The 88,424-nt window shown below is 70.8% G+C and carries 63 protein-coding genes and 1 pseudogene (1 of these 64 running past the window's edge); 33 read left to right on the top strand and 31 right to left on the bottom strand.

Annotated elements, in window-relative coordinates:
• Positions 1 to 311, top strand: a pseudogene (locus ACIBSV_RS27260) (hypothetical protein); the annotation flags it as partial.
• A 1,412-nt stretch (positions 312 to 1,723) separates the two neighbouring features.
• Here the strand turns inward: ACIBSV_RS27260 and ACIBSV_RS27255 are convergent.
• The 3 genes from ACIBSV_RS27255 to ACIBSV_RS27245 all read right to left on the bottom strand — a co-directional run bounded on the left by ACIBSV_RS27255 (position 1,724) and on the right by ACIBSV_RS27245 (position 3,651).
• Positions 1,724 to 1,885, bottom strand: a complete 162-nt coding sequence (locus ACIBSV_RS27255) for a hypothetical protein (RefSeq protein WP_395867443.1) — start codon at positions 1,883 to 1,885, stop codon at positions 1,724 to 1,726.
• A gap of 237 nt (positions 1,886 to 2,122) precedes the next feature.
• Complete coding sequence (locus tag ACIBSV_RS27250; protein ID WP_395867463.1) at positions 2,123 to 2,341, bottom strand: ArsR/SmtB family transcription factor; 219 nt, start codon at positions 2,339 to 2,341, stop codon at positions 2,123 to 2,125.
• A 317-nt stretch (positions 2,342 to 2,658) separates the two neighbouring features.
• Entirely contained in the window at positions 2,659 to 3,651 is a 993-nt protein-coding gene (locus tag ACIBSV_RS27245; protein WP_395867441.1) for a hypothetical protein, read from the bottom strand.
• Positions 3,652 to 4,271: 620 nt separating this feature from the next.
• Here ACIBSV_RS27245 and ACIBSV_RS27240 point away from each other — a divergent pair.
• The gene (locus ACIBSV_RS27240) at positions 4,272 to 4,757 is read left to right on the top strand and encodes a hypothetical protein (protein WP_395867439.1); all 486 of its coding nucleotides are present in this window, start codon (positions 4,272 to 4,274) and stop codon (positions 4,755 to 4,757) included.
• 313 nt (positions 4,758 to 5,070) lie between these two features.
• Complete coding sequence (locus ACIBSV_RS27235; RefSeq protein ID WP_395867438.1) at positions 5,071 to 5,421, top strand: hypothetical protein; 351 nt, start codon at positions 5,071 to 5,073, stop codon at positions 5,419 to 5,421.
• A gap of 403 nt (positions 5,422 to 5,824) precedes the next feature.
• On the opposite strand, the gene ACIBSV_RS27230 is transcribed toward ACIBSV_RS27235, so the two are convergent.
• The 5 genes from ACIBSV_RS27230 to ACIBSV_RS27210 form a co-directional block, all read right to left on the bottom strand.
• Positions 5,825 to 7,048, bottom strand: a complete 1,224-nt coding sequence (locus tag ACIBSV_RS27230) for a HEAT repeat domain-containing protein (protein WP_395867436.1) — start codon at positions 7,046 to 7,048, stop codon at positions 5,825 to 5,827.
• A 496-nt stretch (positions 7,049 to 7,544) separates the two neighbouring features.
• Entirely contained in the window at positions 7,545 to 8,027 is a 483-nt protein-coding gene (locus ACIBSV_RS27225) for a hypothetical protein (RefSeq protein ID WP_395867434.1), read from the bottom strand.
• 834 nt (positions 8,028 to 8,861) lie between these two features.
• Positions 8,862 to 9,869 (bottom strand): TMEM175 family protein, encoded by a 1,008-nt coding sequence (locus ACIBSV_RS27220; protein ID WP_395867432.1) that lies wholly within the window; start codon positions 9,867 to 9,869, stop codon positions 8,862 to 8,864.
• Positions 9,832 to 10,551 (bottom strand): hypothetical protein, encoded by a 720-nt coding sequence (locus ACIBSV_RS27215; RefSeq protein WP_395867430.1) that lies wholly within the window; start codon positions 10,549 to 10,551, stop codon positions 9,832 to 9,834. The genes ACIBSV_RS27220 and ACIBSV_RS27215 overlap by 38 nt, the downstream gene beginning before the upstream one ends.
• Before the next feature lie 1,173 nt (positions 10,552 to 11,724).
• A complete protein-coding gene (locus ACIBSV_RS27210) occupies positions 11,725 to 13,119 on the bottom strand; it encodes an MFS transporter (RefSeq protein WP_395867428.1) in 1,395 nt (464 codons plus the stop codon).
• 291 nt (positions 13,120 to 13,410) lie between these two features.
• Here ACIBSV_RS27210 and ACIBSV_RS27205 point away from each other — a divergent pair, with 291 nt between their 5' ends.
• The gene (locus tag ACIBSV_RS27205) at positions 13,411 to 14,025 is read left to right on the top strand and encodes a TetR/AcrR family transcriptional regulator (protein WP_395867426.1); all 615 of its coding nucleotides are present in this window, start codon (positions 13,411 to 13,413) and stop codon (positions 14,023 to 14,025) included.
• 162 nt (positions 14,026 to 14,187) lie between these two features.
• Here ACIBSV_RS27205 and ACIBSV_RS27200 read toward each other — a convergent pair whose 3' ends face one another.
• Together ACIBSV_RS27200 and ACIBSV_RS27195 are read right to left on the bottom strand one after the other, a co-directional pair.
• Complete coding sequence (locus tag ACIBSV_RS27200) at positions 14,188 to 14,565, bottom strand: pyridoxamine 5'-phosphate oxidase family protein (RefSeq protein ID WP_395867424.1); 378 nt, start codon at positions 14,563 to 14,565, stop codon at positions 14,188 to 14,190.
• On the bottom strand, positions 14,562 to 15,338 hold the full coding sequence (locus ACIBSV_RS27195) for an NAD(P)-dependent oxidoreductase (protein ID WP_395867422.1): 777 nt from the start codon (positions 15,336 to 15,338) through the stop codon (positions 14,562 to 14,564). Before ACIBSV_RS27195 ends, ACIBSV_RS27200 begins: the two co-directional genes overlap by 4 nt.
• A gap of 87 nt (positions 15,339 to 15,425) precedes the next feature.
• On the opposite strand from ACIBSV_RS27195, the gene ACIBSV_RS27190 reads away from it, so the two are divergent.
• From ACIBSV_RS27190 to ACIBSV_RS27180, 3 genes are all read left to right on the top strand, one after another.
• Positions 15,426 to 16,022: a TetR family transcriptional regulator gene (locus ACIBSV_RS27190; protein WP_395867420.1), complete on the top strand. Its 597-nt coding sequence runs from the start codon at positions 15,426 to 15,428 to the stop codon at positions 16,020 to 16,022.
• 123 nt (positions 16,023 to 16,145) lie between these two features.
• Positions 16,146 to 16,229 carry a putative leader peptide gene (locus tag ACIBSV_RS27185; protein ID WP_395867460.1) on the top strand — a complete coding sequence of 28 codons (84 nt, stop codon included), beginning with the start codon at positions 16,146 to 16,148 and terminating at the stop codon, positions 16,227 to 16,229.
• 470 nt (positions 16,230 to 16,699) lie between these two features.
• Positions 16,700 to 17,836: an LLM class flavin-dependent oxidoreductase gene (locus ACIBSV_RS27180; RefSeq protein ID WP_395867417.1), complete on the top strand. Its 1,137-nt coding sequence runs from the start codon at positions 16,700 to 16,702 to the stop codon at positions 17,834 to 17,836.
• A gap of 401 nt (positions 17,837 to 18,237) precedes the next feature.
• On the opposite strand, the gene ACIBSV_RS27175 is transcribed toward ACIBSV_RS27180, so the two are convergent.
• Positions 18,238 to 19,752, bottom strand: coding sequence for a M1 family metallopeptidase (locus ACIBSV_RS27175; RefSeq protein ID WP_395867415.1), 1,515 nt, complete (start codon positions 19,750 to 19,752; stop codon positions 18,238 to 18,240).
• A gap of 996 nt (positions 19,753 to 20,748) precedes the next feature.
• Here ACIBSV_RS27175 and ACIBSV_RS27170 point away from each other — a divergent pair.
• The 3 genes from ACIBSV_RS27170 to ACIBSV_RS27160 all read left to right on the top strand — a co-directional run bounded on the left by ACIBSV_RS27170 (position 20,749) and on the right by ACIBSV_RS27160 (position 23,718).
• Positions 20,749 to 21,267 (top strand): GNAT family N-acetyltransferase, encoded by a 519-nt coding sequence (locus tag ACIBSV_RS27170; RefSeq protein ID WP_395867413.1) that lies wholly within the window; start codon positions 20,749 to 20,751, stop codon positions 21,265 to 21,267.
• 981 nt (positions 21,268 to 22,248) lie between these two features.
• Entirely contained in the window at positions 22,249 to 22,908 is a 660-nt protein-coding gene (locus ACIBSV_RS27165) for a hypothetical protein (protein ID WP_395867411.1), read from the top strand.
• Positions 22,909 to 23,262: 354 nt separating this feature from the next.
• Complete coding sequence (locus ACIBSV_RS27160; RefSeq protein WP_395867409.1) at positions 23,263 to 23,718, top strand: hypothetical protein; 456 nt, start codon at positions 23,263 to 23,265, stop codon at positions 23,716 to 23,718.
• A 628-nt stretch (positions 23,719 to 24,346) separates the two neighbouring features.
• Here the strand turns inward: ACIBSV_RS27160 and ACIBSV_RS27155 are convergent.
• The 3 genes from ACIBSV_RS27155 to ACIBSV_RS27145 form a co-directional block, all read right to left on the bottom strand.
• Entirely contained in the window at positions 24,347 to 24,757 is a 411-nt protein-coding gene (locus ACIBSV_RS27155) for a transposase (protein ID WP_395867407.1), read from the bottom strand.
• A 322-nt stretch (positions 24,758 to 25,079) separates the two neighbouring features.
• Entirely contained in the window at positions 25,080 to 25,433 is a 354-nt protein-coding gene (locus ACIBSV_RS27150; RefSeq protein ID WP_395867405.1) for a VOC family protein, read from the bottom strand.
• A gap of 144 nt (positions 25,434 to 25,577) precedes the next feature.
• On the bottom strand, positions 25,578 to 27,101 hold the full coding sequence (locus ACIBSV_RS27145; RefSeq protein WP_395867403.1) for an alpha/beta fold hydrolase: 1,524 nt from the start codon (positions 27,099 to 27,101) through the stop codon (positions 25,578 to 25,580).
• Between the two features lie 177 nt (positions 27,102 to 27,278).
• Here ACIBSV_RS27145 and ACIBSV_RS27140 point away from each other — a divergent pair, with 177 nt between their 5' ends.
• Together ACIBSV_RS27140 and ACIBSV_RS27135 are read left to right on the top strand one after the other, a co-directional pair.
• The gene (locus tag ACIBSV_RS27140; protein ID WP_395867458.1) at positions 27,279 to 28,274 is read left to right on the top strand and encodes a MerR family transcriptional regulator; all 996 of its coding nucleotides are present in this window, start codon (positions 27,279 to 27,281) and stop codon (positions 28,272 to 28,274) included.
• A gap of 729 nt (positions 28,275 to 29,003) precedes the next feature.
• On the top strand, positions 29,004 to 29,957 hold the full coding sequence (locus ACIBSV_RS27135; protein ID WP_395867401.1) for a carbohydrate-binding protein: 954 nt from the start codon (positions 29,004 to 29,006) through the stop codon (positions 29,955 to 29,957).
• Between the two features lie 473 nt (positions 29,958 to 30,430).
• Here ACIBSV_RS27135 and ACIBSV_RS27130 read toward each other — a convergent pair whose 3' ends face one another.
• From ACIBSV_RS27130 to ACIBSV_RS27120, 3 genes are all read right to left on the bottom strand, one after another.
• Positions 30,431 to 31,051 (bottom strand): L-threonylcarbamoyladenylate synthase, encoded by a 621-nt coding sequence (locus tag ACIBSV_RS27130; protein ID WP_395867400.1) that lies wholly within the window; start codon positions 31,049 to 31,051, stop codon positions 30,431 to 30,433.
• 881 nt (positions 31,052 to 31,932) lie between these two features.
• Entirely contained in the window at positions 31,933 to 32,685 is a 753-nt protein-coding gene (locus tag ACIBSV_RS27125; protein WP_395867399.1) for a DUF4232 domain-containing protein, read from the bottom strand.
• 467 nt (positions 32,686 to 33,152) lie between these two features.
• Entirely contained in the window at positions 33,153 to 33,890 is a 738-nt protein-coding gene (locus tag ACIBSV_RS27120) for a S1 family peptidase (RefSeq protein ID WP_395867397.1), read from the bottom strand.
• Between the two features lie 402 nt (positions 33,891 to 34,292).
• Here ACIBSV_RS27120 and ACIBSV_RS27115 point away from each other — a divergent pair, with 402 nt between their 5' ends.
• Both ACIBSV_RS27115 and ACIBSV_RS27110 read left to right on the top strand, forming a co-directional pair.
• The gene (locus tag ACIBSV_RS27115) at positions 34,293 to 35,231 is read left to right on the top strand and encodes a hypothetical protein (protein WP_395867396.1); all 939 of its coding nucleotides are present in this window, start codon (positions 34,293 to 34,295) and stop codon (positions 35,229 to 35,231) included.
• A gap of 287 nt (positions 35,232 to 35,518) precedes the next feature.
• On the top strand, positions 35,519 to 36,394 hold the full coding sequence (locus tag ACIBSV_RS27110) for a 4'-phosphopantetheinyl transferase (RefSeq protein WP_395867394.1): 876 nt from the start codon (positions 35,519 to 35,521) through the stop codon (positions 36,392 to 36,394).
• Between the two features lie 237 nt (positions 36,395 to 36,631).
• Here the strand turns inward: ACIBSV_RS27110 and ACIBSV_RS27105 are convergent, their stop codons facing one another.
• The 3 genes from ACIBSV_RS27105 to ACIBSV_RS27095 form a co-directional block, all read right to left on the bottom strand.
• Positions 36,632 to 37,144: a hypothetical protein gene (locus ACIBSV_RS27105; protein ID WP_395867392.1), complete on the bottom strand. Its 513-nt coding sequence runs from the start codon at positions 37,142 to 37,144 to the stop codon at positions 36,632 to 36,634.
• A gap of 151 nt (positions 37,145 to 37,295) precedes the next feature.
• Complete coding sequence (gene mobF / locus ACIBSV_RS27100) at positions 37,296 to 41,846, bottom strand: MobF family relaxase (RefSeq protein WP_395867390.1); 4,551 nt, start codon at positions 41,844 to 41,846, stop codon at positions 37,296 to 37,298.
• Positions 41,847 to 42,190: 344 nt separating this feature from the next.
• Positions 42,191 to 43,447, bottom strand: coding sequence for a M20 family metallopeptidase (locus ACIBSV_RS27095; protein ID WP_395867388.1), 1,257 nt, complete (start codon positions 43,445 to 43,447; stop codon positions 42,191 to 42,193).
• A 522-nt stretch (positions 43,448 to 43,969) separates the two neighbouring features.
• On the opposite strand from ACIBSV_RS27095, the gene ACIBSV_RS27090 reads away from it, so the two are divergent.
• The 3 genes from ACIBSV_RS27090 (at position 43,970) to ACIBSV_RS27080 (ending at position 47,388) form a co-directional block, all read left to right on the top strand.
• Positions 43,970 to 44,635 carry a M20/M25/M40 family metallo-hydrolase gene (locus ACIBSV_RS27090; protein ID WP_395867386.1) on the top strand — a complete coding sequence of 222 codons (666 nt, stop codon included), beginning with the start codon at positions 43,970 to 43,972 and terminating at the stop codon, positions 44,633 to 44,635.
• 1,002 nt (positions 44,636 to 45,637) lie between these two features.
• Positions 45,638 to 45,964: a hypothetical protein gene (locus tag ACIBSV_RS27085; protein ID WP_395867385.1), complete on the top strand. Its 327-nt coding sequence runs from the start codon at positions 45,638 to 45,640 to the stop codon at positions 45,962 to 45,964.
• On the top strand, positions 45,961 to 47,388 hold the full coding sequence (locus ACIBSV_RS27080; protein ID WP_395867383.1) for a relaxase/mobilization nuclease domain-containing protein: 1,428 nt from the start codon (positions 45,961 to 45,963) through the stop codon (positions 47,386 to 47,388). The genes ACIBSV_RS27085 and ACIBSV_RS27080 overlap by 4 nt, the downstream gene beginning before the upstream one ends.
• Positions 47,389 to 47,706: 318 nt before the next feature.
• On the opposite strand, the gene ACIBSV_RS27075 is transcribed toward ACIBSV_RS27080, so the two are convergent.
• Positions 47,707 to 48,873, bottom strand: coding sequence for a glutamate--cysteine ligase (locus tag ACIBSV_RS27075; RefSeq protein WP_395867381.1), 1,167 nt, complete (start codon positions 48,871 to 48,873; stop codon positions 47,707 to 47,709).
• Positions 48,874 to 49,422: 549 nt separating this feature from the next.
• Between ACIBSV_RS27075 and ACIBSV_RS27070 the strand changes: the two genes are divergently transcribed.
• The 3 genes from ACIBSV_RS27070 to ACIBSV_RS27060 all read left to right on the top strand — a co-directional run bounded on the left by ACIBSV_RS27070 (position 49,423) and on the right by ACIBSV_RS27060 (position 53,492).
• Positions 49,423 to 50,826, top strand: a complete 1,404-nt coding sequence (locus ACIBSV_RS27070; protein WP_395867379.1) for a hypothetical protein — start codon at positions 49,423 to 49,425, stop codon at positions 50,824 to 50,826.
• A 231-nt stretch (positions 50,827 to 51,057) separates the two neighbouring features.
• Positions 51,058 to 52,440, top strand: a complete 1,383-nt coding sequence (locus ACIBSV_RS27065) for a VWA domain-containing protein (RefSeq protein WP_395867377.1) — start codon at positions 51,058 to 51,060, stop codon at positions 52,438 to 52,440.
• Positions 52,437 to 53,492 carry a hypothetical protein gene (locus ACIBSV_RS27060; RefSeq protein WP_395867375.1) on the top strand — a complete coding sequence of 352 codons (1,056 nt, stop codon included), beginning with the start codon at positions 52,437 to 52,439 and terminating at the stop codon, positions 53,490 to 53,492. Before ACIBSV_RS27065 ends, ACIBSV_RS27060 begins: the two co-directional genes overlap by 4 nt.
• 200 nt (positions 53,493 to 53,692) lie before the next feature.
• On the opposite strand, the gene ACIBSV_RS27055 is transcribed toward ACIBSV_RS27060, so the two are convergent.
• Entirely contained in the window at positions 53,693 to 55,024 is a 1,332-nt protein-coding gene (locus tag ACIBSV_RS27055) for a GAF domain-containing protein (RefSeq protein ID WP_395867373.1), read from the bottom strand.
• Positions 55,025 to 55,200: 176 nt separating this feature from the next.
• On the opposite strand from ACIBSV_RS27055, the gene ACIBSV_RS27050 reads away from it, so the two are divergent.
• The 4 genes from ACIBSV_RS27050 (at position 55,201) to ACIBSV_RS27035 (ending at position 59,330) form a co-directional block, all read left to right on the top strand.
• The gene (locus tag ACIBSV_RS27050; protein WP_395867371.1) at positions 55,201 to 56,010 is read left to right on the top strand and encodes an alpha/beta fold hydrolase; all 810 of its coding nucleotides are present in this window, start codon (positions 55,201 to 55,203) and stop codon (positions 56,008 to 56,010) included.
• A gap of 214 nt (positions 56,011 to 56,224) precedes the next feature.
• The gene (locus ACIBSV_RS27045) at positions 56,225 to 57,064 is read left to right on the top strand and encodes an SAM-dependent methyltransferase (RefSeq protein ID WP_395867369.1); all 840 of its coding nucleotides are present in this window, start codon (positions 56,225 to 56,227) and stop codon (positions 57,062 to 57,064) included.
• A gap of 285 nt (positions 57,065 to 57,349) precedes the next feature.
• Positions 57,350 to 58,486 (top strand): YbdK family carboxylate-amine ligase, encoded by a 1,137-nt coding sequence (locus ACIBSV_RS27040; RefSeq protein WP_395867367.1) that lies wholly within the window; start codon positions 57,350 to 57,352, stop codon positions 58,484 to 58,486.
• 133 nt (positions 58,487 to 58,619) lie between these two features.
• Positions 58,620 to 59,330, top strand: coding sequence for a hypothetical protein (locus tag ACIBSV_RS27035; protein ID WP_395867365.1), 711 nt, complete (start codon positions 58,620 to 58,622; stop codon positions 59,328 to 59,330).
• An 830-nt stretch (positions 59,331 to 60,160) separates the two neighbouring features.
• On the opposite strand, the gene ACIBSV_RS27030 is transcribed toward ACIBSV_RS27035, so the two are convergent.
• Entirely contained in the window at positions 60,161 to 61,999 is a 1,839-nt protein-coding gene (locus ACIBSV_RS27030) for a VWA domain-containing protein (protein WP_395867364.1), read from the bottom strand.
• A gap of 290 nt (positions 62,000 to 62,289) precedes the next feature.
• Here ACIBSV_RS27030 and ACIBSV_RS27025 point away from each other — a divergent pair, with 290 nt between their 5' ends.
• Both ACIBSV_RS27025 and ACIBSV_RS27020 read left to right on the top strand, forming a co-directional pair.
• On the top strand, positions 62,290 to 63,156 hold the full coding sequence (locus ACIBSV_RS27025) for a hypothetical protein (protein WP_395867362.1): 867 nt from the start codon (positions 62,290 to 62,292) through the stop codon (positions 63,154 to 63,156).
• A gap of 212 nt (positions 63,157 to 63,368) precedes the next feature.
• Positions 63,369 to 65,327, top strand: a complete 1,959-nt coding sequence (locus ACIBSV_RS27020) for an endo-1,3-alpha-glucanase family glycosylhydrolase (RefSeq protein ID WP_395867360.1) — start codon at positions 63,369 to 63,371, stop codon at positions 65,325 to 65,327.
• 875 nt (positions 65,328 to 66,202) lie between these two features.
• Here the strand turns inward: ACIBSV_RS27020 and ACIBSV_RS27015 are convergent.
• Positions 66,203 to 66,481 carry a hypothetical protein gene (locus ACIBSV_RS27015; protein ID WP_395867358.1) on the bottom strand — a complete coding sequence of 93 codons (279 nt, stop codon included), beginning with the start codon at positions 66,479 to 66,481 and terminating at the stop codon, positions 66,203 to 66,205.
• Between the two features lie 2,527 nt (positions 66,482 to 69,008).
• Between ACIBSV_RS27015 and ACIBSV_RS27010 the strand changes: the two genes are divergently transcribed.
• From ACIBSV_RS27010 to ACIBSV_RS26980, 7 genes are all read left to right on the top strand, one after another.
• On the top strand, positions 69,009 to 70,409 hold the full coding sequence (locus tag ACIBSV_RS27010) for a hypothetical protein (RefSeq protein ID WP_395867356.1): 1,401 nt from the start codon (positions 69,009 to 69,011) through the stop codon (positions 70,407 to 70,409).
• Between the two features lie 260 nt (positions 70,410 to 70,669).
• The gene (locus tag ACIBSV_RS27005) at positions 70,670 to 72,151 is read left to right on the top strand and encodes a hypothetical protein (protein WP_395867354.1); all 1,482 of its coding nucleotides are present in this window, start codon (positions 70,670 to 70,672) and stop codon (positions 72,149 to 72,151) included.
• Positions 72,152 to 72,295: 144 nt separating this feature from the next.
• Positions 72,296 to 74,824: a hypothetical protein gene (locus tag ACIBSV_RS27000; protein ID WP_395867352.1), complete on the top strand. Its 2,529-nt coding sequence runs from the start codon at positions 72,296 to 72,298 to the stop codon at positions 74,822 to 74,824.
• A 198-nt stretch (positions 74,825 to 75,022) separates the two neighbouring features.
• Positions 75,023 to 76,045: an AAA family ATPase gene (locus tag ACIBSV_RS26995; protein ID WP_395867456.1), complete on the top strand. Its 1,023-nt coding sequence runs from the start codon at positions 75,023 to 75,025 to the stop codon at positions 76,043 to 76,045.
• Positions 76,045 to 77,238, top strand: a complete 1,194-nt coding sequence (locus tag ACIBSV_RS26990) for a DUF58 domain-containing protein (RefSeq protein ID WP_395867350.1) — start codon at positions 76,045 to 76,047, stop codon at positions 77,236 to 77,238. The genes ACIBSV_RS26995 and ACIBSV_RS26990 overlap by 1 nt, the downstream gene beginning before the upstream one ends.
• A complete protein-coding gene (locus ACIBSV_RS26985) occupies positions 77,235 to 79,670 on the top strand; it encodes a DUF3488 and transglutaminase-like domain-containing protein (RefSeq protein WP_395867348.1) in 2,436 nt (811 codons plus the stop codon). The genes ACIBSV_RS26990 and ACIBSV_RS26985 overlap by 4 nt, the downstream gene beginning before the upstream one ends.
• A complete protein-coding gene (locus ACIBSV_RS26980; protein ID WP_395867346.1) occupies positions 79,667 to 80,866 on the top strand; it encodes a transglycosylase SLT domain-containing protein in 1,200 nt (399 codons plus the stop codon). Before ACIBSV_RS26985 ends, ACIBSV_RS26980 begins: the two co-directional genes overlap by 4 nt.
• A 19-nt stretch (positions 80,867 to 80,885) precedes the next feature.
• Here ACIBSV_RS26980 and ACIBSV_RS26975 read toward each other — a convergent pair whose 3' ends face one another.
• The 7 genes from ACIBSV_RS26975 to ACIBSV_RS26945 all read right to left on the bottom strand — a co-directional run.
• The gene (locus ACIBSV_RS26975; protein ID WP_395867344.1) at positions 80,886 to 81,254 is read right to left on the bottom strand and encodes a hypothetical protein; all 369 of its coding nucleotides are present in this window, start codon (positions 81,252 to 81,254) and stop codon (positions 80,886 to 80,888) included.
• A gap of 43 nt (positions 81,255 to 81,297) precedes the next feature.
• Positions 81,298 to 81,897: a hypothetical protein gene (locus tag ACIBSV_RS26970; RefSeq protein ID WP_395867342.1), complete on the bottom strand. Its 600-nt coding sequence runs from the start codon at positions 81,895 to 81,897 to the stop codon at positions 81,298 to 81,300.
• 40 nt (positions 81,898 to 81,937) lie between these two features.
• Positions 81,938 to 82,588, bottom strand: a complete 651-nt coding sequence (locus ACIBSV_RS26965; protein WP_395867340.1) for a DUF4913 domain-containing protein — start codon at positions 82,586 to 82,588, stop codon at positions 81,938 to 81,940.
• A complete protein-coding gene (locus tag ACIBSV_RS26960; RefSeq protein WP_395867338.1) occupies positions 82,585 to 84,348 on the bottom strand; it encodes a type IV secretory system conjugative DNA transfer family protein in 1,764 nt (587 codons plus the stop codon). The genes ACIBSV_RS26965 and ACIBSV_RS26960 overlap by 4 nt, the downstream gene beginning before the upstream one ends.
• A 62-nt stretch (positions 84,349 to 84,410) precedes the next feature.
• The gene (locus tag ACIBSV_RS26955) at positions 84,411 to 86,111 is read right to left on the bottom strand and encodes a hypothetical protein (protein ID WP_395867335.1); all 1,701 of its coding nucleotides are present in this window, start codon (positions 86,109 to 86,111) and stop codon (positions 84,411 to 84,413) included.
• Between the two features lies 1 nt (position 86,112).
• Entirely contained in the window at positions 86,113 to 87,477 is a 1,365-nt protein-coding gene (locus ACIBSV_RS26950; protein WP_395867333.1) for an ATP/GTP-binding protein, read from the bottom strand.
• 292 nt (positions 87,478 to 87,769) lie between these two features.
• Positions 87,770 to 88,424, bottom strand: partial view of an SCO6880 family protein gene (locus ACIBSV_RS26945; RefSeq protein ID WP_395867331.1) — the 3' portion only. The gene runs 836 nt beyond the window's last position; only the last 655 of its 1,491 coding nucleotides appear in the window; the start codon falls outside the window, past its right edge; it ends in the stop codon at positions 87,770 to 87,772.

Below are 88,424 nucleotides of genomic sequence, written 5' to 3'. Positions count from 1 at the left end.
GCGACCACCACGTCGAGTTGGGGGCCATGTACGACCTCGGCGCAGGCACCACCGAATACCGCGTCTTCCCCACCACCGCAGCGGGACTGTTCACCGACCCCAGCGTCGCCTGGCGCTCCGCCCCCGGCACCTGGGCAACCAGCGCCGCCTGGCCCCTGACCGGCGACTACAACGGCGACGGCCGCGACGACCTCACCGCCATGTACGAATGGACCGACGGCTCCACCACCCTCGACGCACTCCTCGCCAACACCGACGGCACCCTCACCCGCGCCCCCCAAGGATGGCGAGCCCCACCCGGCACCTGGTAACCACCACCCCCCGACCCCACATCAACCACCGGAGCCCGGCGCACACACGCGCCGGGCTCCGCCCATTTCTCGGCCCAAAGCCATCGCGGCAGTCGTCCGCCCTCTGCCCAAGCGGCGACACAAGCCCACAATGCAAAGCGACACCGACCCCCTCAACTCGCGAGGCAGGACACACTTCGCCTCGCCCCGGTCCATCGGTCGGTTCGTGTCCATCGGGGCGCCCGAATCGGTTCGTCCCATCGCAGCGTCGCGGCACGGGCTTTTGCCCCCGCGAACGGCGACCGGATCACGAGGGTCGTCAGGACGGCGCGGATCTCCTTATCTCGCGCTCCGGTCGGCGGGTCAGCGTCCTCGTTCGCCGCACTCCGCCGGACGGACGACGCCACCGTCGATGCACTCCCCGATCGGTGCGCCCACAAGGCGCACGCACTCATCCCCACACTCCTCCACGGGCGGATACTCGACCGCCACCGACACGATCGACACCCTTGCGCCCGCGAGGTGCAGTTCCCCTCGCGCACCTCGACTCCGTGGACAAGCACCCGCCCGTATTCGAACACGAGATCCTCGGACGTGACGGTCGCCTCCCACGGCTGGCGCCGGCCGAAAACCCCCGCCTACCACCGAACACCGACACCGCCCGAGCGGCGGCACGGTGTGGCGGCTGTGGGACCAGGGCCGGTCCTGGGCGTTGGTCGACGACCGGCCCGACGTGGGCAAGGCCATCCCAGGGCGGGCCGAGACGACCGTGGGACGAGGTCGATGCCGCCCTGGAATGGCAGGACGAACACCGCTTCCACGGCTACGACTTCGGCATCACCCTCGAACCCGACCGGCAACGGGCTGGGCAGAACGGCCCGAACGACGCTGGGAGATGTAGCGGGCGGCTCCCGAACGCGTGAACCACCAAGGCGGCAGGGTCGGGTCGGCGCAGCGGCGGGCATGTCCGGTCCTGCGGTGTGCTCTGGGGTCGTCTCCGGTCTGGGTGCCTGGAGCGAGTGAAGCGCCGGCGCTCACCCGGCCGCGGCCGCGCGGGCGATCCTGCGCGAACGCCGCGTAGTCCACCCGACCGTGACGTGGCCCGGAGCCGCAGCCGTGTCGGCGGGGCGGGCGGCGACCGGAACCCCGTCCACGCCGGCCCTGGCTGCGGCGTCGTGGTCGGCGCCGGTGACCTTCACCCGGCCCGGGGCGGGTGCCGGGTCCGTCACGGGCGCCGCGAAGGCACCCGAACGCAAGGGCCCGGCGCGGTCGCGTCCGCGGTGGTGATCCACACGGGGTGCCGGGGGCGTTGCCGCCCGGGGGGGACGCCCAACAGCGAGGATCCGCCGCGGGCCACGAAACGCGGACACCGGCGCGGGGGCCGTCTCGGCTTCAGTCGCCTTCGGCCATGCCGGCTTGGCCGGCTTGGCCGGCTACCAGGTGACGCGGCCGTCGCCGGTCAGGCGTTGCGGCTTCGTCGTGGAGGCGTCGTTGCCGCCGACCGAGGGGGTTTGCGGCAGCGCGCCGGGGGACCAGGTGTCCGGGTCGTCCTTGAGGTGGCCGGTCGCCTGGGCGCCGCCCGGACTCGCCGTCAACTCAAGCACCGTCGAACCGACGCCGAACCATCGCGCCGAACGCGCCCGCAATCCCGGAAGTCGCTGTCGTCCTCGTCCGAGGTCAGCGTGTACTTCTGCCCGTCGCCGCTCGCCCTGATGTTCGCATTGCACCCCCGTGAATGCGCGGATCCTATCGACGCTCGGCGACTTGCCGGCCGGTCACCGTCCATCGCCGCCCTGATCCCGTCCCATCGATCTCGGAGGGCCCTTGACGAGTCACGGCTTGGGCAGCGTGGGGCGGCGGTTCAATCCGCGCTTTTGGAGCTTTTGGAGCGGACGGATGCCGAGGGGCGTGAGGGAGTGGTGGACCGTGTTGCGATGTCGACGGCTGGTGATGAGGTTGGCCTGGCGCAGGACGGTGGCGTGTTGGCTGGCCCCGGCGGGGGAGATGGACAACCTGCGAGCGAGTTCCGTGGTGGTGCAGCAGTCGGCCAGGGTCGGCCGTCACGCCGGTCCTCGCGCTGAACGTCGAGGATCTGGACTCGAAGACCGTTGCGCCATTCTCTCCATGATGGACATCCGCCCCGGAGAGGCCAAAGCCCCTCAGTCAGGGTGTCCGTCAAAGTGGATCAAGCCCATTCGTGGCTATGACGGCTTGAGTTGGCCTCCGAGGCGCGCGGTCCGCTGTCGCCGCGACGCGGCAGGACGTGCGGGCACGATTCGACCGGGAGATCACCGGGATCGCGATCGACCGTACGGCCACGGCTCGACGGCGATCCGCGAGGGCGACTACCGCCAGGTCGTCGACGGAACTACTCGCCCGGATTGCGCCCGGGTCGCATCTTTTCCATCTGACTGTGCGTCAGTTGTGGATTTTTATTGGTGTTCGCGGCTCCGCCAGTGGGGAGCTTGGGCCCCTGAGAGCCCGGTAGTTGCTTGAATCCCATCCCCACCAGGCGATTGCCGGGTATGGAACGGCCCGTTTTGCGGGACGCGGGGACCGGGCCCGCCTTCTCGCTGGAAACCTCCCGGGAACCGGTCTGCGCGAGGGCGCCGGCCCCTTTGCCAAGAGCCTGCGGTCGTGCCGACTCGGCTGCGAGATTGTCCGCCAGTTTATCCAGAAAAATTCCCGGGGCTCTCTGCGCGATCTCCTCGCACATTCGCGTGGCGACCATTCCGGCAATATTCCTTCCCACTTTTCTAAAAAAGGGCTTCTGCTCAGCGGATGGATCCGAGCCAACCGCATTCAGCAGCCACGCCGCAGTGGTGCGCAGTTGCGGGTCGGTAAAAACCGATTCGACGGCCTTGCCTCCGGCCACGGCCACCGTCTCGGGGATCAAGTGCACGGTTGCCGGGTCCCGCCGAAGCCCATCGTCGTCACCCCGGCCGAGGGCGCCATGGATGATTTGCACGGTACCGGCGAGCCGATCTTTTATTTTGGACTCGTCCGGGTTCGGGGGGAGAAGAAGCCCCGAATCAGATTGTCCGTACGGTTCGGGTGGGGGAAACAAACGATTGACGATGGTCGAAGGAGTGGCCTCCTCAGCAGCGCGGTCACCCGCGCGTTCCTCTATATATGCCTGGGTGACATCCCGGACTTTTCTCCCTTTCGCATCCCTGATCCGCCCGTATTCTTTGGCCTCCTCCGCCCATTTGCGTCTGGCGCCGTCAGCAAATATCGAGCGAGCGCCTGGCCGGGCCCCTGCTCGAATGTCGAGGGTGATGAAACCGGACAGAAAATGGGCTTGCACGTGCGCACCCATGGATTCGACGAGGGCGCCGAAGAACTCATCCACCACTGCCACGTCTTCCGGTCTCATCACACCTCGTGTCCTCGTGCCCGGAAAGGCTTCGATAGGGGCGGTAACCGAATTACTCCGGCGGACATCCTTCGGCCAAGCCGTGCCGTGCGGGATTTTTGGGCACCCCGAGGATTCCGCATGCCGACTGATGGGGCAACCCCACGGCGCCGACCACGCCCCGGCCCGAAGGGCCTCAATCGGTGGGCTGCCGGCCTGCGCGCGGATCCTACGGGGCACGCGCCATCGGTCTCGAACCTCCGGATCGAATCCCGGGAGCGAGGCGGCTGCGGGGGCGCGGGCATGGGGGCGGAGTCGCGTGCAAGAGGGGGATCGCGCTGTCGGCCTGTCCGCAGCGCAGGTGGGGATAGTCGTCGAGAAGCACGGTCCAGGCCACGCACGCCTCGTCCAAGCGACCGAGGTCCAGCAGCATCTCGGCGAGGATGCCGGAGGAGTTCGCGCGGTGGCGCCGTTCGTGAGCGGGACGGGCCCGGTCCCGGGACGAATTACCCCGGTTCGGGAGGGTAAGAAGCCTCCCGCTGGCGCCGTGTGTTCCGGTCGGTAAAGGTGAGCACAACCTTCAGCCGCCCCCACGGGTCTACCCAGGAACACAACCTGGGGGCACAGTGCGACGCATCACCCGACACGCCACCACCGCCACATTAACGGCGGCACTCCTGCTCACCGCAGGCTGCGGCGGAGACGACGAAAAGAACCCCACCACCGCCAACCCGGGTGGCCAACCACCCGCCGGCACGTCAACCAAGACCCCGCCGCCGGCAGCGACCACGCCGGCCGCCACCGCCCAGGACACCGGCCCGCTGGAGACCGCCGTCCGCACCTACACCGCGAAGATGTTCACCGGCGACGGCCCCGGCGCCTACGCCATCCTCTCGACCCGATGCCAGGGCAAGACCACCAAAGCCGAGTACAACGCGGTGGTCGACCAAGCCAAGAAGGTCTACGGCGCACTGACGATCAAGACGATCAAGGTCGACCGGATGAGCGGCGACCAGGCCCGCGTCACCTATGCCGTCGGTGTCCCCACCCTCGACCGCCAGGCCCAACCCTGGACCCGCGAGGCCGGAACCTGGCGCTGGGACGCCTGCTAGCGGCCCAAGTCCGGGTCGGGGCGGGCCACCCGCTCGCGCGCGTGCAGGGCGACATGCGCGCGAAAGACCTCGCCGCGACCCGGACGTATCGACCCGCTACCCCGGCCGCATTCACGCAACGCCTTTGATGGCCCGTCCGGAGTGCCGCGCGACGGCCGTAGCCTGACGTCCGTGGATCGAGCGGACATTACGGCGACCCCGCTGACGGCGTCCACTACGGCAGTTCCCGGGACCCAGTGCGGTTTCTCGCGCAACCTCCCACGGACACGGTGGTGCACCTGCCGGTGACGGTGACGGCAGTTCCCGGGATCCAGTGCGGTTTCTCGCGCAACCTCCCACGGACACGGTGGTGCACCTGCCGGTGACGGTGGCCGCGCTCGTCGGCCCGGTCGACCTCCCCGGCGATCTGCGCGCGTACGCCCGCGAGTTCGGCGAGCGGAAGGGCATGGTGGACGCCGCCGGGGACTCGCTGCTGTACGCCGTACGTGTGTGGTGGATTCCCACCCCGGCGTTCCCGCCCGACGCCGACTCCCTGACCATCGCCCTGCGAACGGTATGGACCGAGCGCGTGCGAGGAGCGCACACGTCAGGCCTGATCGACGTCGCCTGCATGCCGGCGTACCACGCCACCGACTGGAAGCGGGTCGCCCATGCCTGCCCGTGAGTCAGGAAGACGGCGAACGCGACGCCGGGCCTGATTCCCGACGGTGACGCCCGACCATCCAGGCTGCGTTGCCGCCTGGTCGAAGCTGCGGGCTGCACGGCCACGCGCGACATGTACACACCCGCTGTATGGTTCCCGGCCGCCGGTCGCGCAGGATCAAGCGCCAGGCCCACAGCGGCCGATCCGCCTTCGCACACCTGACCCGCCGCCGACCCGAGAGAGCCGCCGGGAACGATGCTGCCCCCGACAGTCCCCAACACCGCCACCAATGGCTCGGGTTCGCGCGCGACGTCGCCGTGACCGTCGTCGGAAGCCTCCTGGTCGTCGCCATCGTCGCGCTGATCGCCACGTTGCCGGCCGGGTAGGCCCGACGCCCCCGGTGAGGGCGCGGCGCTGGAAAGCACTACTCGATCAGCCCTGCGTACCGCCTGCATGCCGCTCGGTCGGTGGGGAGGTTGTACGGGATGAAGTTGCCCCACCGCCAGGTGCTCGCGTCCAGTTCGGCCAAGCCGTGTACGACCTTGCGGGTCACCTCGTCGAGTTCGTCGTACGGGGGCAGCGGCCGCGGACGGCCCCCGCCGAAGGCGACGTAGAGCACCGCTGAGGTCACCGCGAACGCCGAAGGCCCCGAGGTCCGGGCCAGGCCCGCCAGCAGCGCATCCAGTGCCCCGACCGCGACAGTTCGGTCCACGGCGACCAGAGCGACCGAGGTGTAGCCCCGCAGGTCTCCGCCCTGGAACGGCACACCGGGTGCGTCCTGGGCGGGCGGGTCGACCACGGACGCCGCCAGAATCGCGACCACGTCCGCGTCCGCGGCGCCCAGCCGGGCCAAGCCGACCGCGGCGGCCCAGCGCAGCAACGGCTCCTCGGCGCCCAGCTGTTGCCGCAAGATGCCGATCGTCTCGGCGTCATCGGGAACGGTCACCAGTGCGACGGCGAGCAGGGCGTTGACCGCCACCGCCTGCAGCTGCTCCTCGAGGAGCAGCGAATGCAGCCGGGGCACGATCTGCCCGGCCTCTTCGGGGAACCAGGCCAGCGCGTAGACCGCTCCGGTGCGGACCGCGGCATCGGGATCGTCGAGCAGCACGAGCAACCGGGGTATGTGTGAGCGTACCGCGTCGTAGACCGCCAACTCGTGGCGCGCATACTCGTACGATCCGTCGGGATCGAACATGCGCAGCCGCATCTCCCGTACCCCGCAGTCTCCTTCGTCGACCGCCTCGTCCACCCATTCCTCGACGCGCCGCCGCATCTCCTCCCGGTCTCCGGCGCGCAGTTCCTCGACCTCCGCCCGCCGGCCGGCGATGTCCAGGCCCCGCGGCAAATGGGCTTCGTCGTAGCCGACTGTGAGCGAGCCGATCAGGGCGAGGATCGCGGCCCGATCGGGCGTGTGCGTGTCGGTGGCCAGGTCAACGAGGAAGGGCACGGCGTAGGCGGAGGCTTCATAGCGGGAGCCTTGGTGGTAGATGTTGCCGTACAGGGCGTGCAGTGCCTTCTCGCGGGCCGCGGCGTCGTCCGCGCGCAGAGCGCGGAGCTGGTCCGGCACATCCTCCGCGGATCCGTAGGCATGCTGGAGTTCGGCCCAGTCGACGGCGTCCAAACCGTCGAGCGCATCGATGATCGTCATGTTCTGCCATTGTTCACACCCGACCGACAACGGCGGGCCGGTCGCGAGTACCTCATGCCTGCGCGTCGCGGTGTCCGTCACGAAATATGCGCCACCGCCGTTTTCGGAGATCCTCGTCATCGGGCGATGCTCCCCCGTCTACCCGGTGGGAACGCCGAAAAGACCGCCACGCTCGGGCGGTTCGCCGATTCGTGTCGCGACCGAGGTGGACGTGGCCCGGCGGATCGTGGCCGTGGCGGACGACCAGGACGACGACGAGGACTCGGCCCGGCCGAGTCGACGCGGGGCGTCCGCGGTGTGGACAAGGCGTTCGCCGAGTCCCACGGCCGATCGCGTGGCGCCCGGGGCAGTGTGGTCACCTCGATGCCGCAGGAAGGTTGTCCGGCTCGGGCAGGAGCGCCGCGGGGCGTCGAGGCGTCGAAACGGAACCGGCGCCAAGCCTCCGTCGGCCGCCGGTGGGCGACTGACGGAGCGTCGGCTGCGTGGGGTGTGCCGCTCAGTTCGTGAGGAAGGCACCTTCGCGGCAGTCGCGGCAGACGAAGACGTAGCCCAGTTGGCCGCCGAGGTTCATCGCGGTCTGCGCGGAGATTCCCTCCTCCAGGTGTGCCGCGAACTCCATCGTGCCGGTGCAGGAGGGGCATGTGGGCAGTCGGTCGTCCTCGAGGTAGGAGGGGCTGCCTCCGAGTGACCCGAGCACTTCGCGTTGCCTCCCGAATCGTTCTTCGGGCTCCCGTTTCCACCCCGAGCGGGCGAGGTCGTACGCGTCGGGCACGACTTCGTCGTCATCGCCGTCATCGCCGTCCTCCGCGGGGTCGAGCGTCACGACGTGGGTGCGGGTGGCCGAGGCGGCGGGCAGCAGCGTGACGCCTGTCGCGGGCACCTCGACCGGCCGCAGTTCCTCCCGGGGAAACAGATGGACCCGGTTCCCGCCGGACGTCGCGTCCCAGAACTCGCACGCGCCGGGATCGTTCTGGCACACGAACACCGACAGGACGCCGTACGAAGAACTGCAGCGGCCCGCCCAGGGGCAGGGGCAGTCGTGTGGGGGTGGGGACGGCTACACCCGGGTCGGCCCAAACACTGCCGGGCTGCTGCCGCTTGCGCGCAGCCTCGCGCAGGCAATGCCTCCGCCCGCCTGGGGCGCAGGCAATGCCTCCGCCCCAGGCGATCAAGGTGACTGCTGAGCGGGCTACTCCCGGGACCGCGCCCCGAGCGGGCGCCGGGACCCGCCGCGTCCGCACCGGCACCCCTTCTCCGAGCCGCCATCCGGGTCGTCGCCGGGGACGACGCCGGAGTGGCTGTCCCAGGACTCGGCGACGTCGGTCGAGCACACGCCCCTCGGGATGCGGCGGCCGGAGTTGCCCCTTGCCTCCATCCCGCCGCCCCCGGGCCGCCTGATCTTCGGGCCGGGTGTACCGGAGGAGGCGACATGGTGCTGCCGGCTCTGCGGGAAGAACACCCCCGTCGCCGCCGACTCCTGCACCGACTGAGGTTCACCGGCACCCCCCGAGCGTTCACCGGGCGCACCCTTGCCGGGCCGGTGAACCTCGCTACGCGAGTGGGGGGCACAACACGCCGGACGGGCCTCACTCGTCGACTGCGGGGCGTTCCCCGCACGCCTGGGCACACGCGAACCGTTCTCAACAAATCCGCGACACCCCCAGGCCAGACCCCACAGCCCTCACCCAAACGGCGCCGAAAGGTTCTCACCCCACCTGCCTGTAACACCCCAACCCACAACACCCCATCACACCCCCGGAATCACATTGGTGGAGTTGTGCGGGGTGCCCCGGTCGAGGACCGCACGAGGGGCTCAGCGGCTGTCGGTTTCCGGGGTCTTTCGGGATGCCGCGGTGCGTGAGCGGCCGGTCGCGCCCTTGAGTGGGATCAATACGAGCCAGAGCCACATGGCGTCCCCGCCGAGGGGCCATGCGAGCGGGATCGTCACCAGGAAGACCACGACCGTGGTGGCGAGGTCGATGATCCAGGCCCTGGCGAGGGCGGGGGGAAGCGGCGTGCGGTCGCGTTCGGGATGGCGGGCCCGGAGCAGGACCAGGGCGATCTGGGTGAGGTCCATGGCCGCGATGGTGGCGGCGTAGATGGCGATCGACGCCGGCATGGAGCCGTATTCGGACAGCAGTGAGGTCGGGAAGGGCACGAACGCGGTCACACCGAGCCCGGCCAGGGTGACCGCGGTGAACGGGAGGTCGACCGAGCGCATGCCCAGCAGGGCGCGCCGGTGGTCGAGCCAGAAGGCCCCGATGATGAGGAAGCTGAGGGCGTACGCGGCGATCTTGGGTGGTAGTTCGCCCAACGCGTGGCGGAACCCCGCGGCCCCCAGGTCCGGTGGGACCGAGATGTCGAGGACGAGCAGCGTCATCGCGATCGCGAAGACGCCGTCGGACAACGCGACAAGCCGTTCGGGACCGTGCTCGTCGCCGAATCCACCGGTTGGCGCCATGCGCCCGACCCTACGGCTCCCGGTCGGCGGTCCCCGGCGCACGCGCCGCGCGGTCGCCTGGTTGGCGCAGGGCGCGGTGGAGGGCGGCGCCGAGCCGGGTGTGGTGGCCTTGGTGGCCCGGACGCGTCCTCGCACCGGGCCGGGCTGCTCCTGCTCGAGGCACTCCGTTTCGCCGACGGTCTCGTCGACGACGCGTCGGGCGCGGATGCGGACCCGGTGGGCGGGGCCGTGTTCGGCGAGGTCCGGGGTGGTGTCGTACACGGGCGGCGCGGTGCGGTTCAAGGCGCGCATCGCGTGCGGGGCGGGTCGCCATCGGTCGATGTCAACGGCCTGGGGCAACAGGGATGCGATCGTTGTCACCGAACAGGTATGTGATCACCTGGGCTATGTAGAGGGCGAGTTGATCGTCGGTGTCGAACGGGATGTACGTCAGGTCGTACCACTGCCGGACCGAGAGCGGGCGTTCGCGGAAGACGTGCCGGAGGCCGGTGTCGACGACGTTTCGGTAGTCGGGCCACGCCGTGGGGAATGTCTGCCGCAGCATGGCGATGTCATCCGCGGCTTCGACACCGAGAGGGCCTGCGCAGAAGTGGACGAAGCGGCGGTCGATACCTGTGATGTCGAGTCCCAACTCGGACAGCGGGACCGTGGTCGGATCCACCCTGACGAACGGGTACGGGTACAGGGTCGTGTTCGCGAGTTCTTGCCCGTTTCCGGGCCCGGTGCCCTCGGCCGCGAGCCCCTGCACGGGACGGTAGATGCCGTAGACCAGACCGCCGTCGGTGAAGTTCGCGTCGATGTAGTTGGCCGAACCATCGGCGGCGTAGGGGTTTTCGGGGTCGATGCCGAACCCTCTGGCGTGCGTGGCCGCGTCCGGACCCGAGCCGTAGACGGACGCGAAGCGCACTATCGGAGCGAGATCGCGCCGCTCGACGGCCTGCCGGCGCAGGGCTTCCTCCGCCTGGACCAGTGCCGTCGACGAGCCGAACGCCGTGGCCCATGGCCCGCATCGACGTTGGGGAGCGGGTGTGGGGTGGTTCAAGAGACTTCCCTGATGTGTGACAACGCGCCGTCGTCCGTCGGGCGCGTGAGTGGCGACGGGGCAACCGTCCGGGACGGCCGATGGCCATCGCTCGAAACGTGGGGGCCTGGTGCCGTGGCCGCCCGGTGTACTTCCTCGTCCGGTGGCTCTTCCTTGGAAGGGGCCGACCGCTGAGCGCGGGCACTCGCCACGTCATCGTTCGATGTCGTTCGATCGGAGCCGTACTCTACTGAGATCGCTCCAGGACTGCACGCTGAAAGTCCGTTCCTCGGCCCATTCGCAAAGGCCGCGCGAGAACTCGATGTGCTCCCGGAGACCCTCCGACCCGGGTCCGGGAGCGCGAGCACGAGAGCACCGACGAGGCGTCCTGCGTGGACGAGCACGCCAGGCTGAAGGAACTCGAACACCGCGTCCGCGAACCGGAGATGGTGAAATCCTTCCCGAAATAGGCGGCGGTGAGTTCGACCGGTCGCCGCAATCGGCCGATCGACGATGTCGGCGGGCGTTGCGTACTCGAGTTTCCTGCGTGGCCGGATATCGGGTCGCAGGGCGGTGCTGTCGGGTTGGACCTGTGTGTGACCCGAGAGACTGGTCGGTGCCTTGGGGAAAGTATTGGCGGAGCGGGCCGTTCGTGTTCTCGTCGAGCCGCGCTGCCATGGCTCTTGGGGTCGCAGAAGTACACGGGGACGCCGGTGGCGGCGGTGAATCCGGCGTGGTCGGCCGGTTCCGTGGCTCGGTCCCGGGTCGGCGATGCCATCGCTTTTGGGGCCCGGCTTTCACACGTCGGCCCCGGCGTGTGAAAGCGGCGCCGCCGGTGGACCTGATCGAGGCGCGGCTGCGCACCGGCGAGAGCGGCACCGAGGTGGCCGGCGGCGGGGTGGGGCCCTCGTCGGGCGACCGCGAATCCCACCCCGAGCGGTGGGCGGCGTTCGATCGGCGGTCCGCCTCCGCCGGTCAACGGCCCCGCAGACCGGGTATTCCTTTCGCCGGGGCCGTCATGATCGCCACCGAACGGCTGTGCAACCGTTGCTCCCGGCGCGGGCGCCGTAACCACGAGAGCACGACGGCTTCTCGCTCCCACCCGTATACGAGGATCTCCCAGTCGACTTCGTGAGACACGGACGCCATGGCCGAGTCGTCCTTCGCGGCTTGGAAGAAGGGATGGCTCCGCCGCTATGTCGTCCGCTCTGCGGGGAGTCGGGCGCGCCTCGTCTCATCCGGTTGCGTCGGGCGTGCCGGGCGGAAGAGTGTGAGTGCCGTGGCGGCGGCGAGTCCGGCGCTGATCGCTGCGGCGGCGAACGCGGTCGCGACACCGTGGGTGAGGACGTGTTCGGCGCTCTGCGTGGGGGCCCCGCGCGTCGCGGTGCCGAACACGGTTACCCACACCGCCAGGCCCAGGGTGCCGCCCATCCACTGCGTGGTCTGCAACAGCCCCGACGCCGCGCCCGATTCGTGCGCGGCGACGCCCGACAGGCCGTAGATGTTCAGCGGCGTCATGGCGATTCCGGCACCTGCTCCGATGAGTATCACCGGTCCGAGGACGCCCGTCGGGTACTCGGTGGCGTCCCCGAGGTGGGCAAGCCACGCGAGCCCGGTGGTGCAGGCGAGCGCGCCGACCACCACCGGCAACGCGGTGCCCACGCGCCGGGCGAGCGCGGGCGCGAGCCTGGCCATCGTGAACTGGGCGGCCATCAGGGGCAGGAAGGCCAGGCCGCTCTCGACGGGGCTGAAGCCCCGCCCTTCCTGGAAGTACCGGCCGAGCATGAAGAGCACGCTGAACATCGCGGCCGAATAGAACGCGACGATGGGCAGTACCCGGGCCAGGGTGCCGGACACGGCCAGGCGCAGCGGTAGGACGGGCTCGGCGGCGCGCCGCTCGACCAGCCCGAACGCGGGCAGGAGCACGACTGCGGCGACGAGGCCCGCGATGGTACGGCCGTCGCGCCAGCCGTCGGACGCCGCGCGGATGAAGGCGTACACCAGGGCGGTGATTCCGGCGGTGCCGATCAGCGCGCCGGCGAGGTCGAAGCGTGGGCGGACGGCCGGGGCGGGCCGCTCCGGCTCGCGGACGACGCGCATGGCGAGCGCGACGAGGATCGCGCCGAGCGGCACGTTGACGAGGAAGACCCAGCGCCACGAGGCGAGTTGGGTGAGCACGCCGCCGAGGATGAGGCCGACGGACGCGCCGCCGCCGAGGACCGCCGAGTACCACGACAGGGCGCGCGCCCGTGCGGGTCCTTCGAACGTGCTGACGATGAGGGCCATCGTGCTGGGTCCGACGAGCGCGCCGCCGACGCCTTGCAGGACACGGGCGCCGACCAGCCACCAGGCCCACGGTGCGAGGCCCGCGAGCAGCGAGGCCACGGTGAACAGCAGAACGCCGGCGAGGAACGTCCGGCGGCGCCCGAATGCGTCCCCGAGCCGCCCGCCGAGCAGGAGCAGGCCGCCGAAGGCGAGCGTGTACGCGTTGAGTACCCACGATGACGCGGTCGGCGAGAGGTCGAGGGCGGAGCCCATGTCGGGCAGTGCGAGGTTGACCACGGTGACGTCGATGCCGATGAGCAGCATCGAGCCGGTGACGACCGCGAGTACGAGGCCGACCCCGCGGGCTCCGGGCCCGGGTGGGCCGCCGGGAGTCCCGGGTGAAGACCCGGGTGAAGACCCGGCCCGCGCATCGGATGGCGCCTCGGATGCGCTGGATGCGCTGGACCCGTCGGACGCGGTGGTAGAGGGCATGGCTGAGCTCCGCAGTTCGGGACAGGGGAATTTAAGAGACTATCCAGTCTCCTATGAGGACTATAGGAGACCAGATAGTCTCTTACAAGGGATTGGGGATACTGGAGTCCGCAGACGAGAAAGGTGACCGCGTTGGAATCCCCCACCGGAGAACCCCGCCACGCCGCGGCGTCACCCACCCGACGGCGCGGCCGCGAGCTCCAACAGGCCATCTACCAGGCGACCTTCGAGCAACTGCGCGAGGTCGGCTACGCGGGCCTGACGATGGACGGCGTCGCCGCCGCCGCGCGAACCGGCAAGGCCCCGCTGTACCGGCGCTGGCCCGACAAGGACGCCCTGCTCGTCGACGCGCTGCGCGACCGGCTGCCCTCGGCCGACGACATCCCGCTCGCCGGCGACCTGCGATCCGACCTGATCGCGATCCTGCGGTTCCTGCACAGCGCGTGCACGATCAGCGCCGACACGGCGCTACAGACGGTCAAGCAGCAGTCCGAGGCCACACACGCGATGGTGCGCGAACGCATCTCCGAGCCGACCCGGCGCCTGATGCTGCAGACCCTGCGCGCGGCGGAAGAACGCGGCGACACCCGCCCCGGTTCCGCGACCCCCCTCGCCGCCCGCGTCGGCCCGGCCATGATCACCTACCAAAACCTGAGCGCACCTGCGGAACTCACCGACGAATTCGTGGTATCCGTCGTCGACGACGTCCTGCTCCCCATGCTGCGCGGCCCGGCCTGACCTCGGCCGTCTCCGCGTCGCCCACGCTCGCACTCGCGCTCGGCACTCGCGTCGGGCAACCCCGTCGGGCAACCCCGGGCGGCCACGACGGCAGCACCCGCCACCTGCGGGCCCACACCGCCCACTCGGGCCCCAAAACCGGTCGTGGCGTAGCGGTGGACGCTAATGGATCCCCAACACGCGGTCGACCGCGATCTCGAGGACCACGCGGCCCGGCGGATCGGGCGGCGGAGAGCCGTACCGGACGGTGTAGCGGCGCACGCCTTCGTCGACTCGCCGCGGATCGGCGGACAGCGTCGCGGGGCCTTCCAAGGTGATCCACCGGAAGCCTGCCGGCCGGCAGATCGCGGCCCGGCTTCCCGGGGCGGCCGACACGTTCCGTGCCTTGCGTGTCGTGCCGATCGTCAGGACTCGGACCAGTCCCGACGTGCCGTCCCAGGTGAAGCGGACGACCACCACGTGCGGCGAGCCGTCGGGACGAAGTGTCGTCAGCGTCCCGACACTCGGCGACGCCAACAGGGCCTCGGCGGACGGGTTCACTTCCCCGCCTTCTGCGGTGCGTTGGCGTTCTTGCGCGTGTCGGCCTTCGTCTGTGCCTTGGCCTTCGCCTCTGCCTTGGCCTTCTTCTCCGCCTTGACCTGGCGCAGAATCAACCTGGGGATGCTCATCGGGACGTCCCGGGTCGCCACTCCCATGGCCTTCCCGATGAACCGATCATCCTCCAGTTGGCTCAGCATGGCGGCGGCGAGATCGGTCCGTGCGGTGTAGAGCCCGTCGACGCTGTCCTCGCCGACTTCGAAGTTCGTCACCTCGTGGTGCTCGAAGAGCCCGCCCGGACGCACGATCGTCCAGTCCAGATCGCTTGTCCTCATCAGCGCCTCCATGCGGCGCATGTCGTCGTGCGCCGTCTTCGCGATCCTGCGATTGACCAGAGGGTCCATGACGAGGTTGAAGAAGTGCTCGCCGGTGGGCCGCCAGGCGGGGTCCGTCACGCTGGAGCTGACCGCCAAGAGGCGCTTGACGCCGTGCTGTTCCATGCCCGCGAAGATGTTCCGTACGCCGTCCGAGTAGACCGTGACCGACTCCCGGGTCGGTGGCACTCCCAGCGCCGACACCACCGCGTCGCTGCCCGCGACCGCCGAGGCGACGGCGTGCGCGTCGGCCACGTCCACGCCGGCGACGGTGAGGCCCGTGCGAGGGGCCAGGGCGTCGGCTCGCCGGGAGACGGCGGTGACGAGGTGGCCGGCGGCGATGGCCTGGTCGGTGAGTTGACGGCCGGTCGGGCCGGTGGCGCCGAAGACGGTGATGCGCATGTGTTCGCTCCTTGTTCCCGCCCCGGACGTCCCCGGGGCTCGACAGACGCCGACTCTGCCGGGGCGAAGGCGTGGTATTCAAAGACGATGAATAAATCTCGGGGCCGTCCGCGGGGCAACCCGCCGACCAGAGCGCTCATCGCCGAAGCCGCGCGCGGCCTGTTCCTCGAGCACGGATACCGCCGTACGACCCTGCGAGCCATCGCCGCGGCGGCCGGCGTGGACCAGGCGCTCATCAAGTACCACTTCGGGTCGAAACAACGGCTGTTCGGCGAGGTCACGGAGTTGCAATGCGCCCAGTCGTTGGGGCTCACCGAGGCACTGCACGGTGACCCGGCGGGCGTCGCCGACAGGATCCTGGAGGCCGTCACGGACCTGTGGGACGCCACGGTGGTCAACCGCGACGCACTGCGGGACGAGGACGTGATGGCAGTCCTGCGGGAGTACCTCGATGGCGAGGTACTCCCCCAGATTGCTGAATATCTCGGCGGGACGGACGCGACCGAGCGCGCGACCGCCGTCGTCACGGTGATCGGCGGACTGATCTTCACGCGGTACCTGCAACCGCTGCCGGCTGCGAAACGGCTGTCCCCGGCCGACGTGCGACGCGTGCTGGGACCGACACTTCGGGCGGCGCTTCAGGGCGGACGGGTACGGAGCGGGACGCGCCGCGCCGCGGCCTGACCACGCGGGCCGGGGAGGCGCTGTGCCGCGCTCTTGGGTCGGGGCTCTCCGGCTGGTGTATTGCGGTTGGTGGCACGGGTTGGATCTTGACGATCGTTGGAATCGACTGCGAGCATCGGCGGCATGCAGACGCGATTGGTGCTCACGCGGCGACGCCATGTCGACCTCTCGCGTGTCTCCAGTGCCTTCTGTTGCGCCGAGGCCTGATTCCGGGTTCGACCCTGTAGGCCCGCCTCCTTTCCCGTGCTCACGTCCACCGGTGGACGGCGGTTGTCGGGCAATCACCGCAGCCGCAGCGCCTGAACCCGGCGTCTGGCGTGCCCGGCCGGTCCGGTGTGTCCGGTGCATTCGTCATTTTCGGTGCGTTCGTCGCGTTCGGTGACATCGGCGTGCCGAAGATTTCGGGAGCACCCGCAATCGGCGGTATCCGCAACGGGAGTTCCGCGGGTCCGCGCCTGCCGACGGCCGCAGCTTCGCGAACGCGTGCTTCGACTCCGCGGGCCTGAGCTTTCACGACGACCGGGACGATCTCGGCCGGCGCCTCACCGGGAGCGGGAGCGTCGCCCTCGACGGGGTGTGGACGCTGTGGTCCTCGGCGGTCGGCCGCGTCGACAAGGTGTCCCGGCGCCGCACGTACAACGCCCTCGATGTGCCGACGATCCAAGCGGAGTCTTCCCGTGTCCCTCACCTTTCACTGGTTCCTGCCCACCAACGGCGACAGCCGGCATGTCGTCGGCGGCGGCCACGGAGCCCCGGTCACCACCTCCGGGCGGGATCGGCCGCCGACGGTCGCATACCTGAGTCAGATTGCCCGCGCCGCCGAGGATCTCGGCTTCGTCGGTGCGCTCACGCCCACCGGCGCCTGGTGCGAGGACGCCTGGTTGACCACCGCGATGGTCGCCCAGCACAGTGAACGGCTGAAGTTCCTGGTCGCGTTCCGGCCCGGCTTCGTTTCGCCGACACTGGCCGCGCAGATGGCCTCCACCTTCCAACGCCACACCCGTGGACGGCTGTTGCTCAACGTCGTCACCGGAGGCGAGAGCCAAGAGCAGCGCGCCTACGGCGACTTCCTCGACAAGGACGCCCGCTACCGGCGTACCGGTGAGTTCCTGGAGATCGTGCGCGGCCTGTGGGAGGGCAAGACCGTGGACGTGCGTGGCGACCACCTCCGGGTCGAGGCCGCGACGCTGGCCCGGGTCCCCGATCCGGTGCCAGAGGTGTACTTCGGCGGTTCCTCGGCCGTCGCCGGAGAGGTCGCGGCACGACACGTGGACGTGTACCTCACCTGGGGCGAGCCGCCGGCCCGGGTCGCGGAGAAGATCGCGTGGATCCGCGGGCTGGCGGCGGAACACGGCCGCGTGCTGCGCTTCGGCATCCGCCTGCACGTGATCACCCGCGACACCTCGGCCCAGGCGTGGGCGGAGGCGGAGCGGCTGTTGGCCGGCTTCGATCCCGAAACGGTGAGATCCGTACAGGCGGGGCTGGCCCGCAGCGAGTCGGAGGGGCAGCGACGGATGCTGGCATTGCACGGGGGCGGCAGTCGGGACGGCTTGGAGATCCATCCCCATCTGTGGGCCGGGATCGGGCTGGTGCGCGGGGGCGCGGGCACGGCGCTGGTCGGCAGCCACGCCGAGGTCGTCGAACTGATCAAGGAGTACGCGGCGTTGGGGATCGAGGAGTTCGTGCTCTCCGGCTATCCGCACCTGGAGGAGGCGTACTGGTTCGGGGAGGGGGTGCTGCCGAGGCTGGCCGCGGAGGGCCTGTGGCGGCACCCGGACGAGGAACGCGCGGTCGGGGCCGGGGGCGGGTCGTGAGCGGTGGGGCAAAACGCGCGATCTGCTCTCGGTTGGTCTCATCGCTGCAGCCGGGCCGTCGCACCACCGCCGATGTCGATGCCGATGTCAACGCCGATACCGATGCCGACGCTGGTGTCCGCAGCATGGCCGGTCGGCGTCTCGGGTTCGGCCTGCATCCCGGCCTGCCGGGCGCCTCGGCTGGGCCCTGGGCGTCCTGCGGGCCGCCGATGAGCTGCAACTCGCTCTGACTGTCGGCTCGTCCGTCCCCCTCCGCTTCGTGTTGAAGCGATTCCCTTGCGTAATAAGAAAGTTGAGCAACGCCGCAGCTCGGATCCCCGGGGCTGGGCACGGCGAACGGCCCGGCCGTCCGCTTCACCTGCGGATGGCCGGGCCGTTCGGGGTTCAGAGCGGACGGCTCATCAATCCTCGTGCGCGTGCACGGTGTTGGTCTCCTGGATCTTCTTCCAGGACTTCGGCTCCGGCAGTACGTCCGCCGTGACACTCGACTTCGCCGGGCTCGGCGCCGCCGCCGCACCGGCCGAGCCCGCCGCGGGCTTCGCCGGCGTGAACAGCCAGGTGTTCAACAGCTCGCCCAGCGGCTTGCCGGAGATCCGCTCCGCGTACGCCTGGAACTGCTGGATGGTGGCGTTGCCGTACTTGCGCTCGGTCGGCCACCCCTTGAGGATCCGGAAGAACTTCTCGTCACCGACGGCGTTGCGCAGCGCCTGCACCGCCACCGCGCCCCGGTCGTAGACCGCGATGTCGAACTGATGGTCCGCACCCGGGTCACCGGGCTTGACGGTCCAGAACGCGTGGTTGGCCGGGTAGAGGTTGTAGACGTAGTCGGCCAACTCCTGGGCCGTACCCTCGTTCTCGTGCTCGGACCACAACCACTGCGAATACCGGGCGAAGCCCTCGTTGAGCCAGATGTCGCTCCAGCGCTGCACGGACACGCTGTCCCCGTACCACTGGTGGGCCAACTCGTGCACCACGACGGAGGTGTTGGCGCCCCGGGCGAACTGCGCGGGGCTGTAGAAGATCTGCCCCTGGGTCTCCAGCGCGTACCCGGTGGGCACGTTGGGCACGTAGCCGCCGACCGTGCCGAACGGGTACGCGCCGAAGTAGCCGCTCAGCCAGTCGACCAACTCACCGGTGCGCTCGACACTGGCCTGTGCCGCACCGGCGTTGTCGCCGAGGTCCTTGCTGTACGCGGTGATCACGGGCAGGCCGCCCGGGGTGGAATCGGTGCGGATGTCGAACCTGCCGATCGCCAGCGTGGCCAGGTAGGTGGCCTGCGGCTTGTTCTGCCGGTAGTTGTAGCGGGTCCAGCCGGCCCGCGAGCTCTGGGTCGAGGTGCCGTTGCTGACCACCTGGGTGCCGTCGGGCACCAGTACGGAGACGTCGAAGGTGGCCTTGTCGGTCGGGTGGTCGTTGCTCGGGTACCACCAGGCCGCGCTCTCCGGCTCGTTGGCGGCGACGCCGCCGTCGGGAGTGCGCAGCCACGCCGACTGGCCTCCGCGCTCGACCTCACCGGGCTTGTCGGCGTAGCGGACGACGACGGTGATCGGGCTGCCCTTGGTGATCACCCGGGCGGGGGTGACCTCCAGTTCATGCTCACCGGTGCCTGCGAACTTGGCGACGCGGCCGTTGACCAGCACCTCCTTCACCTTGAGCACGAAGTCGAGGTTGAAGCGGGTGAGGTCCTGGGTGGCGGTGGCCAGGATGGTGGTGGTGCCCTCTAACTCGTCGGTGGCGGGCTGGTACTTGAGCCGGATGTCGTAGTGCGAGACGTCATAGCCGCCGTTGCCGGCGTACGGGTAATAGGGGTCGCCGATGCCCGCCGCTCCCGCGCCGACGTTGGCGGCGGAGGCGGGGACGGACAGGAGCATGGCGAGCGCGCCGGCGGCGGCAGAGACGATCAGCCTCTTGCGCACAGTGGTCCTCCACAGGGTCACTGGGAAAACGGGTCGGATCGATCCTTGTCCCTACGGGCCCTGTCCCACGCCCGAACGAACGGATGTTCGCGAGACGAAAGCGAGCCGAAATGAGGGCGCTGCGATCTCGTTGCGACACCGCCCCGGCCGATGGCTCCTCGGGGCCCATCGCCAACGGCGTTGATCCCGGCGCCGGCGCCGGGATCGGCGAGCCGTGCTCTGGCCGCGGGCCGTCGTATTTCTCGACGTGCAGATGCCCGAGTAGCTCGGTCGGCGCGCGCCGGGTGTGCGCCGGGTGTGCGCCGAAAGCTCCCCGATCCGGCAGGCATGGGGCGGTCATCTCGCGCTCGAACTCGACGCTCTGCCCGTTCGTAACAGCGTGCCCTGCTCCTGCGCCGGGTGGAAGGTTCCGTCGTCGTTGGCGGCCTGCGACCAGGGGACGTTCGCCACGGCGGCGATGTGGCCGGACACCCGCGCCTGCCATCGCCCGCACACGGCTGACCGTGCCCCTCCCGCCGTGGCCGGCGGACCACGTCCCACGACACGGCTGATCGTCCCGGCAGTTTGGGCGGGCCTTGCGGACGGCGTCGCGCAGGGCGTTGGCGACCGGTTCGGTGCGCAGGTGGTCGGCGGTCGCCCAGCCGACGACTTCGCGGGTGGCGATGTCAATCACAGTCGCGAGGAACAGCCGACCCTGCTCGACGGCGCGGCGCCGGGGCCACGCTGCGGCGGCGGAAGTGGGCGGCTCGGGAGACCTTCAGCAGTTCACCGACACGTTGGACGCTGTGACCTGCACTTTTCTCCGTCTCGATGAGCGGGTGCACCGGCACCGGGTCTCTCTCACGATGAAGGTCGTGGCCCGCTTCAGGACCTCCATCTCCTGGCGCACCCGGGTGTGCTCCCGCCGCAGCCGGGCGAGTTCCTCAATCCGCCGCCGCCGGGCATGACCGGCGAAACCCGCTTGACCCTCGGCGCGGACCGTTCGAGGGTTCACGCATGACGACTACGCTCCGTCTGGAGAAGATCACCCCTGCCAACTTCGACGACGCCGTCGCCCTGCGGGTACGCCCGGACCAGGCGCATCTGGTCGCCCCGGTGGTGAAGTCGCTCGCCCAGGCGTATGTGCATCCGGATACGGCCTGGCCTCGTCTGATCCTCGACGGGGACCGGCCCGTCGGGTTCCTCATGGCGTTCTTCGACATCGATATGGCGTTCTTCGACGACGACCCGACCGAAGCCGGGGCGGCTCGGGACGAGGACGGGGGCGGGAAGGTCGCCGACCTGCGTTCGGGGCTGTGGCGCCTGAACATCGCGGCCGGGGAACAACGCCGCGGATATGGCCGGTTCGCGGTCGCGTCCGTGGCCGACGAGATCCGGCGCCGCGGCGGTACCCGCCTGACGACCAGCTGGCACCCCGGCGACGACGGACCGGAGGGCTTCTACCTGAGGTTGGGCTTCCGACCGACGGGAGAGAACAGCGGAGACGAACGGATAGGCGAACTCGACCTGTCCTGACTCCCACCCTTCACCGGGACTCGAACCCCCACCCGGCAGGGGTTCGAAACCTCGACTCCCGCGCCTCGGATGCCGATCCTCGCCGAGGTTCGGAACCCCGATCTCGCGGATGGGTCGCGGCGACTCGGCGACTACGAGGCCGACACGAAGCGGCCCTGTTACGGACGAGGCCGTCCATCCCTTGGCGAAGACGGCCCGACGAGGTGAATCCGCCGGACGACCCCGGTGCCGGCGACACCGACACCGACACGCAGCGGCCTCCACACGAACGGGGCCGCTCCCCTCGTCGAAACGGCCTCGACGTCGTGAGCCGTACGGCAACGTGCCCGGGGCGCGTGGGGCGTGGAAGCCCGTCGCCCGGGAACGTCGCCGACGACAACGCCGCAGCCCGACACGACCACCTCACCCCTGGCAGTGGATGACCGGCGAGAGCGAGGCCCACGAGCCGGCTCGCACGCCGACAAGGGCCCGTTACTACTCCCCGAGCCTGGCCCCGGACGCGAAGGGGTCGGCGGCACCGGGCAGCCGGGCGCATGGCCGCCGACAGGGCCCGCGCAGCCCGCAAGGGCGGGGTCCTCGACGCGGTGGTGGTGCCCGTTCCCCCGGAGGCGGCGCTTCTTCGCTCGGTGTGCTCCCCGGAGTCTGCGGGCGGGGTTGGCCGCGAAATCCGTGCTCGGCAGGGCGGTGTGTTCGGCCGTGGGTTCACGGGAAATCGGTGATGTCGGCCTTGTGGTCCGGGTGTTCGGTGGTGTCGATGTCCGGCGGTCGGGACCGGTTGGTCTTTTGGTGTGAGCCGCTGCAAAGCGTTTGAAGTCGGGCATCTATCATGATCGTCCGTTTCCGGTTCCCCGGAACGTCGAGCCGGGGAAGGCGGCGATTACGCACGGCGTCATCGGCCCCAACCGCTCGGACATCCGAGTCGGTACAGGGCGGTGGAGCGTGGTGGGTCGGCAGCCGGAAGCAAGAGCCACACCTCCCGAGGTGGACAGCGAGAGGCTTTCGCTGGTGCTTCGCGACACCTATGCCAAGCCGGGTACGTCGACGTGGAGAGGCAACGGCAAGGCGTCGGCGGCCCTCGCCCACGAACTCGGCACGGGGGAACGCACCGGAAACGACCGCTTCCACGCGGTCGACGTCGCCGACCTCCTCGGCCGGTATCACAAGTTGCTGCGCCACGACCGTACGCTCACCGAACGCGACCGTCGGGTCACCGTCACCGAGTCCACCGAGTTGTGGAGCGCGCTGCAGGCGCCCGACGAAGCCGGCGCGATCACCCGGTGGTTGCTCGGGAATCCCGCACGAGTGCGTACCGTCCTGGACGTCGCCGACCGGGTCCGGCGCGACCCCGACCTGGCTCCGGCCACCGGATCCCGGTTCGAGACGTCCCCGTACGGCAGACGCACCCTGATCGCCGCCGCACCGCTGCGGGGGCTGCTCCGAGACCTGGGGGCCGCGAGGAAAGGTCGCGGCGCGGCGCCACCGGCCACTGCCGGTCTCGATCCCACCCGGATCACGGCCGCCGGCCTGCCGACGTCGAGTCGCCCCGCCGTCGAACCCGGCGACGGTCGCCGGGGCCCGGCTGCGGCCCCGACGGAACCACACCGGAGGCGAGAGCGCCCCGGGCCGGAACCCGGCTCCTGACCCGAACCCGGCTTCCGACCCGAACCGGCGATCGAAACCCACCGGACACGGGAACGCACAGGGATCCGGCCCCGGCTCCCGAGCCGACCCGATGAGCCGACCAAACCCGACCCGACGATCGGAACCGAACCGGAGACGGAAGCACCCTGGGTCCGACTCCGGCTCCCGACTCGGGGATCGGACCCGCACCGGAAGCGGGAACGCCGCGGACCCAACCGGCATCGGATCCAATCCGCGATCGGAACCGCGCTGGGCAGGAACACCCGGACCCGAACCCGAACCGACTCCCGAACCGACTCCCGAGCCGAACCCGGCTCCACCGTCCCACGAGCACCACGAGCGCGAGGCCGCAGGATGACACGACCCCGATACGACACCGGACGAACCCGGCCCGCATCCGGTCGGCTGTTCAACCGGCTCTGGCGCGCGTGCCCCGCGGCGCGGCCCCACCTGGACCGACTGGCACACGAGGCCGGGCTCGACGCCACGGCGGCGGAGCGTGCGATCCCCGGTTCGGTCGCGCGTGCGCTCAACCCGTACAGCGTGTTGTCGGAGGCGTTCTTCTGGCCCGTCCTGGCTCCGGCCGCCCGCACCGGTGACGTCGGGCGACTACCCGCGCTCGCCGCGATCGTGGAAGCACTGCTCGCGTCCTCGGACGAGGACGTCCGGGACGCGACCCACATCCGCGTCCTCACCCCGCTCTCGCAGGACCCCGAACTGTGGCCCCGTTTCCACCCGTTCGCCGGCCCACGCCTCCTCGCCGCCGTCCACACCGCGGAACCGAACCCACACCGCGCCGAACCCGAGTGAGCCGGAACCAGGCACCCGTAAGGGGGCATCCGCCGGCGAGCCGCGCGACCGTGCCCCCGGCCGGTTCCGCGGCCGAGCGAGCGTCGAGATCCGCCTTCCAGCCGCCGGCGGGGCCGGCCGCCGCGTTCGTCGTCACTGCCGGACGCCGAGGTGATCCACCGCGGTTCGCGGACGACACGGCCGCGATCCGGACCTCGCGCGCGATCGGCCGAACGCGTGGCGGGCCGAGGGCGGTTCCGGCCGATCGGTCCACCTCTCGAAGGCGATCCGCGTACACCCGTGCAGGCGCAGCATCCGTGCGGTCGGCCTGCTGGTCGGTGGGCCCGGTGGCCGCGCGGATCCTGCCTCGGCGGGTCATGTCCCGTGGAGTGGTGTAGCCGGGTCGAGTTGGTCGATGTCCTGGGGGTAGACCTTGTCCATGCTGCCTTCGGGGAGGTAGCGGCGGGGGAAGGCGATCCATCCGTCGTGCATCTCGACGAGGACGCGACCGCCCGCCTCGGGGATGCCGGTCGCGATGACCGCGGCCTGGGGGACGATCCGGCGCTGGACGCGGGCGTGCAGTAGGTCGCGTCCAGATCGATGTAGGGAAAGCGGATGTGATCCAGTGCCGCGTGCGGAACACCGTTGGTTAGGTGTCGAGGTTGCCGCAGATGCGGGACACTCGACTCGAGATCCCGGTGTCCCCACCAAGTGCTTTGACCAGGTCGTCCACGCTGCGGGTGGAGACACCGTGGACGTATGCCTCCATGATGACCGCGTAGAGGGCCTGGTCGCTGCGGCGCCGGCGTTCCGGCAGCGAGGGGGAGAAGCTGCCGGTGTCGACCTTGGGGATCGCCGGGTCCAGGTCCCCGGCCTGCGTGGTCGACACCCTCTCCCGGTGCCCGTTACGCCGGGTCGCCCGGGTCTCGGCGTGCTCGCCGGGCTCGCCGGGCTCCGCACCGATGTGGGCGGCGGCCTCGGCTTCGTTGAGTTCCTGCAGGATCCGCTGGGCCGGGACCGCACCGACTCGATTCCGTCCGCCGTACGCGGTGACTCCCATCAACCGGAGTAGGTCACGCCGAGACGAGGCCATCGCGTCACCTCTCAACGAGCGTCACTACTCACAGAGTTGCGCGATGGCCGCCCCATGACCAGGGGCTATACCGAGATCACCGGGTACACCACTCGGCAGGACACCATCCGGTGGTTCGTAGGTCGTCCGGGCCGAGCCGCGCGTCGTCGACGCACCAGCCGGAGCCATGCACGGAGGCCACGGTCGGAGCACCCGGCGCAGCCGGGTCGGCGAGCTGCGAGTGGGGCAGCTGCGGGTGGGCGAAACCGTCCGGCACTTCCGCCCGAACGGCTGCCCGGCCCGGACCGGCTCAGCTCTTCCGTTCACCCAGGACACAGAATTCGTTGCCCTCCGGGTCGAGGAGAGTCACCCAGTGCTGCTCGTCCTGCACGGTGTCGGCGCGCCGGGCACCGAGGGAGAGCAGCCGGGCGACCTCGGCCGCCTGGTCGTCGGGGCGGAAGTCGGGGTGGAGCCGGTTCTTCGACGTCTTGCCCTCGGGGACGGGCACGAAGAGCAGCCCCGGCATCCGGTCCGGCTCGGGCCGGATCTCGATGATCTCCTCGGATTCGTCGACCACTACCCAGCCGAGAGCCTCGGCCCACCAGCGCCCGAGGGCGATGGGATCGGAAGAGTCTACGATGATCTGTTCCCATTCGAGTGCCATGGGCGTGAGCATAAACAGGGTCGGCCGGCTGCCGGGGCTGGGGGTAAGTACCGTCGACCGCCGGTCCGGTGCGCGGGTCGTATCCCGCAGAGCGGTGTGGGGAGCTGGGAGGTGGGGGCCAACATCGGTGCCCCACCTGCGAGTTCACTCGGCGAGGTGGTGCAGAACCGAGCGCATCGCACCCTGCATGGCGGCGCGTGCCTCCTCCGTGTGGTCGATCGTGTCGAAGCCGTGGTGACCGAGCGGTACGTCGATCACCTCGATGTCGGCTCCCGCCGCCTCCGCCGCCGACAGGAACCGCGCCACGGTCGCGGCGATCGCCTCGTGCTCCAACTCCACGCGGGTGAGCACGATCGGCAGCCGACCCGCCGCACCCACCGCGTCCGCCGGACGGAACCGCGAGTCCCCCAACCCCCAGTTCGGCAGCGGCGCCAACACCGGGTAACTCGCCGCCAGGCAGCGCAACCACTCGGGCGGAGCCGCGAGCCAGTCCGTCGTCAGCAGGCCGCCACCCGAGAAGAACCACAGGGCGACGCGCTCGCCGTCGACGCGCGGATGCGCGCGTACCCGCTCGACCGCCGCCACGACGTCGGCGGCGGCCCGCTCGAAGTCCTCGAGACCGTGCAGCCGGTGATCCACCGTCACACCGACCGCCCCCAGACTCGCCGCGAGTCGGGCGTGGCCCACCAGACCCGGCCAGTCGCGCGGCGTCGGCCGCGCGTCCGCGGGCACCGGGCCGCCGTGCAGGAACACGACCGCGGGACGCGGGGAATCGTCGGCCGGCAAATGCAGATCGACGGCACCGATCCGCTCGCGCGGGCACGGCGGAACGTCGAGCAGGAACGGCCGCCGATGCGCCGGTTCCTCGCGCGTCGCGGTCGCTGCACCCATCACGTGCCCCTCGCCCGAGGCCGCTCCCATGAGCACCGTCGCGAGTTCGTCGGGGGCGGACACCATCGGCCAATGTCCGGTGGTCAGTTCGCAGAGCGTCACGCGGCGTTCGACGAGAGCGCCGAGACGGGCGTCACCGAGACTCGCGAGCGATTCGAGCAGGGCGATGTCCGTACCGCTGGAGGTGCACAACACGCCGGTTGCCGGGAGTTCGTCGACCGCGCCGGAGAGCACGAGGGGTTGTCCGAACGTCCCCTCCGGATGCGGCGCCGCCGACCGGGTCATCGCCGCCAACGCCTCCGGCGCGAGACCGTCCGTACTGCCCCACAGATGCCACTCGTCGGGCGACGGTGCGGGCAACCGCGTGTCGACCTCTCCGGGAGCCCGCTCCTTGTGCCGCTCCGACAGCCCGTCGCGGACGCCCTGGAGCGGCACGAGCGCGAGAGCCGCATCGCCGTTGCTCGGCATGCCCGCGTCCAGGTACACCACCCGCGCGATCCGCTCCGGCCGTCGATCGGCCGCGCCCAGCACCGGATGGATGCCGTAGTCGTGCCCCACGAGAACCACCTCGCGCGCGTCGGCGTGCTCGATCACCTGCAGCACGTCCTCGATATGCGTCTCCAGATCCGTGCCCGGACCCGCGAGGTGGCGGCGGTCGCCGAGACCGGTCAGCGTCACGGCGTGCACCTCCGCCCCCTCCCGCCGCAGCCGGGCGGCCGTCCGCCGCCATATCCAGCCGCCCGTGAAAGGACCCGACACCAGGACGAATGCCGTCATGACCTTCTCCTTCCGTACCGTCGCAACGCTGCGTCGCCGCGCTGCCGCGCCCCCGGCCAGATCGGCCGTCCGCGCTCGTGGGTACGGTAGGAACTCCCCTTGAGGGAGGTTCAAGTGTTGTCTCCGCCACGGCCCCGGATCACGCCGTCGCCACCGTCCGCGCGCTCGCCATTGCCCTTGCCCCTGCCCTCGTCTTCGTCTTCGTCTTCGTCTTCGTCGGCCGATGGTCTGCGCAGCATCGGGGAACTCGCGGAACAGGCCGGCGTCACCGTCAAGACCGTGCGCTACTACTCCGACCAAGGCCTGCTGCCCGAGGCATGCCGCAGCGCCGGCGGTCATCGCCGCTACGCGCCCCAGGCATCCGAACGCCTCCGCCTCATCCGTTCGCTCCGCGGCCTGGACCTCCCCCTCCCCGCGATCCGTCGCATCCTCGACCGCGACGGCGCGCCCGGCAGCGTCGACCAGGACGCCCTCGACGACGCCGTAGCCCGTCACCTGCGCGAACTCGGCTCGCAGATGTCCGCGCTCCGCTGGCGCGAGGCCGCCCTCCTGCTGCTCCGCGATGCCGCACCCGACGAGCGCGCGGATCGGCTCCGCCTCGTCGGTGCCATCGCCACGCCACCCGACACCACCGCGATGGCCCGCTTCTGGCGCCGCTGGCTCCCCGCGCGGCTCCCGGCCCGCGTCACGGCGATGATCATCGACCACGCGGTGCCGCAACCCCCCGACGACCCGACGCCGGAACAGGTCCTGGCGTTCGCCCGACTGCACGCGTTCGTCACCGGCAACTGCCCCGGGGACAACCTCGACGAGTGCCAACCCGCCGTGCACCGGCCCGAGGAGGGCTACCGGCCCGCCGTGCTCTACGACGGCCTTGTCGACGCGTACGCGCTGGCATCGACACAACTGCGGGCGCGGCGGACACCGGAGCCGGGAGAGGCCCTGGACTGCTTCGTCGACGCTTACGCCACGTCACGCCGCACCGGCGACACGGCGCCCTTCCGCCGCGCCCTGCACGGCCAACTCGCCTCGGACCCGCGCGTCGACCACTACTGGCAGCAGGTGGCCGCAATCCGTACGCCCGGCTCCGGCGCGTCGGAACCCACGCCCAGTGCCGCACACGACTGGCTCACCGAGGCCCTCGCCGCCGACATCGGCCTCTCGGCAGCCTGAGGCCCACGCGGGAGCGGGCCGGGCGGCAGGGCCAGGCCGGGAAAATCCCGCGCCTGGGGTGCCGAGTTGGGCCGTGTGGGGCAGCCGGGCAGTGGGGCCGGCCGCATGCCGACGACCTACGCCTTCGGGAGGGGTTCCGTGATGGCCGGCCCCGGGCGAGGACGCGCGCCCCGCACTCCCCCTGGCGCCGTCCGGCGTCGACGAGGTCATACGCCGCAAGGGACGTCGCCCCATGAACACGACCGTCCACAGCCGCGTCGAGGCCGCGCGCACTCCGACTCGACCCCGGAGGCGGAACCGACGGACGTCGGGTTCGAGTCGCAACCGACGTCGGGTTGTGCGCCGCGGCCGTTACGCGGCCCGCACCGTCCCCGTCCGACGACAACGGGCGACTGTTCAACCACCGGTCGGCCTCGTCCGTCGATCGCCGGTCCGGGTTTCGGCTGTTTCACGCGAGCGGCGGCGTCTTGAGGGCCCATGACCACCGCGTGGGGCGGACGGACTTGTGGCGCCCGGATCACGTGATGTTATGGGCAAATGTGATTACCCCGGGCACCGTGCCACCGGCTACTTTGGTGCCGCCCGATCGGAGCTGTACGGGAACGTCCCGCCCGACGGTGGTCGGTTCGGACTCCGCGGCGGCGCTCGTCTCCCGGTTTCATGCCACTTCCGCCCCCGTCGAGGAGACGCATGTCCCGCCGCGCCCGTCCACGTCCTCGCTCGTTACCCATGGCACTGGCAACCGCCGTGGTCACCACGCTCGTCGCGCTCGTCGCGCTGGGCCCGGCCGGACCCGCCGGTGCGGCCGGCTCGCCGCCGTCCGACGCCGTTCCCTCGCCCACCGCGCCGCATCGGGGAGTCGTCGCGCAGCCCGGATCCGACGCGCCGACTCCCGGGCGGGACGCGGCCGTTCGGGCCTTCGTCGAGCAACGCGCCGAGCTGCGCGCGGCGCTCGCCGGCGACTCCGCGGACACGCCGGACCACGCCGCGAAGGGCGGTGCGGGCGCGAGCCTCGCACCGACGCACAACTTCTGGGGTGTCTTCCCACAGCCGGGCACGCACGACGGGATCACCGCCACGCACAGCGTGGATCCCTCGTACAAGGTCACCAACTCGCAGAACTTCACCTACGCCCCGACCACGAAGGCGCAGAACTCGTGCATGGAGGTGGTCACCGCCTACTGGAGCCAGGGAGCCGAGATATGGGCGTGGGACTGGTGCGGCACGAGCGGCCCCGCCAAGACCCTGAAGGTGAATGCCGACTTCCTGGCGAAGTACACCACCACCACCGGTGGAATCACGTCCTACAGCGTGCAGTTGACCAAGGACGCCACCTCGGGCAACGCATGGTCGTCGTATCTGTACAACCACCGCACCCAGGCCTGGGAACTGCTGTTCCGCTCCTCCGGCACCGACCAGAGCCGGCTCGCCTACGGCTGGGACATCTTCGAGATCTACGCCACGGTCAACCCCGCCACCGGCAAGGGCTACTTCTGCACCGAAGCCCGCAGCACAGCATTCGACAGCGCCGACATCAAACTCCGCAGGGCCGGCGCATGGCAACTCGCCACCCCCACCGACTCCCCCTGGACCAGCACCAACCCACGCGGCAGCGACTTCCTGTGCCCGACGCTGACCTTCACCCGCGCCGCAGCCAACCACCACTGGACCGTCCACCCCTGACCATCACAAGTACCGCGCCACGACCGGACTTCGCACGGGCCGGACCACAACGCACGCCGGACCCGCACCCGCACCCGCCGCAAGTCGGCCTTTGCCGCCCCCGCTTCCGCGACCTTCACCACCCGACCGCAACACCTCGCCCGGAGGGCCTCGCAAGGCCCTCCGAGGCGCTGCCGATCCGTCGGCACACCACCGGGCAGCGAGCCGAGTTGTAGTCGATCGCGATGATCAACTGGGCAAGGGCCGGCAGGGCCAGGGTCAATCCGAGACGGCGGCGCGGCGGTGTGGCGGTGCACTCGCCGAGATGATCACCTCGGGCGTCGACCCGCTCGCCCGCTACGCCACCACCACACACTGACCCCTCACCTCGCCCCACACCGCAACCGCGCACCGACCGACCCGGGCCCGGTGTCGCTCGGGCCCGGGTCGGCGGCTCGACCCGGGCGCCGGCGTCTTCGCCCGAAGGCCGGCCGCTACTCGAACCGCGCGGTGTCGCCCGCGCCTCGGCGTACGATCTCGGCCTCGTCGCTGGAGTAGTCGACGACCGTGGTCGGCTGGGTGCCGCAGTCGCCCGAGTCCACCACGGCGTCCACCACGTGGTCGAGCCGCTCCTTGATCTCCCAGCCCTGTGTCAGCGGTTCGTCCTCGCCGGGCAGGAGCAGCGTGCTGGAGAGAATCGGCTCGCCGAGTTCGGCGAGCAGGGCTCGGGTGACGACGTGATCGGGAATGCGGACGCCGACCGTCTTCTTCTTCGGGTGCAACAGTTGCTTCGGTACCTCGGACGTGGCGCGGAGGATGAAGGTGTAGGGACCGGGCGTCGATGCCTTGATGGCACGGAACGCGTCGTTGTCCAGGTGTACGAACCGGCCCAGTTGGGCGAAGCTCTCGCATACCAGGGTGAAGTGGTGCCGGTCGTCGAGGTTGCGGATCGTCCGGATCCGGCTGATGCCGTCACGGTTGCCCAACTGGCATCCCAGTGCGAAACAGGAATCCGTCGGGTACGCGATGAGCGATCCGGCGCGGATCAGGTCGACCACGCTGGTGATGGTGCGCGGCTGGGGGTTATCGGGGTGCACATCGAAATACTTCGCCATCCGCCGACCCTAAGGGGAAGAGCGCCCGCTGCCGGCCAACGGATGCGACTCCGAACCTGATCGCCGGCCCCGGCCCGCGGTGGCGTCGCGGCCGGCGCCGGTGTCAGGTGTGCTCGGTGAGGTGGGCCGGGAGCCGGCCGACGAGGGCGCGGACGGCTCCGGAACGGCTCCGCCGAGGACGATCTCGGTGCAGGTCCGCCGTCGCGATCCGGAGGCAGAGTCGGTGATGGGATGGGGGTGGCGGGAATCGTGGAAACGAAGGTGAGCACGACTATGAGGGGTCGGTGGTTCCCGGCTCCGCTGGGCCAGGTGGTGCCTATCACTGGGGTGATCCTTCCGAACGATCGATGCACGCGACCCGCGGATGTCCGGGAGGTACGCCCGGAGCGCGCGGGCGGCGTGAAATGCCCTTCGCCGTTATCCCGTTCGCGAGGCCCGTTCCGTCCGGTCCGGGTTCCAAGATCTTTCGTACGGTGCTCGAAGGGTGCTCGAACGCCGGCCGATCGGCGCACCGTCCCTCGTTGGGCTCGGCCACCGTTTCACGGTCGGCGGACGGCTCGGGAAGGGGTCGTCGGGGTCGGGTCGAGGTGTGCGCCGGGATGAACAAGAGCGACATCGTCAGGTTCGTCGGTGGGCGTGCGTCTGCGGCCGCCGACCGATTCCGGAACGGTGCGGTGGTGGTGGGGAGTACATCCCTCGCCGGGCGGACGGGTCGCGACTGGGGCCGTGGTCTTGCGGGGTTGTCGGCCGGGATTCGGTCCGCGCAGGTGTGCGGGCGGGTTCTTTGGGGGTTCGCCGGGTCGCCGGGTGTGGCGAGGGCGGGGTTGTGCGGTGACCAGGGCCTGGGTTCGGCGGCGCTTCCGTGTGCGTTGCCGTTGCGGTCAGGAGGTTGTGGGTGTGTCGGCGGCGGTCATCGAGGTGACCGCGTCTGTGACCGTGCTGCGGTAGAGGCCCAGTTTGGGCTTGAGGACGGGGGTGGCGGAGCCGAGGGGGAAGTTGAGGGTGTCCGCGTTGGCCATGTGCTCGGGGTCCGCGAGGACGTTGAGTTCGTCGACGCGGGTGGCGGAGGTGCTCGCACCTTCGGGGTTGAGGTCGATCACCGCGTAGGCCGTTTGGCCGACCGACAGGGGGTACGCCGGCGCGCCACCCAGGCCGCCGGGGATCAGCGGCTTGACGCTCGCGGTGCGATCGGATGACTTCGCGGTGTCCAGGTAGACCAGTGGATAGTGGCTCAGACCGCACGCGGTGGCACCGGTATTGCGGACCTCGATCACCCGTTGACCGGTCGCGCCGGGGCGCGGGGTCACGCGTATCGACAACTTCTGCTTGTCGCACGGGTGGGTGTAGGCGTAGGCGTCGTCCGCTCCACCGCCGGGCTTGTTGTTCGCGCCGGATGTGGCCCCGGCGGGCGCACTCGGACGCGAGGACGCCGAAGTGGACGACGTGGGCGCGGCGGCGGGCTGCCCCGAGGTGAGCGAATCGGGCTGTGCGGCCGGTGCCCCGGTCGGCGGGGACGACACCGAACCACCCGCCGCGGGTGAGGACGCGCCGTCGGACCCACATGCCGCCAGGCTCAGGACGGCACCGGCAACGAGAGCGGTCGACAGGATCAAGGGACGGCGACGCACAGACATGGGGGCTCTTCTCGAACGCGCATGAACAACGGGACGGTTCCAAGGACGGAACCAAGATCCGTTCGAGTTCCGCGCCGCACGTCACAATCGACGGGACAACACACCCACGAAACCGTGACATACGAACCCCTTGAACCCCGCGTGGCGATCCGATATCCGCGATCCGATATCCGGCGATGCGTCGACCGCGGCGCTCGGTGACCGCCGCCTCGATCCGCGGCCTCGATCCGCCGCCTCGCCCCGCGGCCTCGCCCCGGAGGGTGGCGTGCTCGCGGGGCGGTTCCAGGTGCTGTTCCTGTTGGAACGACGTCGAGTCGGAGCTCGGTGGGGCGGCGGTGTTGGAAGCCGTGTGGCGTCCGGCGGTGCGTCCACGCAGGGCACCGCCCCTGGGCCCGCCCGGAGTTCGGTGGCGGGGACGGGTCCAGGGGCGAGAGGAAGGCGCAGCGAGGTTGGGAACGACGAGTCGGTCAGACGCCCGCGATGGACTGGATCCACGAGCGGTACGCGGTCACGTTCGTGTAGGCGGTAGTGGTTTGACGGTCACTGGTGGATGCAACGCCGACCTGGATGCCGTTCGCGTTCATCGGACCGCCCGAGTCGCCGCCCGCGGTGATGCCGTTGCCGTAACGGGCGCAGATCGCCGAGCCGTTGTACGCGTCGCGGCAGCCGCCGGTGACCGTCACATTGGCGACTTTCAGGAACTGCGACTGGCAGTTGATCTCCTGGCCGCACCGGGACGTCGCGCCCCAGCCGTAGACCTGGACGCTCTGACCCACCGTCACCGATCCGGGCTGCCCGAGTCGGGCGTAGGTCGCCGAGACGGAGCGGTCCAGGCGCACCAGGGCCAGGTCCGCCGACGGGCTGGTGTAGGTCTGGGCGCCGTTGGCCACGGTGCCGCCGGAGCTCTGGTCGAGGCTGCCGATCCGGAAGGTCAACTGCCCGCCGCTGACGCAGTGTTTGGCGGTGAGGATCCAGGTGGGCGCGATGATGGTCGAGGTACAGGTCTGCCTGCCGGCGGAGAACAGGCGGGCTGCCCATGGGGCGTTCTGTGCGTATCCGCCACCGATGATCGGCTGGGGACCGTTGGCCGACGGGTTGTCGTTGGAAACGCCGGCTGGGGCGGGGGAAGCAGTGGCGGTGGCGCCGAGGGTGAGCACCATGAGCAATGCGGCCAAGAGGGCGGGGACGATCTTGGTTATTCGCAAAGTTCCTCGTTTCCGACGACACGCGATATCTCGCGTGTGGGGTGCAGGGGGTACCAGGATCCCCAACGCCGGATTCCACGGGTAATAGCAATCTCCCCTCTTGGCGATGTTATGGATCGGCGCGAACTGTGCCGGTTGTGGCGGGAGTTGAGTCGGTTTGGGGAGAAATCCGATCGACTTCGGCAGGTATCGGGCACGAGTCCGCGGAGGACTGGGGACGACGGATCCGGGTCGGGGTCGTCGGGAGGGCGCGTCGATGCCGGAGGGCGTGGGTGGGACCGAGGGGTTGGGAATTCCTTGATCGTTCAGGCGAGCGGCGCCTGCCGGACATGGTTCCTGCGCCATGGTCTTGGCGGCCGGACATGGTGGTGCGGCGTGGGCGCGACAAGGAGTTGGGTGGACGTGAAGCTGATCGTGCGGGGTCGGAAAGCGGTGCGGCGAGGACTGTCGGTGGGCGCGGCCTGCCTCGCACTGTGTGCGACGGTCGGGCTGACCGGTACGGCGCACGCGGAACAGGCGCCGGAGGGCACGAGCGCGGCGTTCCCGTCCGCGATCAAGGGGTGGAAGGCGATCGGGCAGTACGAGATCGACGCGCAGTCCCAGGCTCAGGGGCTCGCCGGCGTACGGCCGCGCGGTGGCAAGCCGTACATGTACTACGCGGGGAACACCTCCATTCCCGCACCTGTGCGGGAGCGTGGGTGGTCGCACATCGGGGACCCGGACTCCTCTCGCGGGTATGTGTTCGACGCCTATCAGGGCGGCGGGGACGCGACGTCGAAGATGTTCAGGGTGACCACGCCCTCGGGTGTCGCGCACGAGTACGTACACGCGTTGGCGCCGGGCGAGGCGATGAACAACTCGTTCGCGGCGGTTGCCCCCGACGGCCGCTGGCTCGTCTCCGGCGAGTGGGACACGATGACCCGGCTGCTGGTCTTCCCGACACCGATCCTGAACGGGGCCACGCCGCGCAGCGGAGGTACGCTGCCGCTCGCCGCGACGATCGAGTTGGATCGTCCGGTCAAGGACATCCAGGGATGCACGTTCCTGGACGCCAAGCGGCTGCTGTGCGCCTCGGACGACTCCGACGCGAAGCTGTTTCCCGAGGCCAAGCCACTCCTGCAGATCGAGCTGAAGAAGGCGTTGAACGGGAAGACGGTGACCGGGCACGTGACTTCGCTCGGCGCGCTCCCCTTGCTCAGCGCGTGTCCCGGTGCGGCCGTCGACTTCGAGACCGAGGGCGACGACTACGACCGGCGCACGGGGGTTCTCCGCGTCGAGATGATTCCGCCGCGTGACTGTGCGGCGCGCGCCACGGTCTACGAGTTCGAGCGAAAGCGCTGACGGCCGGCCGCCGGCAAGGCGTAGGCGGCGGACAGCGACAGAAGCGGATCTCGGTCGGTGGCGGCGCTGCGACGCGATGGTGGCCGGGCGCGGTGACCTCGACGGCATCGTCGCACTGCGGCGATGGCGGTGGTCGGCGGCCGACTGCAGCCCGTCACCGATCAGGGCGGCATTCCTCCCCGCGCGGTCGCCTCGGACGGGCCGCGCGGGGGCGGGGCGTCGGGGTGGATAGGATGATTTGCGTTTCCTTCGCCTCCCGTGGCCCGTACGTCCGAGACAGGCAGATGATGATCGAACGAATTCTGCCGCCCGGAGTCGTCTTCTCGGAGGTGTTCGGTGATCCGCCGGGGCACGCGCTGTTTCCGGAGGAGGAAGCGATCATCGCCGGCGCTCCCAGCGCTGAACGGCGCAGGGAGTTCACGACCGGTCGACGATGCGCCCACCGTGCCCTGGCCGAACTCGGATGTCCGCCCGGACCAGTGCTCAAGGGTCCGGACAAGGCACCCGTGTGGCCGGACGAGGTCACCGGCACGATCACCCACGACCTGGGATACCGCTGCGCCGCGGTGGCCCGAGTCGCGGACATCCTCAGCATCGGGATCGACGCCAACGCCGGAAGCAGACCGGTCACCGTGGGGTGGGATCGCATGACGGGGCCGGCGGAACGGCGCCGACTGGCCGAACTCGCGGCGGAGCGACCCGACGTCCCGTGGGATCGCATCCTGTTCAGTGCCAAGGAGGCGGCCTTCAAGGCGTGGTATCCGCTGGCCCGGACCAAGGTAAGCATGCGGCAGGCGGAGGTGCTGATCGACCCGGACCGTGGGACGTTCCGGGCGAACGTGCTGCTAGCCCCCGGCCCCGAGGTGAACGGCCGTCCGCTGACCGGCGTTTCGGGGCAGTGGATGGTCGCGGAGGACGGCCTGGTCCTCACGGCGGCGAACGTGATCAACTCCGACCGGTATCGCCCCGGGGCAAGAGCCCAGGGTGTGTCCGCGGCCGTCGTCGCCGGCCGGGGCTGGTCACCGGCGAGGGCGACCTCGGGTCATGTGCGCCCCACTCGGGCGCCTCGGATCCCGTCGTCGCCCACCCCGCATACCCGGCACCCCGCGGTCGCTCCGGCGACAGTGCCTCGGACGGACGTCCAGCGCGGCGTACAGATGTAGGCGGAGTCGTCGAGAGCGCTGCGTGCGGATGTCGACGAAGGTCGTCAAGACCGCTCGTAGTCTTCGAGGACCAGCGCCCGGACGGCAGCTTCGGATCGAGCGGCATCGTCTTGGCGGCGGCGCCGGCCGGGGCCTGCGCACGCGCGGTTTCGTCCCAGGGTGAGGGCGCGTTGCCCGACCCGACGCGGCACGGGCGTCACCAATCCGCCGCAGCGGTACGAACCTTCCCGGGGCGGCTCAGCGTTCCGGATCCCGTTGATCGCCGTCCCGAGCGGCCGTCCTCTCGGAACCCTGGAACCCAACCGGGTGTGCCCCGTGACCCGAGTGGGTCCGGCCGCTCCGACCGGCGTCCTTGGCGGGAGCGAAGCCCAGGCGCGGGCGCGCGGAGGCGCCCGGCGACCGGGGCGGTATCCCGGTGGGCGCGGGAGCCTCGAAGCCCGCCTTGATCCGCGTCGGCGCGTCGTTGGTCCGCATCGAGTTGTCGGCCATACCCGATGCCACGAAGCCGATCGGCGCCTCCGCCGAAAACTCCATCGCGGGCAGCGGCGGTATGCCGGGTGAATCGGGCCCCTGGAAGCCGAACTGTTGCTCCGTCTTCGTCCCGACGTCCTTGGGGACGGTATAGATCGGCTTCGGCGGCACGAACCCGACGGGTTGCATGGGGTATTTCTTCTGGCCGCGGATCGCCACGGCGAGTTTGGGGTCCGGAGCTCCCGGCGGAAGAGCCTTCGGTTGGTACTTGTCGGCCATCGTCCCTCCCGATTGTTCAGGCTTGGTATGGGCACGGAACGGGCACCGCGGTCAGCACCCGTCGGGCAGCGCGAACAAGCTTTATACACCGAAACGTTGGATGGGCAACGACTGCACACAGTGCCCGAGTCGGTCCGGTATCCCGTCGGGGTCATCCCCTGTCCGGCTCGCGATCGTATCGGGCGGGGATCTCGTGCCGGGGCTCGGCGCCATCGACCGTACGAGCGGCCTCCCCCGCACCCTCGTCGGCGGGGCCGCGAGCGGCGGCGATGTCGCCGGCCGGTGTGAAGCCGGCAGCGGCCACCCCTGCGCCCGCCTGGCGTCGTTGTTCGATGATCGCTCGGGCGCGTGCCGCCCGTGCCGATGCCTCCTCCAGACTCATCGGCTCCTCCGACGGCGGGGGATTGCTCGAACGTGGGGGCGGTGTGGACGCGTTGCCGGTCGGTTCGGGGCGCGGCGGACGCGAGGAGGCCGGGTCGGCGCCGGCGCCCTTGGCCTTGTGCCAGGTAGCGGCGGTTGCGCCATTCCCGCCGCTTGCGCCATTCCCGCCGTTCCCACCGCTTTCACGGCTTCCAACGCTTGCACCGCTTGCACCGTCGACGACACCCTCGGATCGACGTCGCGCCCCGGCCGACCCGGGCAAGGGCGGCTCGGGATCAGCTCGCATCGCGTCGGCGCGCATCCCGCCGGCTCGCATCGCATCGGCCCGGCGCTCGCGTCGGTTCAGTTCCGCGCGGGCCGTCCGAGCCTGCTCACGCGCCTCGGCCGTGTGCGCGTACCACGCGAGCCGGGCGGCGTGGATCGTCTCCAACGTCCGGGCCCGAGTCTCCGCCGACGCTGCGCGCCACGCCGCCAGTTCAGCGGATCGCTTGGCCGCCTCCGACTCCTGCGCGCTACCGGCGGTCCACGATGCCATCAACGCCCGGACCCGCTCCTGTTGCCAGTGTGCCTGCTCCTCCGCCGCCGCCTTGAGTCGATCCGCGACGTGCGGCGGGGCCCAGAGTTCCTCGCGCTCGTAGCGCTCCAGGGAACGGCGCAGTTCGGCTTCCGAGGCGCCTTCGGCGCCGTGTGCGTCGGCCGCGACGCCGAGCGCCTCGGCGGCCCGGTCCCATGCGTACCGGGCGTCCACCGCATCCGTGGCCGGAGCCGGGCCGATCGCGTCGCCCGACCGGGTGTAGCCGTAAGCCTCCCGGTAGTTCGCCACCAGGCCGGCCCGGCGCACCCACTCCTCACGGGCACCGGGATCACTCGGTACCGCGCCCAACCGCTCCAGTGCCCACTCGGACGGGGACTGCGCGGCCGCGCGCCCCAGTTCCTCCACACGCTGGTCCATCACCTCCGCGAGCCGTCGCAGGTACACACCCACGGGATCGTTCGCCGCGGGCGTGCGAGCGAGATAGCCGGATCGTGGGCGTGGCACCTCGCGTTCGTCGCCGCCCCGCGCCGCCCGGTCGCCGTGACCCGCGGCGCCGGGCGTCGCGCCGGCGCCCGAGGACCGCGTGCCGTGGGCCGCGCCCTCCCCCGACAACCGCGTCCCGTGGGCCGCGCCCTCCCCGCGGGACCGCGCGCCGGGCATCCTCCCCGACCCCGATCGCCGCCCCTCGGCGGTCCGCGCCTCCCGCCCGGTGGGCATCGGGCGGGCTGCGCGGTCGAGTTCCCGCTCCAGCCGCCAGTGCAGCACCTCGGCGACGCTGTCCGCGTCCGCCAATCCCCTGGCTCGTATCGCGGTCCGCAACAACCCGTACGCGTCGTGGCCCGCCCCTTCGACGCGCCGCAACAATCGGGTCAGGGCACCGAACGCCGGGTCGTCCCGGACGTTCGTGCCGTCGCGCGCGCCGAGTTCGTCCATCAGCACGCCCAGACAGTCCGCCGCGGCGCGCTGCTCGACCAGGTCGCTCCACACCGGCGCCCACGTCCGCAGCGAGTCCGCCTCGGTGAACGCGTCGCGCATGGCCTCGGTCGCCGAACGCTGCGCCTCGGTGCGACTGAGCACCGCGGCGAACACCGACCGCGCCCCCGCGTCATCGGATTCCGCGGCCGCCAGGTAGACGTGGTTGGCCGCCCGGGCCCGGGTGAGCGCGACGTAGAGCTGCTCACGGCTCATGCCGGCGGCGACCAGCGCGTGCGCGGCCTCGACCGTGCGGCCCTGCACCGCGTGCACCGTTCCCGCGTAGCCCAGTTCGACGTGATCCCGGACGTACGCGGCCGGCACGCGCAGGGTCTCGCCGTCGTCGTAGGCCACCGTCAGCCCGCCGTCGGCATGCCGTTCCAGCACCCGCACGACGTCCCGGTTCGTGGCCCAGTGGCCCTGCCCCGAACTCGTCAGCGTGGGATCGTTGCGCCTGAGCTGCACACGGTCGCCGCGCCCCGCCACGTTGCCGTCCGCGAGCGGCACACCCGCCGCCTCCACCCGTCCCAGACTCACCAGTTGCGCACGGGCGCGGCCCGACAACTCGGCGGCCAGTTCCCGGGTGGGGACCACGAGCAGCGCGTCCAGGCCGGAGAGGTGATCCACCAGCCAGCCCCGGTAGGCCGCCTCCTTCATCTCCTCGGCGGTGCCACCGTGCGCCCGCCCACGCGCGTCGTACTCGGCGAAGACCTCGGCGTCGCCCTCGCGCACCCGCAGACTCGCCGCGCGTTCCCAGTCCGCCCGGAAACGGCGCACCTCCTCGAGGGTGTGCGTGTGCGGGAGATCACGTGCGAGCAGGCCGAACATGCCGCCCGCGCCGATCTCCGCGGTCTGCCCGTGGTCACCGGCCAGGACCACCTTGGCGCCCGCCTCGGCGGCCAGGGACAGAATCTTGTCCAGGTCTGCGGTCGCGCACGTGCCGGCCTCGTCGACGATGACCAACTCGCCCGCGTGGAAGGTGTAGAAGTCCCGGTCGGGCACCACCTCCCCCGCCGCGATCGCGGCGTTGGCGTTCAGGAACCTCCGGACGTTCGCGACCCGCGAGACGCCCTCGTCGGCCATCACCCGAGCCTGCCGCTGACCCACCGCCAGGCCCTTGACCGTTCCCCCGTTCGCCTCCCACAGCGCGCACAGGGCCGCGATGGTGTAGGACTTCCCGGTCCCGGCCGGGCCGACCAGCACGTCGACGAACCGACCGGCGGTCGCCAGGTCGTGGACCGCGGCGGCCTGGTCGGTGCCGAGGGTGGCACCGGCCAGGAATCGATCCACCATCGCCTGCGGCACGGCCCGCGCGCGTCCGTGCACGGCGTGCGCGATGATCCGCGCCTCGACGTCCAGATGCTCGACCGTGGTGTAGAGCACCGCCTCCGGCCGGGCGTAGCGCGAGGCGCCGTCGGACATCAGCAGCGCCGACGGCGCGGCCACCGGGTCCGGCGGGGTGAGCCGGATCAGGGCGGGCCCGCCCGGCGTTCGCGACTGCGGCGACAGCGCCCGGGCGGCCAACTCGGCCAGCAGGGAGCGGACCTCACCATGCGTCAGACCGCCGAGCCGGTCCGGGAGTTGGCGATTGAGCTCGGCGACGAGTTCGGCCTGCCGGAAGGTGGGTCGGTTCGCGGTCAGTTCGCGGATCGCCCTGGCGATCACCCGGTCCGGGTCGAACGGCTCGACCGTGGCGGCGGCACCGGCGTCGAACACCCGCCGGGCGATGCCCGCGAGCGACTCGCGCAGGTGCGTGGTGGCCGTCCGCTCCCAGCGCGCGAGCAGTTCCTCGCGCGACGCGGCATGCTTCTTCTTGGGCGCGCGGGTGTGCAGCGTCGCGGTCTGGGCCATGCAGGTGAGCTCGTACGCCGACGGCTTGCGTCCGTGCACGAGCCGGTACAGCTCCACCATGTCGGCGACCTTCGCCGAGATCACCCGGCGTCGGGAGGAGAACTGCTCGCGGACATCCTCGCCGATGCCGAGGATCTCGCGGGCCTTTCCGTCCGGGCGCATGGCGAAGCGCACGTTCAGCGCTCTCGTCAGGGCCTCCTCGGCGACCCGCTCGGCGACGGCCGCGGCGGCGGGCCGCTCGGCGTACACGGCCCGCCCGTCCAGGGTTCGCCACCGCTCGATGCGTTCGCCGGTATAGGGGTGCACCTCGACCGAACGCACCCGGTTGAGCACGGCGCAGTGCACGTGCAACTGCGGGTCGTCGTCGCGCGAGGTGTGCTGGCGAAAGGCCGCCACGGTCCACTCGTGCGCGTCCACCCGGCGCACGCCGTTGTGTCCGGCCCGGGAGAAACCGGCGTGCTCCTGGAGGTGTTCGAGCCCGGCGCGTACGCCCTCCATCCACGCGTCCCAGACCGCCTGGGCCTCCTCGTGCCGGCCCTCGGCCTGTAACGCCGCGTGCAGGACCGACCAGCTCTTGGGCGCCGAGAAGGTCAGGTCGAGATACTTCACGGCCCGCACCTGGGTGCTCCGCACCCGATCGGCCACCGCGTCCCGCTCCTCGGGCGTGGCGGTGTCGGGCAGGGCCGCCAGGGCGTCCGCCAAGCGTTCCTGCACATCACGGTAGTTGCGCGGCGGCGCGCCCAACGGGGCACCGGTACGCGGGTCGACCATGTCGCCGTAGAGCTTGCCCATGACCTCGGCGTCGACCTCGCCCCGGAGACCGAACGCGGCGGCGCCCGCGCCCAACCAGACGCCGGGAGGCTCCCCCGCGACCTCGATCGCCTTGAGGTAGTAGTGCTCGGCCCCGCGCCCGACCTGGTCGGTGAGATACCGGTGATCGCTCCCGGCGGAGATGGTCAGCACGGAACAGAGGGTAATCATGGGGCCACGGGTACGGAAGGGACTCGATGGATGCATAGGTGTGCGGGTTCTGTTGCTCTCACGCTCCGTGCGCGAATTACCTTGCCCTCGACCCCCGTTCCCCACGAGGGACGTGCGGCGGGACCCGGCGCCGCACCCACGAGCCGGGTTACGCTAGGGGTGGTTGCTCGTGGGAGCCGCCGGCAGGGGTCGGCGATTTTGCCCATCCGGGACCTCGGTCCCGGTACGGACTCCGGTCCGAGTCGCCGACCCCGTCCCGGCCGCCGGTCGGGACGGGGGCTCGCGACGGGGCACCGGGCCCCGCCGCGAACCCCCGACCCGGTGGGTCAGGCGGCGGCGCCGACGGTCTCGGGGCCGGTCGCCATCCGCGTCAGGTAGGCGGCGGCGACGGTGATCGCGCGCTCGTCGACGTCGAACCCTCCCTCGTGCAGGTGGGGGTAGTCGGCGGGGTCGACCCCGGGCGGCCGGACGCCCAGGCGCACCAGGTTGCCCGGCACGCCCGGCATGTCCGGGACCCCCGGAACGTCCTTGGTGCCCGCCAGATACCAGGCGAAGTCCTCACCGCCCTGGCTCTGTACGGTCGTCGCCACCGCCCCCGCGCCGAACAGGTCCACCACCGCCGCGCGCGACAGGTGGCCGAGGGTGTTCACCACGGGCGGCATCCGGTGGTGCTCGTGCTTCCACGTGAGGCCGGAGCCGCCGACGCGCATGGCGCCCTCGACGAGCTCGGTGATGAACTGCGGCATCCTGCGCCACGCGTCGGGGCTCGCGGTGCGCAGCGACCCGCCGAGGTCACCCTCGGTGGGGATCACGTTGAGCGCGGTTCCCCCGGCGTGCACCGTGGTCCAGGCGAACACCACGCCGTCGCTGGGGGCGAACCGCTGCACGAGTCCGGGCAGGGCGAGCATCATGTGCTGCAGGCCCGCGATCATGTTCGCGGTGAGGTGCGGTCGGGCGCTGTGCCCGCCCGTGCCCTCGACGTGGAAGCGGAACGTGTCCATGCCGGACGTGATCGGACCGTCGAGGATGGCGAGTCGGCCCACCTCGACCGTCGGGTCGCAGTGCACCATGTGGATCGACTCGACGTCGTCGAGCACTCCGGCCGTCATGGCCCGCAGCGCGCCGCCGGGCTGGATCTCCTCGGCGGGCTGGAACACCAGCCGCACGGGCCTGGGCAGCAGTCCCTGGTTGCGGAGTCCGACCAGGGCGAGCCCGGCGCCCAGAACCGCGCTGGTGTGCACGTCGTGGCCGCAGGCGTGGCATGCCCCGTCCACGGTCGAACGCCAGGGGACGTCCTTGAGGTCGGTGACCGGCAGCGCGTCCATGTCGCCGCGCAGGGCGATGAACGGGCGGTTCACCGCGCTGGGGTCGTTCGGGAAGATGTCGCAGACGACTCCGGTGCCGCCGGGGAGGACGCGGGGGCGGAGCCCGGCCTTCCGCAGGCGGGCGACCAGTCGCCGGGTGGTGCGGGTCTCCGCGAAGCCCAGCTCGGGGTGCTGGTGCAGGTCGCGGCGGAAGGCGATCAGCTCGGGGCCGAGCTCGTCGACCCCGGAGAGGATCCGGGTGGCCGTGGGCGTGGTCATGAGTGGTGCTCCTTGGTGTGGGATGTCCGGCGAGCTCCGGGCGGGTTTTGCCAACCCGTTCGGCGCTCGTGAGGCCTTGGGAGATCGACGGAGGGATCCGCCGCGCGCGGCGTGGGTCTCGGTGATCGACGAGCCGCGCGCCCGGCCGGTGACTCCCTGGGTGGGCCGGGCAGGCGCAGCCAGACCATGGCGCGGGTGTGGTGTCCAGGCATCTTTCCCGCCTGGACACCATGCCCGGGGTATGGTCTCCTCCGGTGCCCGGTCACACAGGGGGTCATCGGCTGGGTGTGGCTCGCCGATCACCGAGACCCACGCCGCGTGTGGCACCCTGCGCCGCTCTCCCGAGGACTCGCGAGCGTCGGACGTGGGCAGGAGCCGCCCGGAGCTCGCCGGACATCCCACACCGGAGCACCCTCGTGACCGCGCCCGCGGCCGCCCGGATCCGGCCCGGGGCGGCGGGTTCGGCCCCGAGCCGATCGCCTTTCGTCGCGGCGTGTACCGGCATCGCGAGGTGGGCGCCGCGTGGACCCGCACCACCCGGCGACTGGTCGCCCGCCTGCGGAAGGCCGGTCGAACCCCCGGGTCCTCCCCGGCGGTTGCGCCGGAGTCGGCTGCGACGTCTTTCCGAACGACGGCGCGGCGGACCGCGCGTTCATCGCCCTGCGCGGCGACATGGACGCGCTGCCGGTCACCGACCCCGGGGACGTCCCCTGGCGTTCGACCGTGGACGGGGCATGCCACGCCTGCGGCCACGACGTGCACACCAGCGCGATTCCGGGTGTCGGGCTCGACCTGGTCGGACTGCGTGGCCCGGGGCTGCTGTTCGGGCCCGCGCGGCCGGTGTTCCGGCCCGTCGAGGCGATCCGGCCCGGTGGCGCGCTGCGGGTCGTGGTGGCCGGAGGGCTCGATGGCGTCGAGTCGAGCCGCACGGTGCGCGGGGATTCGACGGTCGAGGTGGGCCGGGTCGCCGTCCTCGGCGGTCCGATCATGTCCGGCATGGGCATGCTCCGCTTGCGTGTCGAGGGCGCGGGCGGGCGCGGCGCTCGACCGCACGTCGCCGTGAACGTGGTCGTGGGGCTGTGGCGGATGGTGTTCGCCCTGCGTGGGCTCGGGCGGAGTTCGTCCCCAGCGACGGCGTGGTGTTCGCCTGGACCCTGGTGCACGCCGGGGGAACCGCGCTCGACGTGATCCCCACCGAGGCACGACCTCGGCGGGGCGCCGCGCACCGCGAGCCCCGACGCGTGGCGCGGGATGCCGGAGATCGTCGCCGGGCTCGTCGGGGGTGTCATGCGTGTCGGTGGCGGCTTCGACGCGTGGACGGTCGGGCGCCGCCGGTTGTCGTCCGTGGGGAATGCCCTCGGACGCCGGTCGTGCGCGGCGGTGGTGGACCTGCTCGGCGCGGACACGGTGGCGGGGGCCGTACGGAGCCGGGGCGGTGCGGACTTCGCCGCCCGCTGTCCGGTGGGCGCCGGGGACGTTCCGGGGGTTCCGGGCGTGCCGGGCGTGCCGGGTGCGGGTGGGTCTGGGCTTCCGGCCGCCCGGCCCCGACGTCTCCCCCGCCTGTGCGAGGGCGGTTCGGCGTCGGCGAGCGCGCGATCACCGTCGCCGCCGCCGGGCGTGCGCCGTGGCGACCGGCCCCGAGACCGTCCCACCGACGACCCACCGGGGCGGGGGTTTGCGGCGGCGCGCCGACCCGCCGCAAGACCCCGTCCCGACCGGCGGCCCCACGCCCGGGCGTTCCGGCCTCGGGGTCACCGACGAGCCGGGCCCGGGCTGGGCGGACGCCGGGCCGCCCGTACGCCCGCCGACCCGCACGCGGGCGGGGCGCACCTTCGCATCGTGATGCACGGGTGTGGGTACCGGCGCCGCCTCGCGGCGCCGGACCCGAAATGCGGCCCTCTGGGCCGCATTTCCCACCCGACGCACGGCGGTGACCCCTTCGGACGGATTTCTGCGGGGAGGTCGAGCGAAGATCAGGTAACTCTTCGCACTATCTTGCTTCGAAGCCTTCCCTGTCGCCCGGCTTCACGAGAGACTTCGACCGCGAAGGCCGCGCGGCGGGCGAACCGGCCACGAGAGAACGGGAATACGCGGATGTCGACCGACGAGACGGCACAGTCGCGGACCGGGAGCGGTCCGGCTCGACTGCCCCGTCGCACGGGCGGGCGGCGCCGAGTCACCAAGGTGCTGATGAGCGAGGACGAGTACGCCCGCGTCTCGGCCAAGGCGGCGGACCTGGCGGTGAGCGTCCCGAGGCTGCTGGTGGAGTCGGCCTTCGACGACGCGCCGACGGCCACCGAACGCCGTGCCTTCTATGCCGAATTGCTGGCCGTACGAAGGCAGTTGGCCCGTCTGTCGGAGCAGCTGTCCGAACTCGGCGCGGACCCGGCTGCGGTGGATGCGACAACGCCGGGATGGACGGATGTCATGGATCGACTGTCGGCTGTGCTGGACCGCCTCGACACGGCCACCGGATACCCGTCCGCGTCGGCCGGCCCACGAACGCAGGCCCCGTGATCGCCAAGCTCTCCGCGGCGCACGAGCGCCATGACGACATGGCGCAGCTCGTGACGTACCTCTTCGGTCCCGGTCGCGCGAACGAGCACGAGGACGCGCACGCGATAGCCGCGTCCACGGGTCTCGACCTCACCGGGGATCCCGCCTCGCTCGCGGCTCAACTCGACGCGCCCAGGCAGCTTTTCGGCACCGAGGTCAAGCACGGATCGGTCTGGACGGCGAGCCTGTCGAACGCCCCGCGGGACCGCCGGCTCACCGACGCGGAATGGGCGACGGCCGCGCGCACCCTGATCGACCGGCTCGGCTTCGGTGAGGAGGAGGGCAAGGCGCCCTGTCGTTGGATCGCGGTCCGACACGGGTTCTCCAAGAACGGCAACGACCACATCCACGTGGCCGTGGGCCTGGTCCGCGAGGACGGCACCCGGGCGAGCCCCTGGCAGGATCGGGTCAAGGCGTCGGCGGTATGCGCCGAACTGGAGCGGCGATTCGAACTGATCGCGGTCGAGGGCCGGCGGCAGGGGCGGGGGTTGCCCGGATACTCCCGCGCGAACGCCGAGAGCGCGGCGCGCCGGGGCCGTCCGGAGGTCGAACGAGCCACCCTGGCACGGCATATGCGCGGCGCGGCGGTGGCCGCCGTCGACGAGGAGGATTTCCTCCGGCGACTGTCCTCGTCCGGGGTCGTGGTGCGTCCGCGTCTGGATCGACAGGACGGCGAGACCGTGCTCGGGCTGTCGGTCGCCCTGCCGCCGCCGGACGGTACGAGCCCGGTGCGCTACGGAGGCGGGCGGCTCGCCCCGGACCTGTCGTTGCCGCGGCTGCGGTACTGGTGGGGCACGTCCGCCGGTGGGACCGCCGGCGCGGCGGCGGTCGATCCGCTCGGCGCCCGCGCGACGGAGCCCGCTTCTTCGACGGAGCCGGCCTCCGCCGAGGACGGTCTCGCGCGGTGGGCCCGGGCGGCGACGGATGTGGCCCGACTGCGCTCGGCGGCCCGCGACCGGCCCTTGGACGACGTGGCCGGGTGGGCGGGCATCGCGCGGGAGGTCGCCGGAGTGTTCGCGGTGTGGTCGGCGCGCGCGGAACCGGCCCGTCCCGGGCCGCTGGCCCGGGCGGCCGACGTCCTGGCCCGAACGGCGGTACTCGACCGCCCGCTTCGGCGTGGCCCGAATCTGCGCTCGGCGGCCCGAACCGCCGCGAGCGCTCCCCCGTCGCCCTCGTCCGACCCGGCGCAGGCGGCGCTGTTGCGTGAACTGCGGCTCACCATAAGGGTGATCCACGACGCCGAGGCGGCGCAGCGGCGCACCGCACAGGCCGCTCGACTCGCGGCGTTGGACCTGGACCTCGCGCCGTTGGAAGAGCGGATGAGTGCCGGCCGAACCGCGCGCATGCCGTCCGCGCGGGGGATCGATACCCCGGCCGGCGGTTGAGCGCGCGGCCGGACTCAGGCACGGCAAGGGGGTTCCACGCTTCCACACGCACGTGCCGTCGTCGCCGGCCGGCAGCAGCCGTATGGGCCGGCCGGTGCACCCCGGCCCGGCGACCGGGTCCCGGGCTGCGCCGGCCCGGCCACCCCGGTCGCCGTCGGCCGGGCCGGCGTCGCTCTCGGCGTTTCGCGCTCGCGCCGCTCGACCCGTGGATGTTGGCGCCGCGCGGGCGGCTGCCCGGTGCGCGTGCCGGCGGCCGAACCGACGACGGGGTCACGGCCCGTAGGCCGTGACCCCGTCGGATCGGGTGGGTTCGCGGTATCAGGCGACCAGGGTCGGCGACTCCTCGACCAGGTCCGATTTCGCGATCCCGGCACGCTCTTTGACGAGGGCGGCCGGCAACTCGGAGAAGGTGATCGTCTGCTCGCGGAGCAGTTCGACGGCCGCCCGGGGGGACGGGTTCGCGACCCGGAGTTGCCGTGCGGCGCTGCTGCCGCCGTCCAGCATGCGCCGGGCGACGGTGCGCACGAACGCGAGGTCGCCGGCGGCGACCAGGTCGGGCCCCAGGTCCTCGATGAGCTGCCAGATGACGGTGCGCGCGGAGTCGGTGGCCATCGTCGTGGGGTCGATCAGGAGTCCTTCGAGGCCCGAGCGGGCGGCCCGCCAGGTCGCGGCTCGCAGCCACGCCGGTGAGTGCGCCGGCGGCCGTTCGCCGCTCTCGGCCGCCCGGACGCCGCGCTGGACGAGAGCGCGGAAGAGCACGGCGATGAGTACGGAGGTGTCCACGTCCGGACACGAGTCGCAGATGCGCATCTCGAGCGTGGGCACGTGCGAGGACAGGCGCAGGTCCTGGTAGTGCATGCCGACGTCGACGATCACGCCCGAGCGGACCATGCCCTCGAGCATGTCGTCGTATTCCCGCGCCGAGGCGAAGTTGTCCGCCGGGCCCGCCGAGGGCCAGCGCTGCCAGAGCATGTTGCGCCAGCTCGCGTAGCCGGTGTTGTCACCGAGCCAGTAGGGGGAACTGGCGGACAGTGCGAGGAGTGTGGGCAGGTGCGGGGAGATCCAGGACATCGCCCGCGCGGCCACGTCGCGGTCCTCGACGCCGACGTGCACGTGCAGCCCGCAGACCACCTGTTCGTCCGCGACCAGCGCGTAGTCGCGCTTGATCGCGGCGTAGCGCTCGCCCGGGGCCTGGGGCGAGTCCGCGAGGTCCATCAACGGCGCGGTCCCGGAGGCGATCACCGCCACCCCGATCTTCTCGGCGGCTCGGGCCAGGAGCGTCCGGGAGCGGATCAGGTCGGCGCGCAGATCGGCGAGTTCGACGTGCGGTTCGCTGTTGGTCTCGATGGAGGCTTCCTTGGCCTCGCCCGTGAACCCGACCGTCGGCAGTTCGGCGAGCAGTTCCGTACCTGCCGGGCTCAACCGCCCGGTGCGTCGGTCGACGATGTGAAACTCTTCTTCGACACCCACAGTCCGAATCGACATGTGTCCCCTTGAGATGTGTGTTGCGTCAGTCGCTGTGCTGCGTGGCCGAACGGCCGCGCCGGATCGGGCACCCGTACAACGGGACGGATCGAATGGGTGCGGTGGCCGGCACCGGAACCGCGTGGCTCTTGCAACCACGCGTAACCGCGGAGTGGTTGCGCGTGAAGTCGGTAGTGCCCCGTGTTCTCGACGTCCGGGGTGCCCCGAGATCGAGAAAAGTCCGTGCAGGTCCGGGGCCGGCGAATGTGAGCGCCCGAAACCCATTGGCCTGCAAGGCCGTTGGACCAGACTGCGACCCCACGGCCCTGCTGCCAAGCCCCACTGGGTCCAGGAACTCTTGCGCTGAGCGATCTTGGTTCTTGGTCTGAATCATGCATGACGCGGAACCGAACGCGAATTCCCGTTGTACAAGCAAGGAATCGGCCTGCGGATGGTGTTTCCCGCGTTTGTTGTTCCTACCCCTGTCCGCCCCGCGTGTCTTCGACACGTGCGACTCGCGAGCCGATGGCTCGGCACCCGGGCCGAGGCGCGCGCGACATCATGGTCCGCATGGCGAATGCGCTGAGCGACCACCTTCGGGGTCGGAAGCTCGTCGGTCGAGCGTGGATCGAGAGCGACGAGCGATTTCGGATCGAGTATCGCCGGATGCGCCGCCGGGTGCCCATGTATCGGGTGGCCCTCGGGGCACTGCGGTTGCTGCACCGGCTCACCGCCGACGAGCGGCAGGGGCAGGCGGACCTGAGCGTGACCTGGTGGCCGCGGGTGGGTCCCGACGGTGAGATGTACGCCATGCCCAAGTTGTGGACCATCGACGAGCGGGAGCCGGCCGACAGGCAGACCCCTGGTCCGCCGCGCACCGAGGCCGAGTTGTACCGCCGATGGGAGGCCGGCGAGTGGTCGGAGCCGAAGAGCGGGGCCGAGGCGCGGTCCACCGGCGACCCGGCGGAGTTGCGACGCGTCGCGTCGTTCGCGGCGCGTTTGGCGCGGACCGTCTCGGGCGACGAGTGGCCGCAGGTCATCCACGAGTACGAGCGTCGCAAGGCGATCCTCGCGCAGCTTCGCGCGGGGATCGTGCCCGAGGGCAACCGGTACGTGGAGAGCGGAGCCGTTCCGCCGGGTGTCCGGCCTCCGCTGCACGGCTGGGCGCGCTATCACTGGGTCGGCGATCGTCCGTTGGACCTGGACTCCGACCGGCTGATGGATCGCGCGTGGGTGCTCGGTCGTACGCCGCCGCGAGAGTACCGGCCCTGGAGCGCGGGTCGGGTGAACTACGCGGGTGCGTACTTCGGTCCCATGTTCGGCGAGCTGGGCCGCACCGTGGCCGGCGGCGAGGCCAACCCGGAGTTCCTGAGCCTGCGGGTCGCCTACGGCGTGTGGTGGGGGTCGAACGCCTCGATGAAGGGGGAGTCCCGGATCCTGCGCGGGGCCCGGATGGTGCGGTTGCGCGACCTCGCGAGGTTCGCCCACGCCGAGGCCGCGCACCTGGGGCTCGCCCCCGCGCCCCGCAAGGCCCCTGGCGCGGCGCCGAGATGGGAGAACCCCGCCCCGGAGGAGGTCACCGACGAGGTCGTCACGGCGGTCGCCCGGTTCGCCAGGTCCGAGGTGCCGACCGACGCGGTCGCACCTGCCGAGCCGTCCACCGGCCGGCCCTCGACCAGGTCGGCCGCCGCCGAGGTCGCGGCGGAGGCCGGGCCGCAGGCCCCGACGCCCGCGCGGGTGTGGATGGACATGCCGCGTCCCTATGACCGGAGTCTGCGAGCGGGCGGCGCGCTCTCGGCGGCCACCATCGCCGCGATCGCCGCCGGTTGGGCGAAGCAGGTGCCCTCACGCGGACTTCCCGGGATGGACCCGGGGCCCGACGGCCGACCGCTCGGCGTCCACCCGTGGCGGCCGGCGCCGAGCCGCGACGCGCGGGAGACGGATCGCGGGCGCTCGGACGAGCGGGAACGTTAGCCGGGCGGGCGGCCGAAGCCCCGCCGAAGGCTCCCCGATCCACCCGAGCCCCGCCGAAGCGCAACCGAGGGCTCCCGCCCCGATCCGCCCGTGCACCGCCGAAGGCGTCGGCTCCGATCGACCGAACCGTCGCCGAGGGCTTCGACCCGGTCGCCCCCTCAGGGCTTCCGAGGGAACCGTGATGGACCCTCCCTCTTGGCATCGCACGTCGCAGATTCCATGATCGGCGTCGTGATCCCTTTCCTACGCACACGCTCGGCCGTGGCCCTGGGCGCGGTGTCCCTGGTGTTGTGCGGCCCTGCGTCCCTCGCAGCGGCCGACCCCGCCCCGCCCGCCGAAGCCGTCCCGGCCAAGGTCGAGCTGGTGCTCGACCTGTCCGGTTCGATGAAACAGAACGACGCAGGCGGGCAGACCCGCCTGGAGGCCGCCAAGCAGGCGGTGAACCGCATCATCGACGCGGCTCCGGCGACCGCCCAGGTCGGCATCCGCGTGTATGGTGCGGCCTATCCCGGTACGGACAAGACCCTCGGCTGTGCGGACACCCAGCTCCTGGTGCCGGTGGCGCTGATGAACGAGGGGGCCAAGGGCGCGGCGCGGCAACGGGTCGCGGCACTGAACGCCGTCGGGTTCACCCCCATCGGCAACGCGCTGCGAGCCGCCTCCGACGACCTCGGCACCCAGGGCGAGCGCCACGTGATCCTGGTCTCCGACGGCGAGGACACCTGCGCGCCGCCGCAACCGTGCGAGGTCGCCAAGGAGTTGAACGCGAAGGGCACCAAGCTGACGGTCGACGCGGTCGGGTTCAACGTCTCCGGCGCCGCGCGCGATCAGCTCAAGTGCATCACCGCCGCCGGGAACGGTGTCTACGCCGACGCCAAGGACGCCGATTCGCTGGTCTCGAACATGTCCAGCCTGTTCCGCAGGGCGTGGACCCCCTACGACGCGTCCGGTCGACCCATCCAGGGCGCGACGACCGGTTGTGCCAACGCGCCGATCGTCGAGGACGGCCAGTACCTCGACGCGTTCGTCACCAGTCGCGACCTGTGGTACCGCATTCGCAAGAATCCGGGCGAGGATCTCGCCATCGGCGCCACCGCGATCTTCTCGGAGCGCATGCGGGTCGCCGACGACCGGGAGAACTCGGCGTTCCTGACCCACCTGTTCATCAGATCCGGCCCGCCGGATCAACCCCAGAGCTGGCTGCTGTCCGAGGGGGTGGCCCTGGAGGCGAACAACATCGTCACCACCGGCGCGTCCGACGGGGCGAAGAGTTCCGCCAAGGCACCGGACGGCATCGGCTGCCTGCGGATCTCGCACAACGCCGAGGTGGATCCGCAACGCAGGATCCTGCTCGAACTCCTGGTCAGCCACCCCAGGCGGCCGGGCACCACCGGTACGACGTCCGGCCCCGCGCCCGCGAGCGCCGACGCCGGCGCTCCGGCCGCCGCGCCCGGCGCCGGTGACGACCGCGCCTCGGTCGCCGCGTCGTCCGGCGACGACGACGGGCCCGGTACCGGGGTGACTCTCGCTTTGATCGCCGCCGCGGTGCTCGTCGGCGGCGCGCTGGGATCGTTCGTCGCCGGTGCCCGGCGCCGGCAGGGGAGGCAGGCGTGAACGCCGTCGTACGCGTACGCCGCATCGCGGCTTCGGCCGGGGCCGCGCTCGCCGCGGTCGTCGGCTCGGTGATGGCCGCGCCACCCGCTGCGGCGGACACCACGAGCGGCTTCTCGTTCAACAGCGCGGGCGAACTCGGGCCCGGGGTGCATCGCGAGAGCATGGTGGTGGGCGATTTCCTGTTCTGGCGGGTGTACATGCAGCCGGGGCAGAAGCTCTCCATCAAGGGGTCCGTCGACATCCCGGCCGATTTCCCGTACAAGCAGGGCCCGAGGTTCGTGATGAACCTCTACAACCCGCTGCGCGAGGCCATTCCGCTCCTGGACAACCCGACGAACCAGCTCGTGCCGGGCACCACGCACCTGGAGGCGACCTCGGGGGCGTGGACCGTCGGGGACGGCAAGAAGTACGAGAACTTCGACGGGACCAAGGGCTCGTTCAAGGAGTTCAAGGACGACAAGTACGCGCTGCGCGGGTCGTACTACATCCAGATGTCCATCACCGGGGCCCAGGGGCCGCAGCGCGGCATCGTGGTGCCGATCCGGCTCGAGGTGTCGGTCGAGGGCACCGTGGTGCAGCGGCCGGATCAGCCGTTGGGACCCGAGGAGGAGCCGCGGCCGACGGCGGGCGCGGTGCCCGGTGCGCCGTCTCCGGCCCGGTCCGATTCCCCGGTACGGGCCGGCGCTCCGCCGGCGCCGGCGGGCCGCGCCGACAGCGGTGCGGGCTCGTCCGTGGCCTCGGATTGGGGCGTGCCGGCGGGCGGCGCGCTCGTCGCGCTGTTGGTCGCGGCCGGTCTCGGATACGCGGTGCGCACGCGGTTCGCCGCCCCGGCGCCCGGACCCGTCTCCCCCTGGGCCGATCGCCTGCCGGGCCCTCCCCCACCGCCCGCGGCGCCGCCTGCCCCCGTCCGGGATCCGGCGTCGACCTGGCGGCCCGGTGTCGCCGATCGACTGCCGGGTACGGCGCCCGAGTCCGACGAGGTCACGCAGGCCTTCGAGGTTCCGCGCCGGCCGGAGCATCCGCCCGGCGCGGAGCCGCCCACGCAAGCCTGAGAAGTCCCGGGAGCGGCCCCGGCGGGGCGCGGGGCGGTGGTGGGCGGGTGCGCGGCGTCGGGATCGATCGACGGGTGCGCCGCCCGCCGCCGCGCCGCGGCCGCCCGCCGGTGTCGCTTTCCACCGGTGTCGCTTTCCACCGGTGTCGCTTTCCACCGGTGTCGCTTCGCGACGGGGAACGCGCGTGTGGCGTGGCCGGGTCAGGTCGACCAGCGCAGCGCCGTGTCGGGATCGGCGCTGTCCAGGACGCGGCGGCGCAGGCGTTCGTGCAGGGCCTCGCGCAGCGCGAGCACGCGCGGGGCGGTGGAGCCGGGCAGGAGGTGGCCCCGGTAGTGGTCGAGCAGGGTGTCGATCGAGGTGGTGGGCACGGACAGGGCGCGATCGAGGTCGAGGAAGTCGGCCTCGCAGTCGCCGGTCAGGCGGTACGGGTCGGAGGCCAGTCGGTGGCCCAGGATCGCGCGTAGCCGGGCCAGTTCGGCGCGGACGGTGGCGGGGCGTCCGCCGGGGCCGTAGACCGCCTCGGTGATCGCCTTGGCCGTCATCCCGCCGGGCTCGCTCAGCAGGGTCGTGACGATCTCGGCGTGTCTGCGCGTGAGTTCGTGCGTGGTGCCGGCGATCTCGAGCCGGGCCCGGCGCAGGCCCAGCGCCTGCAGGCGCAGCGGCGCGGTGGTGACCGGCCCCGATGCGGAGTCCTCGGCGATCAGCAGGTACAGGCCGCCGGCGGCGAGGCGCTCGGCGAGCAGGACCTGACCGCCGGGCAGCAACATCGGGCCTTCGCGCGGCGGGCCGGGCAGGCGCTGCGGCAGCCAGCCGGGGGGATCCGCACGCAGGACGCGCCCCTTGGGGTCCACGATCGCGCTCTTGCTGCCGAGCCGGCGGGCGATCCGCTCCACGTAGCGGGTGCTCACCCGCGCCTCCTCGCGCAGCCGTACGCTCTCCAACTCGGCCTGGGCCAGTCGGCGCGCGGTGTCGAGCAGGGGTACCGCGAGCGGTTGCCAGTTGCGTTCGGGGCAGGTGAAGTCCAGGATGCCGAGCAGTTCGCCCCCGGCCGGATCGTGGATGGGGGTGGCCGTGCAGGTGTACGCGGTGGCCGCGGACAGGAAGTGCTCGGCGCCGAACACCTGGAACGGGCGGCCCGTGGCCAGTGCGGTGCCCACCCCGCTGGTACCCGCCGCGCCCTCGCTCCACAGCGCCCCGGGCAACAGGTGCACGCGTTCGGCGGCGCGCAGTGTGGGGTGTTCGCCCTGCACCCACAGCAGGTGCCCGTGCGCGTCGCTGAGGAACAGGAGGCGGCCCGGGTCGGTGACCAGACCGCTGAGGGTGCGGCGCAGCAGGGGCCAGATCGTGGTGAGCGGATGTTCCTCGCGGTGTCGGGCCAGTTCGTCGTCGACGAGGGTGACCGGCGGGAGGTAGGCGTCGGGCGGCAGTCCCTGTCGCCGCGCGCGTGACCACGAGGCCCGGATCGGGTCCCGCACGCCCGTGGCCGACCCACCGCCCAGTGCTCGATCGCGTGCGTCCGGTCCGTCCGCCATGCGTCCATCATGCCGGCGCGCGGGCCCCGGACGTCGGGCCCGTGGTGTGGCGGGGGTGGGTGCCGTTCTGCAACGTTGCTGCAACCCCCCTTCGGTCTCTGGTGCGTGGGTCTCCCGCTCGCGCACACTGCCGCAGCGCGGGTCGGCGATCGGCCGGCCGGGACCCGAGGAGAGACGTGCCCTATCTGGAGTTGTCCGACGCCGTTCCGCTGTACTACGAGGAGCACGGCGCGGGTCGCCCGGTGCTGCTGTTGCACGGCTGGACGATGAACAGTTCGTTCTGGTCGGGCAACATCGCGGCGCTGGCGGCGGAGAATCGGGTGATCGTCGCCGACTTCCGGGGCCACGGGCGCTCGGGCAAGACCCCGGAGGGGCACAGTCTGGACCAGTACGCCCGTGATGTACGCGAGTTGGTGCTGGCACTGGGTCTGGACGAGGTGACCATGGTCGGCTGGTCCATGGGCACCTCGGTGGTGTTGTCGTACGTGCGCCAGTTCGGCTGCGAGGGGTTGCGCGGCGCGGTGTTCGTCGATCAGTCGCCGCGTTTCATGGATGGGCCCGGGTGGGACTTCGCCCTGCAGGGCGGCTATTCGCCGGTCGATCTGGCGGTGTTCGCGCAGACCGTGCGGCACGCCCGGCCGTTGGCGATCAAGCCGTTCATCGCGGCGTGTTTCGCCGAGCCGCCGGCGGCGGAGGCGGTGGACGCGGCGTACGCGGAGACCACCCAGACGCACACCGCGTCCGCGTTGGACGTGTGGATGGACATGGCGCACTCGGACTGGCGGCCGGTGTTGCCCGCGGTGAAGGTGCCGACGCTGCTGATCTACGGCGAGCGCAGTCGGATCTTCCCCGGGGACCTGGCCGGTTGGCTGGCCGAGGCGCTGCCCGACGCGCGGGTGGAGCGGTTCGCGGCGAGCGGGCATGTGCCGTTCGTCGAGGAAGGCGAACGCTTCGACGCCGTCGTCACGGAATTCCTTCGCCGCTGATCTCCCGGGAGTGCGAAGGAACATGCGGGTCCGCCCGGCGGGTACCCCCGCCTCGCCCGGTCCGGGCGGCCCGCGACCCGAGGATGGGGAAAGGCCGATGATTGTGCTGCCCGGCAAGGCGACGGATACCCGTTCCCCCGTCGGTTGCCCGCCGGCGGATGGATCGCCGGCGGATCGACCGAGGGCACGCGTGCCTTCGGCGCGGTCGCCCGACTTGCGTACCGATCTTGCCCATCCGGCCCGGATGTACGACTACTACCTGGGCGGCAAGAACACCTTCGCCGTCGATCGCGGCGCGGCCGAGGCCGTCCTGGCCCTGGCGCCCGAGGTTCGCGCGATGGCCTTGGCGAATCGGGCCTTCCTGCGTCGGGCGGTGGCTTTCGCGACCGGTATCGGCGTCCGTCAGTTCCTCGACATCGGGATGGGTCTGCCCGCTGCCGGCGACACGTACGAGTGTGCGGTGCTCGGCACCGAGCATGCGCGGGCGGTGTACGTAGACCACGATCCGATGGTGCTCGCGCACGCGCGCGCGTTGTCCGCGCGGCCCGGTCGGGTACGGGTGGTGGAGGGCGATCTCCGGGACCCGGAGACGCTGTTGCGTCGGGTGGCCGGGCGCACGGGGGTGGACTTCGACCGGCCGGTCGCGGTCGTGCTGACCGCCGTCCTGCACTATCTCTCGGATGCCGACGATCCCCGGTCCGTGGTGCGCGCGTTGATGGACGCGACGGTGCCCGGCAGTGTTCTGGTGCTTTCCCACGTCGCCGCGGATCTGCGTCCGGACGCGGCGCGCACGACCGCCGAGTCGTATCGCCATTCCGCTGCGCCGCTGTTCCCCCGGACCGCGACCGAGGTGCGGGCGCTGTTCACCGGGCTGAGTCCGATCGATCCCGGGGTGGTCCCGATCTCGTCGTGGCGCTCGGACCGATTGCCGCGTCTGCTGGACAATCGGCAGTGGATGTACGCGGGCGTCGCCCTCAAGTCGCCGCCCACGGGCCGCTGGGAGTGTTCGGGCAGGGGTCGGGGCGTGGTCGGCTCGCGCCGTTCGTGTCTTTGAGGTAACGAGCCGGGCGACGGAACCGGGAGACGGACGGGGCGGCCGGGGCGGCCGGCGAGGCGACACCGACGGCGCCGGCGGGTCGCGGGAGCGCCGTGCGGAGCTACCGGCGGATTTACCGGAGCGTGGTACCCGCTCCGGCCTTACCGGTCGGTCCGCCGCCGGCGATCATGGGCGCTGTCGCTCGGCGCCGATCGGGCGGTCCGTGGTGGCCGCGTGTGGCCGAACGGGCGGGCCCGGGCGCCTCGTTTTGTCGGCCTCGCGCCGGGTCGTGGGGGAGTCGCCGTGCTCGAGTTGGGGATCCAAGAGGAATTCCACGTCGTGGACCTGGCCACCAAGCGCACGGTGTCCTCCGCCCCCGCCCTCCTCGATCGGCTTCCGGCCGGCCCCTTCGTCGGCTGTTCCAAGGAGTCGACGGTGGCGATCGTGACCTCGACACACGCGGAACCGGACGCGCTCCGGGCGCGGTTGACCGAACTGCGCGGCACGCTGGTGCACCGCGCCGCCGGTCTGCGCCTGGGCGTGTTGGCGAGCGGCACCGCGCCGATGATGAGCCTCGCGGACATACGGACGGCCCCCGAGGCCCGATACGCGGCCTGGGAGGACGAGTACGCGGAGTTGTCCCGGGGTTGGATCACGTGCGGCATGCACGTCCGGGTCGAGGTCGAGGACCGGGACGTGGCGGCTCGGGCGATCGCCTGGATCACGCCGCATCTGGCCACGTTGTCGGCACTGTCCGCGAGTTCGCCGTTCTGGGCCGGGCGCGACACCGGCTACGCGAGTTGGCGGCAGGTCTGCGTCGAGCGTCTTCCCGCGGCCGGACCGATCGGGCCGGTGGGCTCGGCTCGGGAGTACGACGAACTGGTCGCGAGCCTGGTGGCGGTCGGTGTCGTGCCCGACCGCGACCTCTTCCTCCCGGCGCTGCGCCTGTCCCCGCGCGGGTCCGCACTGGAACTGCGGGTGTGCGACGCGATCGCCGACGTCGAGGTGACGATCGCGATCGCCGCCCTGTTCCGCGCGCTCTACCTGTACGCGAGTGCCGCCGTCGCCGCCGACCGAACGCCTCCGACGCCCTCGCCCATGCTCGCCCGAGGGGCGATGTGGCGGGCGGCGCGCTCCGGGATCGAGGGCGACCTGATCGACCCCGTGGCCGCGGTGAAACTGCCCGCGGCCACGGTGGTCCGCGCTCTGGTCGCCGAGATGGCCCCGTACTTGCGCGAGAGCGGCGACCTCGACATGGTCGAGGCCGCGATCGGGCATCTGCTCGCCCGGGGTTCCGCGGCGGCCGGGCAGCGCCGTACCGCGCGCGAGGGCGGCCCTGCGGCGGTCGTGGATCGGGTGTTGGCGCAGACCATGGCGTGTGTCGGCATCTCGGATGGCTCGCCCCTGCCCGCGTCCCTGCTCGACACCGCCGCGAGCTGACCGGGCGGAGTCGGCCGCCGTCGTGTACGCCGGTCGCCGGCGTGCCGAACATCGCGTATTACCGGGGGGTTTACCCGTCGAGAGTGCCCGACGCGGCCTGTTTCCCGTCGGGTTCGATCGCGAGGATTCCGGTATGCCGCAGAACGCTCAAGAGGCCACACGCGAACGCCCATCGAAACCGACGGCCGGCAGTCGGACCCGACGTCCCGGCCCGCTCGTGGGCGTCGAGGGGCTGGAGGCCCACGACGTCAGCTCCGCGCTCCTGCGTTCGATCGCCTCTCCCCCGCGTATCTTCGTCGGGTCGGCGCGCGAGCCCAACGCCCGTCCGGATTTCGCCACTTTGATGGCGTTGGCCGAAGCGGCCGGCGGTGAACCGTACATCCGTGGTGGTCGGTCCGCCTCCGAGACGCTCACGGTGATCGCCATGCAGACCCATCGCTACGAGTCCGCCCGGCTGTTCCTGGCGGCCGGGCGCACTGTCGTCGAGCAGCGCGGCGTCTACACCGCCGCCGTCGAGGACGCGGTCGCCCGTCATCCCGGTGACCTCGAGCAGGCCCACCAGGCCGCGCGGCGCTTCCTCGCGACCGTCGCGCAGTGGCGACCGCTGCCCGACGTGGTGTTGCTGACCGCGGACGAACCGCGGGCGATCGAGGAGCGGTTGCGCGCGCACGACCAGGAGAAGGGGCTGGACCCGGCCCAACTCGGCTTCAAGGCGACCTTGTTCGAGTTGCTCGCGGAGGACGACCCGGATCGCTTCCGGATCTTCGATCGCCGAGAGATCGGTGACGTTCCGGTGGGCGAGGCGGTGCGCGATTGGTTGTCCCGCGCGTTGCCGACGGAGTAGGACGAGCGCCCAGCGACCGCGCGGATCGCTCGCAGGGACGGCCCGCCTTCGCGGCTCGACCACGACGAACCGCGCGCATGACACCGATCGGCCGCCGGAGGATCGATCGTGATCCGGGCTGTGCGCGGGGCATCCCGCCCTACCCGAGCGGGTGATCGGCCCGGGCGGCACGGCGGCAGGTCCACGAACGACGGCCGGGCGTCGACCCCTTGCTGGGGTCGACGCCCGGTCGTGTGTGGGGATGTGCGGCGGTCGCACCCCGAAGGGTGCGCCTGCCCGGGGCCTGTGCGGACCGGCCCCGGCGTCCTAGCGGGGCGACACCGCGTGCTGCGAGACCCGCGGTCCGGTGGCGCGGTATCCGCCCCTGGTACCGCCGCCTCGGCCTCGGCCGTGTGACGAAGCGGAGCAAGTCATGTCGGGTTCCCTTCCGTTCCTGAAAGACGGTGCGGATCTGTTCAGGGTCGAGCCGGTGGTGTGATGAGCCGGGGAGCGCCGGGGAGACGGCGGCGCAGCACCTCGACGCGCCAAGCCTGCGCTACGGAACACCTGTGGCCAAGACTTCCAGGCCCCGGGAACGTGGCGTAAAGCCTCAGCAGATCTGGTGCTCGGATTCGGTCGGTCGCCGGGTGGGGGTGATCGGGACCGGTTCCTCCCGTCTTTCCGAACACCCGTGCCTGTCGCCGCCGTTCGCACGCAATCGGGAGACCTTCCCGTCATCGGAAGGGCTTCGGCAGGAGGAGCCGCGACCATCGACGCCGAACGGACGGCGGCCGAGCGGGCCACGGACACGACGACCGGGAACGTCGACCTGCGGGCCCCGGGATCCGCACTCATGTGTTTCGCGACTGTCGACGGCGCAACAGCAGCGCGGTGAGCGCCGCGCCGAGCAGGAGCGCGGCGGGCAGTCCGACCCAGACCAACGGGCCGCCGAACGCCGCCGAATCGTCCGAAGTCGAGGAGTCGGAGGCCTTCGGCGTGCTCTTCGCCGGAGTCTTCGTACCCGGGTTCGCGGCGGTCGACGGGGACTTCGCCGGCGGTGAGCCCGCTACCGACTGCCCGCTCTGCGCGTACACCGGACCGGGTTCCTTGGTGCCGCCCACCGAGACGTCCACGGCCAGCGTGCGCAACTCGCCCTCGCCCTGGGCCGCTACCGCGATGTAGTACCAGCCGGGCAGCATGTCGGCGACCTCCTGCTGCCGGTCGCTGCGGTTGAGGAAGCGCACGGGACGTGTCGCGAAGGGGTCGACGCCCTTCGAGAAGATGTGTTCGGTGTCGTGCACACCCCACGAGTCCTGGGCCAGTTGCTCGCGGATCGGGTTGTAGAAGTGGGTTTGTACGCCGACGATATCCTTGCCGCCGCCGACGCGCGTCTGGAAGGCGAGGCTTTGGCCCCAGTCGAGGCGGACCCGGTAGAAGGCCCACTCCCCCGGGGCGATCGTGTCGGTGTAGTGGCCGGACCCGGGCAGGGTGGTCGCCGAGCCGAACGAACCTCCGCCGACCACCGGTTGCGGAGCGCCGCCGGGCTCGGTGTAGCGCGCGAGGTCGGCCTCGGCCGGGCCCTTGTCCAGGGCCTGCGGTTCGAGCAGGACCTGGAGTTCGAGGGGTACCGGTGGTCCGGTCCCTCTGCGGGTCACCGAGAACACCTGTCGTCCCGGTTGCTCACAGCCGTTGGTGCCTCGACCGGATGCCGTCCAACTCACCGACGCCGTGACGACCTTGGACAGCCCTTGGTCGAGTCCGGTGTCCGATGCGCAGAAGCTGTTGCCGCGCTCGCCGAGCTGCTTGACGTCCAGGGCCTCCAGGCCCTTGACCTTGCTGACGGTGGTTCCCGACACGTACGCGGTGTAGCCCGCGGGCACGTCGACGGAGTAATACTTCACCTCTTTGTCCGTCAGCTCGTCCAGGTGGCCGCCGGGGGGCAGGGCCGCGGCGCGCGCGGGATCGGGACCGCCGTCGACGGGGGTGCCCGCGGGTTCGTAGCTGCGCAGCGCCCGCTGGGTCACCCGGGTCAGTTCGCGTTCGAGCGAGCCGGCGTCCGGGGCGTCGGCGTAGGTGCCGCCCGAGGCCCGGGCGATGCACATCAGTTGTGCGCGGGTCTTGGCGTCCGCCGCGAAGCCGACGGTGTGCACGCGCATGTCCACCCCCTGCGCGGCGAGTTCGCGTGCCACTTGGCAGGGTTCCGGGGGCGCGCAGGTGTCCTCGCCGTCGGAGACCAGCACGATCGAGCGTGGGCCCTCCTTCGGCAGCGCCTCGGCGGCCTTGCGCAACGCCGGACCCATCGGGGTCCAGCCCAGCGGCCGGATCGCCTGCGCCGCGGCCTTGAGGTCCTGCTCCGGCGCGGTGCCGACGGGTCGCACCACCGTGACGTCGCGACAGCCGTCGGCCTTGTCGGTGGTGGACCCGCTCTGCCCGGTGCCGTACACCGTCAGTCCCATCCGTGAACCCGACGGCGCGGCGTCCACCAGCGTGCCGATCGCCTTCTTGGCGGCATCGATCCGGGTTCCGGTCCCGGCGCGTTCGTTCATCGACCCTGAGGCGTCCAGAACCAGCATCACCGGGCTGAGCGTGCCCGGTTCGGCCGCGTGCGCCGGTGATTGGCCGGTGGGCGCCCAGGCGATGCCGAAGGCCAGCGCCAGGGCGGTGCACGCCGGGAGTGCTCTCGATCTCATGGCCGGAAATCTAGACTGGATTGCACTCGCAAACAATGGATTTGCAAAGAGCAATCGTGAATGATTCGACTTGCATCACCGGGACATGTCACCGAAAAACCATTGTTGCAGTTGCAAATACTTCGACTCGGACCCCCATCGTACGCCCAAGATCGTTCGACCGTTACCGGCACGTATACCTCTGCCGGTTCATCGGCTCGCCCTTGCCGCTCGCGCGAGGACGGCGAAAATCTTCCCCCCGGACTCTGTCATCGGATCGAGTCGACGCCTCGAGTTCGGGGAGCTTCACAGTGCAACGAGGTCTTACCGGTTCGATCGCCGCCGGTCTGGGCGTGGGCGCCTTCGCGCTGATCGCGCCGATCGCGGCGGCCGGGTCGGCCCACGCGGCCGACGACGACAAGAAGGCGTGTGGGCCGGTCACCATCGAATGGTCCATCGACGACAAGACCTGGTCCAAGGCCGGCCTGTTGGGCGCGCTTCACACCAAGGTGAGCGTGCGCATCGCCGGCGATGTGGCCAAGTCGTGCAGTTACAAGGTCTCCCTCGCCTCCTACAGCGCGGAGGGACCCACCTGGAAAACCTCGGGGATCCAGCGGTATCTCGGCTCCAAGACGGTGACCCTGAGCAGCGCGCACAAGAGCGCCAAGCTCGACATCTCCAAGTACGCGCCGCCCTGCTTCGGCCAGATAGACCTGTACGGCAACGACAAGGTCTACGACGGCAAAGCCAATCCGCTGCCGCGCTATCCCGACGCGAAGTTCCCCGTCGATCTGATCGCCGGGTGGAACGGCGGCAAGGAATGCGCGCCGCCGACGACCAAGCCCCCCACCACGAAGCCGCCCACCAGCGCGCCGCCCACCACGAAACCGCCCACGACCGCGCCGCCGACCACGGCGCCGCCCACCACGACCCCATCCAGCACGGCGCCCTCGAGTTCGGCACCGCCGACCACGAAGCCGCCCACCACCACCCCGCCGTCCGAGGACCAGCGCACCCCCGAGACCGCCCCGCCGGTCACCGGCCAACTCGCCCAGACCGGCGGCAACAGCGGCATCAAGCGGATCGCCGGCGCGTCCGTCGCGATCCTGGTCGCCGCGGTCGGCGCCCTGCTGCTGATCGGCCGTCGCCCGCACCGGTCGGGCCCCCGTTCGCACTGATCCGGGGCGGATTTCCGCCGCGGCTCATCCGGAACGCGCGGATCCGCGAACCGCCCTCGCACCACGAGAGCCTCTGCTCTAGGCTCCCGACGTCGCACCGCTCCGGTGTCCTTTTCAGGACTCCGGGCCGAGTCCCGGTGGCCTGACAGGCGCCCCCATACCGGTTGCGGGTAAGTCGACTTCGGGAGCAGCGAAGTACCGTGGAGGGCTTCTTGCGATTTCGTTCGCTCAAATTCGTGTTGCCCGCGTTCCTGTTGGTCGGCGCAGGTGTGACCTTCGGAGTGGCCTCGGGTGACTCGGACAACTCCAAGGCCACGGTGCCCACCAATGAGAACGCCTATGTGAGCCAGGTGGCGCCGGCCAAGGCGCACGCCACGCAGACCTGGTTGTCGGTGTGTCCGGCAACCTGTGAGGGAGCTCCCCGCTCCGAACGGCGGGCGTTCGTCAAGTTCACCGTCGCGGGGGTACCCGCGGGCGCGCGTGATGTGCGGCTGAGTCTGGATCTGTACTCGGCCAGGACCACCGACACCTCCGTGCGCGTGCACAAGGTCACCGGTTCCTGGTCGGCGAAGAGCCTGACCTGGAACAAACAACCCGCGTTCGGTGATGTGGTGGGCTCACGCGACGGCTTCACCGCGTCGCAGGTCGGCTCGATCGACGTCTCGTCGGCCTTCGCCGGCAACGGGGCGTACAGCTTCGCGCTCACGGCCGGGAAGGGCGCGCAGGGCGTATTCCAGTCCTCGCGCGCGAGTGCCGCGCAGGCCCCGCGCCTGTCGGTGAGCTGGACCGATCCGGCCACCCCCACCACCGGGTCGCTTCCGTTCGAGATGCCGTCCACGTCGGCTCTGCGCGCGAGCGACAAAAAGGTGTACGCGCATTACTTCACCCCCTACCCCGCTTCCCTCGACAATCAGGAGCCGACCCAGGACTACTACAGCCGCAACTACCTCAACCCCGCGGGCGAGAGCGGCAAGCACGCCGCGTACGGCGGGCTGCTGCGGGACCGGCCGGTCCCGCGTGGGCCGTTGACCGGGGACTGGCAGCTGCAGGACATGCAGCGCGAGATCCGCGACGCGACCGCGGCGGGCGTCGACGGCTTCACCGTCGACGTACTGTCCACCACCGGCGCGCACTGGACCAGGATCAAGAACCTGATCAAGGCCGCCGAGACCGTCGACCCCGGCTTCGCGATCGTGCTGATGCCGGACATGACCTCGCTCAAGGACGCAACACCCGCGAGCCTGGCCGCGTCGATGGCCGACCTGGCCTCCTCGCGGTCCGTCCGGCGCCTCGCGGACGGCCGCGTGGTGATCTCCCCCTTCAAGGCGGAGCAGCAAACCCCGCAGTGGTGGGGCGAGTTCGCGACCGCGATGACCAAGACGCACAAGCTCGGCACCGCGCTGGTCCCGGTGTTCCTGAACTTCTCGGCGAACGCCGACAAGTACGCCTCGGTCAGCTACGGATTCTCGAGCTGGGGCAATCGCAGTCCCAACCGTCAGGGCAACATCCAGTGGGACATCGCCAAGGCCCACAGCCTCGGCAAGATCTGGATGCAGCCGGTCGCGGTCCAGGACGAGCGCCCCAACCAGGGCATCTACGACGAGGCGAACAACACCGAGAACCTGCGCACCTCGTGGGACAACACCATCTCCGGGGGAGCCGACTGGGTACAGCTCACCACCTGGAACGACTACTCCGAGGGCACCCAGTTCCAGCCCTCGGCCAACTCCGGACACACCTGGGTCGACATCAGCGACTACTACCTGGTCCGGTTCAAGACCGGGGCCTGGCCCCGGATCACGCGTGACACGGCGTACCTCACGCATCGCGTGCAGTTCGCCGCGGCCAAGCCCACGGGCGGCACGCAGACGAAGTTGATGACACCGAGGTCGGGGACCAACGCGCCCCGGGACTCGGTGGAGGTGCTGACCTTCCTGGTCGCACCGGCGACGGTGAACGCGACGATCGGCGGCGCCGGCCAGAGCTATCAGGCGGCGGCCGGCGTACAGGCGAAGCTCTTCCCGCTCGCCTACGGCACCAACTCGGCGTCGATCGTTCGCAACTCGGCCACGGTGGCGACGGTTTCCTCACCCAACGTGGTGCGGAAGGACTTCGCCGCCCAGGACCTCGGCTACCGAGGCGCGAGCAGCGGCCGACCGGGCGCGGGCTGACACTCCGCACCCACCGAGTGGAACAACGTGGGGGTCGGGTCCGTTGCGGATCCGACCCCCACTCTCGTCCGTCCGGACGGAGTCGCCGCTCGCGGGCGACACGTCCACGGGAACAGGACGGGAACGGGACAGGAACGATGTAGCGCCGACCCCCGGCCGGGGGTCGGCGCTGCATCGTCGTATGGGTGGCACTCACCGGCGGCGGGCGGCGGAACTCGGGTCGCCTTCGCTGCCCGGCGATACGGGGGGCGAATCACCGGGCCTATCGCGGTACTCGGCACGACGCCCCGGAAGACGAGGCGCAACTCGTCTTCCGGGGCGTCGCAATCGCGTACGGGCTTGGGCCGGGACGAATAGCCCTATCCCGTACGGGTGTTGGCGCTCGAAGTCGGGCGGCGATCGCCGGAGAGGGTGCGCTTCCCCCGCGCCATTGAGGGGGAACGCCCGGCCGCCGCCCGATCCGCGGCGCTCAGTTCCCTCGGCCCGCCTGGGCGGACGTCGGGTGGTGGGACCTCGACTTGTGCCCGCCGGGCACACGATGCACGCTGCGCGGTGTCCGGGCGATGCCGAGGCGGGAAGTGCCTCGGGCGTCGCCGGCGCGGCCTGGGCCGCGGGACGATACGGAGCAGTCCATCGGGTTCCCTTCGGTTCCTGAAGGATGACGAGGCTCTTTCAGGACAAGCCGGGGGTGTAGCGAACGAAGGCGCGCCCCGCGGGGTGTGGCGGTGAAGCGCTTCGATGCGACCAGCCTGCGGCATGGGAACCGGTTGGCCAAGTACGCGCAGGCTGCGGGAATGTGGGGCGCAGGACAAGCGGACCTGGCGCTTGGGGGCGGGGAGGGGGCCGGGTGCGGTGGAGGTTCGTTTGCGGCGGGATCAGAAACCCATGGCCAGTTGGGCCACTCGGCCGGCCGCTCGATCGGTCACCGGGTTCGGGACCTGACCTGCCAGCTCCCTCGGCACCGTCTTCTCCTGGCCTCGGGCAACCCGATTGACGGCGGCGACTCCCTTGGCGACAGCGAGGGTCGTCGAGGCGAGACCCGCCGTGTGTGCGTCGAGGACCTTCGCACCCACGCTCACCGCGAACTTGGTTCCGGCGGCGGCGACTTTGTAGAGCTTGCTGTTCGCGACCACGTCCGGAGAGTTACGGGTCATCCTCGCGATGGCACGCACCGCCAGATTGTGTTTCCGGGGCGGATCGACGTTGTCGCCGATCGCTTCCTTCCCCATGTCGTACTTGTGGATCGGCACTTGCGCCCTTTCATTTCGCTGCGGTGTCTTGCCCTCTTCGCGCCCGGGATGTCAGTCGCCGGGTTGTCGCACTTGACCCGTGTCCCGACTGCGGGTCGCGGTTTTCTGGGGTCCTGTGCCGTTACCGGCCCCTCCCAGACCAGGCGTGGTCCGAGCGGCTTCGGGCTTTGCGGTAACAGCCGGACCGGCAGCCCGGGCGATGCGGTTCGTGACACTCCGCACCGTCTCCGGGCTCAGCGGCTTGAGGCGGCCGGCCGTCGCCTCGGGCTTAACCGGCAAGGCCACGGATAGTTGGGGGCGTGCGGGTTCGCCATTGCTGATGCCCACCGCGTTGGCGACCGCTGCGGGGCTGACCGGACTCAGACCGTCGAGGGCGGAGGCAGCTCTCTTCGTCTGGGCGCGTGCCGTCCTGTTCGCAGCCCTGGTCTGACGACGCGCCTGACGCGCCTCCCGAGCCGCAGCCCGGTTCGCAACCCTGGTCTGACGCCGCGCCTGACGCCGCGCCTGACGAGCCTCCCGAGCCCCCGCCCGCTCCCGACGCGGCCCCTCAGCCCGAGCATCCGCCTGCTGAGCCTGCGCCCGCAAACCAGCCCGCAACCTCGTCAAAAACCCCTGCTCAGCCGCGTTCGCCGGAGCATTCGCCCGCGCCTGACGCCGCGCCTGACGCGCCTCCCGAGCCGCAACCCTGTTCGCAGCCCTGGTCTGACGACGCGCCTGACGCGCCTCCCGAGCCGCAGCCCGGTTCGCAACCCTGGTCTGACGCCGCGCCTGACGAGCCTCCCGAGCCCCCGCCCGCTCCCGACGCGGCCCCTCAGCCCGAGCATCCGCCTGCTGAGCCTGCGCCCGCAAACCAGCCCGCAACCTCGTCAAAAACCCCTGCTCAGCCGCGTTCGCCGGAGCATTCGCCCGCGCCTGACGCCGCGCCTGACGCGCCTCCCGCGCCGCAACCCTGTTCGCAGCCCTGGTCTGACGACGCGCCTGACGCGCCTCCCGAGCCGCAGCCCGGTTCGCAACCCTGGTCTGACGCCGCGCCTGACGAGCCTCCCGAGCCCCCGCCCGCTCCCGACGCGGCCCCTCAGCCCGAGCATCCGCCTGCTGAGCCTGCGCCCGCAAACCAGCCCGCAACCTCGTCAAAAACCCCTGCCTCGGACCCCTGCCCCGAGCATTGGCCCTCGCCTGCCGCATGTTGCGCACGGCGTCGCGGCCCCTGAGCACTTGGTTCCGCACGCCGCGGGCACCCGCCAGGAGGCCACGGCCGGCCCAACGAAGACCCGTCCATGTACCCCGACCCACCGCACGAGTTCCCGCCCAGATGCCCCGACCCACCGCACGAGTACGCGCGAACCGACCTCGACCCGCGCCTCCGCGCTGAGTCACCAGCAGTCGCCGACCCGGCGCCAAACGCCGCGTCACACGGTTGGCCGCACCCGCTCGACCCACGGTCCTGTTGGGCGCGGTCCGCGAGGCCGGCCTCGAGTTGCGCTGCGCCGCCGCGTCCGCCCGCCGCGCCTGCCGATCTGTGAACCTCTGACGGGCAGCCCTGTAGGGCCGCACGACAACCGCTTGGTAGGCACGCCGTGCGCGGGCCGCCAAGCGGGCACGCAGCGGTTGCCGCTCCGGCGCCAAGCTGGTCAGAGGAGGCAGGCCCGCGTCCGCCCGGAGCTGATTCAAATGGGCCCGCGAAAGTGGTGGCACACCACGCAACGCCGACTCGTCCGAACGCAGCCCCTCACCCCGCTGCCGCTCGGCATTCGCCTCGCGTTCCGGCGCGCTCGCCTCCCGCTCAGGCGCCGGTGGTCGCGGGGCCGGGTCGGGGGCAGGGGCTGTCGGTTCGGCGGCCGGAGCACCACCCGCGGTGTCGGTGCCTGCGCCGGCTGCCGCACCGGTGCCGGGCAGCGGGCCAGGGATGGGGATCGTTTCCGCCCGCACATTTCGGGCGGCGAAGGAGTCCCGCAGGTTGCCGAAGAAGCGCCAGAGGCCGACTACGGGGCTCGCGATCACCCGGAGGAAGGGCAAGACGAAGCGACGGAAAAAGCCACGCCGGGCGTCGGGCTCCAGATTGATCCACGGATTGGGGGTCGCCACCGGCCGAATCTCCCTCTGACCAGACGCACGGAAAACTTCACGCTAGTGATCACGGGCGCGCCACGACTAGGTCGCAACACGCGGACCGATCACAGGTATTCGCGCGATCCGTCTGTTGCGCACGACTTACCCGGTGGCGGACCGATCGAACGCGGTCGACATCGCCGCGGAAAGTCCCGGTGCGTACAACGGGCTAGCCAACGCCTGCCCCATACTGCTAGAGCTGTTCGATGCTTCGGGGGAGACGGACGATGGGTCAGGCGGTTACATGAGTGCCGAGTCACGCAAGTCGTCGCCGAGCGGGCCGCGTGGTCGTGGAACCGCCGCTCGCGACGAGGCCCTACGAGTGTCCCTGCACGGTGCTGTCGCGCGGATCCGCCAGGCGCTGGCCGACGATCCGGTACGGACTCGCCCCGAGAGCGAACTCGATTCGCTTCGGGAACGGTTCGCCGATCACGGTGTGATCGTCGGGGCCCGGCATGGTCTGCTCGACGTGCCCACGCCCCAGGTCCTGTCGGCGTGTACCACGCCCGATTGGGCCTCCCGTTCGATCCTGCACTTCGTCGCGCTGCAAGCCGCTGTCGAGGACGAACTGCGCGGCATGTTGTCCGTCGCCGCGAACGAGGAGACATCCTCGGGCGGTCTCGTACCGACCTGGACCGCGCCCAAGCGCAGCGCCGGTGACGACTGGCTCGGCATCCCCTCGATCTGGCAGGGTCGGGTCGCCGAACCCCTGGGCGCGCTGGACGAGTTGTGGACCACGACATGCCGCGCCGTGCTGCGACGGGCGCCGGACGCCGACGCACTCCTGCGCCGGCTGGACCTGTTGTTGCCGGCCACCCGCGATCGCGACGTCGCGCCGTTGTCCGGCGGAGCCGGCGTACAGGCCTTGCGCGAACGCATCGCCGAAGGGGCGATCGCGTGGGACGATCCCGCCTCGGCACCGTCCGCCGGCACGTTGTGGGTACCGGAGGATTCCGGCGCCAACCCCTGGTTGCTGCAGGGGGCGAACGGGGTCCCGGCCGCCGGGATCACGCCCACCGTGTCGACCGCGTGGTGGTCGTGGTTGCGCGCGCTGTGGTCCCGGCTGACCGAGCGGGTATCCGCGTCGCTCGTCCCGGCGGTGACCGAGCTGCTCAGCCGGATCCTGACGCGACTGCTCGCGTTGTGGGCGGACCACGTGAGCCGTCGCGCAGCGAACTCGCCGGCACCGACGTTGCCCACCGGCGGGATCGATCTCGAAGCCCGCGGCCTCCCGTCGCTGCGCTCCGCCGTCGCGGCGGAGTCGACGGCCGCCGCCCCGCCGACGGTGCGCCCGCCGACGGTGCGCCCGCGTCCGATGCGCCCGGCCGTCGATCCGCCCACGCCCGCCCGCAGGAACCCGAGTGCGGCAACACCGGCAACGGCACCGGCAGCGGCACCGCCGGCTAGGCCGAACCCGGCGACACGATCGAGCGGCACAGCGACCAAGACCAAGACCAGGCCCGCGCCGACGACGCCCCCGACTCCGGCTCCGGCCCCCGCCCAGGTCTCGACCCCCGCCCCGGCCCCCGCGGCGGCCGCGCCCCCGTCGCCCACCCGTCGGGTGTCGTCCGTACGCACCCTGTCCGGCCCCTCGACCCGCCACCTCTCGGAAACGCAACCCGCCCAGGAGCCCGACGCCGATCGCGTCGCCGCACTCGCCAGGATCGGCCTGCTTCCCGTCTCGGGCGCGATCTCGAAGGTCCGCACCACGAAGTCGGGTTAGGTCCTGGCCGACACGTCGGTCGAAGGTCCACACGGCAAGGGCCGGCCGGCTCCGGCAGGGCCTCGAAGTGCCATCCGGCGAAGGCCGGAATGCGCGAAAGCCATGCCCGATTCCGCGTTTTGTGACCTATCGCGTTCCGATCCGCGCCTCTAGGCTCCTGTCGCGCCGGCACGAGCCCTGACCTGTCCATGCGGCGAGTCGCGGACTCCGGAGCGGAGTCGCCCCGCCGAGCGGAACGGAAATCCGTGATTCGCCCACGCTTGCCTCTGATATCCCTGCTGATCGCCGCCGCGCTGGCGCTGAGCGGTTGCTCGGCTGCCGGGAGCGGGAGCGTTCCCCTGGTGCGCAATCCGGTCGACGAGCCGGTCAAGGCACCCAAGCTGGTGGTTCCCGCCGGCTTCGACGTGAACAACGGCTGGCAGGCCGACGTCCGCAGTCGGGCCTACGTGGTCGCCCCCAAGGTCGGCGCACTGGTCAGCATCGACATCCGCAGCGACATCCCGTCGGCGGGCAGTGAGTCCACCACGCGAACCAAGACCGCCGTCGTCGCCCGCAGCGCCACCGACGGCAAGGTCTGGTGGTGGTCCCAGCCGGTGACCCCGCTGCAGGATCAGGAACGACCGGTCCTGTCGCTGATCACCGTTCGCGACACCGAGATGATCGTGCTGATGCGGTTGGGCACGATCCCGGAGGACGGGCTCAGCCGGGCCCGACGCGTCGTGGTGGTGGACAGCTTCGTCGCCGCCAGCAGTGGCCGGAGCGTGATTCCGCGGCAGCACCTGGTCCGGGACGTGCCCGAGGGGCTGACCGAGCTTCCGGCCCGGGTCGGGGACGGCGGGGTGTTGTTCCGCGACGACATCGACCGCCGCGACGAGGCCCCGTTCGAACGGGGTTCGGTGTGGAATCCCGAGACGGGCGAGGTCACGCCCACCGCGCCGACCGGACCGACTCCGCGTCGCTGCCTGCTGGGCAGCACCTGCGCGATGTTGTCGTATCCGATGTTGCCGACGGCGGCCGGAATGCTCAACGAGACCTGGCAGACGACCGATTCCAAGGACGAGAACGGCCTGCCGGACACGTGCCGCACCCGCAGTTCCCGAAACGAGGCATGTGGGCGCGGTTTCGAGGTCGCCGGACGTTGGAACAGCGGATCGGTGGCGCCGCCCGGGCGCGCGCTCGGGGTGCCGGTGAGTGTCACCAAGACCGCCGTGGTGGCGGCGTGGTGGACACCCGCCGAGGAGAACCAGCCGCAGGAGGTCCTGTACGTCGTGCACGACCTGGTCACCGGGGCGGTGTTGACGCAGATCCCCTGCCACACCCCGCGCGACGACAACCCGGACGAATACCATCAGCTGCTCCCCGCCCGGCACTCCCCCGACACCCGCTACCTCGTCGTCGGCCCGCTGGCCGTGGACATGCGCGGCACGGCCGTGTGTTTCGCCCAGAACGACCGCAACAACGCGGTCGAGCTGGAAACCGTCTCCAATGCCGGCATCGCGTACGGAACGATCCAAAGCTCCGACGGCAGCGACAAGCTCAACGCCGGGCGTGCCGCGCTGAACATCACCACGAAGGGCATCGAGGCCCTGCCCGCCGGAGTTCGTCCCCCTTCGATCCTCACCTCCTCCAGTGTCGGTGTGTTCGTGACCCGCAACACCGAGGGCCGGGAGCCGGTCGACACGACCCTGACGATGTATCCGCCGCCGCCCGCCGTACCCGTCCCCACCAAGAAGAAGAGTTGAGCCGGCCGAAGCGCGATTACCACATCGGTGGCGCCGGCCCGGCCACTATCCCGATCGCGCGGAACGCATCGCGCTCGGCGGATAGTTCGCCGACGGGCCGAACGTAAAGATTGACAATCGTTCCCTGTTTCGGGAAGAGGATCCATGTCCCAACACTCCGAGCCTGCCGCGCAGCCGGGTCGAACGATCGCCGCCTCCCTGTCGATCGAGTCGACCCGCCGCCAGGTCGCCCAGGCCGTCGCCTCGATCCGACGTGGTCGCGAACGCTCGACCACCGTCGTCGCCGTGGTCGCCGTCGGCTCACTCTTCGCGACCTCGGTCGTCGTCGGAATCGGCGTGGCCGGAGCCGACGCCGACCTGGCCGACGTGGGCGCCTGGCTGCCCAGCGCGAACGGCAGCATGGTTCATGTCAACGGCCTCTCCGGCGACATCACCGGCCGAGTACGGCTGCCCGGGGCCCCCGGCTCCAACTACCAGGTGAGCGAGGACGGCGACACCGTCCTGGTGATGGACGAATCGACCGGCCAGGTCACCCGGATCGACCCCGCCCAGTTGACCGCTCCGTTGTCGGTCGACCTCGGCGACGCCGGCATGCAGTTGGTCACCGGTGGCGAGCGCGCGTGGTTGGTGGAATCCGGTACGGCGCCGGGCGCCACGACGGCCGTGGTGCGGCCGATCGATCCGGGCACCCTCGCGCCGCTGGGACCGCCGATCGCCCTCGGCGCCAAGCCGATCGGTCGCGCCCAGGCGGACGCCAAGGGCACGCTGTGGATTCCGATCCCCTCCAAGGGTGAGGTGATCCCGGTCCGCGGCGCCGTGTTGGGCACGCCGATCAAGGTGTCCGAGCCGAACAGCCCGATCACGCTCGCCCTCGTCGCGGATCGCGCGGTCATCGTCGACGCCGCGGCCGGCGCCGCGAAGATTCTCACCGACACCGGCGTGCAGACGACCATCACGCTGCCGTCCGATCTGTTCAAGGGCGGCCTCGACAAGACCGTCGTACCCGGCAAGAGCGAAGGACAGGTACTGCCCGTCCTGAGCACCGCCGACGGCACCCTCGTCCTGGTGGACATCGCGGCGGGCAAGGTGTCCGCGGTTCCGCTGGGCACCGGCGGGAATGTCCTGGGCGAACCTCAGGTCCTGGGCAAGAAGGTCTACATCGCCGACCGCACCAGCGGTTCGCTGATCGTGTACAACACCGAGCAGGCCAAGCTCGAGGAGCAGGTCAAGGTCACCGGCGTCGCCGGCGAGTTGGAGACCTTCGTCCGCGACGGTCTGCTGTGGGTCAACGACGAGAAGAACGCCACCGCGGTGGTCGTCGACGGCGACGGCAAGCTGCACAAGGTGCAGAAGTACGACGAGAAGGGCGGCAACCCGGTCCCGGGTGACGAGCTGCCCCCGACGCTTCCGCCCACGACGCCGCCCGCCGAGGATCAGCAGCGGCCGAACAACCCGGGCAACGCCGACGTTCCGCCGAACCCGAAGGACAACGAAGGCGACGGCGACAACGACCGCGGCAACGACGACCCGGGCCGGGACAAGCCCACGGATCGTCCGACCCAGGGCGGCGGCAACACGTCCACCCCCGATCCCGGCAACGACCCGAAGCCGCAGCCCACCACCACCATCACGGTCACCGCCCCGCCCGTCCCGACGGGCAGCTCGACGCCGACGGCCACGACGACACCGACGGCGAGCAGTACGCCGTCGGCATCCGCGTCCCCGTCGGCGTCCGCGTCCAAGAGCCCCACGGCGTCCAGCACGCCGACGAAACCCGGTGGCACCACAACGGCGAGCCCCACGCAGACGACGCCGACACCCGATCCCCCGAAGCAGACGGCTCCCACAACGCTTAAGGCAACATCCGGCGCGGGCTTCATCACCGTCACGTTCGCCAAGTCCAGTGGAGCGACACCCCAGAGCTACCGCATCGACGGTCTCAAGGACGGCATGAAGGCCGAGCCCACTTCCTTGGGCCCCAAGGCCACATCGTCGTTCAAGGTCACCGGGGGCCAGTGCAAGACGGAATACAGCTTCACCGTGACCGCGGTCTTCGCCGACGGCGTGGAGAAGACGTCGAAGCCTTCTACGGCGGTGCGTCCCTGCACACTCCCGGCCGCGCCCAAGGGCCTCACCGCGAAGCCCGCCGCAGGCGGCCACGGTGGCACGTTCACGTGGACCGACGTCGCCGGCCTCACGTACTCGATCGACTTCCAGGACAAGACCACCAAGTCCACCACCGCCAAGTTCGCGGTGAGCAACCTCAAGAACAGCAAGACATACCCGATCACCATCAGCGCGACCAACGAGGCCGGCACCAGCCCCAAGGCCACGGGGAGCCTGAACCTGACCCCGCCGAAGCGCACCTACAAGGTCGGCCCGAACATCGACAACAACGTCACGATCGGCATCCGCTCGGGTCCCTCCGTCGCCGGCACCGTGCGCAACGGCTACATCGCGGCCGACTACACCGGCAACATCACCGTGATCTGCCAGGTCAAGGGCGAGCACCAGGTCCGCCAGGGAACCAACGTGACCGGTTCGATCTGGGACAAGGTCGAGTACAGCGGACCGGGCGACCCCGGCAACGGCTGGACCAGCGACCTCTACATCCGCACGCCCAACTCCAACAGCGGCACATTCTCGTCATCGGAGTTGTGGCAGTGCGAGTGATCGCGACCGGGCAGCCCGCCTGACGCGACAAGCATTCCCCGGTGGTGCGCCCCCTTTCCCGATCGGGGCGCACCACCGAGTCACCCCAGCCCGTCCGCGACCACACACCCGTCAAGACGCGGCAAGCCCTCCCGCCTTCCCCGACCGTCCACGGCACGGAGTGACGGTGGGCGATCGACCTGGAGCGCCGTGAACACGATGCCATCGACGACGAACGACGATCGTCAGAACTCCCTGCCGTTCCATGCCCCCGACGCGCTGGCGTTGTTCGGCGAGTGCTTCAGCGCCCTCGCCGACAACATCGAGCGGGTCGTCGTCGGCAAGCGGGAGCAGATCGAACTGGCGCTGACCTGCCTGTTCGCCGAGGGTCATCTGCTGGTCGAGGACGTGCCCGGAACCGGCAAGACCACCCTTGCCCGCGCGCTCGCGGCCTCGCTCGACGCCGCGTGGCAGCGCGTGCAGTTCACCCCGGACCTGTTGCCGTCCGACATCACCGGCGTGTCGATGTTCCGCCAGACGACCAACACGTTCGAGTTCCTGCCCGGACCGATCTTCGCGAACATCGTGATCGGCGACGAGATCAACCGGGCCTCGCCGAAGACCCAGTCGGCGCTCCTGGAGGTGATGGAGGAGGCCCGGGTCACCGTGGACGGCGTGGCGCACCCGGTACCCCGCCCGTTCATGGTGATCGCCACCCAGAACCCGGTGGACATGTCCGGCACCTATCCGCTGCCCGAAGCGCAGTTGGACCGCTTCCTGATGCGGATGTCCCTGGGCTATCCGGACCTGCGCTCGGAGGTGGCGGTCGCGGCCGGGGCGAACGGCGCCCCCTCGATCGAGACGCTCCCCACCATCGCGACGGCGCAACACATCCAGGAGTTCGTCCAGATCACCCGCAGCCGGGTCAAGGCGGTCGAATCGGTTGTCGAGTACGCCGTGCGGATCGGCCACGCGACCCGCGAGTCGACACACACCCGACTGGGCGCCGGGCCGCGCGGCAGCGTGTCGTTGATCCGGGCCGCCCGGGTCCGGGCCGCGTCGCAGCGCCGCGCGCACATCCTGCCCGAGGACATCAAGGCGCTCGCCGGACCGGTCCTGACGCACCGTCTGCTGCTCACCCCCGAAGCGGAGTTGAGCGGCGTCACCGCCGCCGACGTGCTCACCGAGGTGCTCTCCCAGGTCAGCGTCCCGAGCGCGACGGCACTGAAGGCGAACGCTTGATGCTCTCCTCCAGCGGGCGCGGTGTGCTCGTCTTCGGCCTGGTCCTGTGCGGGCTCGGCTGGGGGTTGGGGTATCGCGAGGGCGTGGTCCTGGGAGTCGCGTGCCTGGTCTCCGTGACCGTCGCCGTGACCTGGACCCTGCGCCGCTCCTCCGTGGCCGCGAAACGCGAAGTGGTGCCCGCGAAGGTCGCCCGCGGCGACATCGCCCAGGGCCGGGTCACCCTGGTGAACACCGGGCGGCGGGCGCTGCGCGGACTGCGGGCCGAGGACCACGTGGCGGGCCTGATGGTTCCTCCCGTCGACCTGCCGCCCGTTGCCGCCGGTGCCGAGATCCGGGCCCGGTACACGCTGCCCACCCACCGCCGCGGCCGGGTGGAGATCGGCCCGATGCACCTCGTGCGCAGCGATCCGCTGGGGCTGACCCGACGTTCGCGTCGGCACGGCGAGTTGGAGACCCTGCTCGTGCGACCGCGCACGATCGCGCTCCAGTCGCTGCCGGCCGGCCGCACCCACCACCTCGAGGGCCCGAACTCCGATACCGCGGACGACGGGACGCTCACCTTCCATTCGCTGCGCGAGTACGTCATGGGTGACGACCTGCGTCGGGTGCACTGGCGTTCCACCGCGCGCACCGGAACGATGATGGTCCGCAAGCTGATCGACGTGAGCCTGCCGCAGACCACGCTGGTCCTGGACACCAACCTCGCCGCGTTCGCCGAGGGGGTGAACGCCGACGAGCGCGACGAGGCGTTCGAGGTCGCCGTCGACGTCACGGCGTCGGTGGCGCTGGCCGCCGCGAACAACAACTTCCCGCTGAAGGTGGTGACCGGGCGCGGGGCGTTGCCCGCTCCGCTGGGCGATCACCGCAGTGCCGAGCACTGGCTCGACCTGCTCGCCGAGGTCTCGGCACACGAGGACCACTCGTTGTCGGACGCCTTCGACGTGGTCGAACGTACCCGGGCCGGCGACACGTTGATCGTGGTCACCGGCAGCACCGACACCCCCGGGTTGCCGCGGATGGACCGGGTCCAGGGCCGGTTCGATCGTGCGTTGCTGATTCGCGTCGCCCCACCCTCGACCACCGACCCCGGCCGGCGCTCGACCGCCCGGCCGACCGCGATGCACGTGTCGCAGATCCGGGTGTCCAGCCTGGAGGAGATGGCCGTGGCGTGGCGCAAGGAGATTTCCCGGTGAGCACCACTCTCGACGATCGCCCGGTGGAGTCCGGGCCCACCGGCGATTCCCGGCCGGGCGGAGCGGCGACCGCGCCGCCCGCGCGCCCGAATCACCCACGTGGTCGGCTCGATCGGCCGGATGCCGACCATCGCTCCCTGTGGTCGCTGATTCCCGTGACGCTCGCCGCGTTGTCGGTGGGCTGGGCGTTCGGCCGCACCTTCGAGACGCGCGACCTGGTGCCGGTGATCCTCCCGTCCGCGATCGTGCCGGTGTTGTTGTCGGTCGCCTGCTCGCGACCGGTGCGGTCCCCGGCGCCGTCGGGCACCGCCGCCTGGACCGGGGCGGCCCGACGCGGGCCGGCCGTACGGCCGTTGTGGCCGTCGTTGATCATCACCGTGGTGTGCTGGTCGCTGGTGTTGTCCGCGACGCTTTTCCGGGACCGGGCCGCGGGTGGTTTCCTGCCGAGCATCGGGCTGATCCGGGAGATCTGGTCGGCGCTGTTGGACTCGCCGCACGCGGTGTTGAGTGTGGTGGCGCCGGTGCCCGGTGATGCCGAGATGCTCGTGCTGCCCGCGACGTGTGTGTGGCTTGCCGCCCTCGGCGGCGCCGAGTTGGCACTGCGTACCCGCACGGTCGTCGCACCCGCGGTGCCCTCGGTGTTGTTGTTCGCGGTACCGGCCGTGCTGGGGACGGGTGGGCCGGGAAGCAATGTCGCGGCGTCGGTGGCGTTGGCGGGCTCCGTCGGCCTGTTGCTCGTCGCGCGGCGTCCGGGGCGCGGATCGGGGCTGCGCAACCTGTCGATCGGCCTGCCGTTGGTGGTGGCCTCGTCGGTGTTCGCGGGCGCGATCGGTCCCGCGCTGCCCGGGGCGACCGCACGCGAGGCGCCGGACCTGCACACGCTCGTCGAACCGCCGACCGATGTGCGCCTGGGCGGGGCCAGCCCGTTGGATCGCATCTCCGCGTGGTTGCAGACCCCCGAACGTCCACTGTTCACCGTCTCCGGCCCGGCCCCCGCGGAACGCAACTGGCGGCTGGCGGTGTTCGACTCCTACAACGGGGTGCGCTGGGCTCCGGCCGACGACCTGCGCACCACGACCGGGCGCGTTCCCGACCGTGAGGACACCTCCGTGGTGTCCAAGACGGCCGAGTCGCATCTGGTGACCATCAAGGAACTCGGCGGGATCTGGCTGCCCGCGGCGGACCGACCGCGCGAGATCCGTCCGCCGGCCGGCCTCGAGATCTCGGTGGAGCAGCACAGCGGCACGGTGGCCGCGCACCGGCGGCTGCCTGCGGGGACCCGCTACGAGGTCGACTCGCGCGTCCCGGTCCTGGATCCCAACCGCCTGCAGTTCCTGCCGGTCGGTACGGATCCCGCCTTCATCACCATGCCGGACAAGGACGTCACGGGCGAGCCGTTCGAGGCGCTGCCGGTGTTTCGGCGACTCGCCGAGGAGGCGACCACCGGCGCCAGCTTCCCCTACCAGCAGGCGCTGCGGCTCGCGTCGTGGTTGCGCACCAACTACCGATACGACATCACGGCCACCCCGGGACACTCGTACCGCAACCTCCAGTTCTTCCTCGAGTCGGGCAAGATCGGCACCTCGGAGCAGTTCGCGACCGCGTTCGCGGTGATGGCGCGCACGCTGAACCTCCCGAGCCGCGTGGTGGTCGGGTTCTCCTCGGGAACCGACATCGGCGGCGGGGTGCGCGAGGTGCGGGCCGGGGACGTGGTCGCGTGGCCGGAGATCGAGTTCGCCGGCGCCGGATGGGTGCCCTTCTTCCCCACCCCGGGACGCCAGAACGAACCGGGTGACCGGAACAAGGCACCCGGCCAGGACGTGGCCCAGCCGGGCACGGTGGCCTCGCCGCCGCCTCCGCAGCTCACTCGCGACCAGGTCGACGCGGGCATCGAGGGCACCGATCGCAGCGGTGTGGCGCCGGACCCCCACGACGGCGAGGACAAGGACTCCGGTATTCCGTGGTGGCTGGTGGCCGCGGTCATCACCGCCGTCGTACTGCTGGGCTACGCGGTGCTGGTCTTCATCGCGCCGCGCGTGGAGCGGCGTCGACGTCGCGGCGGCACGCCGAACGAACGGGTTTTGGGCGCCTGGCAGTTGATCGGCGCGGCGCTCACCCGAGCCGGTCTGCCGGCCGGGAGCGCGGCGACGGCGCAGGAGGTCGCGGTGTACGGCGGCGCGCTGCTGCCCGCCGAGGTCGGGGCACGGCTGCCCGCGTTGGCGGACCTGGTCAACGACTGCGCGTACGGCGAACGGGTCGCCACGCAGCAGGAAGCCGACGACGCGTGGAGTCTGTGCGCCGCCCTGGAAGGGGTGTTGCGCCGCGAGTCGTCCACGACGTCACGCCGGCAGCGCGTGCTCGCGCGCTGGCGGCCGCGCAGGGTCATCGGGGTATTCGGGTTGTCGAAGGGACGGCGGGAGTGGGGGCAATGAGCAGCGGGGGAGCTTCGGGGATTCGGGCCGGCACGAGAGCGAGACTGGCGCGGCTCACCGCGGTCGTCGCCGCCGGCGCCTCCCTTGCCGGTTGTAGCCAGGTGCCGAACATGCTGGTGCAATCCCAGGATCGCGAGATATTCCTTTCCAGAGGCGGTGGGGCGACATCCGACCTGCTGGACGTGAACGCCATTCCGGAGAAATACCGGAAATACGTGCCCCAACTGGAGAAGGCCGGGGCAGCCTGCACCGACGTCACCGCGCCGTTGATCGCGGGACTCATCGAGACCGAGTCGAGTTGGGATCCGCCCCCGGTCAACAGTGATGCCGGGCGCGCCCAGGGCCTCGGCCAGTTCATGCCGGGCACCTGGAATGGCGACCCCAGAAAGACCGATGATGGGGCGGGTCGCGACGGAGACAACGACAATGTGAAGGACATCGGCAACCCGGCCGACGCGATCATCGCGATCGGCGACTACCTGTGCTCGATCGCCAAGAAGGTCCATGAGTTCCACGAAGAGGGCAAGATCCCCAATGTCCGGCCCGGCGAGCAGCTCAAGATGCCGGATCTGATGTTGGCGGGCTACCTCCGCGGTCCCTACATCTGGACCAACCCGCCCTCGGGCGTGACGTACGCCTCCGATGGCATGCCGCAAATCGACGACCCGAAGAACAAGACACCCCGGGAATACGCGAACGGAATCATCAAGCTCGCCAAGGAGAAGTATTCGATCAAGGGAGCCGGCGGCAATCTCCCCGCGATCGTGGGCCAGGATCGGCAGGCCATCATCAGTCGGGCGAAGGTGTGGACCGATGCCCGCGTCCCCTACAGCCAGAGCAACTACAAGGACGGCCTGATGGCCGACGGCAAGACGAAGCAGAGATACCGCACCGACTGCTCGGGCTTCGTCACCATGGCGTGGGGCGTGGAGGCCGGGGCGAACACCACGGCGATGACCGGCATGACCGAGCCGATCAAGAAGAGCGAACTGACGGCCGGTGACATCATCCTCGACGACGACGGCGGCAACTCCGGGCACGTCGTACTGTTCGAGAAGTGGGCCGACGGAGGCCAGACCGAGTACTGGGGATACGAGGAAGCCGGCAGCACGGGCGCGATCTACCGCAAGATCCCTTACCTCTACTTCAAGGGATCGGGGCCGTACGAGCCGCGTCGTTTGAAGGGGCTCAAGTAGGAGGCGACCCGCCCGCCGGTCACCTACCGGCGGGCGTCATGCCGAGCCGAGCCGCCTCACGTGTCGGGTTCGCTTCGCGGCCGCTCTCCACTGACCTACTACTCGGCGCCGCCAGTCCGTCCCGCGTCAATTGATCGCGGAACGTGCCCAGCGCGTGCTCCGGCTGGGCGAGGGCGTTGAACCCTCGCCCGGCCAGGGCTCCGGGACCGGTCGGGCCGACGCCCGGCGCGGGCTGCGGCGCGGCCTGCATGCCCAGGTCACCGAAACCCAACGCCCACGCGTGAGTCGGCCGGCTCGGTCCCGCGGCCGGAGGCGCCTGGCCGACGGCGGTCCAGAGATTCTCGGCCGCCGGCAGTTGCGGTCGCGAGGGACCCGCTTGCTCACTCACGTCGCCTCCCGGCCTGGATGACTCGGATCTCGTTACCTGTCGATCAAAGGTTGAACATCTCGCGGGCACGCTGGGGAACCTGGCCGCTGCGATGCAGCACTTGCGCCCGGTCCCGGGCGGGCTGCGCCTGCGCGGCGAATCCCAACGCCCTGCGCTGCGCACGAACCGCCCGCGTGCCCATCCTGGCGGCAGCGCGCTGCGCGCTCACCCTGCGCCGCTGTGCCGAGCGCTGCTGGATACCGGGTGCGATCCGGCGACCGTTTCCGGCCGCGATCTGATTCAACAACATCCCCTGCGCCCGGCTGCGGTCCGCGAAGAACTGCACCTTGGCCCGATTGTCGGCCGCTTTGACGGCCTGATCCTCGTACTTGCGATATGCCCGCGCTCCCGCGCGCATCCCAGAGTTCTGAGCGTAGAACTTCGTCGACTGCCATCTGGCCGCGACGTTGGTCACGCCCTTGGTCAGACGGCCCGCCACGGCCGCACCGGCGGTCTTGAATTTTCCCTTTCGCTTTTGCTTCAAATACTTGCGGGCTCTATCAAACCTTGTGCTCGCCCAGGAGAGAATGGGCTGGGCCAAATCGGCCGCGTCCCCGATTGAATGTGGACCACCATTGGGGCCGAACTCGACGGCTTGGCTCATCGCTCATCCCTTCCGTGCCGGCTGATGCCTCCGGCGAACATCACGGCCAGCCCGGGCGGTTCAGCTTGGCCTTCTGGAGGTCGTACTGTTCCTTGGGCCGTTCCGGTTGACCCGGTGTTTCGAAACCGTCGTCGATCTCGAAGGCGATGTCGCCATCATCCCATGAAGCGTCGGGATCGCGCGGGGTCACCCGGAACGCCGGGTCGTCCCACATCTCCGGCGGCGAGGGCTCGATGGGCAGTTCCGCGAGGGGGCGATCCGAGTGACCCTCGCGCGGGTCGCAGGCGACGAAGGGGCCCAGTTCGGGATCCATCAGCATGCGCAGATGCGGATCCGCGTGTTGGAGCCACCAGGTCGACATGCCCAACGCCGCGTCGTGGCGCAGGTATTCGAACGCGCGCCAGATCGCGGTGAAGCGAATGATCGCCTCGGGGTGTTTCCACCACGCGGGGCACCACATGATCGACGAGCGGTTCAACCGGCGTTCGATCACCTTGACCATGTAGTCGACGACGAAGCGGTCGACCGATTCGAAGACGAACTCCGGCTCCGGCTCGAGCTCTTCGTCGAAATCCTCGACTTGGGGCACGGTCTCTCGTGCCTGCCGGGCGGCGGCTTCGGTCATCGACCGGAATCGCTCCGGCGCGTCGCCCTGTCCCCAGACGTCGTCGTCCGGGAGTTCGCCGCTCATTTCACCGCCTTGGCCATGTTGATCTGGGCGGCGTTCATCACCTGGGACGGGTCGTAGGTGTTGATCGATTCCTGGATCCGGTCGGCGTACTCCGTCTCCCACCACGGCACGGTGCGCACCAGGGTCGGGCGCGAACCACTGATCTGCACGAACGCCCGGCCGCGCGGCATCGACATCAGGTCCGACGCGTCCAGCACCGCCTCCGCTCGGCTGGCCCGGCTGATCCCGCGATGGTCACCGAACTTGTGGCTGGTGGACGTGGTGCGAGGTTCGAACATGCCCGCGGACTTGGCCAGATTCTCCAGGAACGACACGTCGGAGACGCCGCCTCCGTACACCCGGATGTTCGCCGAACCCCACAACTTCTGCATGCCGTTGTCGCCCCACACCGAGACCCCCTGGGCCCAGGACTGGAGAATCACCATCACGATGACGCCACGCGAACCGAAGTGGGTGTACTTGTCGGGAAGCGCCTTCCAGGGGCAGACGTTCGCGGCCTCGTCCAGGACGAAGAGCGCCGGGATGGGCAGCCGTCCGTTGGGCGAGTCACGCGAGTAGTTCTCCGCTTCCTCGGCCAGGATCGTGGTCAGCGCCATCACCAGCGGAGCCGCGATCTTGTTGGTCTCCTCGGACAGCAGGTACAGGGTGTCCGAAGGCGAGCGCACGAACGCCATGTAGTCGAACTCGGGTCGGCTGGGGTCGCTTCCCGGCGTTACCCATTCGTTGATGTTCTCGGCCACCAGGAACGAGGCCATCTGGATCGCCGTGCCGTACACACCGGCCCGCTGCCGGTCGGGTTGACCGATCACCGACTCCACCGCCTCGGCGGGCATGTGATGGCCGCCGTCGCGCAGGATGCGCACGGGAGTGTCGTCGGTCGGGCGGGTCAGCCACACGTAGACCTGGGTGATCGGACGCTTGTCGATCGAGGCCGCCAGGAGCAGGTTGGCGAACAGGTCCTGGGCGGCGGGTTCGAAGTAGGCGTCGCTGCGCGCGTGGTCCTGGCGGTTGACCGAGACGAAGCGGGCGGCGAGCTTGACCGCCTTGACGATGCTGTCGCCGACGTAGGTCAGCGGATTCCACCAGAAGACCGGCTTTCCACCGGCCTGGTTCTGCGGGTCGAAGATGTAGACCGTGCCCTTGGCCTCGCGAATGGCCCGGGTGGCGTCCACCACGTCGCGCTTGTTGGAGGTGACCACGACCGCGCCCGGGGCGCTGACGATGTTCGGGATCGCCCTGGTCGCCGTCTTACCGGTACGAGGACCCCAGATGTCGACGTGCATGTCCTCCCAGGAACCCCACAGTTCGTTGTCACCGCGCACGGTGCGACCGATGAAGACGCCGGGCGTGGTCCCCTTCGCGAGGCCGAACTTGCTGGCCGTACGGGTGACTTGGTGGGTCATGGACGGCGCCAGTTCCTTGGGCGAGGCCAGGTAGCGGATGGCCATGTCGATCCGCTCGCGCTTGCCCCGAGCCTTCGTCCAGACCTTCCACCCGAGGCCGACCAGGACGAGTACGACGACCAGTTGCAGGCACAGGTACACCGTCGCGATCGCGCCCGGCCATTGGTAGTCGCCGATGGCCAGGCGCACCCACAGCACGAGCGGATTGGGCCCGGGTTCCTCCGTCGGCCCTTCGGCCGCCAAGGACGCGGAGAGCCAGGTCATCACATGCAGCGCCACCAGTGCGACGATGCCGAACAGGAATACCAACGCCTCGAGTTCGACGTTGGGCCCTCTGCGCTTCTGAGTGGCGCTCATGCGTTACCCCCTTGTCTTTCGTACGCACGGCCCGGGGCGCACGGCCCCGGGCCGAATACTGCTCACCAACGCTGCGGCGCCGGCGCTCCTCCTACGGGGCCGCTCCCGGCGGAGACGGGAATCACCTGACGCTGCGGGTGTCGGGGCGCGTCGTACTTGCGTTCCCTCATGAACGGAATCTCGTCGACGCCGCCCCCGCTCTTGTTCATCTGGTACTCGCCCATCGCTCCCAGGGCGGGAATCGCCATCTTGGCGAGCGTGCCGCTGCCCGGCGGCAGACCCGTGGCGCCGCCCAGCACGTTCGAGGCCACGAACTTCGCAGCGGCGTTGACCGGCGCGGACGGAGGAGCGGGCGGTGGCACCGGCACGGTAGGAGCCCGTGGCGGAGCCTGAGCGGCGGGTGCGGGTTGCTTGACCAGCGACACCGGTGCCGACGGCGGAGGCGGAGGTGGCGGTGGATTGTTCGACTGTTGTTGCTGCTGCCGTTGCTGCTGCTGTTGTTGCCGTTGCTGTGGGTTCTGCGGTGGGCCCGGAGGCCGGCGTCGGCCGCCGCCCCCTCCGCCCGCGCCCTTGGCCATCGCCGCAGCGGCTCCAGCCCCGCCCGTCGCGACGACCGCGCCGAGCGCGGCCACCCCCTTGGCGCCCATTGCCAGGCTCCCCATCACCGCGCCGTGTGCGCCCTTGCCGTCCTCCGCCACGAGGCCGACCAAGGGGTTGACCATGCGCATCGTCGCCGGCAGCGACAATGTGCCCGCCGCGAGGATGATGACGCTGGCCAGGCCCTCGGCCGTGCTGCCGTCCTCCGGATTGGCCCACATGCGGAAAACGGGAACGATGACGAACGCGGCCGTCGGTTCGAGCAACGCGAATCCGATGGCGAAACTGAAGCATTTCTTGAGCGCGGCCTTGCCGGTTTCGGTTCCCGAGCCGGCCGCGAATACAGGCATGATGCCCAGGAGTAGCGTCAAACCGACGAGTCTCGCCAGCATATATAGATACAACATGACGCCGGCGATGATGAGCAGAATCGCCGATAGCAGGAACAGCGCGAAGTTGATCGGGCGGTCCGTGCTGCCCATCGGCGTGACTTCGAGGTACTTCTGGATGGAGTTGCAGACCTCGGCCTCGTTGATCGCCGTGCCGCTCCTACCGGACAACCCTCTGATCAGGAACCATTGGGTGAACGTATGGCCCGCGGTGAGCAGTAGGCCGAAGAACGCGATGCTCGACGTGGTGACCACGACCAGGGTGAACATGGCCTTGACCATCGACCCGACCGCCATCGGGTTGCGCGACAAAGCCATCTTCCCGGCAACCCACAACAACGACAGCACCGCGACGACCGTCGTGATGAAGATCGTGTGACTGCGCAGCATGCCGGTGATGCCGCTGGCCCCGCGATCCTGCCCACCGGTGAACGGGGGGTCGACCTTGAGCCACCAACTCAGCACTTCCGTGGCGAGCTGGCTCATCTCGAAACGGATCCACTCGATCGGCTGACCGAGGAAGCCGTAGGGGTTGTTGGTCTTGTCGGTGGCCCATTTCTTGACCGCCCACTGCCATTCCTCGTCGGTCAGTGTGCAGGCGCTGTGCCAGCTGAAGTTCTCGTCCGGATGGTACTCGTGACAGCCGATCTTGCCGATCGCATAGGTGTCGGTCCAGGCGAAGTCGCCGCGGACGAGTTCCTCGGAGTCGTACTGGTTGTCCTTGAGCTTGTCTTCGATGTTGGGGCCGTACGGATTGACCGGCGCGAAGTCACACACGTCACCACCGCCTGTTCGTGTTGTTCACGTCGAGTTCGGCCGGTGTGAGGTCGACGTGAACCGGAATTCCGGGGCGGCCACCAACCTTGATCATGAAGTTTCCGAGTCCGGGAGGCGGGGCCTCCTCGCCGCGGGTGGAGTCCCACGAGGGTGGCGTCGACCAGTCCTCGATCATGCGCTGTTCGGCCATCGTCATCGGGACGACCGAGTTCAGTTGCGGCATCTCCGCCGCGGGCAGACCACCGGTGATCACCATTCCCGCGCGTTCCACGAAGCCCTTGGCCTTCATCCGGTCCTCCTCGGCCGGCAGCGCGAGCAGGTCGGACATCGTGTGGGTGATCATCGCCATGCCCACACCGCGCTGACGGTTGAGTCGGGTCAGGGCGTCCACGCGGTCGACCAGGCCCCGGCCGGCGCGGAGCACACGCCACAGTTCGTCGAGGATGACGAAGTAGTTGCGCCTGGGCTCCAGCCCCGCGTCCGCCAATGCCTGGGCTACCGAGATCGCACCGAAGCCGTAGCTCCAGCACGCCAGCAACGCCGCCGCCTGGAGCGAGCTTTCGCCGTCGTCGATGGCGCTGACGTCGAAGCAGACCGGACTGTCCCGGCGCATCGGCTCCGAGGTCGGCCGAGAGAACATCTCGCCCAGCCGGCCGTCGCCCAACAGGCCGATCAGCGACGACTCCAGGGTTTCGGTGATCTCCCGGTAGCGAGCCACGTCGCCCCGGTCCAGGGCCACCGCCCGCAGTTCGTCGGGCGCCTCCTGAATGACCTTCAGCAGGTCGGCGAGCACCGGTACCCCGACGAAGCGTTCGTCGAGCAGCTTCAACGCCGCGTTGAGGATCGTTTCCTCACGGTCCGCGGGGGGAGCGCCGCGAAGCACCGTGATCAGGGAGGCGACGGCGTTCAGCCGCCGGCCGTGCGCGTCGGCCAACAGCGACCGGCGCGCGGCCTCCGGCAGACGAGCGGCGGCGGCCTTCGACTCGCCCGGGTCGAGGACGTTGAGATAGCCACGCCCGCGGCCGAGTTCGATGACCTGTCCGCCGAGTGCGCGGATCAGGTCGGCGTAGTCGGGCTTGAGGTCGCCGAACACCACCGGGTTGACCCCGTACCCCGCCAGCCCCAGTGCCTGGCGGCGCACGATGGTCGACTTGCCCAGACCCGGCTTGCCGAGCACGAACTCACTCGGGTTGAGGATGAGTTTGGCGCGCTGGAACCAACTGATCGGGTCACAGCACAGCGTGCCGCCACCGGTCAGCGAACGCCCCAGCGGTACACCGACCGCGGGCGTGCCGGATCCGGCCGCGAACGGCCAAAGCCCACAGACCTGGACGGTGGTGCCACGCCACTCTGGTGGCGCCTCCACATATCCCACCGAGCCCGCGCCGTACCCGGTCCAGCCTCGCCAGCCGGCCGTTCTCGGCTTTGGGGTCTGGGCCTTCTTCTTCTGCTCGGCCTTCGACTTGGCCGTCGTGCCCTGCGGCCCATGCGGGAGAGGAGCCGGCTTCGACCGTCTCCCCCGCTTTCGTCCGACGTCCGTCTGCTCGGACTCCTCCGCGGGCATGACCCCTGTGGGGTTGTGCACCGACATTTCGTCCTGCCCTTCTAGCCGCGTGCGCGAACGCCCGGCGAGTACGCGGTCGATGTCCGGTGGCCGGTCACATCGCGTCCCGGACGGTCTGCGGCACCTTGAGGTGCTTCGGCAGAACCAGACCCAGGGGCAGCGCGGCGGCGAAGGCCGACGCCTGGGAGCCGTACACGCGGCGGATCGCGATCCGGGCGGAGGCCGACAGGTTGTCCATCGCCGACGCGGCCAGGTCCAGACCGTCGCTGTCCTCGACGGTCGCGGTGACGAGCATGCCGAACTTGACCAGTCCGGCTCCCGTGGCCTCCTCCTGAGCACTCTGCTGTGCGGCGCGCACCGCGATCGAGTCGCGGGCGTTGCCGACCTTGGCCTGCTTCGCCTTGAACATCGCGTCCTTCACGTCCCGTTCGACGATGCTCGCGGCGGTCGACGAGTCGTGCGGGCGGTACAGCAGCGTGACCCGCTTGCGGTCGATGTCGGGGTGCGGCCCCAACAGTCGCGCCAGAACATTGGAGAAGACCTCGCCACGAGGCGCGTCAGACATCGCCCAGGTCACCGACAGTGCGCCGTCGTGCCGGTAGTGGTCCCACGCCTCCTGGGTGGCGCTGGGCCCGGCGTCGTCCCAGGTGATGCCCGCGCCACCCTCGGAGCGGGCCTGGTCGATCAATGCGGCCACGCTGGGGTCGTAGGCGACCCTTACCGCTTCGGCGAGTTCGGTGCCGCTCATC

Origin of the sequence: Embleya sp. NPDC050154 (assembly GCF_044460165.1) — a bacterium.
Lineage (GTDB): Bacteria > Actinomycetota > Actinomycetes > Streptomycetales > Streptomycetaceae > Embleya.
The sequence above is the reverse complement of the archived record's forward strand: the minus strand, read 5'-3'. Positions and strand labels throughout refer to the sequence as shown.

Coding starts and splice junctions, on each gene's coding strand:
- ACIBSV_RS27170 (WP_395867413.1), top strand. CDS start 20,749: ATGACGACTACGCTCCGTCTGGAGAAGATCACCCCTGCCAACTTCGAC.
- ACIBSV_RS27030 (WP_395867364.1), bottom strand. CDS start 61,999: ATGAGATCGAGAGCACTCCCGGCGTGCACCGCCCTGGCGCTGGCCTTC.
- ACIBSV_RS27195 (WP_395867422.1), bottom strand. CDS start 15,338: ATGCGCATCACCGTCTTCGGCGCCACCGGCCCGACCGGCCGTCAACTC.
- ACIBSV_RS26980 (WP_395867346.1), top strand. CDS start 79,667: ATGAGCAGCGGGGGAGCTTCGGGGATTCGGGCCGGCACGAGAGCGAGA.
- ACIBSV_RS27185 (WP_395867460.1), top strand. CDS start 16,146: ATGCAGACGCGATTGGTGCTCACGCGGCGACGCCATGTCGACCTCTCG.
- ACIBSV_RS27055 (WP_395867373.1), bottom strand. CDS start 55,024: ATGGCGGACGGACCGGACGCACGCGATCGAGCACTGGGCGGTGGGTCG.
- ACIBSV_RS27000 (WP_395867352.1), top strand. CDS start 72,296: ATGTCCCAACACTCCGAGCCTGCCGCGCAGCCGGGTCGAACGATCGCC.
- ACIBSV_RS26990 (WP_395867350.1), top strand. CDS start 76,045: ATGCTCTCCTCCAGCGGGCGCGGTGTGCTCGTCTTCGGCCTGGTCCTG.
- ACIBSV_RS27155 (WP_395867407.1), bottom strand. CDS start 24,757: ATGGGAGTCACCGCGTACGGCGGACGGAATCGAGTCGGTGCGGTCCCG.
- ACIBSV_RS26965 (WP_395867340.1), bottom strand. CDS start 82,588: ATGAGCGGCGAACTCCCGGACGACGACGTCTGGGGACAGGGCGACGCG.
- ACIBSV_RS27095 (WP_395867388.1), bottom strand. CDS start 43,447: ATGACCACGCCCACGGCCACCCGGATCCTCTCCGGGGTCGACGAGCTC.
- ACIBSV_RS27150 (WP_395867405.1), bottom strand. CDS start 25,433: ATGGCACTCGAATGGGAACAGATCATCGTAGACTCTTCCGATCCCATC.
- ACIBSV_RS27070 (WP_395867379.1), top strand. CDS start 49,423: ATGGCGAATGCGCTGAGCGACCACCTTCGGGGTCGGAAGCTCGTCGGT.
- ACIBSV_RS27125 (WP_395867399.1), bottom strand. CDS start 32,685: ATGTCTGTGCGTCGCCGTCCCTTGATCCTGTCGACCGCTCTCGTTGCC.
- ACIBSV_RS26960 (WP_395867338.1), bottom strand. CDS start 84,348: ATGAGCGCCACTCAGAAGCGCAGAGGGCCCAACGTCGAACTCGAGGCG.
- ACIBSV_RS27160 (WP_395867409.1), top strand. CDS start 23,263: ATGACACGACCCCGATACGACACCGGACGAACCCGGCCCGCATCCGGT.
- ACIBSV_RS27085 (WP_395867385.1), top strand. CDS start 45,638: ATGAGCGAGGACGAGTACGCCCGCGTCTCGGCCAAGGCGGCGGACCTG.
- ACIBSV_RS26995 (WP_395867456.1), top strand. CDS start 75,023: ATGCCATCGACGACGAACGACGATCGTCAGAACTCCCTGCCGTTCCAT.
- ACIBSV_RS27015 (WP_395867358.1), bottom strand. CDS start 66,481: ATGACCCGTAACTCTCCGGACGTGGTCGCGAACAGCAAGCTCTACAAA.
- ACIBSV_RS27105 (WP_395867392.1), bottom strand. CDS start 37,144: ATGGCCGACAAGTACCAACCGAAGGCTCTTCCGCCGGGAGCTCCGGAC.
- ACIBSV_RS27145 (WP_395867403.1), bottom strand. CDS start 27,101: ATGACGGCATTCGTCCTGGTGTCGGGTCCTTTCACGGGCGGCTGGATA.
- ACIBSV_RS27230 (WP_395867436.1), bottom strand. CDS start 7,048: ATGACGATCATCGATGCGCTCGACGGTTTGGACGCCGTCGACTGGGCC.
- ACIBSV_RS27135 (WP_395867401.1), top strand. CDS start 29,004: ATGGCACTGGCAACCGCCGTGGTCACCACGCTCGTCGCGCTCGTCGCG.
- ACIBSV_RS27210 (WP_395867428.1), bottom strand. CDS start 13,119: ATGCTGCTCATCGGCATCGACGTCACCGTGGTCAACCTCGCACTGCCC.
- ACIBSV_RS27190 (WP_395867420.1), top strand. CDS start 15,426: ATGAATAAATCTCGGGGCCGTCCGCGGGGCAACCCGCCGACCAGAGCG.
- ACIBSV_RS27130 (WP_395867400.1), bottom strand. CDS start 31,051: ATGGCGAAGTATTTCGATGTGCACCCCGATAACCCCCAGCCGCGCACC.
- ACIBSV_RS26970 (WP_395867342.1), bottom strand. CDS start 81,897: ATGAGCCAAGCCGTCGAGTTCGGCCCCAATGGTGGTCCACATTCAATC.
- ACIBSV_RS27075 (WP_395867381.1), bottom strand. CDS start 48,873: ATGTCGATTCGGACTGTGGGTGTCGAAGAAGAGTTTCACATCGTCGAC.
- ACIBSV_RS27035 (WP_395867365.1), top strand. CDS start 58,620: ATGCCGCAGAACGCTCAAGAGGCCACACGCGAACGCCCATCGAAACCG.
- ACIBSV_RS27110 (WP_395867394.1), top strand. CDS start 35,519: ATGATCGAACGAATTCTGCCGCCCGGAGTCGTCTTCTCGGAGGTGTTC.